109 protein-coding genes, 1 tRNA gene, 1 pseudogene and 1 riboswitch are annotated in these 114,486 nt (G+C 59.8%); of the genes and pseudogenes, 48 read left to right on the top strand and 63 right to left on the bottom strand.

Annotated elements, in window-relative coordinates:
• Nucleotides 1–730: 730 nt before the first annotated feature.
• Together pssA and ilvC are read right to left on the bottom strand one after the other, a co-directional pair.
• Nucleotides 731–1,543, bottom strand: coding sequence for a CDP-diacylglycerol--serine O-phosphatidyltransferase (gene pssA, locus HCI85_RS20820; protein WP_167147880.1), 813 nt, complete (start codon nt 1,541–1,543; stop codon nt 731–733).
• Between the two features lie 156 nt (nt 1,544–1,699).
• Nucleotides 1,700–2,716 (bottom strand): ketol-acid reductoisomerase, encoded by a 1,017-nt coding sequence (gene ilvC, locus HCI85_RS20815; RefSeq protein WP_160088600.1) that lies wholly within the window; start codon nt 2,714–2,716, stop codon nt 1,700–1,702.
• A gap of 125 nt (nt 2,717–2,841) precedes the next feature.
• Between ilvC and ilvY the strand changes: the two genes are divergently transcribed.
• Nucleotides 2,842–3,723, top strand: a complete 882-nt coding sequence (gene ilvY, locus HCI85_RS20810; RefSeq protein WP_160088602.1) for an HTH-type transcriptional activator IlvY — start codon at nt 2,842–2,844, stop codon at nt 3,721–3,723.
• 86 nt (nt 3,724–3,809) lie between these two features.
• Here ilvY and ilvN read toward each other — a convergent pair whose 3' ends face one another.
• A complete protein-coding gene (ilvN, locus tag HCI85_RS20805) occupies nt 3,810–4,301 on the bottom strand; it encodes an acetolactate synthase small subunit (RefSeq protein WP_090256033.1) in 492 nt (163 codons plus the stop codon).
• Nucleotides 4,302–4,303: 2 nt separating this feature from the next.
• Nucleotides 4,304–6,028, bottom strand: coding sequence for an acetolactate synthase 3 large subunit (locus HCI85_RS20800; protein ID WP_160088604.1), 1,725 nt, complete (start codon nt 6,026–6,028; stop codon nt 4,304–4,306).
• A 407-nt stretch (nt 6,029–6,435) separates the two neighbouring features.
• On the opposite strand from HCI85_RS20800, the gene HCI85_RS20795 reads away from it, so the two are divergent.
• Nucleotides 6,436–6,879: a DUF4124 domain-containing protein gene (locus HCI85_RS20795; RefSeq protein ID WP_167147877.1), complete on the top strand. Its 444-nt coding sequence runs from the start codon at nt 6,436–6,438 to the stop codon at nt 6,877–6,879.
• Nucleotides 6,880–6,893: 14 nt separating this feature from the next.
• Here HCI85_RS20795 and HCI85_RS20790 read toward each other — a convergent pair whose 3' ends face one another.
• From HCI85_RS20790 to mrcB, 3 genes are read right to left on the bottom strand one after another with little or no spacing between them, the layout of a single operon-like run.
• On the bottom strand, nt 6,894–7,223 hold the full coding sequence (locus tag HCI85_RS20790) for a YqcC family protein (RefSeq protein ID WP_090256031.1): 330 nt from the start codon (nt 7,221–7,223) through the stop codon (nt 6,894–6,896).
• On the bottom strand, nt 7,223–7,921 hold the full coding sequence (locus tag HCI85_RS20785; RefSeq protein WP_090256030.1) for a tetratricopeptide repeat protein: 699 nt from the start codon (nt 7,919–7,921) through the stop codon (nt 7,223–7,225). Before HCI85_RS20785 ends, HCI85_RS20790 begins: the two co-directional genes overlap by 1 nt.
• Nucleotides 7,922–7,937: 16 nt before the next feature.
• Nucleotides 7,938–10,256 carry a penicillin-binding protein 1B gene (gene mrcB, locus HCI85_RS20780; RefSeq protein WP_167147873.1) on the bottom strand — a complete coding sequence of 773 codons (2,319 nt, stop codon included), beginning with the start codon at nt 10,254–10,256 and terminating at the stop codon, nt 7,938–7,940.
• A gap of 118 nt (nt 10,257–10,374) precedes the next feature.
• On the opposite strand from mrcB, the gene HCI85_RS20775 reads away from it, so the two are divergent.
• The 5 genes from HCI85_RS20775 to HCI85_RS20755 all read left to right on the top strand — a co-directional run bounded on the left by HCI85_RS20775 (nt 10,375) and on the right by HCI85_RS20755 (nt 14,336).
• A complete protein-coding gene (locus tag HCI85_RS20775) occupies nt 10,375–11,937 on the top strand; it encodes a bifunctional aminoglycoside phosphotransferase/ATP-binding protein (RefSeq protein WP_167147870.1) in 1,563 nt (520 codons plus the stop codon).
• 84 nt (nt 11,938–12,021) lie between these two features.
• Nucleotides 12,022–12,366, top strand: a complete 345-nt coding sequence (locus HCI85_RS20770) for a pentapeptide repeat-containing protein (protein ID WP_090256027.1) — start codon at nt 12,022–12,024, stop codon at nt 12,364–12,366.
• Between the two features lie 11 nt (nt 12,367–12,377).
• Nucleotides 12,378–13,118: a class I SAM-dependent methyltransferase gene (locus tag HCI85_RS20765; RefSeq protein ID WP_241693824.1), complete on the top strand. Its 741-nt coding sequence runs from the start codon at nt 12,378–12,380 to the stop codon at nt 13,116–13,118.
• A gap of 38 nt (nt 13,119–13,156) precedes the next feature.
• The gene (locus HCI85_RS20760; RefSeq protein ID WP_090256025.1) at nt 13,157–13,429 is read left to right on the top strand and encodes a TfoX/Sxy family protein; all 273 of its coding nucleotides are present in this window, start codon (nt 13,157–13,159) and stop codon (nt 13,427–13,429) included.
• A gap of 106 nt (nt 13,430–13,535) precedes the next feature.
• Nucleotides 13,536–14,336: a Crp/Fnr family transcriptional regulator gene (locus HCI85_RS20755; protein WP_167147864.1), complete on the top strand. Its 801-nt coding sequence runs from the start codon at nt 13,536–13,538 to the stop codon at nt 14,334–14,336.
• A 276-nt stretch (nt 14,337–14,612) separates the two neighbouring features.
• On the opposite strand, the gene HCI85_RS20750 is transcribed toward HCI85_RS20755, so the two are convergent.
• Genes HCI85_RS20750 through HCI85_RS20710 form a run of 9 tightly spaced genes read right to left on the bottom strand, consistent with a single transcriptional unit; the run spans nt 14,613 to nt 21,551 of the window.
• Nucleotides 14,613–15,020, bottom strand: a complete 408-nt coding sequence (locus tag HCI85_RS20750) for a nuclear transport factor 2 family protein (RefSeq protein ID WP_090256023.1) — start codon at nt 15,018–15,020, stop codon at nt 14,613–14,615.
• Nucleotides 15,021–15,074: 54 nt separating this feature from the next.
• Nucleotides 15,075–15,956: a ChaN family lipoprotein gene (locus HCI85_RS20745; protein ID WP_167147861.1), complete on the bottom strand. Its 882-nt coding sequence runs from the start codon at nt 15,954–15,956 to the stop codon at nt 15,075–15,077.
• A gap of 10 nt (nt 15,957–15,966) precedes the next feature.
• Nucleotides 15,967–16,734 (bottom strand): heme ABC transporter ATP-binding protein, encoded by a 768-nt coding sequence (locus HCI85_RS20740; RefSeq protein WP_167147858.1) that lies wholly within the window; start codon nt 16,732–16,734, stop codon nt 15,967–15,969.
• Nucleotides 16,734–17,771 (bottom strand): FecCD family ABC transporter permease, encoded by a 1,038-nt coding sequence (locus HCI85_RS20735; RefSeq protein ID WP_167147855.1) that lies wholly within the window; start codon nt 17,769–17,771, stop codon nt 16,734–16,736. Before HCI85_RS20735 ends, HCI85_RS20740 begins: the two co-directional genes overlap by 1 nt.
• Nucleotides 17,768–18,667, bottom strand: coding sequence for an ABC transporter substrate-binding protein (locus HCI85_RS20730; RefSeq protein WP_167147852.1), 900 nt, complete (start codon nt 18,665–18,667; stop codon nt 17,768–17,770). The genes HCI85_RS20735 and HCI85_RS20730 overlap by 4 nt, the downstream gene beginning before the upstream one ends.
• Entirely contained in the window at nt 18,654–19,085 is a 432-nt protein-coding gene (locus HCI85_RS20725; RefSeq protein ID WP_167147849.1) for an ExbD/TolR family protein, read from the bottom strand. The genes HCI85_RS20730 and HCI85_RS20725 overlap by 14 nt, the downstream gene beginning before the upstream one ends.
• Nucleotides 19,082–19,723, bottom strand: a complete 642-nt coding sequence (locus HCI85_RS20720; protein WP_167147846.1) for a MotA/TolQ/ExbB proton channel family protein — start codon at nt 19,721–19,723, stop codon at nt 19,082–19,084. The genes HCI85_RS20725 and HCI85_RS20720 overlap by 4 nt, the downstream gene beginning before the upstream one ends.
• Before the next feature lies 1 nt (nt 19,724).
• Nucleotides 19,725–20,795: a hemin-degrading factor gene (locus tag HCI85_RS20715; protein WP_167147842.1), complete on the bottom strand. Its 1,071-nt coding sequence runs from the start codon at nt 20,793–20,795 to the stop codon at nt 19,725–19,727.
• A gap of 21 nt (nt 20,796–20,816) precedes the next feature.
• A complete protein-coding gene (locus HCI85_RS20710; protein WP_167147839.1) occupies nt 20,817–21,551 on the bottom strand; it encodes an energy transducer TonB in 735 nt (244 codons plus the stop codon).
• Between the two features lie 130 nt (nt 21,552–21,681).
• Between HCI85_RS20710 and HCI85_RS20705 the strand changes: the two genes are divergently transcribed.
• Nucleotides 21,682–23,895 (top strand): TonB-dependent hemoglobin/transferrin/lactoferrin family receptor, encoded by a 2,214-nt coding sequence (locus HCI85_RS20705; RefSeq protein ID WP_167147835.1) that lies wholly within the window; start codon nt 21,682–21,684, stop codon nt 23,893–23,895.
• Between the two features lie 126 nt (nt 23,896–24,021).
• Complete coding sequence (locus tag HCI85_RS20700; RefSeq protein WP_167147832.1) at nt 24,022–24,348, top strand: Rieske (2Fe-2S) protein; 327 nt, start codon at nt 24,022–24,024, stop codon at nt 24,346–24,348.
• Here HCI85_RS20700 and HCI85_RS20695 read toward each other — a convergent pair.
• Complete coding sequence (locus tag HCI85_RS20695) at nt 24,345–25,235, bottom strand: esterase/lipase family protein (RefSeq protein WP_167147829.1); 891 nt, start codon at nt 25,233–25,235, stop codon at nt 24,345–24,347. The two genes, HCI85_RS20700 and HCI85_RS20695, sit on opposite strands and share 4 nt — an antisense overlap.
• A 121-nt stretch (nt 25,236–25,356) precedes the next feature.
• Here HCI85_RS20695 and HCI85_RS20690 point away from each other — a divergent pair, with 121 nt between their 5' ends.
• On the top strand, nt 25,357–26,085 hold the full coding sequence (locus HCI85_RS20690; protein WP_241693823.1) for a class I SAM-dependent methyltransferase: 729 nt from the start codon (nt 25,357–25,359) through the stop codon (nt 26,083–26,085).
• Between the two features lie 66 nt (nt 26,086–26,151).
• Here the strand turns inward: HCI85_RS20690 and HCI85_RS20685 are convergent, their stop codons facing one another.
• Together HCI85_RS20685 and HCI85_RS20680 are read right to left on the bottom strand one after the other, a co-directional pair.
• On the bottom strand, nt 26,152–27,240 hold the full coding sequence (locus tag HCI85_RS20685) for a fatty acid desaturase family protein (protein WP_167147825.1): 1,089 nt from the start codon (nt 27,238–27,240) through the stop codon (nt 26,152–26,154).
• Nucleotides 27,241–27,257: 17 nt separating this feature from the next.
• Entirely contained in the window at nt 27,258–28,373 is a 1,116-nt protein-coding gene (locus HCI85_RS20680) for a ferredoxin reductase (protein WP_167147822.1), read from the bottom strand.
• 207 nt (nt 28,374–28,580) lie between these two features.
• Here HCI85_RS20680 and HCI85_RS20675 point away from each other — a divergent pair, with 207 nt between their 5' ends.
• The 7 genes from HCI85_RS20675 to HCI85_RS20645 all read left to right on the top strand — a co-directional run bounded on the left by HCI85_RS20675 (nt 28,581) and on the right by HCI85_RS20645 (nt 34,776).
• Nucleotides 28,581–29,171, top strand: a complete 591-nt coding sequence (locus HCI85_RS20675; RefSeq protein ID WP_160090197.1) for a TetR family transcriptional regulator — start codon at nt 28,581–28,583, stop codon at nt 29,169–29,171.
• A 163-nt stretch (nt 29,172–29,334) separates the two neighbouring features.
• Nucleotides 29,335–29,835, top strand: a complete 501-nt coding sequence (gene ureE / locus HCI85_RS20670; protein ID WP_167147819.1) for an urease accessory protein UreE — start codon at nt 29,335–29,337, stop codon at nt 29,833–29,835.
• Complete coding sequence (locus HCI85_RS20665; RefSeq protein ID WP_167147816.1) at nt 29,832–30,506, top strand: urease accessory protein UreF; 675 nt, start codon at nt 29,832–29,834, stop codon at nt 30,504–30,506. Before ureE ends, HCI85_RS20665 begins: the two co-directional genes overlap by 4 nt.
• 19 nt (nt 30,507–30,525) lie before the next feature.
• The gene (gene ureG, locus HCI85_RS20660) at nt 30,526–31,140 is read left to right on the top strand and encodes an urease accessory protein UreG (RefSeq protein WP_167147813.1); all 615 of its coding nucleotides are present in this window, start codon (nt 30,526–30,528) and stop codon (nt 31,138–31,140) included.
• A 32-nt stretch (nt 31,141–31,172) separates the two neighbouring features.
• The gene (locus HCI85_RS20655) at nt 31,173–31,745 is read left to right on the top strand and encodes a HupE/UreJ family protein (protein WP_167147810.1); all 573 of its coding nucleotides are present in this window, start codon (nt 31,173–31,175) and stop codon (nt 31,743–31,745) included.
• Nucleotides 31,746–31,915: 170 nt separating this feature from the next.
• Nucleotides 31,916–32,827, top strand: coding sequence for a glycerophosphodiester phosphodiesterase (locus tag HCI85_RS20650; protein ID WP_167147807.1), 912 nt, complete (start codon nt 31,916–31,918; stop codon nt 32,825–32,827).
• A 992-nt stretch (nt 32,828–33,819) separates the two neighbouring features.
• Nucleotides 33,820–34,776: a DUF808 domain-containing protein gene (locus HCI85_RS20645; RefSeq protein ID WP_167147804.1), complete on the top strand. Its 957-nt coding sequence runs from the start codon at nt 33,820–33,822 to the stop codon at nt 34,774–34,776.
• A gap of 40 nt (nt 34,777–34,816) precedes the next feature.
• Here HCI85_RS20645 and HCI85_RS20640 read toward each other — a convergent pair whose 3' ends face one another.
• From HCI85_RS20640 to HCI85_RS20615, 6 genes are all read right to left on the bottom strand, one after another.
• Nucleotides 34,817–35,665, bottom strand: a complete 849-nt coding sequence (locus HCI85_RS20640; RefSeq protein ID WP_160088650.1) for a mechanosensitive ion channel family protein — start codon at nt 35,663–35,665, stop codon at nt 34,817–34,819.
• 56 nt (nt 35,666–35,721) lie between these two features.
• On the bottom strand, nt 35,722–36,621 hold the full coding sequence (locus tag HCI85_RS20635; protein ID WP_167147801.1) for a transglutaminase family protein: 900 nt from the start codon (nt 36,619–36,621) through the stop codon (nt 35,722–35,724).
• Nucleotides 36,618–39,110 (bottom strand): circularly permuted type 2 ATP-grasp protein, encoded by a 2,493-nt coding sequence (locus tag HCI85_RS20630; RefSeq protein WP_167147798.1) that lies wholly within the window; start codon nt 39,108–39,110, stop codon nt 36,618–36,620. Before HCI85_RS20630 ends, HCI85_RS20635 begins: the two co-directional genes overlap by 4 nt.
• A gap of 60 nt (nt 39,111–39,170) precedes the next feature.
• Nucleotides 39,171–42,461, bottom strand: a complete 3,291-nt coding sequence (locus tag HCI85_RS20625; RefSeq protein ID WP_167147795.1) for a transglutaminase family protein — start codon at nt 42,459–42,461, stop codon at nt 39,171–39,173.
• Nucleotides 42,462–42,801: 340 nt separating this feature from the next.
• On the bottom strand, nt 42,802–43,914 hold the full coding sequence (locus tag HCI85_RS20620) for an SO2930 family diheme c-type cytochrome (RefSeq protein ID WP_167147792.1): 1,113 nt from the start codon (nt 43,912–43,914) through the stop codon (nt 42,802–42,804).
• Entirely contained in the window at nt 43,914–45,152 is a 1,239-nt protein-coding gene (locus HCI85_RS20615) for a parallel beta-helix domain-containing protein (protein WP_167147789.1), read from the bottom strand. Before HCI85_RS20615 ends, HCI85_RS20620 begins: the two co-directional genes overlap by 1 nt.
• 145 nt (nt 45,153–45,297) lie before the next feature.
• On the opposite strand from HCI85_RS20615, the gene HCI85_RS20610 reads away from it, so the two are divergent.
• The 17 genes from HCI85_RS20610 (at nt 45,298) to HCI85_RS20530 (ending at nt 66,388) form a co-directional block, all read left to right on the top strand.
• The gene (locus tag HCI85_RS20610) at nt 45,298–45,474 is read left to right on the top strand and encodes a hypothetical protein (RefSeq protein WP_003244646.1); all 177 of its coding nucleotides are present in this window, start codon (nt 45,298–45,300) and stop codon (nt 45,472–45,474) included.
• A 60-nt stretch (nt 45,475–45,534) separates the two neighbouring features.
• Complete coding sequence (locus HCI85_RS20605; protein WP_090255999.1) at nt 45,535–48,489, top strand: sensor histidine kinase; 2,955 nt, start codon at nt 45,535–45,537, stop codon at nt 48,487–48,489.
• Nucleotides 48,490–48,565: 76 nt separating this feature from the next.
• Complete coding sequence (locus HCI85_RS20600; protein ID WP_167147786.1) at nt 48,566–49,993, top strand: sigma-54-dependent transcriptional regulator; 1,428 nt, start codon at nt 48,566–48,568, stop codon at nt 49,991–49,993.
• A 699-nt stretch (nt 49,994–50,692) separates the two neighbouring features.
• Complete coding sequence (locus HCI85_RS20595) at nt 50,693–52,099, top strand: polynucleotide adenylyltransferase PcnB (RefSeq protein WP_090255997.1); 1,407 nt, start codon at nt 50,693–50,695, stop codon at nt 52,097–52,099.
• Nucleotides 52,099–52,596 (top strand): 2-amino-4-hydroxy-6-hydroxymethyldihydropteridine diphosphokinase, encoded by a 498-nt coding sequence (folK, locus tag HCI85_RS20590; RefSeq protein ID WP_176600657.1) that lies wholly within the window; start codon nt 52,099–52,101, stop codon nt 52,594–52,596. Before HCI85_RS20595 ends, folK begins: the two co-directional genes overlap by 1 nt.
• A gap of 236 nt (nt 52,597–52,832) precedes the next feature.
• Nucleotides 52,833–53,633, top strand: coding sequence for a 3-methyl-2-oxobutanoate hydroxymethyltransferase (gene panB, locus HCI85_RS20585; protein WP_167147783.1), 801 nt, complete (start codon nt 52,833–52,835; stop codon nt 53,631–53,633).
• Entirely contained in the window at nt 53,630–54,490 is an 861-nt protein-coding gene (gene panC, locus HCI85_RS20580; RefSeq protein WP_160088668.1) for a pantoate--beta-alanine ligase, read from the top strand. Before panB ends, panC begins: the two co-directional genes overlap by 4 nt.
• A 107-nt stretch (nt 54,491–54,597) precedes the next feature.
• The gene (gene pgi, locus HCI85_RS20575) at nt 54,598–56,262 is read left to right on the top strand and encodes a glucose-6-phosphate isomerase (protein ID WP_167147914.1); all 1,665 of its coding nucleotides are present in this window, start codon (nt 54,598–54,600) and stop codon (nt 56,260–56,262) included.
• Nucleotides 56,263–56,355: 93 nt separating this feature from the next.
• Nucleotides 56,356–58,293: an acetate--CoA ligase gene (gene acs / locus HCI85_RS20570; protein ID WP_167147780.1), complete on the top strand. Its 1,938-nt coding sequence runs from the start codon at nt 56,356–56,358 to the stop codon at nt 58,291–58,293.
• 155 nt (nt 58,294–58,448) lie between these two features.
• Nucleotides 58,449–59,324 (top strand): oxygenase MpaB family protein, encoded by an 876-nt coding sequence (locus tag HCI85_RS20565; RefSeq protein ID WP_167147777.1) that lies wholly within the window; start codon nt 58,449–58,451, stop codon nt 59,322–59,324.
• 95 nt (nt 59,325–59,419) lie between these two features.
• Complete coding sequence (locus HCI85_RS20560; protein WP_167147774.1) at nt 59,420–60,601, top strand: acetyl-CoA C-acetyltransferase; 1,182 nt, start codon at nt 59,420–59,422, stop codon at nt 60,599–60,601.
• Between the two features lie 176 nt (nt 60,602–60,777).
• Nucleotides 60,778–61,191, top strand: coding sequence for a phage infection protein (locus tag HCI85_RS20555; protein ID WP_167147771.1), 414 nt, complete (start codon nt 60,778–60,780; stop codon nt 61,189–61,191).
• Between the two features lie 119 nt (nt 61,192–61,310).
• Nucleotides 61,311–62,327, top strand: a complete 1,017-nt coding sequence (locus tag HCI85_RS20550) for a class I SAM-dependent rRNA methyltransferase (protein ID WP_167147767.1) — start codon at nt 61,311–61,313, stop codon at nt 62,325–62,327.
• 102 nt (nt 62,328–62,429) lie between these two features.
• On the top strand, nt 62,430–65,441 hold the full coding sequence (locus HCI85_RS20545; protein WP_167147764.1) for a DUF748 domain-containing protein: 3,012 nt from the start codon (nt 62,430–62,432) through the stop codon (nt 65,439–65,441).
• Between the two features lie 12 nt (nt 65,442–65,453).
• Entirely contained in the window at nt 65,454–65,750 is a 297-nt protein-coding gene (locus tag HCI85_RS20540) for a DUF2845 domain-containing protein (protein WP_167147759.1), read from the top strand.
• 3 nt (nt 65,751–65,753) lie between these two features.
• Entirely contained in the window at nt 65,754–66,053 is a 300-nt protein-coding gene (locus HCI85_RS20535; protein WP_160088684.1) for a DUF2845 domain-containing protein, read from the top strand.
• A gap of 44 nt (nt 66,054–66,097) precedes the next feature.
• Nucleotides 66,098–66,388: a DUF2845 domain-containing protein gene (locus tag HCI85_RS20530; RefSeq protein WP_167147756.1), complete on the top strand. Its 291-nt coding sequence runs from the start codon at nt 66,098–66,100 to the stop codon at nt 66,386–66,388.
• A 64-nt stretch (nt 66,389–66,452) separates the two neighbouring features.
• Here HCI85_RS20530 and HCI85_RS20525 read toward each other — a convergent pair whose 3' ends face one another.
• From HCI85_RS20525 to rlmE, 16 genes are all read right to left on the bottom strand, one after another.
• Entirely contained in the window at nt 66,453–66,650 is a 198-nt protein-coding gene (locus HCI85_RS20525) for a CsbD family protein (protein ID WP_090256042.1), read from the bottom strand.
• A 63-nt stretch (nt 66,651–66,713) separates the two neighbouring features.
• Nucleotides 66,714–67,082, bottom strand: coding sequence for a BON domain-containing protein (locus HCI85_RS20520; RefSeq protein WP_167147753.1), 369 nt, complete (start codon nt 67,080–67,082; stop codon nt 66,714–66,716).
• A gap of 297 nt (nt 67,083–67,379) precedes the next feature.
• Nucleotides 67,380–69,485: a polyribonucleotide nucleotidyltransferase gene (pnp, locus tag HCI85_RS20515; protein ID WP_167147750.1), complete on the bottom strand. Its 2,106-nt coding sequence runs from the start codon at nt 69,483–69,485 to the stop codon at nt 67,380–67,382.
• 207 nt (nt 69,486–69,692) lie between these two features.
• Nucleotides 69,693–69,962 (bottom strand): 30S ribosomal protein S15, encoded by a 270-nt coding sequence (gene rpsO / locus HCI85_RS20510; protein WP_090255984.1) that lies wholly within the window; start codon nt 69,960–69,962, stop codon nt 69,693–69,695.
• A 155-nt stretch (nt 69,963–70,117) separates the two neighbouring features.
• On the bottom strand, nt 70,118–71,035 hold the full coding sequence (gene truB / locus HCI85_RS20505) for a tRNA pseudouridine(55) synthase TruB (protein ID WP_090255983.1): 918 nt from the start codon (nt 71,033–71,035) through the stop codon (nt 70,118–70,120).
• A 4-nt stretch (nt 71,036–71,039) separates the two neighbouring features.
• The gene (rbfA, locus tag HCI85_RS20500; RefSeq protein ID WP_167147747.1) at nt 71,040–71,444 is read right to left on the bottom strand and encodes a 30S ribosome-binding factor RbfA; all 405 of its coding nucleotides are present in this window, start codon (nt 71,442–71,444) and stop codon (nt 71,040–71,042) included.
• Nucleotides 71,445–71,551: 107 nt separating this feature from the next.
• On the bottom strand, nt 71,552–74,041 hold the full coding sequence (gene infB / locus HCI85_RS20495) for a translation initiation factor IF-2 (RefSeq protein ID WP_167147743.1): 2,490 nt from the start codon (nt 74,039–74,041) through the stop codon (nt 71,552–71,554).
• 27 nt (nt 74,042–74,068) lie between these two features.
• Nucleotides 74,069–75,550 (bottom strand): transcription termination factor NusA, encoded by a 1,482-nt coding sequence (gene nusA / locus HCI85_RS20490; RefSeq protein WP_090255980.1) that lies wholly within the window; start codon nt 75,548–75,550, stop codon nt 74,069–74,071.
• Between the two features lie 67 nt (nt 75,551–75,617).
• A complete protein-coding gene (gene rimP, locus HCI85_RS20485) occupies nt 75,618–76,079 on the bottom strand; it encodes a ribosome maturation factor RimP (protein ID WP_090255979.1) in 462 nt (153 codons plus the stop codon).
• Nucleotides 76,080–76,380: 301 nt separating this feature from the next.
• A tRNA-Leu gene (locus HCI85_RS20480) sits at nt 76,381–76,466 on the bottom strand.
• A 25-nt stretch (nt 76,467–76,491) separates the two neighbouring features.
• Nucleotides 76,492–76,875 carry a preprotein translocase subunit SecG gene (gene secG, locus HCI85_RS20475; RefSeq protein ID WP_167147740.1) on the bottom strand — a complete coding sequence of 128 codons (384 nt, stop codon included), beginning with the start codon at nt 76,873–76,875 and terminating at the stop codon, nt 76,492–76,494.
• Nucleotides 76,876–76,879: 4 nt separating this feature from the next.
• Nucleotides 76,880–77,635: a triose-phosphate isomerase gene (gene tpiA / locus HCI85_RS20470; RefSeq protein ID WP_167147737.1), complete on the bottom strand. Its 756-nt coding sequence runs from the start codon at nt 77,633–77,635 to the stop codon at nt 76,880–76,882.
• 65 nt (nt 77,636–77,700) lie between these two features.
• Complete coding sequence (glmM, locus tag HCI85_RS20465; RefSeq protein WP_090255976.1) at nt 77,701–79,038, bottom strand: phosphoglucosamine mutase; 1,338 nt, start codon at nt 79,036–79,038, stop codon at nt 77,701–77,703.
• Nucleotides 79,039–79,056: 18 nt separating this feature from the next.
• The gene (gene folP, locus HCI85_RS20460) at nt 79,057–79,908 is read right to left on the bottom strand and encodes a dihydropteroate synthase (RefSeq protein WP_167147734.1); all 852 of its coding nucleotides are present in this window, start codon (nt 79,906–79,908) and stop codon (nt 79,057–79,059) included.
• Between the two features lie 8 nt (nt 79,909–79,916).
• Entirely contained in the window at nt 79,917–81,833 is a 1,917-nt protein-coding gene (ftsH, locus tag HCI85_RS20455) for an ATP-dependent zinc metalloprotease FtsH (RefSeq protein WP_090255974.1), read from the bottom strand.
• 180 nt (nt 81,834–82,013) lie between these two features.
• On the bottom strand, nt 82,014–82,637 hold the full coding sequence (gene rlmE, locus HCI85_RS20450; RefSeq protein WP_090255973.1) for a 23S rRNA (uridine(2552)-2'-O)-methyltransferase RlmE: 624 nt from the start codon (nt 82,635–82,637) through the stop codon (nt 82,014–82,016).
• Nucleotides 82,638–82,739: 102 nt separating this feature from the next.
• Here rlmE and yhbY point away from each other — a divergent pair, with 102 nt between their 5' ends.
• Nucleotides 82,740–83,051, top strand: coding sequence for a ribosome assembly RNA-binding protein YhbY (gene yhbY / locus HCI85_RS20445; RefSeq protein WP_090255972.1), 312 nt, complete (start codon nt 82,740–82,742; stop codon nt 83,049–83,051).
• Between the two features lie 66 nt (nt 83,052–83,117).
• Here the strand turns inward: yhbY and HCI85_RS20440 are convergent, their stop codons facing one another.
• From HCI85_RS20440 to grpE, 8 genes are all read right to left on the bottom strand, one after another.
• Nucleotides 83,118–83,564: a DUF4149 domain-containing protein gene (locus HCI85_RS20440; RefSeq protein WP_167147731.1), complete on the bottom strand. Its 447-nt coding sequence runs from the start codon at nt 83,562–83,564 to the stop codon at nt 83,118–83,120.
• On the bottom strand, nt 83,536–84,012 hold the full coding sequence (gene greA, locus HCI85_RS20435; protein ID WP_160088698.1) for a transcription elongation factor GreA: 477 nt from the start codon (nt 84,010–84,012) through the stop codon (nt 83,536–83,538). The genes HCI85_RS20440 and greA overlap by 29 nt, the downstream gene beginning before the upstream one ends.
• Entirely contained in the window at nt 84,009–87,230 is a 3,222-nt protein-coding gene (gene carB, locus HCI85_RS20430) for a carbamoyl-phosphate synthase large subunit (RefSeq protein ID WP_167147728.1), read from the bottom strand. The genes greA and carB overlap by 4 nt, the downstream gene beginning before the upstream one ends.
• A gap of 36 nt (nt 87,231–87,266) precedes the next feature.
• Nucleotides 87,267–88,415 (bottom strand): glutamine-hydrolyzing carbamoyl-phosphate synthase small subunit, encoded by a 1,149-nt coding sequence (gene carA / locus HCI85_RS20425; protein ID WP_167147725.1) that lies wholly within the window; start codon nt 88,413–88,415, stop codon nt 87,267–87,269.
• A gap of 209 nt (nt 88,416–88,624) precedes the next feature.
• A complete protein-coding gene (gene dapB / locus HCI85_RS20420) occupies nt 88,625–89,428 on the bottom strand; it encodes a 4-hydroxy-tetrahydrodipicolinate reductase (protein WP_167147721.1) in 804 nt (267 codons plus the stop codon).
• A gap of 71 nt (nt 89,429–89,499) precedes the next feature.
• Nucleotides 89,500–90,627 (bottom strand): molecular chaperone DnaJ, encoded by a 1,128-nt coding sequence (gene dnaJ, locus HCI85_RS20415; RefSeq protein WP_090255965.1) that lies wholly within the window; start codon nt 90,625–90,627, stop codon nt 89,500–89,502.
• 126 nt (nt 90,628–90,753) lie between these two features.
• Nucleotides 90,754–92,670, bottom strand: coding sequence for a molecular chaperone DnaK (gene dnaK, locus HCI85_RS20410; RefSeq protein WP_090255964.1), 1,917 nt, complete (start codon nt 92,668–92,670; stop codon nt 90,754–90,756).
• A gap of 99 nt (nt 92,671–92,769) precedes the next feature.
• Entirely contained in the window at nt 92,770–93,339 is a 570-nt protein-coding gene (gene grpE, locus HCI85_RS20405) for a nucleotide exchange factor GrpE (RefSeq protein WP_160088708.1), read from the bottom strand.
• 156 nt (nt 93,340–93,495) lie between these two features.
• Here grpE and recN point away from each other — a divergent pair, with 156 nt between their 5' ends.
• The gene (gene recN, locus HCI85_RS20400) at nt 93,496–95,169 is read left to right on the top strand and encodes a DNA repair protein RecN (RefSeq protein WP_090255962.1); all 1,674 of its coding nucleotides are present in this window, start codon (nt 93,496–93,498) and stop codon (nt 95,167–95,169) included.
• A gap of 60 nt (nt 95,170–95,229) precedes the next feature.
• Here the strand turns inward: recN and fur are convergent, their stop codons facing one another.
• Entirely contained in the window at nt 95,230–95,634 is a 405-nt protein-coding gene (gene fur / locus HCI85_RS20395) for a ferric iron uptake transcriptional regulator (RefSeq protein WP_090255961.1), read from the bottom strand.
• A 97-nt stretch (nt 95,635–95,731) separates the two neighbouring features.
• Between fur and HCI85_RS20390 the strand changes: the two genes are divergently transcribed.
• Nucleotides 95,732–96,250, top strand: a complete 519-nt coding sequence (locus HCI85_RS20390; RefSeq protein ID WP_160088712.1) for an outer membrane protein assembly factor BamE — start codon at nt 95,732–95,734, stop codon at nt 96,248–96,250.
• 75 nt (nt 96,251–96,325) lie between these two features.
• Here the strand turns inward: HCI85_RS20390 and HCI85_RS20385 are convergent, their stop codons facing one another.
• The 3 genes from HCI85_RS20385 to HCI85_RS20375 are packed head-to-tail and all read right to left on the bottom strand — an operon-like array spanning nt 96,326 to nt 98,511.
• Entirely contained in the window at nt 96,326–96,646 is a 321-nt protein-coding gene (locus HCI85_RS20385) for an RnfH family protein (RefSeq protein WP_167147718.1), read from the bottom strand.
• Complete coding sequence (locus tag HCI85_RS20380) at nt 96,639–97,073, bottom strand: type II toxin-antitoxin system RatA family toxin (RefSeq protein WP_167147715.1); 435 nt, start codon at nt 97,071–97,073, stop codon at nt 96,639–96,641. Before HCI85_RS20380 ends, HCI85_RS20385 begins: the two co-directional genes overlap by 8 nt.
• 34 nt (nt 97,074–97,107) lie before the next feature.
• Entirely contained in the window at nt 97,108–98,511 is a 1,404-nt protein-coding gene (locus HCI85_RS20375; RefSeq protein ID WP_167147712.1) for a sodium-dependent transporter, read from the bottom strand.
• A gap of 166 nt (nt 98,512–98,677) precedes the next feature.
• Between HCI85_RS20375 and smpB the strand changes: the two genes are divergently transcribed.
• On the top strand, nt 98,678–99,160 hold the full coding sequence (smpB, locus tag HCI85_RS20370) for an SsrA-binding protein SmpB (RefSeq protein WP_090255207.1): 483 nt from the start codon (nt 98,678–98,680) through the stop codon (nt 99,158–99,160).
• Nucleotides 99,161–99,222: 62 nt separating this feature from the next.
• On the opposite strand, the gene HCI85_RS20365 is transcribed toward smpB, so the two are convergent.
• On the bottom strand, nt 99,223–99,852 hold the full coding sequence (locus HCI85_RS20365; RefSeq protein ID WP_167147709.1) for a LysE family translocator: 630 nt from the start codon (nt 99,850–99,852) through the stop codon (nt 99,223–99,225).
• Between the two features lie 82 nt (nt 99,853–99,934).
• Between HCI85_RS20365 and HCI85_RS20360 the strand changes: the two genes are divergently transcribed.
• The 4 genes from HCI85_RS20360 (at nt 99,935) to HCI85_RS20345 (ending at nt 103,305) form a co-directional block, all read left to right on the top strand.
• Nucleotides 99,935–100,900: a 2-hydroxyacid dehydrogenase gene (locus HCI85_RS20360; RefSeq protein ID WP_167147706.1), complete on the top strand. Its 966-nt coding sequence runs from the start codon at nt 99,935–99,937 to the stop codon at nt 100,898–100,900.
• Nucleotides 100,901–100,928: 28 nt separating this feature from the next.
• On the top strand, nt 100,929–101,927 hold the full coding sequence (locus tag HCI85_RS20355) for a class I SAM-dependent methyltransferase (protein WP_167147703.1): 999 nt from the start codon (nt 100,929–100,931) through the stop codon (nt 101,925–101,927).
• A gap of 36 nt (nt 101,928–101,963) precedes the next feature.
• Nucleotides 101,964–102,095, top strand: a riboswitch (yybP-ykoY riboswitch).
• A gap of 76 nt (nt 102,096–102,171) precedes the next feature.
• Nucleotides 102,172–102,756: a TMEM165/GDT1 family protein gene (locus tag HCI85_RS20350; protein WP_090255215.1), complete on the top strand. Its 585-nt coding sequence runs from the start codon at nt 102,172–102,174 to the stop codon at nt 102,754–102,756.
• Between the two features lie 105 nt (nt 102,757–102,861).
• On the top strand, nt 102,862–103,305 hold the full coding sequence (locus HCI85_RS20345; protein ID WP_167147700.1) for a ketosteroid isomerase-related protein: 444 nt from the start codon (nt 102,862–102,864) through the stop codon (nt 103,303–103,305).
• Between the two features lie 54 nt (nt 103,306–103,359).
• Here HCI85_RS20345 and HCI85_RS20340 read toward each other — a convergent pair whose 3' ends face one another.
• A complete protein-coding gene (locus tag HCI85_RS20340) occupies nt 103,360–104,172 on the bottom strand; it encodes a M48 family metallopeptidase (protein WP_160088728.1) in 813 nt (270 codons plus the stop codon).
• A gap of 178 nt (nt 104,173–104,350) precedes the next feature.
• On the opposite strand from HCI85_RS20340, the pseudogene HCI85_RS21415 reads away from it, so the two are divergent.
• Nucleotides 104,351–105,628 (top strand): annotated as a pseudogene (locus HCI85_RS21415) (HAMP domain-containing protein); the annotation flags it as partial.
• A gap of 15 nt (nt 105,629–105,643) precedes the next feature.
• Nucleotides 105,644–106,486: a methyl-accepting chemotaxis protein gene (locus tag HCI85_RS21410; RefSeq protein ID WP_372239961.1), complete on the top strand. Its 843-nt coding sequence runs from the start codon at nt 105,644–105,646 to the stop codon at nt 106,484–106,486.
• 63 nt (nt 106,487–106,549) lie between these two features.
• Here the strand turns inward: HCI85_RS21410 and HCI85_RS20330 are convergent, their stop codons facing one another.
• The 3 genes from HCI85_RS20330 to HCI85_RS20320 are packed head-to-tail and all read right to left on the bottom strand — an operon-like array spanning nt 106,550 to nt 107,669.
• Nucleotides 106,550–107,167, bottom strand: coding sequence for an SOS response-associated peptidase (locus HCI85_RS20330; RefSeq protein WP_167147697.1), 618 nt, complete (start codon nt 107,165–107,167; stop codon nt 106,550–106,552).
• 59 nt (nt 107,168–107,226) lie between these two features.
• Nucleotides 107,227–107,487 carry a putative signal transducing protein gene (locus HCI85_RS20325; protein WP_167147694.1) on the bottom strand — a complete coding sequence of 87 codons (261 nt, stop codon included), beginning with the start codon at nt 107,485–107,487 and terminating at the stop codon, nt 107,227–107,229.
• On the bottom strand, nt 107,487–107,669 hold the full coding sequence (locus tag HCI85_RS20320; RefSeq protein WP_160088736.1) for a CPXCG motif-containing cysteine-rich protein: 183 nt from the start codon (nt 107,667–107,669) through the stop codon (nt 107,487–107,489). Before HCI85_RS20320 ends, HCI85_RS20325 begins: the two co-directional genes overlap by 1 nt.
• A gap of 128 nt (nt 107,670–107,797) precedes the next feature.
• Here HCI85_RS20320 and HCI85_RS20315 point away from each other — a divergent pair, with 128 nt between their 5' ends.
• The gene (locus HCI85_RS20315) at nt 107,798–108,964 is read left to right on the top strand and encodes a 1-acyl-sn-glycerol-3-phosphate acyltransferase (RefSeq protein ID WP_167147691.1); all 1,167 of its coding nucleotides are present in this window, start codon (nt 107,798–107,800) and stop codon (nt 108,962–108,964) included.
• Between the two features lie 64 nt (nt 108,965–109,028).
• Here the strand turns inward: HCI85_RS20315 and HCI85_RS20310 are convergent, their stop codons facing one another.
• Nucleotides 109,029–109,316, bottom strand: coding sequence for a hypothetical protein (locus HCI85_RS20310; RefSeq protein WP_160088740.1), 288 nt, complete (start codon nt 109,314–109,316; stop codon nt 109,029–109,031).
• Nucleotides 109,317–109,588: 272 nt separating this feature from the next.
• Between HCI85_RS20310 and HCI85_RS20305 the strand changes: the two genes are divergently transcribed.
• Nucleotides 109,589–109,795 carry a hypothetical protein gene (locus HCI85_RS20305; RefSeq protein WP_160088742.1) on the top strand — a complete coding sequence of 69 codons (207 nt, stop codon included), beginning with the start codon at nt 109,589–109,591 and terminating at the stop codon, nt 109,793–109,795.
• A gap of 85 nt (nt 109,796–109,880) precedes the next feature.
• Here the strand turns inward: HCI85_RS20305 and HCI85_RS20300 are convergent, their stop codons facing one another.
• Nucleotides 109,881–110,465, bottom strand: coding sequence for a YajG family lipoprotein (locus tag HCI85_RS20300; RefSeq protein ID WP_167147688.1), 585 nt, complete (start codon nt 110,463–110,465; stop codon nt 109,881–109,883).
• Between the two features lie 231 nt (nt 110,466–110,696).
• Between HCI85_RS20300 and HCI85_RS20295 the strand changes: the two genes are divergently transcribed.
• Together HCI85_RS20295 and mqo are read left to right on the top strand one after the other, a co-directional pair.
• Entirely contained in the window at nt 110,697–110,930 is a 234-nt protein-coding gene (locus HCI85_RS20295; RefSeq protein WP_167147685.1) for a hypothetical protein, read from the top strand.
• A 454-nt stretch (nt 110,931–111,384) separates the two neighbouring features.
• Entirely contained in the window at nt 111,385–112,887 is a 1,503-nt protein-coding gene (gene mqo / locus HCI85_RS20290) for a malate dehydrogenase (quinone) (RefSeq protein ID WP_167147682.1), read from the top strand.
• A gap of 85 nt (nt 112,888–112,972) precedes the next feature.
• Here the strand turns inward: mqo and HCI85_RS20285 are convergent, their stop codons facing one another.
• The 3 genes from HCI85_RS20285 to HCI85_RS20275 form a co-directional block, all read right to left on the bottom strand.
• Nucleotides 112,973–113,335: a PilZ domain-containing protein gene (locus HCI85_RS20285; RefSeq protein ID WP_167147679.1), complete on the bottom strand. Its 363-nt coding sequence runs from the start codon at nt 113,333–113,335 to the stop codon at nt 112,973–112,975.
• A 60-nt stretch (nt 113,336–113,395) separates the two neighbouring features.
• Nucleotides 113,396–113,818, bottom strand: a complete 423-nt coding sequence (locus HCI85_RS20280) for a DUF4124 domain-containing protein (RefSeq protein ID WP_160088746.1) — start codon at nt 113,816–113,818, stop codon at nt 113,396–113,398.
• A 210-nt stretch (nt 113,819–114,028) separates the two neighbouring features.
• Nucleotides 114,029–114,403, bottom strand: coding sequence for a tetratricopeptide repeat protein (locus HCI85_RS20275; RefSeq protein WP_167147676.1), 375 nt, complete (start codon nt 114,401–114,403; stop codon nt 114,029–114,031).
• Nucleotides 114,404–114,486: the final 83 nt, after the last annotated feature.

The raw sequence follows: 114,486 nt of genomic DNA, 5'->3' as shown, positions 1-114,486 counted from the left end.
GACTTGCATGTGTTAGGCCTGCCGCCAGCGTTCAATCTGAGCCATGATCAAACTCTTCAGTTCAATACTGCTTGGGTTTTGAGAAAACCCTAAACTTAGCTCAGCAATCGTTGGTTACATCTTTGATCTCTCGCGGAGTAACTTGTGATGCTGATAATCTTGCGACTAGCAGTCTTACCTCACAAGCACCCACACGAATTGCTTGATTCAGTTGTTAAAGAGCGGTGGTTAAGTCTTTCGTCTCAACCGAGGCGCGCATTCTACAGCAGCCTCATTCTCCGTCAAGTGATTTCGAAAATTTCTTTTCAATCTCAACCACTTGCGCCTTCGATCAACATCTAGCTTCTCGTCAGCGGGAGGCGAATTCTACAGCGTTTCAAACCGCTGTCAACCACCTCTTTTACCGCCTTCGATCATCTCGACCGAACCCCTTCAGGCTCAAACACTACCCCCTGAAGAGGAGGCGGATTCTACGCAGCTTTCGCTGCTTTGCAACCCCTTTTTAAATCTAACTTCTTGTTTTATAAGAAGTTTAAGGAGCTGCTTACGCCTGAAGAGGTGCGCATTATAGGGACTGGCAAACGAAGGTCAATCGTTTATTGCGCTTTTGTTTCAATACCCGCGAAATCACTGGCTGTAGCCACACAAACCACTAGCGCGCCGCCTGCAGAAACGACAAAGCCGTTGAAGCTGACGCTTCAACGGCTTTGTCGGAACCACTACGCTGTAACTACGCGCTATTGCCGCGACGCAGGCGCAGCAAGTATTGAATAGGCCCCGAGGCCGCGTAAGCCAGGAAGATGATCAGCAAGATCCGAGGTGGATCACTGAACACCACCGCAAATACCAGCACCACCGCCAGAATCGCCACAAACGGCACACGCCCTTTCAGGTCGAGATCCTTGAAGCTGTTGTACTTGATATTGCTGACCATCAGCATGCCGGCAGCAGCCACAAGGATTGCAACCACAAAGGCCATATTGGAGCCCTTGATACCGAAATCACTGAAGGCCCATACCGTCCCCGCCACCACACCCGCAGCAGCCGGGCTGGCCAGACCGATAAAGTAGCGCTTATCGACGCTGCCGATCTGCGTATTGAAACGTGCCAACCGCAAAGCCGCACCGGCTACATAGATGAAGGCAACCATCCAGCCGACCTTACCCATACTGCCAAGCGCCCACTCAAACGCGAGCAAGGCAGGCGCTACACCAAAGGCGACCATATCGGACAGCGAGTCATACTCGGCGCCGAAAGCACTCTGGGTATTGGTCAATCGTGCGACACGCCCATCCAGACCATCCAACACCATGGCAACAAACACCGCAGCCGCAGCTACATAGAAGTTGCCGTTCATGGCATTGATGATGGCGTAGAACCCGGCAAACAGGTTGGCCGTGGTAAACAGGTTGGGCAGCAGATAAATACCGCGATGACGGACCTTGCGCCCTTCGGCATCATGCCCCTCCTCTATATGCTCATCGATTGGCAGCAAACTTTCGGCGTCGACGGGAGACTGCGGCTCATCTGGACGTTCATTCATGAACAACACCTTGCAACGGATTTGGAGAATTTCGACAGACACTGACGAACAGGGTTCACACCAGCGCCCATGCAACACTCAGGCTTTATACCAGAAGCCTTGCCGCACCATGAAAAAACGCGGCCTTGGCCGCGTTTTTTCTTACGTCATAAAACCTTAGTTCTTGGCTTTATCGACGATTTTGTTGGCACCGATCCACGGCATCATGGAGCGCAGTTGCTCACCGATGATTTCGATACCGTGTGCAGCGTTGTTACGACGCTTGGCGGTCATCGAAGGGTAGCCAGTTGCGCCTTCGCTGATGAACATCTTGGCGTATTCGCCGTCCTGGATGCGCTTCAGAGCATTGCGCATGGCCTGACGCGATTCAGCGTTGATGACTTCCGGGCCGGTCACGTACTCGCCGTACTCGGCGTTGTTGGAGATCGAGTAGTTCATGTTGGCGATACCGCCTTCGTACATGAGGTCAACGATCAGCTTCAGTTCGTGCAGGCACTCGAAGTAAGCCATTTCTGGCGCGTAGCCCGCTTCAACCAGGGTTTCAAAACCGGCCTTAACCAGTTCAACGGTACCGCCACACAGAACGGCTTGTTCGCCGAACAGATCGGTTTCAGTTTCGTCTTTGAAGGTGGTTTCGATGATGCCGGTACGGCCGCCACCCACGCCAGCAGCGTAGGACAGAGCAACATTCTTGGCATTGCCGGAAGCGTCCTGATAGATAGCGATCAGATCAGGGATACCGCCGCCCTTGACGAACTCGGAACGTACGGTGTGGCCCGGAGCCTTCGGCGCGATCATGATCACGTCGAGATCAGCACGCGGCACAACCTGGTTGTAGTGGATCGCAAAGCCGTGGGAGAAGGCCAGTGTGGCGCCTTTCTTGATGTTCGGCTCGATTTCATTCTTGTACAGCGAGGATTGGAACTCATCCGGGGTCAGGATCATGACCAGATCGGCAGCAGCTACAGCAGAAGCAACGTCAGTCACTTTCAGGCCATGGGCTTCAGCCTTGGCAACAGTGGCCGAGCCTTTGCGCAGGCCAACAGTCACGTCAACGCCGGAATCTTTCAGGTTGCATGCTTGAGCGTGGCCCTGGGAACCGTAACCAATGATGGCAACTTTCTTACCCTGGATGATCGAGAGGTCACAATCTTTGTCGTAATAAACTTTCATGTTCTTGGCTCTTTTAATCGAAAAGGGATGGGGTGCATGCACCGCGACGAAGACACCTTAAGTGATCCGCCCCATTGCGTAAAATGATATATTTGCAACACAACATGCCGATATTTGAAACGATCATGGATAGTCACGCACTCAGACTCTTTCTCTCCCTGGCCGACAACCTGCACTTCGGCAAAACCAGCCGCGAGCAACACGTCAGCCCTTCTGCACTCAGCCGCAGCATCAAGCAACTCGAGGACGAACTGGGCGCGCCACTTTTTCTGCGAGACAACCGCTCAGTCCGCCTGACCCGCGAGGGGCAACAGTTCCGCGAGTATGCGAGTGAGGTCATGAACGGCTGGCAAGCTATCCGCCAGACCTTTAAGCAGGACCAGTTGATCCTGCACGGCGAGCTCTCCCTGTATTGCTCGGTAACCGCTAGCTACAGCTTCCTCTATGACATTTTGAGCAGCTTTCGCCAGGACTACCCACGCATTGAAATGAAGCTGCACACCGGCGACCCGGCCAAAGCCGTAGAGCGCGTGCAAGAAGGACTGGAAGACCTGGCCATCGGCGCCCGCCCAGACAGCTTGCCCACTGGCGTCGCGTTTCAATCCATTGCTCGTTCCGCACTGTGCTTTATCGGCCCGCTGTCACCCCAGCTGTTAACCGAGGAACAACTGAAGCGCCCCGGCACGGACACTTGGAAAGACGTGCCGATGATTCTCTCAGAAGAAGGCCTTGCCAGGACCCGCACCGATCGATGGTTAAAAAACCACAACATCAAACCGCGCATTTACGCCCAGGTGAGCGGCAACGAAGCCATCGTCAGCATGGTCAGCCTGGGTTTTGGCATTGGTGTGGTTCCGCAAATCGTCCTCGACAACAGCCCGCTGACCGCACGTATCCGCATCTACGATATTCAGCCGCCGCTAACAGCCTACGACATTGGCCTGTTCGCGCTGGAGAAGCGCCTTAAAGATCCGCTGATTAACGCTTTCTGGAATCGCCAACGCTAAATTCTGGCAGCGAGTCACCCCCAGAAACGCAAAAAGCCCTCAGGGATCTCTCGCTGAGGGCTTTTCGTTTTATCAGTGCAACGCGATCAGATGCTCAACACCTTGTCGCCACGGGCAATGCCGGTAACGCCACTGCGCACGGTTTCCAGAATCGACGCAGTGCCGATGGCCTGGATAAAGCTGTCCAGCTTGTCGCTCGTGCCGGCCAGCTGAATGGTGTACACGCTGCTGGTCACATCGACGATCTGCCCACGGAAGATGTCGGTGGTACGTTTGACCTCAGCGCGCTGAGCACCAGTGGCCTTGACCTTGACCAGCATCAGCTCGCGCTCGACGTGAGCGCTTTCCGACAGGTCGACCAGCTTGACCACTTCAACCAGTTTGTTGAGGTTCTTGGTGATCTGCTCGATCACTTCATCATGACCCACAGTGGTCAACGTCAGACGCGACAGAGTCGGGTCTTCAGTTGGCGCTACAGTCAGGCTTTCGATGTTGTAGTTGCGTTGCGAGAACAGACCGACCACGCGGGACAATGCGCCGGGCTCGTTTTCCAGCAGCAGGGAAATAATGTGTCGCATGATTAGGTACGCTCCGTCTTGCTCAGCCACATATCGCGCATTGCACCGTCTTTGATCTGCATCGGATAGACGTGCTCACTGGTATCAACCTGAATGTCGAGGAACACCAGGCGATCTTTCATCGCGAAGGCTTCCTCCATCATCGGTTTTAGATCCTTTAGATCAGTGATGCGCATGCCGACATGGCCATAGGCCTCGGCCAGCTTGACGAAGTCCGGCAACGATTCCATGTAGGAATGCGAGTGGCGGCTACCGTAGTTCATGTCCTGCCACTGGCGCACCATACCCAGCGCACCGTTGTTAAGGTTGACGATCTTCACCGGCAAACCGTACTGCAGGCAGGTCGACAGCTCCTGGATGTTCATCTGGATGCTGCCTTCACCGGTTACGCAGGCGACTTCGTCATCCGGGAAGCTCAACTTGACACCCATAGCTGCAGGGAAACCAAAGCCCATGGTGCCCAGGCCGCCGGAGTTGATCCAACGGTTCGGTTTGTTGAAGCGGTAGTACTGGGCAGCAAACATCTGGTGCTGACCAACGTCGGAGGTCACAAACGCGTCGCCACCGGTGACTTCGGACAGCGTCTCGATCACGGTCTGCGGCTTGATGATGCTGCCGTCGCCCTTGTCGTAAGGGAACATGATGCGACCGCCACGCCACTCTTCGATCTGCTTCCACCAGCTTGCCAGGGCGTCCTTGTTCAGCTGCTCGCCGATCTCTTTAAGGATCGCGACCATCTCGGTCATCACGCTATCAACCGGACCGACGATTGGGATATCGGCCTTGATGGTCTTGGAGATGGAGGCCGGATCGATATCAACGTGGATAATCTTGGCATTCGGGCAGAACTTGCTCGCGCCGTTGATCACGCGGTCATCGAAGCGTGCGCCAACCGCCAGAATCACATCGGCGTGGTGCATTGCCAGGTTGGCGGTGTAGCTGCCGTGCATACCGAGCATGCCGAGGAACTGGCGATCAGTCCCTGGATAACCGCCCAAGCCCATCAGGGTGTTGGTGACTGGCAGGTTGAGCATCTGCGCCAGCTCGGTCAGCGGCGCTGCAGCACCGCCCATGATCACACCACCACCGGAGTAGATGACTGGACGCTTAGCAGTCAGCAGCAGTTCAGCGGCCTTACGGATCTGCCCGGAATGACCGCGCAGAGCCGGACTGTAGGAGCGCAGCTTGACCTTCTTCGGATAGACGTACTCGAACTTCTCAGCCGGGTTGGTCATGTCCTTCGGGATATCCACGACCACCGGACCAGGACGACCGGATTGCGCCAGATAGAAGGCCTTCTTCAAGACTTCTGGGATCTCCGAAGCGTGCTTGATCATAAAGCTGTGCTTCACGATCGGCCGGGAGATACCGATCATGTCGGTTTCCTGGAAGGCATCAGTACCGACCATGGTGCTTGGCACCTGACCGGACAAAACCACCATCGGAATGGAGTCCATATAGGCAGTGGCAATACCAGTAATGGCATTGGTTGCACCAGGACCCGAGGTTACCAGCACCACACCGGCTTTACCGGTGGCGCGGGCATAGCCGTCAGCCATATGAGTAGCCGCTTGCTCGTGACGAACCAGGATGTGTTGCACTTCCGGTTCTTTGAACAGGGCATCGTAGATGTGTAGAAGAGCACCGCCTGGGTACCCATAGATGTTCTTAACGCCTTCGTCACGCAAAAAGCGGACGACCATTTCAGCGCCGGATAAAAGCTCCACGTTGTTCACCTCTAAAACGCCAGAAAACCGCCCAACAAGGAGGACGGCCTAAGATAGGTTTACTGCCAGCAGAGCATGAGCGACGGTGGTCGCCGACTACGTCAGCTACAACTGAGCAAGTATTGGGAACTCCCCAAAGTGTTGCGGGGTTTTCCCACCCAGCGCGAGGTAACGCGTTGCGGGTGTAACAGGTCGGCGCGGGTGTGCGCCTCATGTCTACTGAGCTAAAGCCTGCTTGCGGCGGACTCCACTACAGCGAGCGTGGAATTGTTGGGATTCGGCGCGACCAAGTCAAGTAATCCGTGATTGAATCTGCAATCTTCTGCTGTGACGCAGCGCAGGATGACGATTCAGACAATTTGGTTATAGTAGTCAGCAGGCACCGCAGCTCAACATAAGGAAACCGCATGCGCCGCATGATGATCACCAGCAGCTTGCTGCTCGCCATGAGCGCCACCGCCATGGCCAGCCAGGTTTATAAGTGGGTCGATGCCCAAGGCGTGACGCACTTCAGCGCACAGCCGCCGCAAGGCCAAGACGCCACCAGCGTCAACACTGCAGCACCACCGCCAAAGCCTGCTGTTGCGGAAGAAAAGAAAGCAGCACCGACCTTCGAAAGCATCGCCGATCCTGAGCAGGCGGCCATCGATGAAAAGATCAAGCAGGAGGTTGCCGCCAAAGAAGTTGAGCGCAAGAAGTACTGTGAAGATGTGCGCACTGACCTCGCACAACTGCAGAACAACCCGCGCGTACGCGTCGATGTAGACGGTGAAGTGCGCCGCCTAAGCGAAGAAGAACGCCAGAGCCGTATCGGCGAAGCACAGAAGGCGATCGCCGAAAACTGCAAGTAAGCCGCTGGCGCGACTCAGGTCGCGCCAACAATCAACTGATCGAACTCACCCAGCAGCTTGATCAGTTCTCTGGCCTTTTTGGCCTGACCACCAAACACCTGCTCGGCCATCGGCTGAATTCCGGAAACACGGGGCAGTGCGGCCCCCGCCTCCACCATTTGTTTCATTCTCGGTAAGAATATCCACTGCAGCCACTGCTCGAACGCCAGCGTGTCGACACAAAATGGCTCCTGACTGGACAGCGCCTGCGCGCTGGGCGCCTGCGCATCCCACCAACCCTGCACGCGCAACTCTCGCTCAATGAGCAACAGCTGCTCCGCCACCGCAAGCACACGCGCATCCATTAGAGGTTAACTCGCGCCTGCTCACGGGCCTGCGCAGCACCGGCAGCATCGCCTTGACGCTCGCGCGCTTGAGCAATCAGGTTCCACAGGCTGGCCTGTAAAGCCGGACGACCGCTGGCATAGCTAAGGCCGCGACGAGCGAATTGCTCGGCCTGCGCAGCATCACCTTGAGCCAAGCGCACCTCGGCGAGCTTGTAGAGCACCTGCGGCTCACGTGGCGCAATGCGCTGAGCGCGCTCCAGGCTGGAAGCGGCACCGTTCAGATCGCCACCGCCCTGCTGTTGCTGGGCAGTCGTCAACAAGGCCAGAACCGGCCCGTCCAGCTGCTCATCCATGGCCAAACCACCACTTGGAATGCCACTGGGCGCAGGGGCGACATAGCCACCTTGAGTCGTAGCAGGCGCCGAAGCACTCCAAGGCTGCGAAGTTGTGCCGTTGTCCAGCGGTGCATTGGTCGCCGGGAACGACTGAATCGGCGCAGAACTCCCACCACCACCTGGCACCATCACGACCACGCCGGAGTCTTCCGGCAGGGCCTGAGGCTGTGTAACTGGAGCGCCATAGCTGCCAGGCGTACCTGACTGCGCGCCGGCGACCGCAGTGCCACCTTCAACGACCGGAATCGAGCCACGCGGCACACTGCTGCAACCCGCCAGTACCAGCGAAACCGTTACAGCTGGAATCAACCACTTATTCACGTCACACCCTCTTCGCTTAATCCAACCAGCCGCGTACCCAATCCATCACTTCATTGACCGGCGCCTGAATACCACAGGCCGGCCCGGCGACAGGCTGGCTGCCGCGAATATACGGCATCTGTACTGCATTCGGACAACTCGGGTCCGTTCCTTGGCCGCTGCTCGCATCCACCCAGGCCAGCACCACGTTGTCCGGTACAGGCATATCCAGCGGCAACGGATCGGCCTGACGCATAAAGTCCGTCCACACCTGCAGCGCACCGGTCGCACCGGTCAGCGGTGTCGGGCCATTGTCATCACGCCCCAACCAAACCACGGCCAGGACATCCTGGCTGAAGCCGGCGAACCAACTGTCACGGGAGTCGTTACTGGTGCCGGTCTTACCGGCGAGTGCCAACGAACGCGGCAGTTGGCTGTAGACCGAGCGCCCAGTGCCTTCTGACATCGTGCGTTGCATGGCGTTCTGCAGCAGGTAAATGGCACCGCTGTCGAAGCGCTGCTGAATCTGATACGGGTAGCGTTTGAGGGGTTCACCCTCCGCCGTCAACACCGCACGAATACCGCGCAACGGCGTATTGAAACCGCCATTGGCCAAGGTCTGGTACATGCTCGCCACGCTCATCGGGCTCAACCCGCCAGCGCCCAGCAGCATCGACGGATAGGCAGGCCATTCCTGCTCAACACCTAAACGGTTAAGGGTCTTCAGCACTTCCGGCACGCCGATTTCCAGCCCCAACTTGGCGGTCGACAGGTTGTAGGAGTTCACCAAGCCCTGGTACAGGTAAATGGTGCCATGGGCCTTGCGGTCATAGTTCTGTGGGCGCCACACCTGACCGTCCTGACCCTTGATCGAGAAGGGCTGATCTTCAAGCAAACTGGTCAGAGTGTATTGGCTCGGCCGCTCCAGCGCGGTCAGGTAGATGGCCGGTTTGATCAGCGAGCCAATTGGCCGCACCGCATCCAGCGCACGGTTGAAACCGGCAAAGCGTGGCTGACGGCTACCAATAATGGCTTGCACCTCGCCACTTTCTGGGCTGGTCACCACCATGCCCGCTTCCACCTGATCAACCCCTTTGCGCCCAGACAAACGCTTCAGCGTGCCGGCCAACGCACTTTCGGCTTTCAGCTGCATGATCGGATCGAAGCTGGTGAAAATGCGCAGACCTTCTTCAGTGAGGTCCTGCTCCTGGTAATCCTCGCGCAGCTGGCGTTTGACCAGGTCAAGGAAGGCTGGGAACGAGCTGCCTGCCAAGCTACCGCGCCGCGTGATACCCAACGGTTTCTGCTTCGCGGCATCCACTTCTTCAACACTGGCGACACCCTGTGCGGCCAGTACATCAAGCACCAGATTGCGCCGTTCCAGCGCCCGCTCCGGGTTGCGCCGCGGGTTGTAGTAGGTTGGCCCTTTGACCATACCGACCAGCAGTGCGACTTGATCAAGTTTCAACTCGGAGAGAGGCTGGCTGAAGAAGTATTGGCTGGCCAAGCCAAAACCGTGCACTGCACGCTGGCCATCTTGACCAAGGAAAACCTCGTTGAGGTAGGCCTCAAGGATGTCCTTCTTGTCGTAATGCAACTCCAGCAACACCGCCATCATGGCTTCGGTAGCCTTGCGGACCAGAGTGCGCTCGTTGGTCAGGTAGAAGTTCTTTACCAACTGCTGAGTCAGGGTACTGCCCCCCTGGCGCAGCTGACCGGCAGTGGCGTTGATCCATACGGCGCGGGCAATGCCTTTGGGCGACACACCGAAATGATTGAAGAACTCACGGTCTTCAATCGCGACCAGAGTTTCCACCAAATAAGGCGGCACCTGCTCCAGCTTGATCAGCACGCGGTCTTCCTGATGCGCCGGATACAGCCCGCCAATCAGCAACGGTTCAAGCCGGGCTACTGCCAGGTTGCCGCCCCCGGCCTGCGTCAGGCCCGCGACATAGTCACCGGAGAAGCGCACGCGCACGCGCTGCGACGGCTCGGTGCTTTCATAGAATTGAAAGCCGCGTGAATGCAGCTCGATATTGTTGCCCGCCACCGACACACCGCCGGGGCCAGCCACCGCGCTTTCACGGCGATAGCCCAAGGCATCCAGCTCCTTGAGGAAGTCATCCTTGGCCAGTTTCTGCCCAACGAACAACTCCAGCGGCCTGGCATAGACCTTGGCGGGCACAGTCCAGCGCTTGCCGGAGAACTTCTCCTGCACCACAGCATCGAGATAAACCGCAAACACGGCAAGCACCACCAAACCAACCAGACCGAGCTTGATAGCCCAGCCCAACCAGGGGCGCATACCGCCGGAACGGCGTTTAGAACGGGGACGGGAAGATCGGGTACGAGTCATGGCGCGGCATTATACGCACTTTGCCCACTTGCCAGCAGGCCAGCTCAGCGGTTTGCAGACTGGCGTTGAGCGGCCATAATGGCCGCCTCTTATATCAGCACAACGCCAAGGATCGCCCGTGAGCCAAGCTCTGATCACCGCACTGCAGAACCCGGCCCTCTACCCTCATCCTGTAGAGCAGTTCCAGGTCATCGAAACCCATATTTCCTGGGTGGTGCTCACCGGCCCCTTTGCCTACAAGCTCAAGAAACCGGTGAATTTCGGCTTTCTCGACTTCACCGAGCTGAGCGCACGCGAACACTTCTGCAAGGAAGAGCTGCGCCTCAACCAACGCCTGACCCAGGGTCTTTACCTGGAAGTACTGCCGATCAGCGGCAGCGTCGATGCACCGCAATTTGGCAGCGACGGTCCTGTCATCGAATACGCGCTGAAAATGCGTCAATTCCCACAAAGCCAGCTACTCAGTGAGGTGCAGGCGCGTGGTGAACTGAGCGAAGCGCACATCGATGCCCTGGCCAAACAGATTGCCGACTTCCACGGTTCGACCCCAGCCGTCGCAGCCAGCCATGCGTTATGTACCCCTGAAGCAATCGTCGCCCCCATGCGGCAGAACTTCGAACAGATCCGTCCAATGCTCAGCGACGCAGCCGACCTGCAGCAACTGGAAGCCCTTGAAGCCTGGACCGAAGCTAACTGCGCGCGCCTTGAACCGCTGCTGGCCGCACGCGCGGCCAATGGCTCGATTCGCGAATGCCACGGCGACATCCATCTGGGTAATGCCACACTGCTGGACGATCAAGTGGTGCTGTTCGACTGCATTGAATTCAACGAACCGTTCCGCCTGATCGACATCGCCTCGGACGCCGCTTTCCTCGCGATGGACTTGGAAGACCGGGGCCTCAAGGCCCATGCCTGGCGCTTCGTCAATGGCTGGATGGAGCACACCGGTGATTACGCCGCTCTGGAGCTGCTGAATTTCTACAAAGCCTATCGCGCCCTGGTACGCGCCAAGGTTGCGTTGTTTAGCCTGGCCCATCAGACCGATGCTGTGCAAAAGGCCGTGACCCTGCGCCGGTACCGCAACTACGCCAACCTGGCAGAAAGCTACAGCGCCATCCCATCAAGCTTCCTGGCCATTACCCACGGTGTTTCCGCTGTCGGCAAAAGCCATGTGGCCATGCGTCTGGTTGAAGCGCTCGGCGCTGTTCGCCTGCGTTCGGATGTGGAACGCAAACGCCTGTTCGGTGAACAGAAAGATGCCGACCTCGGCAAGCTCAGCGCCGGGATCTACACCCAAGACGCCAGTGCCGCCACCTACCAACGCCTGCACCAGCTCGCCGAAGCCACATTGCGCGCTGGTTTTCCGGTCGTGATCGACGCCACTTACCTGAAGCACGCACAGCGCGACGCGGCGGGCCAGGTCGCAGAGAACTGCGGCGCACCTTTTCTTATTCTGGAATGCCACGCCCCAGATGAAGTAATTGCCAGTTGGTTGGAGCAACGCAACGCCGCCGGCAACGACCCGTCCGACGCCACCATGGACGTTGTAAAGGCCCAACACGCCAGCCGCGAAGCACTGAGTGAGCAGGAGCTGCTGCACAGCAAGCGCGTCGACACCCACGAAAGCGCCAGCCTAGATACCCTGATCGCACGTATTCGTCAGCGCTTGCCGGGCGTTTAATCAGTTCAGGGAAACGCATCCGCAGCGCGAGCAGAGCGCGCCGCGACTTCTATACTGAGGATAACCCTCATATGGAGATGCCCCATGAGTCAGCCCAGACAACTGGATAACCCGTTGTATGCCCTGATCCACAATGAAAAAATCTCAGCCTTCAATGCTCAGAAGCCCAAGGATGTCATCGTCGACCTGAGCGACGGTGATTTTCGCGGGCTTGACCTGCGCGCCCTTGACGCACAGGGCATCAACTTCACCAACGCTTACTTCCGCGGCGCAGATTTACGCGGTCTGGACCTGCGCGACGCTCAACTGCAAGGTGCCAGCCTGGCCCACGCGCAGATTTCTGGCGCTTACTTCCCCGTCGAACTGACAGCTGACGAGATTCTGATGTCGGTTAATTTCGGCACCCGCCTGCGCTATAACACCCGGTGAGCGGCAACGATGTGAGCCAACTGTTCGGCGCCCGAGCAGATGCTTACGCCAGTTTTCGCCCGCACTATCCAGCCAGTCTGTTTTCCTGGCTGGCCGCGCAATGTGCTTCACACCAACGGGCACTGGACATTGCGTGCGGCAGCGGGCAGGCCAGTCGCCCACTGCGGCAGCATTTCAAGCAGGTGCTGGCCAGTGATGCCAGCCTCAAGCAAGTGGTAGCCGGCAAGAATTACGCGGGGGTGCAACGGTTCATCGCCGAAGCGCATGCGCAACCGCTGCCTAATCACAGCCTGGACCTGATCGTGGTAGCGCAGGCACTGCACTGGTTCGCCACTCCAGCGTTCTTCAGCGAAGTGCGTCGCCTGCTCAAGCCTGGCGGCGTGTTCTGTGCCTGGTGTTACGGCCTGATGCGCATTGACGATGAGCTGGACGCACTGATCGACGATCTTTACTGGAATACCCTCGGCGGCTATTGGCCTGCAGGCCGCGCCAGTGTCGATGTCGGCTACAGCGATATCGACAATCCCTTTACCCAATGCACTCCGCCGGCCTCGGCGATCGAAAGCAGCTGGACGTTGGAACACCTGCTGGGCTACCTGCGTACCTGGTCGGCGGTTCAGCGCTATGAGCAGGAAAATGCTACGGACCCGGTGTACCAATTACTGCCCGAGCTGCAGCAAATCTGGGGTGATGCCAAACAGCCACGCTTTGTCCGCTGGCCGCTACACTTTCTGGCAGGTACGCCAAACTGACTCCACCGCATAACGGCTCAACAGCGCAAGGAGGCTTGATGAACGATGAACTGCAACATTTGAAGAACCTCGGCAAAACCTCAGCTCAGTGGTTACACGCAGTCGGTATCCACAGCGCGAATGACCTGCGGCGGCTAGGGGCCGTCAGCGCCTACCGGGCCGTTCGCGCAAGGGGTTTCAGGGCATCTAAAGTGCTGTTGTATGCGATTGAAGGCGCACTGCTGGATGTGCACTGGAACGAGCTCCCACCTGGGCATAAAGCCGAACTCAATGGCCAGCTCAATGAAAGTTCACCCCACAACAAGAGCTAGCTCACAACCTCTCAGGCTTTTGATTTACCTGAAGCGCGCTGGCAACTATTGTTTTAGGGACGTTCGTGCGGTTTAGTATGCCCAGCCAGTTCAAGGATATTCGCTCATGTATTTACTCGGGGAGCAACCGGCTTACGCCGATCAGCTGATCAACCGACTACAAAGCATCCCCACTCAATTGCTCGATGGGCTTCCACCTGCTGGATCGCCACTACAGCTTGAACGCGCAGAAGACCTATCCAAGATGCTGCCGGGCAATCAGTTATTCATCATTGAAAATGGCCTGTTGCATGCCGTGGTCGATGAGCGTCCGCTGTTTTATCTGCAGGAAGGCGACCTGGTAGGCTTGCGCCAAGGCTTGGACATGCCCAGCTGCCGCTACAGCAGTGAGGAACAGCTGAGTCTGATTCCCTATTCACGCAGCGACGTGTTCAAACACATCTATGCCAGCGAACAACGCCAGGAACTGTTCATCCAGTACCTGATCGGCCACACCGCCCTGTTGTCCGATGCCCTGGCGCGCTTGAAACAGCCAGAAATTCGCCCCTCCACCGGCTTCCAGCATTTCGCTGCGGGTGAAGAGCTGATCCATCAGGGCGACGTCGCCGACAACGTCTTTATCATCATCGAAGGCCATGCCGAGGCCTACGTCGACGGGCACAAGGTCGGTGACGTGCAGAAGGATGAAATCTTCGGCGCCATGGCGGTGTTCACCCGCGAGAAGCGCAGCGCCACGGTGCTGGCCAGCGAGCCATGCACCGTGATGGTCATTCCCAAAGAGCAGTTCCTCAGCCTGATGCAGAGCAACCCGCGCATTGCCCACAGCCTGATCGAGAGCATGGCCAAACGCATCGACCTACTGAACAAGGAAGTCACCCAGCTGCGCCTGCCAGCCGAAGTGTCCTGAAACCCGCTTGCAGCCTAAACAACCCGACCTCGTGTCGGGTTGTTTGTTTATGGGCCGAGCAGGTAGTTGGCAGGCAAATAAAAAAGTTTACTTAAGGGTGTTGACTTGAAAATGAGAATTGTTATTATTACCGCAACTGGTCGCGAGATCAGCCGATAAGCTTAAGAGACCTTCAGTCGGCCTCTTCAGATTATCTCCTCATCAGGCTAATCACGGTTATTGACCCGGCTCTTGCCGGGTCTTTTTTTGCCTGTCGAAAAGTACGCTTACCAGCCTTTAGAAATCGACCTGCGCCAACCATTCCGGCAGATTGAAATGCTGGCTTACGCGGCAGATCTTGCCGTCACGAATTTCGAAGAAACTTGCTGCCGTCAGCTGATAGCTCTGGCCACAGGCATCCGGCAGGCCATCATCGGTGCTCAGGTATTCGCCGCTCAGGGTGAACTCACAAGCGGCGCGCTGCCCGCTTGGCTCGGTGAGGATTTGCAGGTTATCGATGCTTTCGCGGTAGCAGCGCTGGGTGCGCTCCAAATAGTCGGCAAAGGCTTTTATTCCCTGCTCGCGCGGGCCCTGGTTGATGTCCAGCAACACATCGTCGCTGAGCAGGGCCAGGCAGGCGCGGCTGTCGCGCTCGTTGAGGGCGTTGAAGTAGCGGGTAAGCAGGGCGTGGGCAGCGGCTGGCATCAGCAGTCTCCGGTGAAAACCGCAGACTACCTGCTCAGCCGCAGGCAAATCGGGCTAGGGTCGCAGTTTTGCGCAGTGGTCCTGCTCAGGTTGCGCTGGCGTGTACCAGACGTAATCGGCCGACTCAGCGTCAACCTGGCTGCCGACCTCCGCCAAAATCAGCACCTTCACACCTTCAGCTGCCCCTAAATCCTGCAGATGCAGCGGCACACCCAATTCACGGCGCACATGGAAGGCGCCAGCAAACAGCAGACTTGGCGCCGGCGCAGCCAGCAGGGCTTCGGCCATGCGTCGATCCCGCTGTTGCTGCACGGCAAGCATGGCGGGCAACTGACTTTCCGGCAGCAGATTGCAGTGCGACTGGCGAATCTGTTCAAACAGCGCCTCACGCACTGGCTTCGCAGTGGATGCCGAACCTTGCAGTTGTGGCACCTGGGCGTAAATCTGCATGACTTCGCGGCGCTCAAGGTTGGCTGCCAGCAACGGATAAGGCTGACGCAGCGCATGCTGCACCAGCGGCCCATACAGCGACCAAGCCCAGCCTAGCTGCCAGTTCAAAGCACCCAAGATGTCCTGCGGCGCCTGCCCTGCCGCGATAGCAGTGCGCACCTGATCGATCTTGACCTGTTGATCAGGGGTCAGCATTTCCAGCAGCAGACTGCCTTGCGGCCGCTGCGCTGCCAGTGCCCGCAACAGCCAGAGCTGCAGCGCATGGTGATCGGGATTGTCATGCCGCTCGCCGACCAGCACTTTGGGTGCCGCGGCCAAGCGCGTCAGCAGTTGCTCAGGCGTCAGCTGCGCGCCGGTGCGCAAATCGACAATCTGACCCAACTCAGGATGCTGTAAACCTTCCGGGCTTTGCCAGGCGGGTAAAGCAGGTAACGAGGCCTGACAGGCACTCAACAGCGCGGCAGCCAGCAATAACGCAATACGCATAAACAAGACCTTAGCGAGCAACAATTAAAGGATGACCCCGTTCTGGATGCCGCTGCACCAGCACTTCAAGACCGAATACGGCTTGAAGCGGTTCGGCACGCAGCACGTCCTCAGGGCTACCGAGCGCATGAGGGCGACCACGTTCCAACAGCAACAGGCGGTCGCAGTAACGCGCGGCCAGGTTGAGATCGTGAAGAATCACCAGCACCGCCGCGCCCTGCTCGACGAAAGCGCGAATGGCCTGCAGCGTGGTGTGCTGATGCAGTGGATCGAGCATCGACGTAGGCTCATCGAGCAGCAGCATCTGCCCTTCCCCACCGGGCCAGAGCTGCGCCAGCACCCGCGCCAGGTGCACGCGCTGACGCTCACCGCCGGATAACGCCAGATAGCTACGCCCGGCTAGGTGCAAGGCATCAGCCGCTTCCAACGCCTGCTTGATGATCTGTGCATCACGCAGGCGGCCGCTGGCATGGGGTAAACGGCCCATGCCGACTACTTCTTCCACACGAAAGGCAAAATTCAGCGTCGAGGTCTGCGGCAATACCGCCAAACGTTGCGCACGCTCGCTGCCGGGCCAGTCCTGTAAACGCCGTTGATCCAGCCATACATCGCCGTGGCTCGGCTGCAGCTCGCCACACAACGCACCGAGCAAGGTGCTCTTGCCGGCGCCATTGGGCCCAAGCACGCCGAGCACTTCACCCGGACGCAGTTCCAGGTTGATATCCGCCAACACCGTGCACGGGCCGCGCTGTACCGCCAGATTTTCCGCGCGCAGCATCAGGTACGCCCTCGCAGCAACAAGTAAAGGAAGAACGGCGCGCCAATCAACGCCGTGACAATGCCGATCGGCAGTTCAGCCGGCGCCAGCACCAGTCGTGCAGCCAAATCTGCCAGCAGCAGCAGGCTGGCCCCCGCCAACGCTGACGCAGGCAACAGCACGCGATGATCCGGCCCCACCAGCAGACGCACCAGATGCGGCACCACCAGGCCGATAAAGCCAATCATCCCCGCCGCCGCCACCGCTGCACCGACGCCCAGGGCGGTGCAGAACACCAGTTCGGCCTTGATCCGCTCAACAGCAAAGCCCAGATGGCGCGCTTCGGACTCGCCCAACAGCAAAGCATTCAGCGCCTTGGCCCGTCGTGGCAGCCACAGCGCCACGGCGGCCGTGACCAACAGCAACGGCCACAGACGCTCGTAGCTGGCGCCATTCAGGCTGCCCAGGTTCCAGAACGTCAGGGTGCGCAAGGTGGCGTCATCGGCCAGGTAGGTGAACAGGCCGATGGCCGCGCCGGCCAATGCGGTTAGCGCAATGCCGGCCAGGAGCATGGTCGCCACATTGGTTTCGCCGTCACGCCGGCCCAGACGATAGACCAGCGCCGTCACTCCAAGGCCGCCGATAAAGGCGAACAACGACAACAGATAAGGTGCAAAGGCTTCCGGCAAACCGCCAAGGGCAGCGCCGCCGACAATCGCAATCGACGCGCCGAGTGCCGCGCCGCTGGATACGCCGATCAACCCAGGATCGGCCAGCGGGTTACGAAACAGCCCTTGCATCGCCACCCCGCACAGCGCCAGCACCGCGCCGACCAGCAGCCCGAGAAGGGTGCGCGGCAGACGAATCTGCCCGAGGATCAATTCGGCCTGGGCCAGATCATCACCCGGTTGCGCCAGGCCAAGCAGGCGCAGCGCTGCCTTGAGAGTATCGAGCAGCGGCAGGCTGACCGGCCCCAGCGCCAGGGATAACCAGAGCGCGAGCGCCAGCAACAGGCCCAGTGCGATAAACAGTGAGCGCGGTCGAATAACAGGATTCATGGCGTGGGCTTAGCTTCGGCGACCAGGGGTTGGCTGGCAGGATAAAAGGCTGCGGACAAGGCCGCCAGCCCAGCCGGCAAACGCGGGCCGAGACCACCGACCAGCAGCGTCGGATCGAGCATCAACAAGCGCTGATTACGTGCCGCCCGGGTCGCCGCCAGCGCCGGGTTCTGCTGCAGCAATGCCTCACGCGCGGCGTCACCGGACAGGCTGCGGTCGGCGATGATCACCACCTCGGGATCAAGCGCCAGCAGGGCTTCGGTGGACATCGCCTTGTAACCGCTATGGCTGGCAAGGTTGCGCCCGCCAGCGCGCTCGATCAGCCAATCGGCCGAGGTGTCCTTACCGCCCGCCATCGGGCTACCGCCGGCATGCCCGAGCAACAGCAGCACACTCGGCGCTGCTTGCTGATGCTGCGCGTTCACCAGCCAGTCGGCCTGCTGCTGCAAGCGCTGCTGATAGGCCGCAAAGGCCTGATCAGCACGCTGCGGCTCACCTAACAGAGTGCCGATGCGCTGCAAGCTGGCCTGCAAACTGCTCAGATCCGCCTTGGATGAGAGCATTTCCACCAACACCCCGGCGCCGCGCAACTGCGCCAGCACCGGCGGCGGGCCCATCTCTTCACTGCCAATGAGCATATCCGGGCGCAGCGTCAGCATGCCCTCGGCCGCCAGCTGGCGCTGATAACCGATGCTCGGCAGTGCGCGCAGCGATTCTGGATGCTGACTGGTACTGTCCACCCCGACCAGACGGCTTTCGCCACCCAACGCCACCACCCACTCGCTGAGCGAGCCGCCGGAACTGATCCAGCGTTGCGGCAACGGCTCGGCGGCCATCGCCGAGGCACAGGACAACAGGCTCGCGCCCAGGGCGAACAAAGTATTAAGGCGTTTCATGGTTGGCCTCTAGAAGAATGCGACTGTCCTGAATGCCCTGCTGTTGCAGCAAGGCCATCAGATCGAGAAATGCCGACAGCGGTGCCTGACGATCCAACGCCAGGTCCAGACCTACCGTGCTGTCGGCGACAAAGGCTGCAGTCAGTTCAGTGCGCAGCCTAGTGAAATCCGCCTGCTGTACGCCGTTAAAGCGCCAAGCACCTTCGGCTGAGAGCTGTATTTGCATGCGTTCGCCACTGCCGGCATTCGCGGTGGGCAGCGCCTCGCGGCTCTGCGGTAACTGCAAAGGCAGCTCCAGCAGTGGCGTTTGCGCGGTCAGCAGAAAGAACACCAGCACGATAAAAATCACATCGAGCAGCGGCGTCAGATCGGGCAACAGATTGCCCTGAGAATTGCTGGCAGCCGGCAGGCGGATCACGACAACACCCACTGCGCGGCTGGCTGATTACTCGGCAGTTCCAGCTCCAGACCATCCAATGCCAGCTGACAGCGATTGAGTAACGCTTGCACGCCCTCCAGATAACGCTCGGCCCACAAGGCAAAGCCCTGCCCTGCCGCCAGCGCCGGTATGGCGATCAGCAAGCCCCACACCGTGGTGTACAGCGCCTGCCACAATCCATCGGCGAGCAGAGCAGGGGTCACCGGGCTGTTCTGCCCGGCGATATTGGCAAACATCTCAAGCATGCCCAGCACTGTGCCGAGCAGCCCGAGCATGGGCGCCAGCATGCCGATCAGCTGCAGCAAGCGCAGTTGTCGGTTGAGACGCTGACGCTCTTCCAGCAACCAGCAGCCGAGCAGCTCTTCGCGCTGCACAGCCGGCAAGGCGCTGTGTTTAAGCAACAGCGCCAGGCCGTAGCGCCAACCACGCGCACGACCTTTGCAGTGCTCACGTTCACAGGTGCGGCAGGCGCTGACAGCCGCACGCCCGGCGGCAGTGCTCAGCGGCTGCAAGCGCAAAAATACGCTAAGGCGCTCCAGAATCAGTGCCAGCGCCAGCAGCGAACACAGCGCCAGCGGCCAGCCCAGCGGCCCCATCGCACTCCACCACTGGCTCATCTCAGCACCCCAGCACTGGCGCGCTTTCGGCCAGGGCGCGCCAGTCTTCGCGCTCTGGGACGCCCGGTTTGCGCGCGCCAAACAGCTGCACCACCAGCTCGCCATTGGCATCGAAGGCTTCCCAGCTCGTGATCACGCCATCGGTGCTGGGCTTGCGTACCCGCCACAGCTCGGTCACGCCAGTGGTCTGCAAATGAAGATTGAACTCGGGATCGAGCACGTTGAACCAGGTGTCCATCCAGCGCAAGTTGCGCACCGGGCCGGAATGAATCTGGATGCAGTGGCGATTACCGACAAACACCATGATCGGCACTTCACGCGCCCCAGCCTGCTCCAGCAGTTTGGGCAGTTCGTGCACGTCCAGCGGCTCGGCCCACTCACTTCCGGCCAGGCGTAGCGCCTGGGTGCGTGTAGCGCCGTGCTTTTTCAGCAGGGCGAAGAAGTGATGAGTGTCCTTGAGGGTCGACCAACCCACGCGCAGAGCATTCGCGTCTACTTGGGCATCGGCTTGCGCGGGCTGCACCTGGGGCAAAGGCAGCAGATCCAGCTCGGTGCTCTGCTCAGCCATGCGGAAACGTTCCACCACTGGCGCCCAGGCATTTAGCTGGCTGTCTTCGGTGAGAAACACCTTGTGCACCGCAGTGCCCTGACGGTCAAACACCTGAATACTGCGCTGTGTTCCTTTGCCGGTTTGCTCTTCGATGGCAAACACACTGGCCCAGCCGCCGAGGAACAGACGCAGGTCGATATCGGCCGAGACCACCAACCCCATCTGACCATTACCGGTGACCGTCACTTCACGGTAATAACCTTTGCGCTCATGCACGCAATGCTCATTGCGGGTCAGCGCCATCACATAACCCAGCTCGCCCAATGCCGGCAGCAGCTGCGCCCAGTCCGCCTGCAAGCGCACAGCATCGACATCAAGGCGGCTGGCCACCAGTTCGGCCTCGCTGACGGCCAGACGCTCGGCGGCATCGCGAGCGCGTAAGCGTGGCTGCTCGCTGCGCAGCACCTGCCAAGCCAGATACAGATCATTACTGGGCGCGACGGATTGGGCGTGTGTACTCATGGAAAACTCCTCACTGATTAATCAACGGCTCGCCGTCAAAGCGAACTGAATAGGGATCTGTACACGGCTAGGCACAGCCTGACCGCCGGTGGTTTCGGGACGAAAGCGCCACTTGGCAACCGCCGCCAGAGCGGCGCGATCGAGACTCTCCACGCCCGAAGAGCGCAGTACGTTCAGGCTGCGTTGCTGGCCGCGCTCATCCAGACGCACCTCGACCAGCACCACACCCTGCTGATTACGCCGCCGCGCCTGGGACGGGTAATTCGGCTGGCGGGGCGGCTCGCGGAAACTCGGTTTGCGGCTAAGCACTTCAGCAACCGGCTTTGTGGCAACCGGCTTGGCGGGCGCGGCTTGAGCCGCTGCACGCACCGCAGCCGACTGACGGGTTGCCTCGGTTGGCTGCGCTTGTACCGGCTGGTTTTGAGTTGGCTGTGCCGCTACCGCTGGCTTTGCCTTGGCCACTGGCGCCTGCACGACAGGCTTAGGTGCCGGAGACTTTCTAGGCACGACCGCCTGGCGTTGCTGTTGCTGTTGCTGTTGCTGTTGCTGTTGCTGTTGCTGTTGCTGTTGCTGTTGCTCAGGCAGCTTGACCGGCGCCGGCGCAGCCTGTTGCAACACTGCAGCCAGGCGTAAGACCTGGGGCGCTTCGCGGGTTTGTGCCGCACTCAACGCAAGCGGTTGCGCCTCGCCATGCAGCAGCCAGCCGGCGGCATGCAGCGCCAGCGACAGCAGCAGAAACAGCGACAAACGCAGCATGCAAAAGCCCAATCAAATCGAATTAGATCTATTTGATAATTATTTGCATTAGCATGTCAATGTCGTTTAGGTTTGCCGCCGATGCCAACCCGGTGGTCACAGAAACCACCCGTACGATCCTGGAGTCCCCATGCACAGAAGTCCTCCATTCGCCCGCCGCCCCTGGCTTGCCCTGCTGTTACTCAGCCCATCGCTGACCCTTGGCGCCGAGAAAGCGCCGAACCAGTTCGACACGGTGACCGTCACGGCCACCCGCACCGAACAGACCCTCGATCAGGTGCCGAGCACGGTGTCGGTGCAGACCGAACGCGATATCGATCAGAAGAACGTGAAGAACATTCAGGACCTGGTGCGCTATGAGCCCGGCGTGACCGTCGGCGGCACCGGCAGCCGCTTCGGCCTGGCGGGCTTCACCATCCGCGGCATTGGTGGTAACCGCGTGCTGACCCAGGTGGACGGCGTGCCGACCCCAGATGCCTTCACCTTCGGCCCCTTCCTCGATGCGCGGCGCAACTACGTCGACCCAGACACCGTGAAGCAGGTGGAAATCATCCGCGGCCCCGCCAGTTCGCTATACGGCAGCGACGCAATTGGCGGCGCGGTGAGCTTCCTGACCAAGGATGCAGGCGACTATCTGGATGAGGGTGACGACGTCTACGCGCGCCTCAAGACCGGTTACAACGGCGCCGACGACAGCTGGATGCGCAGCACTACCCTGGCCGCACGCAAAGGTCAGTTCGATGGCCTATTGCACCTCGGCCGTCGCGATGGCCAGGCTCAGGACACCTTTGGTGGGCGTGGCGGCATCGGTGCCGCACGCGAGCAAGCTAACCCGCAGGATTACCGCGCCGACAACCTGCTGAGCAAGCTCGGCTGGAACTACAACGACAGCGACCGCCTGCAGTTGACCTACGAAACCCTAGAAGACAGCGCGAGCACCCAGGTGCTTAACGAATACAGCACGAACGCTACCGTGCGCACCTCCGATGCAACTGACACCACCGATCGCCAACGGGTCAGCCTGCAACATCAGTTCGAGATAGGCAGCGTGATCGCCGACCGCGCCGAATGGCAGCTGAGCTATCAGGACAGTCAGATCCGCCAGCGCACCGAGCACACCCGCTTCAGTGCTGGCACCCTGCGCGAGCGCAGCCGCGACTCCACCTACCAGGAGAAGCTGTGGGCATTCAATGCCAAGTTCGACAAACTGTTCGAAACCGGCATTGCCAAACACCAACTGATCTACGGCTTCGACGTCAAACGCCTGGACAGCAGCGACCTGCGTCGCGGCCGCGAAGTCTTCGCCAGCAATGGTTTGCCGGTGCCGGCCATCCCAGGCGATGAAACCTTTCCCCTGAGCGACTTCCCCGACCCGACGTCCACCGAGTACGCGCTATTTGCCCAGGACAATATCGAGATTGGTCGCTGGACCCTTCTGCCGGGCTTGCGCTACGACCACTACGAGATGAAGCCCGACGTCACTCAGGAATACCTGAACAGTAAACCGGTCAACAGCAATCCGGCTGATTACAAAGACGATGCAATCTCGCCCAAGTTTGGCGTGACCTACCAGCTCGATGACGCCCACAGCGTTTACGGCCAGTACGCCGCTGGCTTCCGCGCGCCCAATGCCGTGGATATCTTCGGTGAGTTCATCAACTTTGCCCGCGGCTACCAGACCATCGCCAACCCCGACCTCAAGGCCGAAACCAGCGACAGCTACGAGCTCGGCCTGCGTGGTAAATACAGCGCCGGCAGCTTCGGCCTGGCGCTGTTCTACAACCGCTACGACGACTTTATTGAGCAGGTCACCCTGGCCAATGATCCGACTGGCAACGGCCGCATGACCTTCCAGTACCAGAACCTGGATCGCGTCACCATCCGCGGCGCAGAAGCCAAGGGCGAATTATTCCTTAACAGCGTTGGCCTACCGGACGGCACCCGTCTACGCAGCTCGATTGCTTATGCACGCGGCAAGGACGAAGCCAGCGGCCAGCCGATCAACAGTGTTGATCCGCTAAAAGCAGTGTTCGGTCTCGGCTATGACGCGCCAAGCGGGCAGTTCGGCGGCGAGTTGGCCTGGACTCTGGTGGCGGCCAAGGAGCGTGTCGACGAAACCCAGATTGCCAACCAGTACGAACCCTCCGGCTACGGCCTGCTCGACCTGACAGGCTACTGGCAAGCGACTGAGCAGTTCTCGGTCAACGCCGGCCTGTACAACCTGGGCGACAAGCAATACTGGCAGTGGGGGGATGTCCGCAGCATCACCGAAAACAGCGCCAGCCTGGGCCGCTATACCCAGCCGGGCCGCCACGCCGCCGTCAATCTGGTCTGGGAAATCTGACCCAGCAACACGTCTAGCGCGCGATCAACTAGCCGCGAAAAAGCGTTCCACTTGGCGCAAGGATGCGCCCTCCTCTTTCACTTCCACGCCAGGGCGGCATAATGCCGACCTGTCGGGGAGGTTCCTATGTTGCGTTTGTGTGCACCGGATGAAGTGGCCGAAGGCCAGAGTCGGGGCTTTGAGATAGCGGGAGAGAAGCTGTTTGCCGTGCGCAAAGACGGCCAGCTGTATGCCTATCGCAATCGCTGCCCGCACCGTGGCATCCCACTGGAATGGCTGCCCGACCAGTTTCTCGATCACAGCGCCAGCATGATCCAGTGCGCCACCCACGGCGCACTGTTTCTGATCGAGTCCGGCGAATGCGTCGCCGGCCCCTGCGCCGGGCAATCGCTGCAGGAGCTTGTCATCCGCGAGGATGATCAGGGCATCTGGGTCGTGCTAAACGAACTCTAGAGTCCGGCAGCCGCCAAACGCTTTGCGTGCTCGACAAACAGCTTTACCGGCTCGGCGCCTTTGCCGACCAGGCCGAAGGTCTGATTGATGATGTCGAAGTGATCCATCGGGTACTGATCACCAATCACCGTGCCCAGGTGTGAGCTGTAGCGCCCGACCATGCCGTCGCACTGCCCCGGCTCGCGCTGAAAGGTTTTGGCAAACATCCGGCAAGCGACATTCGGCCCGTCGAAGCGGTTGCCGCCTTTATCGGTGATACCCGGCTGAATGGTGCCGGACCAGGAGTAGTAGCGCACGCCGTTAACCTCAGCCGCGCCCTCACCGCCCCAAACCTCCGGCAAGCCTTGCGGATACTGCACATTAAAGGCAGCCACGCCGTCGCTGGTCAGCGATTGCTGCGCCGCTGCCACATCCATCGGCAGTGGTTCGCCTTTGTAACCGCGCTCCAACCAGGCCATGCACCGCGCTACGCCACGCAGCAGACGCGCCAACAAACGCTCGCGCCAGCTGCCGTGCGGGGCTTTGCGTTTGAGAAAATCCGCCAATTCAGAGCCATGATTAGGCCCGGCGACCGAGGTGACGGACGCTACCCACTCGGGCTTTAGCGCGGCCGCGTAACGCGCCGTCAGGGCGCCCTGGCTGTGACCGATCAGATGGACCTTTTCTGCGCCGGTCTCCTGCAGCACATCGGCGATGCGCAGCAGCAGTTGCTCGCCGCGCACCTCAGTCGAATGCACCGAAGACACCAGCACCGGGAAGACTGTTGCACCGATGCGGCGCAGCGCCGTGACGATGCCGTACCAGTAGGGATAACCGAGCAGGCTGATAAAGCCGAGTAAACCTGGCACCAGGACCAGGGGATAACGGGGTGCAGAAGATGTCGACATTGCAAACCATCCTTGTGTCATACCGCCGAGAAAGAAAGTACTGAACCACGAAGCATGCCAATACAGCGCGTGGGAATAGTGGGCCACCTGGCCTATAGTCCTGGCTTCTCTTTGCGCTGCCATGACCATGCATACCATCGAACGGATTTACCCGAAGGATCTCAATCCGCTGAACCCGGACGACCAGGCCAGCCTGCAGATTCATATGCAGCGCTATGAGTTTGCAGCCCTGCACCTCAGCGGCCAGCGCGTGCTGGATATGGCCTGCGGCTGCGGCTATGGCACGGCCCTGCTGGCTGAGCGCAACCCGGACAAACAGGTTACCGGTGTGGACATCGACCCGGCGGCCATTGCCTACGCCCGCAACCATTACCACCTGCCCAACCTGCGTTATGAATGTGCAGATGCCGAACAGTTCAGCAGCGAGCAGGGCTTTGACTGCATCGTCAGCCTGGAAACCATCGAGCACCTGCCGCGTCCGCACGTGCTGCTGGCCAACTATGCACGCTTATTGGCCGGAGGCGGCAAGGTCATCGCGTCAGTACCAATCACCCCGACCCTCGACGGTAACCCGCACCACCTGCATGACTTCAGCAAACGCAGCTTTTATGCACTGTTCCGCCAGCAAGGGCTGCATGCCCGGCAGCACTTGGAACAGATTCAGTGGTGGCAGTTCAAAGGTTTATTCTCGAAACAGGCCGATCAACAGAAACAGCACCGCAGCGAAGGGGTCGGCAATGCGGTGCTGCTGTATTACCGCAAACGCCCGCTGTACCTGTTCAGCCGGCTGTATTCGATGCTGCGGTACGGCTTTAGCAACCGTTATCTGACGTGCGTGTTTACGCGCTGACTGTCACTCAGGGTGAATGGTGGATGAAAACAGCGTCATCCACCCTACGCAGCTTGGATCGCGCAGTTAAGCGCCAGCCGGCATAGCCTCGACCGGGCGACGGCGGTAGATCCAGATCCGCTTGAGCACTGTCGAAAACTGGCTCCACAAGCTGCCATTGTTATAGACCTGACCATAACGCTCGGCGATCTCACGGACCTCCACAGCCATCGCCGCATAGCGCCGCGCCGGTAGATCGGGGAACAGGTGGTGTTCGATCTGGTGGCTGAGGTTGCCCGTCAGAATATGGAACAGCGGTCCGCCATTCAGGTTGCTGGACCCGCGCAGCTGGCGCAGGTACCAGTGCCCAAGGCTCTCGCCGATCACCGACTCCTTGCTGAACACCGCCGCCTGCTCGGTAAAGTGACCGCAGAAGATCACCGTGAAAGTCCACAGGTTGCGGATCAGGTTGGCCACGGCATTACCGGCGAGCACTGCCATGGCATTGGCGCCGATCAGCAGCGCCAGCAGTGGGAAAAACAGGTAATCCTTGCCCCACTGACGCAGTATCTTGGCGTTGAACTGTTTGATCAGCGGACGCACTTCGGCCTTGCTCAGCTTGCCCTTGTAGACCTTGTCCAGACGCAGATGCTGGATAGCCACCGAGTACTGGAACAACAGCGCTTGGAGCGTCACCCACAGCGGCTGCCAACGGTAGAACGGCTTCCAGCGCTGCTCGGGAAACAGCCGCACCACGCCATAGCCCACGTCATCGTCCATGCCCAGCACATTGGTCCAGGTGTGGTGCACGTGGTTATGGGTGTGCCGCCAGAAGTCACTCGGGCCGGCGATATCCCATTCGTAGCTGCGTCCGGCAAAATCGGGGTCATTCATCCAGTCGTATTGGCCGTGCATGACGTTATGCCCCAGCTCCATATTCTCCAGAATCTTGCCCAGCCCCAGCAGCAGGGTGCCGAGTAGCCAGGTCGGCGGAAACCAACCGAGCATCAGCAGGCCACGTCCGCTCCAGCAACAGAACCGCACCGCCGCGCGAATCCGGCGGATATAGCGCGCATCCACCTCGCCCAGATCGGCCAGGGTGCGCTGACGCAGGGCGTCCAGCTCGCTGCCGAAGGCGTTCATTTCATCCAGGGAGAGTTCGCGATCACGACGCATGGGGATTCCCTCGCAAGTTAAAGATCAATGTCGACATCGCTGTGGGGCGCGCTGACGCACAATCGAATGGGTTGTCCGGGCTCGCTAAACAGTGCCCCGCTGCGCAGATCGCGCACCGTGCCGCTGAGCAGCGTACAGGTGCAGCTGGCACAGATGCCCTGCCGACAGCCATGGGCCGGCTTAAGGCCATGGGCTTCGGCCTGTTCCAGCAAGCTGAGCTGATTATTGGCGGTCGCCTGCTGATGGCTGCGGGCAAATCCCAAGCGCACCGCGCGCAAGCTGACATCAGCGCGCAGCACGGGTGCAGTGAAGGCCTCAACCTGCAGCGCGCCAGGCAGTTTGGCGGCCTGCCACCACTGCTGCACCTGGCCGACAAAACCCGCCGGGCCGCAGGCCAGGACGCGGCGCTGATCCAACTGCGCAACATCGGCCAGATGCTTATCCGTAAAACGCCCAACTGATCCTTCCGATCCAACACCGGCAGCGGTCAGTGACCAACGCACCTGCAGGTTGCTGTGCTGCGCCTGCAGGGCCTGCAATTCGGCAACAAAACCGCGCTGGCCCTGCTCGCGTACGTAATGCAGCAAGGTGATCGGCGCACTGAACCCCTGCGCCAGCGCAGTACGCAGCAGGCCCAGCAACGGCGTGATGCCACTGCCTGCCGCCAACAACAACACCCCCTCGTGCGCCTCTGGCCAACTCAATTCGCCATACACAGGACCCAGTTCCAGCACATCACCCACCGCCAGGTGTTCCAGTAAATAGGGTGACACCCGGCCGCCGGCCTGATGCTTGATGGCGATCTGCACGCAGCCATTCGGCTGCACCGCCGTCAGGCTGTAGCTGCGACTCAGGCGCACGCCATTGCGTTCAAGGAACAGCTGCAGGTGCTGACCCGGCTGCGCGCCGCGCCAGTTACCGTTGGCCTGCAGGGTCAGTTCGAGCATGTCATCCGCCACCCACTGGCGCTGAACGACCCGGGCGAATACCCGGTTCAAGCGCAGCGCCGGGTGCAGCAGTTTCAGCCCAGCATCAACATCGCTTTCGCGCAACCAGCCCTGCGCCGCCAGCACCCGTAAGGGCGCAAGCAAGCGCGTACAGCCGCGCATCCACGCAAAAGGGATCAGGGTCATGACAGAATCCAGTGAACATTTGTTCACTAGACTGGCAGAATCACAAGCACTCAGTCAACACATGTACACTCAAAGTCGTACACGCTGCGGTTCGACGCCTGCAACACCGCTTTGTTAGAGTGCAGCGCTGAACGCCATGCCGAGCCTCGAAGTTTGAAACCACTACAACCGCGCGCCGAACAAAAACTGCAAACCCGCCACGCCCTGATGGACGCCGCCCGCAGCCTGATGGACAGCGGCCGTGGCTTTGGCAGCTTGAGTCTGCGTGAAGTCGCGCGCTGCGCCGGGATTGTGCCTACCGGGTTCTACCGGCACTTTGACGACATGGATGCGCTCGGCCTGGCCTTGGTGGCCGAAGTGGGCGAAACCTTCCGCGAAACCATTCGCCAGGTACGCCACCACGAATTCGAGCTGGGCGGCGTGATTGATGCCTCGGTGCGGATTTTCCTCGATGCCGTGGCGGCCAACCGCTCACAGTTTCTGTTTCTCGCCCGCGAGCAGTACGGCGGCTCGCTGCCCGTACGCCTGGCCGTGGGCGCACTGCGCGAACGCATCACCGCTGACCTGGTGGCGGACCTCGCGCAGATGCCGAAATTGCAGCATTTCGACACCCCGGCGCAGAACGTGCTGGCCGACCTGGTGGTTAAGACCGTGTTTGCCACACTGCCCGAGCTGATCGACCCACCGGCACGCGCCCTGCCGCGGCATGCCACCCCCGAAGCGAAGATGATCGAGCAGCTACGCTTTATCTTTATCGGCGCCAAGCACTGGCAAGGCCTGGGGCAGCACAACCACTGAGCGCACCACTATCGCGCACGCAAATAGCGCACGCACCAAAGCGCAGCCTGGAATGCCCATTCGTTACGCACACCACTCGCCACACAGCCCGCGCTGTGGGCCAGGCAGCAGTTTGGCAAGGCACTTGCTCTATAACCGGCATTGACCTGCCGGAAACTGCCCCATGTTGGTGATTCACCGCCGTATTGCCGCCCAGCCGCACTGGGATGCTGAACTCGAGCTGAGCTTCGAAGCCCGCAGCAAAAGCCGTCTGCGTTGCTACAGCCGCACAGGCGAGGATGTCGGCCTGTTCCTCGAACGCGGCCAGCCCGCCTTGCACGATGGCGAATGCCTGCAGGCCGAAGACGGCCGCATCGTACGCGTCATCGCCCGCACCGAACCGCTGCTGCACGTCACCTGCGCCAACGCCTTCGAGTTGATGCGCGCCGCCTACCACCTGGGCAACCGTCACGTGGCTCTGCAACTCGGCGATGGCTGGCTGCGCCTGCCGGATGACTACGTGCTCAAGGCCATGCTCGAACAACTCGGCGCCACGGTGAAACTGATCGAAGCCCCCTACCAGCCCGAGCAAGGCGCTTACGGCGGCGGCCATCACCATTCCCATGCTGGCGATGCCGAATTCAGCTATGCGCCGCGCCTGCATCAATTCGGTGCACGCAAGTGAATAAAGCTTGGCAGCTGTTGAGGCTCGCCAGCCCGCAATTGCCGATTGGCGGCTACAGCTATTCCCAGGGCCTGGAAATGGCGGTGGAACAAGGCTTGGTGGATAACGCGGAAAGCGCTCAGCGCTGGATTGCCGATCAGCTGCTGCTCAATCTCGCGCGGTTTGAAGCGCCGTTGCTACTCGCCCATTGCCAGGCTGCTGCCAACGAGAACTGGGCTCAGCTACGTCACTTGGCCGAACAGCAACGCGCCAGCCGCGAAACCCGCGAGCTGCGCCTGGAAAGCCGGCAGATGGGCTACTCCCTGCAGCAGCTGCTCACAGGCTTACCAGAGCTGGATCAGCCGGCGCAGCAGCTGTTCGGCGAACTCGACGAACCCGGCCTGGCCGTCGGCTGGGCACTGGCCGCGCGTGCCTGGCAGATCGCGCCACAAGATGCCCTCTCCGCCTGGCTCTGGGGCTGGCTGGAAAACCAGCTGGCAGTGCTGATGAAAACCCTGCCGCTGGGCCAGCAAGCCGCCCAGCGTCTGACCTCGCAACTGCTGCCGCTGCTCGATCAGGCGCAGCGCCAGGCTAGCGAGTTAGAACCGCAACACTGGGGCAGCGCCGCCTTTGGCCTGGCCCTGGCGAGCATGGCGCATGAGCGTCAGTACAGCCGTTTATTCCGTTCTTGATGATAAGGAAGACTTGAAGATGAACAGCCAACCCCTGCGTGTCGGCATCGGTGGCCCGGTCGGTTCTGGCAAAACCGCCCTGACCCTGGCCCTGTGCCTGGCCCTGCGCGAACGCTACAACCTGGCCGTGGTGACCAACGACATCTACACCCAGGAAGACGCGCAGTTTCTGGTGCGCAACGAGGCCCTGGCGCCCGAACGCATCATCGGCGTGGAAACCGGTGGTTGCCCGCACACGGCGATTCGCGAAGATGCCTCGATCAACCTGGAAGCGGTCGACCAACTCAACCGGCGCTTTCCCGGCCTGGACCTGATCATCGTCGAATCCGGCGGCGACAACCTCTCGGCTACCTTCAGCCCGGAGCTGTCGGACCTGACCATCTACGTGATCGACGTATCCGCCGGCGACAAGCTACCGCGCAAAGGCGGCCCTGGGATCTGCAAGTCCGACCTGCTGGTGATCAACAAGGTCGACCTGGCCCCGCTGGTCGGCGCCTCGCTGGAGGTGATGGAACGCGACACCCTGAAGATGCGCGGCGACAAGCCGTTTGTGTTCAGCAACCAGAAGATCGGCCAGGGGCTTGAGCAGATCATCGCCTTTATCGAACGACACGGCATGCTCAACGCAGCCTGATTGCGCCTCATATTCAGTCAAGGAGACACCCCATGAACCTGCGTAAATCCCTGTTCGCCCTCGCCCTGTTTCTCAGCCCCGCAGTGGCCTTCGCCCACGCTGGCCACGATCACTCCGGGCTAATGGCCGGCCTGGCCCACCCGGTGTTCGGCCTCGACCACCTGCTGGCCATGCTCGCCGTCGGCCTGTGGGCTGCACAGCAATCCGGCGCGGCGCGCTGGGCGCTGCCGCTGACCTTTGTTGGCACGATGTTGATCGGCGGCCTGCTGGGCTTTAACGGCTTGCAGATTCCGCTGATGGAAACCGGTATCGCCGCGTCAGTGCTGGCGTTTGGTCTTCTAGTCGCCGTGGCCATCCGCCTGCCAATGGTTATTTCCATCGCCCTGACTGCACTGTTCGCCCTGACCCACGGCGTGGCCCACGGCCTGGAGCTGCCGGCGCTGGCCAGCCCATGGGGCTATGCCGCCGGCTTCGTGGTCGCAACCGCCGCCCTGCATGCCAGCGGCTACGCACTGGTGCGTCTGCTGCCCCAGGCCGCTGCACCGGTGGTGCGCTTACTCGGCGCGGCTTCGGCAGTCACCGGCGCCTGGCTGCTGGCCGGCTAAGTGACTGGCTCGGGTGGACGACCAGCGTCCACCCGCATCCGCCACGCCAACCACCCCTGACCGCAAAGGTCGCTAGGCTGGCGCATTTCGCCTCTCGCTCAGCCGCCATGGCTTTGTCATAGTCGAGGCGTATTAAACCTCCTCTCCCTTGACTGCCCTGGACCCTGACCATGCTGCGCGTTGCCCGCTTTCTCTCTGTTCCACTGCTGTTACTGGCCATCGCCCTCGGCGTACTGGCCCTGACCAGTAAACCGGCCCAACCAGCCGCAGTGCTTAGCAGCTTTGCCGAACGACCGCTGGTGATTGCCCACCGCGGCGGTAAAGGCCTGTGGCCGGAAAACAGCCTGTTTGCCTTTGAGCGTGCCAGCGCCCTGGGCGTGGACATGCTGGAGATGGACCTGCACCTGTCCAGTGACGGCAAACTGGTGGTGATCCACGACCGTACGCTGAATCGCACCACCAATGGCGAAGGCCCGGTGGCCGCGCACAGCCTGGCGCAGTTGCAAGCGCTGGACGCTGGTTACCGCTGGAGCGCCGATGGCGGCCAAAGCTACCCCTACCGTGGCCAGGGCGTGCGGATCCCGACCTTTACCGAAGTGCTCGAACGTTTCCCCAGCATTCCCAAGGTGATTGAAATCAAGGTGCCGGATGTCGGCATGGAAGCGCAGCTGTGTGATGCCCTTGAAGTGCACCAGCAACGCGACAAGGTGATTGTCGGCAGCTTCTATGACCGCAGCCTGCAGCTGTTCCGCGAACAGTGCCCGGGCGTTGCCACCTCTGCAGGCCCCGGCTCTGTGCGCCTGCTGGTGGCGCTCAACTGGGTCGGTCTGGGCAGCCTGCTGTCGCCGTCCTACCAGGCGCTGCAGATTCCCGAAGCCCACGATGGTCTACCCATTGCCAGCCCGAGCTTGCTCAAGACCGCCACACAACGTGGGCTGAATGTGCAGCTGTGGACCATCAACGAACAGCCCGATATGCGCCGCCTGATTGATCTGGGGGCAAACGCACTGATCACAGATTACCCGGATCGTGCCCTGCAGGTGCTCGGGCGTTCGACGCAGATCAGCGCCCTAGAAGACTAAGAGCCTTTTACGATCTGCTGCGCGTCGGCCCTACTGCGTTAAAAACAGGCTCGGAATGCTCATTTACAGCTCGTAAACTCCGCTTCCTCGCCTGTTTTTGCCTTGCAGTGCTCTAGCTCGCGAGATCGTAGAAAGGCTCTGACCACTCGCCGCTGTATAAAAAACAACCTACCGCGTTCAGACCACGCCTGCTGTGGCCTGAACGCATGCGTGCTCAGCTTATCCACAGATCGCTCCACAGCAACCTGGGATAAGTTATCCACCGTGCGCCGCAGCCCTGCGGCAAACCCTTGAAATAACGCGATTATTGCTTGACTCGGCAGAGCGTAAATGACGCATTTCGAGACCTCTACACGCTGCTTAAAAATCGATCAAAGGGCGCAAAACCAGGCTTTATAAGCCTTGCAGGCAGTCATACCAGAGTTATCAACAGCTCTACCCACAGTAGTCGTGGACAACTTCAGCGCTACCCCATAACGCCCTGAATAACCAGACTAACCTGTTGTTTTAACGGTAAATAATTGACTGATCAAAAAGCGTACAAAGACCGCAAGCAGCCACACGACTAGGCCTGCAAGCGCCTACGCCCACCTTATCCACAGCTCGCTCCACAGTCTTTGTGCACAACTAACTGTGCACCGCCGCAATGGCTGTGCATAACGCCAAAGCGGCTTCCGGCTATGACCCCAATCGAGACAATCAACAGCCCAGCCGCCGGGCACAGGCGTAACGTCACTCCACCAATCAAGGAGATACGACCATGCCTCTCAATGACCTGTTACGCAGTCTGCTCGCTGCCTATGCCAGTGGCGCCAGTGGATCGTGCGGCAATAGCAGCGACTAACCCCTACCACCGTTTTTTCGTGCACTGCGGCAAAACTGGGTTTTCCGCCTATGGCTGATACGTGCTGACTCACGTATAAATCTGCGCACCGTCGCCTGCCCTTCTGCCAGGCGATTCGCCTCAGAAACCCAAGAAAGGAATCCCTCGCATGGCCGGCGCTAGCCTATTAACCCTGCTTGATGACATCGCCGCCGTTCTCGACGATGTGGCGGTAATGACCAAAGTGGCGGCCAAGAAAACTGCCGGGGTACTCGGCGACGACCTGGCGCTGAACGCCCAACAGGTCAGCGGCGTGCGGGCCGAACGGGAGCTGCCGGTGGTCTGGGCGGTGGCCAAGGGTTCGTTCAAGAACAAGCTGATTCTGGTGCCTGCTGCCCTGCTGATCAGTGCCTTTGCACCCTGGGCGGTAACGCCGCTGCTGATGTTTGGTGGCGCCTTCCTCTGCTACGAAGGCTTCGAGAAACTCGCGCACAAGTTCCTCCACAGCAAGGCCGATAATCAGGCGCAGCATCAAGAACTACTACAGGCCGTGGCCGACCCCGAAGTGGACATGCTGGCGTTCGAGAAGGACAAGATCAAAGGCGCTATCCGCACCGACTTTATCCTCTCGGCAGAAATCATCGCCATCACCCTTGGCACCGTGGCCCTGGCCAGTTTCGGCAAGCAGGTCGCGGTGCTTTCGGGTATCGCCCTGCTGATGACAGTCGGGGTTTATGGCCTGGTGGCGGGTATCGTCAAACTGGATGACGCCGGCCTCTATCTCAATCAGCGTGGTGGTGAAGGCCTGGGCGGCCGCCTGCAACGCAGCATCGGTCGCGGCATTCTGTTTACCGCGCCCTATATGATGAAAACCCTGTCGATTCTCGGCACCGCAGCGATGTTTATGGTCGGCGGCGGCATCCTCACCCACGGCGTACATGCTGCGCAGGCGTGGATCGACCAAATGGCGCAGAGCGTGGCGGCCAGCAGCGGCCTGCTCGCGGCCTTGCTGCCAACCCTGCTGAATGCCGTCGCCGGAATCATCGCCGGCGCCGTTGCCCTACTGCTGGTCAGCCTGGCGACTCGCCTCTTGAAAGCCGTGAAACCGAGCAAGGCGCACGCCTGATCCAGCGCCGGCCGCCTCCCCCAGCGGCCGGCATCCTCTGTTACCCCGCCTGCTGCATGATCACCGTCTGCGCCGGCATCGGCGCCGGGAAGCCGCCTTCACCGAGGGCATCCTTGATCATCTTGTTGCTATCGAAATACACCTGCCAGTAGTGGTCGGTGTGGCAATACGGACGCACCGCCAGCACCGGGCCGACCAGATTGAATTCGATAATTTCCACATCCACCGCTGGCTCTTTCAGCACGTTGGCAATGCCAGCGATACGCTCCTTGAGCAGCGCCGCAGCGGCTTTGTAATCCGCCGCGCCGGACAGCTGCGCCTGCAGATCAACCCGGCGAAATGCGTTATGGCTGAAGTTCTGGATGTTGTCGGAGAAGATTTTGTTGTTACCCACCAGGGTCATCACGTTATCCGGCGTATTGATCGCAGTGACGAACAGGCCGATCTCGGTGACGGTGCCGGTCACCCCACCCGCGCTAATAAAGTCGCCCACCTTGAACGGCCGCAGCACGATGATAAAACCGCCCGCCGCCAGGTTGGCCAACAGCCCTGACCAGGCCATGCCGATGGCCAGGCCGACCGCCGCAATCAGCGCCGCCAGGCTGGTGGTTTGCACGCCGAAGTAGCCGAGAATGCCGATGACCAGAATGATGTTGAGGGTCACCGAGATAAAGTTACCGACATAACGCAGCACCGTCGGATCGACCCGCTGCTGACCCAGGGCACGCTGCACCATGCCGACGGCAAAACCGATCAGCCAGCGGCCGATCACCCAGAAGGCAATTGCCGAGATGATCTTGATGGCAAACGCCGCGCCGTACTGCGCGACCAGGTTGTAGAGATCGGCAACTTTTTCGGTGCCGAGATTGATCAGGTTGGTTTCTTCCATGGCGCAGCTCCAGTGAGTATTCACTGGAAAAACGCTAGCACGCCGTTACATAAGCGCTAGATCGCGGGGATCGGCAGCACCGTCACCTGCACCTCGGGGTCATGGCTGCCGCCGCCGAGAATCACCCCACGCAGCGGTGAGACATCGGCAAAATCGCGGCCCCAGGCCAGGGTGATATGTTCCAGCGCCGGTCGGATATTGTTGGTTGGGTCGAAATCCACCCAGCCTTGCTCTGGGCAGAACACCGAGACCCAGGCGTGCGAGGCATCCGCGCCGATCAGTCGTGGCTGGCCGGGCGGAGGCTGGGTCAGCAGGTAGCCACTGACATAGCGCGCCGAAAGGCCCATAGAACGCAGGCAGGCGAGCATCAGGTGGGCAAAGTCCTGGCACACGCCGCGACGCTCCTCCAGCACCTGTAACAAAGGCGTCGCCACCTGGGTCGCCGCCGCATCAAAGCTGAATTCGGCAAAAATCTTCTGCATCAGCCCATCCACCGCTGCCAACAGTGGCCGGTCCGGGGTAAAGCAATCCGCCGCATAGTCGCTGAACACCTGCTTGAGATGCACATAGGGCGACTCGAAGCGAAAACGCGCCGCCTCCAGCACCTCGGGCAGTAGCGCCTGGCCGCTGTAACGCAGCGCCGTGCAGGCCTGTTCCCAGGCTGGCGACTGTGTCAAATCCAGCTCGTCGCGCGCCAGCACTTCGACCTTGAGCCGCGCGCTGACCATAAGCTCATCATGCGGACGCTCAAACACCAGGCGGGTCAGCGGGTTGCCGAATACGTCCAAAGCATCCTGGCGCTGGCAGGGTTGTGGGCTGACCAACAGCTGCTGTTCATGATTGCGCTGCCAGGGGCAGGCGCGCGGCCACAGGTGTGCCAGCTGCTGGGCCAGGGAAACCGGCGCGGCATAGCGGTAATGGGTGTCGTGCAGAATCTGGTAGAAGGCGCTGCTCATGAGGATTGCGTCCGCTGGCTGGCGTCGACATGCACAAAGAAGCGCAAGCCTAAACGGTCGGAGATGTCCGCACTGGCCTGGCTGATGCTTTCCAGCAGCCCAGACAAACCATCCAGCACCTCCTGCACGCTGGCCGCGCCAAACAGAGGATTCTCCAGGCTGGCCAAGCTAAAGCGCGCCAACTGCCCTTCCAGGTGTTTCAGCCGACGCTCGCTGGGCAGCTCGAAGCGCTCGCCCAGGCGCGCCAGCGAGCGCAGCAGGGTGCGCACCTGAAACAGCACGGCATGCGGGTTCTGCTCATCCAGCAGCAACAGGTCGAGCACCGGGATCAACTGCGCGGAAGCCAGGTAACGGGTGCGGTAAGTGATGCTGCTGTTGCCCAGCTCTAGCAGCCACTCCAGCGCCGACTGATCCTGCGCCGCGCTGCTGGTGAGGAAGTTGGCCAGGCTGTCGCAGAGAAACTGCAGACGCTCGATGCAGCGGCCGATCATCAGAAAACGCCAGCCGTCGTCACGGGTCATGTCATCCAGAGCAAAGCCTGAGAGCGCCGCCAGCGACAGCAGCAGACGGTCAAGAAAATCCAGTAACTCGCCGAAGTCGGCCTGCTCGCTGCTCAACCCTTGGGCCTCGCGCTGTAATTCGAGCAGGGCCTGCCAGTTGGCCTGGGACAGCTTGCCGCGCACGCTGCCGGCCACCCACTGCAAACGCTGCAGATTGCCGCGTAGGCTGCCTGGCCAGTCCTCACCCAGCAGCGATTCAAGCAGGCGCTGTTGCAGCTCGCCGCTTTCAGCATCCGGCAGCAGGCCCAGGCTCTCGGCCAGGCTCAGGGCGGTTTGCAGGGCTTGCGGGTCATCGTCGTCATCCACATAGCGCGCCAGCATGATGCGCAGCAGCCGCGCACCGTCCTCGCAGCGCTCGCTGTAGCGGCCAAACCAGTAGAGGTTTTCCACCACCCGCGAAGGCAGATAAGGGTCACTGCGCACCAGATCGGCCACGCCCAGCGGGCGCAGCCATTGCCAGGGTTCGCCGCCGGCATGCCGTTCGCCGAGCACCCAGGTGTCCTTGCTCGCGCCGCCGCGCTGCATCGACACCACTTCGGCGTCGGCTTCGGCGGCTACCCGAGTGAGGCCGCCGGGCATGACCCGGTAACCGTCGGCACTCGCCACGGCGAATACCCGCATGCCGATGGCGCGCGGCGCCAGTTGGCCTTCTTCAGGCTGCCAGACCGGTGCCTGTGACAGTTGCGCCAGCGCCTGGGCGACATAGGCATAAGGCCGCGCCTTGAGGCGTTCGGCCAACTCGGCGCGCTGCGCTTCATCCAGATCACGGCCAAACACCGGGGCAAAACTCTGCGAGGGAAAGCTGGCGCGCACCAGCAGCTCGTCGAGCTGTTCCAGGGCCTTGTCCAGCACCGGCGGCTCGCCGCACCACCAACTGGCGACACTCGGCAGCAGCAGTTCTTCGCCCAATAGCTTTTCCGCAATGGCCGGCAGAAATCCCGGCAAACCTGGGGATTCCAGCACACCGCTGCCGAGGGCATTGGCCACCAGCACATTGCCCTGGCGCACCGCTTCGAGCAGGCCGGGCACGCCGAGGGCCGAGTCGGTGCGCAGCTCAAGCGGGTCGCAGAAGTCATCATCCAGGCGGCGCAACACCGCATGCACGCGGCGCAGGCCAGCCAGGGTCTTCAGATAGACCTTGGCATCACGCACGGTCAGGTCGCTGCCTTCCACCAGCGGATAACCGAGCTGACGCGCCAGGTACAGGTGCTCAAAATAACTCTCGTTAAAGCGACCAGGGGTCAGCAGCACCACCAGCGGTGTTTCACTGCCGGCCGGGGCTTGGCGCGCCAGAGTGTCCTGCAGGGTGCGGAAGAAACCGGCCAGGTATTGCACGCGCAGATCGCGGTACAGCTCGGGAAAAGCACGGGAGACGATCTGCCGGTTTTCCAGGGCATAACCCGCGCCAGACGGCGCCTGGGTACGGTCGGCGGTGACCCACCAGCGGCCATCCGGGGCACGGGCCAGGTCCACCGCATAGAGGTGCAGATAAGTGCCGCCGGGCGGCTGCATGCCCTGGCAGGGCCACAGGTAGTTGTTGTGGCCAAACACCAGCTCGGCCGGCAACAGCCCGTCGGCCAGCAGTTGCTGTGGGCCATACAGGTCGGCCAACACGGCATTCAGCAAACCGGCACGCTGCGCCACGCCGGCGGCGATCTGCTGCCATTCTTCGGCCGGGATCAGGTTGGGCAGCAGATCCAGCTCCCACGGCCGGTCGGCGCCATCGGGGTCGGCGTAGACGTTGTAGGTCACGCCATTTTCCTGAATCTGTCGGGCCAGCAAGGCCTGACGCTGCGCCAGCTGCGCTGGGCTGCTGCGCTGCAAACGCTCCAGCAGCAGGCGCCAGTGCGGGCGCACCTGACCGTCTGCGTCGAACAGTTCATGGTAGGCCCCTGGCGTCAGGGGGTAGTCGGCAAGCAGGTCGGGCATGGCAGGCTCAATAAGACGATCACGGGCAGCGCGCCCCTCGCCCCGTTATGGGTGAGGGGGTTAAACGAGGCGCAGATCCAGGGTCATGGGCAGTTCATTATTGTTGATTGGCGCCAATGTTGGACGCTTGCCTGGGCTATGGCCTAGGCGGAAGAAGCGCGCCAGACGCCGACTTTCCGCCTCATAGGCGTTGACCGGCAGGCTGTCGTAGTTGCGCCCACCTGGATGGGCAACATGATACTGACAACCGCCGAGGGAGCGACTCATCCAGCTGTCCACCAGGTCGAATACCAGCGGCGCGTGCACTTCGATGGTCGGATGCAGGCAGTTGGCCGGCTGCCAGGCGCGGAAACGTACGCCGCCGACAAACTCGCCGACCTTGCCGGTAGGCCGCAGCGGCACCGGTACGCCGTTGCAGGTCAGTACATAGCGGTCACTCGGCAGGCCGCTGAGCTTGACCTGCATGCGCTCCAGCGAGGAGTCGACATAGCGCACCGTACCGCCACCACCGCCCTCTTCGCCCAGTACATGCCAGGGCTCCAGGGCCTGGCGCAGTTCCAGCTCGATGCCCTTGACGTTGAAATCGCCGGACTTGGGGAAGCGGAACTCGAAGTGCGGGGCAAACCACTCGCTGTGCAGGCGATAGCCACAGCCGTCGAGCTCCTGCAGCACGTCGGCAAAATCCTGGTCGATAAAGTGCGGCAGCAGATAGCGGTCATGCAGCTCGGTGCCCCAGCGCACCAGCCGCGCGGGCTTGTAGGGTTCACGCCAGAAACGCGCGATCAGCGCGCGAATCAACAGCTGCTGGGCCAGGCTCATCTGCGCATGGGGCGGCATCTCAAAGGCGCGCAGCTCCAGCAGACCAAGGCGCCCAGAGGCCGAGTCCGGCGAGTACAGCTTGTCGATACAGAACTCGGAGCGGTGGGTGTTACCGGTCACGTCCACCAGCAGGTTGCGCAGCAGGCGGTCGACCAGCCAAGGCTGGCAGTCGCGACCCACGTCGGGCATCTGCGCGAAGGCGATTTCCAGCTCGTACAGCGCATCGTTACGCGCCTCATCAATACGCGGCGCCTGGGACGTCGGGCCGATAAACAGGCCGCTGAACAGGTAGGACAGCGACGGGTGGTTGTGCCAGTAGCTGATCAGGCTGCGCAGCAGATCCGGCCGCCGCAGAAACGGCGAGTCCGCCGGCGTCGCGCCGCCGAGTACAAAGTGGTTACCGCCGCCCGTGCCGGTGTGGCGGCCATCGATCATAAATTTCTCGCTGGAAAGGCGGCACTCGCGCGCCTGCTCGTAGAGAAACTCGGTGCGTTCGACCAGCTCATCCCAACTGGCGGCCGGGTGGATATTCACCTCGATTACGCCGGGGTCCGGAGTTACACGGAAGAACTGCAGTCGCGGGTCCAGTGGCGGTTCATAACCTTCCAGCAGCACCGGGCACTTCATCTCGGCAGCAGTGGCTTCGATGGCGGCCACCAACTCCAGGTAATCTTCCAGGCGCACCAGCGGAGGCATAAACAGATAGAGCTTGCCGTCACGCGGCTCGGCGCACAGCGCGGTGCGCACCACACCGGCAGCCGACTGACCGAGCAGCGGACGTTTGTTCGTACTGGTCTGACTGCCCGACCAGATACCGCGCGACTGCGGCTTGATCTGCGCCGCTGCCGGCAACGGAGCGAAGCGCTGGCTCGGGTCTTCCGGGGTAATGTAGGGGTAGTCGGCCTCACTGACCCAGGGTTGCGAATCCAGCGGCAGGCGGTAGCCCATCGCCGAATCGCCGGGGATCAGCCGGCAGTGCTCATCACGCAAAAACCAGCTGCCACTCTGCCAGCCCAGCTGCTTGGCCTGCCGGGCCAACGGCAGGATATGCCCGATCACTTTGTCCAGCCCCTGCTCGAACACCTTGCGCAGGCGCTCGCGCTCCAGCGGGTCAGCCAGGCGTGGGTCTTCGGCGGTAACGTTGATCGGCAGCTTGCGCTCGCGCCACAGGTAGTAGAAGCGGTCTTCATAGGCCGGCACGCAGTATTTAGCGTCCACGCCCAGGCGTTCGGCGAGCAGGGTGAGAAAGTCGGCGGCCTTGGCCGCATCGACGCCGTAGTCTTTTTGTTCATCTGCATACAGCGCCGGGTTGTGCCAGATCGGCTCGCCGTCACGCCGCCAGTAGGCGTTCAACGACCAGCGCGGCAGCTGCTCGCCGGGGTACCACTTGCCCTGGCCGAAGTGCACCAGCGCTTGCGCTGCGTAGTGCTCGCGCAGGCGATGGAACAAGTCGGTGGCGAGGCGGCGTTTGTTCGGCCCCAGGGCGGCGGTGTTCCACTCCGCATCGTCCGGGTAATCGAGGGCAACAAAGGTCGGCTCGCCGCCCATGGTCAGGCGCACATCCTGCGCTTGCAGGTCCTCATCGATCTTCTGCCCAAGGCCAACAATCGCCTGCCACTGCGCCTCGCTGTAAGGCTTGCTGACCCGAGGCGCTTCCCAGATACGCTCGACCCACATCTCGTGGCTGAACTCGCACTCGCTCTCATCCACGCCGCCGCTGATCGGCGCCGCCGAGGACGGTTCGGGGCTGCAGGCCAGCGGAATATGGCCTTCACCGGCGAACAGGCCACTGGTGGGGTCCAGGCCAATCCAGCCGGCACCCGGCAGGTAAACCTCGCACCAGGCATGCAGATCGGTGAAGTCCACCTCGGTGCCGGACGGGCCGTCGAGGGATTTCACATCGGCTTTCAGCTGGATCAGGTAGCCGGAAACAAAGCGCGCCGCCAGGCCCAGGTGGCGGAACAGCTGCACCAGCAGCCAAGCCGAATCGCGGCAGGAGCCGGAGCCTTTCTCTAGGCTTTCTTCCGGGGTCTGCACGCCGGGCTCAAGTCGAATCAGGTAGCTGATATCGGTGGCCAGGCGCTGATTCAGCGCCACCAGAAAGTCCACGCTCGGCAGCGGCGTGCGCTCGATGCTGGCCAGGTACTTGGCAAACAGCTTGCCGGCCGGCAGCTTGACCAAATAAGGCGCCAGCTCCAGCTGCTCGCCCTCGGTATAGGCGAAAGGGATTTTCTCAGCGTAAGGCTCAAGGAAGAAATCGAAGGGGTTGAACACCGCCATTTCGGCGACCAGATCCACCTCGATCTTCAGCTCGCGGGTCTTTTCCGGAAACACCAGTCGCGCCAGGTAGTTGCCCTGAGGGTCCTGCTGCCAGTTGATAAAGTGCTCGCCCGGTTCGACCTTCAACGCGTAGGACAGAACCCGGGTACGGCTGTGCGGTGCAGGACGCAGGCGCACGACCTGCGGGCCAAGATTGACCGCGCGGTCGTAGCGATAGTGGCTGACATGGTGCAAGGCGATATGAATCGACACAGCGGGCCTCCTGCGAGCCTGGGCGATAACCAGGCAGCGCAAGACTTATGCCAGTGATCCAAGCCAGCACTGACGCGGCCTGGCGCATTCACCCACTCCTTGGGCGCACCACAACAGGGCCAGCCATGCCCCACACCTGCCGCAGCGCACGAAAACAGGTCGCGCCGTTTCTAGAGCCTGCTCAAGGGCTCGCGAGCTAGAGCCTTGCAAAGCGCTACGTTAGTAACAGCCTCCGGCTGGTCAAAACAGGCGAGGAAGCGGAGTTTACTTTTGTAAATGAGCATTCCGAGCCTGTTTTTAACGCAGCAGGGCCGACGCGCAGCAGCCTTTGAGCAAGCTCTCAGCAATCCCCTTGCAGGCTGGCAATCCAGCGTTGCAGTACGTCCACGCCTTCGGCATGCACAGTGGAACGTCCCAGCTCCGGCATCATGATGCTCGGGTCGACACTTTCCACGCGAAACAGCAGCACCGACTTATCCGGCTGGCCCGGGTGAATATCCACCAACCGGTCACCCGAACCTTTACCCGCCGCCACCGGTTGCTTGCACAGGCCATAGCTGATGCCGATGGCCGTGGCCGGATCGAGCAGCAGGCCCGAGGTACGCCCTGGGCCCTTGGGGTTGTGGCAGTGGCTGCAGTTGGCATCCAGATAACTGCGTGCCTGCTGCTCCAGGCTTTCGCCAGCGCGCGGCGTCGGCCATAACGCGTTCTGCGGCACGCCCTGCAACTCGGCCGGCACACCCTGCAAACGGCCCTGCTGCTGCCAGTGCTGCAACTGATTGTGCGTGCCATCGGCGTAGGCAAAATCCTTGTTCAGATGGCGCGCCTTCGGCCCCAGCGGATTGACGCCCTGCCCTGCGGTTTCTTCATGGCAACCAGCACACTGGTTGGCATCCGGCACCTGATAGGCAACTGCCTGAGTCTTACCCTCGGCATTCAGCAGGCTCAACTCGCGGCTGTCACCCGCCCATTCAAGATGCGCCTCTTGTTGCTGTTCATCCCACACATAGGGCAACGCTACCCAGCCCTCCTGCTGTTTCAGCAGGATGCGCGTCTCGATTAACTGCACCCGCGCCAGCTCCAGGCCACGCTGCGGGTCGCGGTCATCCCGCTCGTTAAGCAGCAAGCGGCCCTGGGCGTCCTTGGGGTAGTAGAAGGTCTTACTCAGTACTGTGCCAACTGGGTAGTCGAAGTGCGCCTCGCCATAACTCGCCGCCGTACCTGCTGGCATCCAGACGGTACGCAGTTTGTGTGCGTAGTCGGTAAACAGCGGGGTATTCAGGTCATAGGGCAAGGCCTCGGCAACCGGCGCGATAAAGCCGTCTGCGCGTTGCAGCATGCCCCACTCGCTGAGTGTTTCTGGGTAGTTGTCACCTTGCGGCAAGTACAGCGGCGCCGGCTGCTGCTCGCAGCCGGCGAGGAGCAACAGCGCTCCCAGTAACAGACGATGCATCAGGCCCCCTGGTCGGCATCAGCCGAGGCCAGTTTGACGGCAGGCAATGGCGGCAGGCTGCAACGGTAGTCGGTCATATCGGTGCTGATGTTTTTGTAGTTGTTCGGCCCGTCGACGTTGATCATCCCCGCCTCGCCGTTATTGATGCAGATCGCCCGGTCCGCCGGCAGCTTGCCGTCCACCAGAATGTCGAGGTTGACGTAACCGTCCCAGAGAATATCCGGCAGGCGGCCATTCAAACCGAACTGGCTGACCTTCAGCGCTTTCAACTCCAGGTGATCAGGGCTGTCGCCGGCTGGGCCGAATCGGTTGCCGTGGATATGGATGCCTTCTGGATAGGGGTCAAAACTCTCGGCTGTGGACAGGTCTGTATAGCCGGTACTGAAGTAGCTGCTGATGATCACGTTGGCGGTCTTGTGGTCGCCAATGTCGTTATCGAACACTTCAACATCATCATTGGAGTTGATCACCACCCCGGAACCTGCCGGCACGCTGGCCACCGGTGTGCCCTTGTGGCCGAAGTTCTTGTGGTTGTTGCCTTCGATCTTATTGCGGAACACCCGCGTCACCCGCCCAGCCTGCGGCAGGTTGGGCATGTTGAACACCAGAATGCCGCCGGTGTTACCGGTGGCGACGTTGTCATACACGTCGGCGTCGATGGTGTTTTCGATCTCGATCCCGGCGACGTTGCGCTCGGCACGGCTGTTGCGCACCACCACGTTGCGCGACTGGCCGACATAGATGCCGGCATCCGATGCGCCGATGGCCACCGCGCCATCAATCAGGGTGTTCTCGGTCTGCACCGGGTAAATACCGTAGGCGCCGTTCTCAGTGGCCGGACCGTTGGTCCACTCGGTGCGCACGCGGCGGATGATGATGTTCTTGCCGCCCACCACTTTCAGCGAATCGCCTTTGGTGTCCTCAAAAGCGATGTCTTCGATGGTGAAGTCCGAGGCATCCACCAACAGGCCTTCGGCGCCGGACTTCTGCCCCTTGAAGCTCAAGATGGTTTTGTCCATGCCTGCGCCCTTGATGGTCACGCCGCTGACTTTCAGGCTCAGGCTGCGGTCGAGCTGGTAGGTTCCGGCCGGGATTTCGATCACGCTGCCGGGCTTGGCCTTGATCAACTGAGTCTGCAGGTCTTTCTGGAAATCTAGATTGGCCACCGGGGCCGGTTCTTCGCCGCACGCGGCAAGCAGCACGGACAGGGCAAGCACGGAAAGCGGGGCAAGGCGCATGGCAATCTCCAGCGTTATTCTTATTAAGTGGAACGATAGTACCAATTAATAAGAAAAAGCCAAGCCCTGCACACGCCGGCCGACCAATAGCCCAGAGCATCATGCATCCGTTACCATCGCCGGCAATTAAGCGAAGAGATGCGGCATGTATATCTACCGATTGGTGCTGATCCTGGTGGTGGGAATCTACCTGTTCTCCCCGGCCATCATGGACTGGTGGATCGACCCCAATGGGGCTTGGTACCGCCCCTACCTGCTGTGGCTGATCCTCATCGTCGTGACCTTCATCCTGCAGAGTCAGCGTGATGCCGATGAACTCTGACCTGCTGCGGCGCAACCTGCGTGACCGCGTCTTAACCTTCTTCGCTTCAGAGCCAACGTGATGCTAACGAGCTTTAGCCTGAGCCAGCTGATTCTGATCAGCGCCGCCTACCTTCTTATCCTGTTCGGCGTGGCCTGGATCAGTGAGCACGGCCTGATTCCGCGCTGGATAATTCGCCATCCACTGACCTACACCCTGTCGCTCGGTGTCTATGCCAGCGCCTGGGCCTTCTACGGCACAGTGGGGCTGGCCTATCAGTACGGGTATGGCTTCCTCGCCAGTTATCTGGGGGTGTCCGGGGCATTTCTACTGGCGCCGGTACTGCTCTACCCGATTCTGCGCATAACCCGAACTTACCAGCTGTCATCGCTGGCCGACCTGTTTGCCTTCCGGTTTCGCAGCACCTGGGCCGGTGCCCTGACCACGGTGTTTATGCTGATCGGCGTACTGCCGCTGCTGGCCCTGCAGATTCAGGCAGTAGCGGACTCCATCGGCATCCTCACCCGCGAACCAGTGCAGGAGCGCGTGGCGTTGGCCTATTGCGGGCTGATCATTCTGTTCACCATTTTGTTCGGCGCTCGGCACATCGCCACGCGCGAAAAGCATGAAGGCCTGGTGTTCGCCATCGCCTTTGAGTCGGTGGTCAAACTGGTGGCGATCAGCGCCATCGGCCTGTATGCCCTGTACGGCGTGTTCGACGGTCCGCAGGACCTGCAATCGTGGCTGGTGCAGAACCAGTCCTCACTGACCAGCCTGCACACGCCGCTGCAAGAAGGCCCCTGGCGCACCCTGCTGCTGGTGTTCTTCGCCTCGGCGATCGTCATGCCGCACATGTACCACATGACCTTTACCGAGAACCTCAACCCGCGCGCCATGGTCAGCGCCAGTTGGGGCCTGCCGCTGTTTCTGCTGCTGATGAGCCTGGCGGTGCCGCTGATTCTCTGGGCCGGACTCAAGCTGGGTGCGACCACCAACCCGGAATACTTCACCCTCGGCGTCGGCATCGCGGTGAATAGCCAGACCCTGGCACTGATCGCCTATGTCGGCGGCCTGTCGGCTTCCAGCGGGTTGATCATCGTCACCACCCTGGCGCTGTCCGGCATGGTGCTCAACCATGTGGTGTTGCCGCTGTATCAACCGCCGTCGGAAGGCAATATCTACCGCTGGTTGAAGTGGACACGGCGCGCACTGATCCTGCTGGTGATCATGGCCGGCTACGGCTTCTATTTACTGCTCGGTGCCGAACAGGACCTGGCCAACCTCGGCATCGTCGCCTTCGTCGCCACCCTGCAATTCCTCCCCGGCGTTCTGTCGGTGCTGTACTGGCCCGCCGCCAACCGTAAAGGGTTTATCGCCGGGCTGCTGGCGGGGATTGCCGTTTGGGTGGTGAGCATGCTGTTGCCGATGCTCGGCAACCTGCAAGGCCTGTACCTGCCCTGGTTCAACGTCATTTATGTGCTGGATGACAGCAGTTGGCACCTGGCGGCCATCGGCTCGCTGGCGGCCAACGTGCTGGTGTTCACCCTGGTGTCGCTGTTTACCGAAGCCAGCCCCGAAGAAAAGAGCGCCGCCGAAGCCTGCGCAGTGGACAACGTACGCCGCCCGCAACGCCGCGAACTGCTGGCGGCCTCACCCCAGGAATTCGCGGCGCAACTGGCCAAACCCCTGGGTGCCAAAACCGCCCAGCACGAGGTAGAGCAAGCCCTGCGCGACCTGCATTTACCGTTCGATGAAGGCCGCCCTTATGCCCTGCGCCGCCTGCGCGACCGCATTGAGGCCAACCTGTCCGGGCTGATGGGCCCCAGCGTGGCCCAGGACATCGTCGAAACCTTCCTGCCTTATAAAGCTGGCAGCGAAACCTACGTCACCGAGGACATCCACTTTATCGAGAACCGCCTCGAGGACTACCACTCGCGCCTCACCGGTCTCGCCGCCGAACTCGACACCCTGCGCCGCTATCACCGACAGACCCTGCAGGAACTGCCCATGGGCGTCTGCTCGTTGGCCAAGGATCAGGAGATTCTGATGTGGAACAAGGCCATGGAAGAACTCACCGAAATCCCCGCCCAGCGTGTGGTCGGCTCGCGCCTGAACACCTTGGCCGAGCCCTGGCGTGGGCTGCTGGAGCGGTTTATCGAACTGCCCGACGAGCACCTGCACAAACAGCGCCTCGCCTTGGACGGCCAAACGCGCTGGCTCAACCTGCACAAAGCGGCCATCGACGAACCCCTGGCGCCCGGTAACAGCGGCCTGGTGCTGCTGGTTGAAGACCTCACGGAAACGCAGATGCTGGAAGACAAGCTGGTGCACTCCGAACGACTCGCCTCCATTGGTCGTCTGGCTGCCGGCGTGGCGCATGAGATTGGCAACCCGATCACCGGCATCGCCTGCCTGGCGCAGAACCTGCGCGAAGAACGCGAAGGTGACCCCGAGCTGACCGAGATCAGCGAGCAGATCATCGAGCAGACCAAGCGCGTGTCGCGCATCGTTCAATCGCTGATGAGCTTTGCCCATTCCGGCAGCCACCAGCACAGCGAGGAGCCGGTGTGTCTGGCCCAGGTGGCCCAGGATGCGATTGCCCTGCTGGCGCTCAACCGGCGCAGCGTCGAAGTGCAGTTTTTCAATCTTTGCGACTCCGATCATTGGGTGGTGGGTGACCCGCAACGCCTGGCTCAGGTGCTGATCAACCTGCTGTCCAACGCCCGCGATGCCTCACCGCCGGGCAGTGCGATCCGGGTCAAGAGCGAACGTTTCGAGCACACCGTCGACCTGATCGTCGAGGACGAAGGCAGCGGTATTCCCAAGGCAATCATCGACCGCTTGTTCGAACCTTTCTTCACCACCAAGGACCCGGGCAAAGGTACGGGACTGGGCCTTGCACTGGTCTATTCGATCGTGGAAGAGCATTATGGACAGATAACAATCGACAGCCCGGCCGACCCCGAGCTTCAACGCGGCACCCGCATTAGGGTCAGCCTGCCGAGGCATGTCGAGGCGACGTCCATAGCGACTTAAACCAGCTACCAGCGAGCATGCCTGCCAGGCCCTTTAGCCCAGCGGCATGCCCCGAGACCGTCGAGAGACCGAATTGATGCCTCATATTTTGATCGTCGAAGACGAAACCATTATCCGCTCTGCCTTGCGTCGCCTGCTGGAACGTAACCAATACGAAGTCAGCGAGGCCGGCTCAGTGCAAGAAGCGCAAGAACGCTTCAGCATCCCCAGCTTCGACCTGATCGTCAGCGACCTGCGCCTACCGGGCGCACCCGGCACCGAGCTGATCAAGCTCGGCCAGGGCACCCCGGTGCTGATCATGACCAGTTACGCCAGCCTGCGTTCGGCGGTCGACTCGATGAAAATGGGCGCGGTGGATTACATCGCCAAGCCCTTCGACCACGACGAAATGCTCCAGGCCGTCGCGCGCATCCTGCGCGATCACCAGCAGGCCAAGAGCGCTTCAGCCCCCGCCACCGGCACAACAAAAGCCAGCGCCGATAAGGTGGTGGATAACAGCAACGGCGAAATCGGCATCATCGGCTCCTGTGCGGCTATGCAGGAGATGTACAGCAAGATCCGCAAGGTCGCGCCCACTGATTCCAACGTACTGATTCAAGGCGAGTCAGGCACCGGTAAAGAACTGGTCGCCCGCGCTCTGCACAACCTTTCGCGCCGTGCCAAAGCGCCGCTGATTTCAGTGAACTGCGCCGCCATCCCCGAATCGCTGATCGAGTCCGAGCTATTCGGCCATGAGAAAGGCGCCTTTACCGGTGCCAGCGCCGGCCGAGCGGGTTTGGTCGAAGCCGCTGACGGCGGTACCTTGTTCCTTGATGAAATCGGTGAACTGCCTCTGGAGGCCCAGGCACGCCTGCTGCGCGTTCTGCAGGAAGGCGAAATCCGCCGGGTCGGCTCGGTGCAATCACAGAAGGTCGATGTGCGCTTGATCGCCGCGACTCACCGTGACTTGAAAAGCCTGTCGAAGATTGGCCAATTTCGCGAAGACCTGTATTACCGCCTGCATGTGATTGCCCTCAAACTGCCCGCACTGCGTGAGCGCGGCGCTGACGTAAGTGAAATCGCCCGCGCCTTCCTGGTGCGCCAAAGCACCCGCCAGGGCCGCCCGGAATTGAGCTTTGCTGCCGATGCTGAACAGGCGATTCGCCATTACCCCTGGCCGGGTAACGTGCGTGAACTGGAAAACGCCATCGAACGCGCAGTGATTCTCTGTGAAGGCAACAGCATCTCAGCCGAACTACTGGGCATCGATATTGAACTGGATGACCTGGAAGACGACTTCACCGGCCTGCCCGCACAAAGTGGCGGCCTGGGGCATGAGCCGAGCGAACCCACTGAAGACCTGTCGTTGGAGGATTACTTCCAGCACTTCGTTCTCGAGCACCAGGACCATATGACCGAGACCGAACTGGCACGCAAACTCGGCATCAGCCGCAAATGTTTGTGGGAGCGCCGCCAGCGCCTCGGTATCCCACGGCGCAAATCTTCAGGGGCAACCGCGGGCTAGAGCGGCGCGCCAAGGTGACAGATGCGCCCGCAAGAGGTTCCCTCACCTGTTACCCCTTCAACACTTAGTAACAAAAGCCGGGTCTTACGGTAACGAGAACCCGGCTTTTTTGTGCCACACCGCGCCTCACACAAACAATCAAGCCGTTGATTTTAAAGGGATTTAAAAAACTGGCACGGGTTCTGCTTTACAGCTAGTACAACAACAATAACAAAACGCTCCAACCCTAATAAAAATAAGACGTACCGACTCCAGCACAATAAAAACAACAACGCGGAGGCGCAGCTAACTGATTCTTTTGGAAAGGAATTGCCGTTGGGGTACGCCCCATAACCAGGCTGAGAATAATAAAACTGCCCCAAGGCAGCGCCAATACTGGTTAGGTCACACCGTGATCATTGCAGCGTCAGCATCCAAAGCAATCCGTTTGCTCTTGATTCCCAGCTTGGGAAGTTTTCCAAAAGTCCTTGACTGGATGGAACGGGTAAATCAACAAAAACAACAAGCCCGCCATAATAATAAAAACAGAGCACGCACCAATTTGGGGGGGAGCTTCGGCTCCCCCAGTAGCTTCAAATCCCCCGCCTGCCGCCCTTTCCTGTCGTTTCCTCCATCAATCGTCGACTCAATGCTAGAATCCGCGCCATTCCTGCGGCCGGCATATACTCTGGCCAGTCATTTAGTCAAACAGTGCCTCCCATGCTGAAAAAGCTGTTCAAGTCCTTTCGTACCCCTGCCCGCCGTGGCAACCATTCACACAGCACGCCTGAAGTGCTGAGCAGCAGCCAGCACCCGATCGAACGCGGTGAAATCAGCCGCTACGCCATCAGTGTGGTCGAACGCCTGCAGCAGGCTGGCTACCAAGCGTATTTGGTCGGCGGTTGCGTACGCGATCTGCTGCTAGACATTGACCCCAAGGATTTCGACGTGGCCACCAGCGCCACGCCCGAGCAAGTGCGCGCCGAATTTCGCAATGCCCGGGTCATTGGCCGCCGCTTTAAGCTGGTTCACGTGCATTTCGGCCGCGAGATCATTGAGGTCGCCACCTTCCGCGCTAATCACCCGGAAGGCGAGGAAGAAGAAAACAGCAACCTGTCCTCGCGTAACGAGAGCGGACGCATTCTGCGTGACAACGTGTATGGCAGCCTTGAAGACGACGCCCAGCGTCGCGACTTCACCATCAATGCGCTGTATTACGACCCGAGCACCGAGCGCATCCTCGATTACGCCAATGGCGTGCACGACATTCGCAACCACCTGATCCGCCTGATCGGTGATCCGACTCAGCGCTACCAGGAAGACCCGGTGCGCATGCTGCGTGCAGTACGTTTTGCCGCCAAGCTGGATTTCGACATCGAGAAACACAGCGCCGCGCCGATCTACAAACTGGCCCCGCTGCTCGGCGGGATACCCGCTGCGCGCCTATTCGATGAAGTGCTCAAGCTGTTTCTCGCCGGCTACGCGGTATACACCTACGAGCTGCTGGTGGATTACGGCCTGTTCGGCCAGCTGTTCCCGGCCAGCGCCGAGGCGCTGAAACTCAACCCGGATTACACCGACCAGTTGATCCGTAATGCGTTGGACAACACTGACCTACGCATTCATCAGGGCAAGACAGTCACCCCTGCGTTCCTCCTAGCAGCATTGCTGTGGCCAGCCCTGCCAGCCCGCGTGATCAAGCTGCAGGATCGCGGTATGCCGCCGATCCCGGCCATGCAGGAAGCCGCTCACGAGCTGATCAGCGAACAGTGCCAGCGCATCGCAGTGCCCAAACGCTTCACCATGCCGATCCGTGAAATCTGGGATATGCAGGAACGCCTGCCACGCCGCAGTGGCAAACGTGCCGACATGCTGCTGGAAAACCCACGCTTCCGCGCTGGCTACGACTTCCTGCTGCTGCGCGAAAGCGCAGGCGAGGAAACCGGTGGCCTGGGCGACTGGTGGACCCGCTATCAGGATGTCAGCGACAGCGAGCGGCGCAATATGATCCGCGACCTCAGCAACAAGGACGATGGCCCAGGCGCTCCCCGTAAGCGCAAACGCAATAACAGTAAGCGTAAACGCGGCCCGGCTGCTGAGAACTCGAGCAGTACAGCCGGCGAATAATGGAACGCGTCTATATCGGCCTGGGCAGTAACCTGGCCACACCGATCGAGCAACTGCGCAGCGCGCTGGCCGCCCTGGCTGCGCTGCCGCAAACAGATCTGATTGCCCAGTCATCTTTCTATAGCAGCGACCCATTGGGTCCTGCGGATCAACCGCGCTATGTAAATGCCGTGGCGGCACTGGATACCGAACTCAGTCCATTGGCCCTGCTGGATGCCTTGCAGACGATCGAACTTGAGCAAGGCCGTACGCGCAAGGCCGAGCGTTGGGGGCCACGCACCCTCGACCTGGATATTTTGCTGTTCGGCGAACGCTTACTGGATGAGCCGCGCCTGAGCGTGCCGCACTACCACATGCATGCCCGCGCCTTTGTCCTCTACCCGCTGGCTGAGATCGCCCCCGACCTACAACTGCCGGATGGCCGCGCCCTGACAGAACTGCTTGGGGCTTGTCCTTATGCAGGGCTGGAACGCCTCAGCGAAACAGAGTTGACCTGAATTCCGGACAACTTCGACTGCTGGGTCATGCAGCCGCAGCAGTAATAACCCTACTTGCGAGCTGGCACATTGGCGGTAACGGCAGTAACAAGCCGGTAACACCTGCAATTGACTTCGAGCCCCCCCATCAGGACTATAGGCGTCCCGTTGCCCCGCACCGGTGCAATTCGAGGCCAATGCAGGCCAACTTGAAGCAGCACAACTGCTGACTGAACGCCTGAGTGAGGACAGTTTTCATGCCTGATGTAACCCTGACCACCCTGCAAAGCCTCAAGCAGAGCGGCGAGAAAATCGCCATGCTGACCTGCTATGACGCCACGTTCGCCCAAACAGCCTGCCAGGCCGGTGTCGATGTGCTGCTGGTGGGCGATTCCCTCGGCATGGTCTTGCAAGGCCATGACAGCACGCTGCCCGTCACTGTCGCCGAAATGGCGTACCACACCGCCAGCGTCAAACGTGGCAACCAGGGCGCGCTGATTCTCGCCGATCTGCCCTTTATGGCCTACGCCACCCTTGAGCAAGCCCTGAACAACAGCGCGGCACTGATGCAAGCCGGCGCCCACATGGTCAAGCTGGAAGGTGCAGCCTGGCTCGCCGAGCCAATTCGTCAACTGGCTGAGCGCGGCGTACCCGTGTGCGCCCACCTCGGCCTCACCCCGCAGGCGGTGAATATCCTCGGTGGTTATAAGGTGCAAGGCCGCCAGGAAGCCCAAGCACGGCAGATGCGCGCTGACGCAATGGCACTGGAACAAGCAGGCGCGGCGATGCTGCTGCTGGAATGCGTACCCAGCGAACTGGCCGCTGAAATCAGCCAAGCCGTGAAGATCCCAGTTATCGGCATTGGCGCCGGCGTTGCCACCGACGGTCAGGTGTTGGTCCTGCATGACATGCTTGGGCTGTCACTGACCGGCCGCACGCCAAAGTTCGTGAAGAACTTTATGGCTGGCCAGAGCAGCATCCAGAACGCCATCAGTGCGTACGTCAAAGCGGTCAAAGACCAGAGTTTCCCAGCAGCCGAACACGGATTTTCTGCATGAACACAGTTAAAAGCGTGCGCGAGTTGCGCGCCGCTGTCGCCCAGGCCCGTGCCGAAGGCAAACAGATCGCCTTCGTCCCGACCATGGGCAACCTGCATGCCGGTCACGCCGCACTGGTGGAGAAAGCCGCCCAGCGTGCCGATTTCGTGGTCGCCAGCATCTTCGTCAATCCCTTGCAGTTCGGCCCCAGCGAAGACCTCGACAAATACCCGCGCACCCTGCTCGCCGATCAGGAAAAGCTGGTCGAAGCCGGCTGCCATCTGCTGTTCACCCCGGATGTCGAGGAAATGTATCCGCACGGCATGGACGGCCAGACCCGCGTCAGCGTACCGGGCGTGTCTGAAGGCCTCTGCGGTGCCAGCCGCCCAGGCCACTTCGAAGGCGTTGCGACCGTCGTCAGCAAGTTGTTCAACATGGTGCAGCCGGATCTGGCGATTTTTGGCCAGAAGGATTTCCAGCAGCTGGCGGTGATCCGCACCTTGGTGCGTGACCTCAATATGCCGATCCAGATTATCGGCGAGCCGACGGTGCGGGCCGACGATGGCCTGGCGTTGTCCTCGCGCAACGGTTACCTGAATACGGCACAGCGTGAAGTTGCGCCGGTGCTGTACCGTACCCTGCAAGAGATGGCCACAGCGATTCGCGCCGGTGAGCGTGATTACGCCAAACTGGTCGCCGTTGCACAGCAGCAACACAGCGCCGCAGGCTTTAGCCCGGATTATCTGGAAGTACGCGAAGCCAACAGCCTACGTCCAGCCACCGCTGATGATCGCCGCCTGGTCATACTGCTGGCCGCGTTTATTGGCAGCACCCGGTTGATCGACAACTTGGCGTTCGACCTCGATACTCCAGGCTGATCCACTGCGTAGATGCTGGCCTAACGCCCGCCAGTTACACTCAAGGCCCGGATAACTCCGGGCTTTTTTGCATGATTCGCCGCACTCAAAACAAGGAACACGCACCAATGGCCTACTTCCAGCAAACGCATGACGTCACCAGCCTGCCCGCCTGGCAGGCGCTGCGCGAGCAGCGCGAGCAGATGAACGACTTCAGCATGCGCGAGGCCTTTGCCCGTGACCCGCAACGTTTTACCCGTTTTTCCCTGAGCAGCAGCGGTCTGCTGCTGGACTACTCAAAGAACCTGATCGACGAAAAAACCCTGGGACTGTTGGTGCAGCTAGCTGAACAAGCCCAGCTGCCGGAGTCCATTCACGCCCTGTTCAGCGGCGATAAGGTCAATGCCTCTGAAGGGCGTGCAGCCCTGCATACAGCCCTGCGCAGCCCGATTGGCCGCACCCTGAAACTCGACGGCGTCGACCTGATTCCGCAAGTGCACCGCGTACTCCATCAGATGACCGAATTGGTCAGCCGCGTGCACAGCGGGCTGTGGCGCGGCTACAGCGACAAGCCGATCACCGAGGTGGTGAATATCGGTATCGGCGGTTCGTTCCTCGGCCCGCAACTGGTTTCCGAAGCGCTACGGCCCTTCACCCAACGCGGCGTGCGCTGTCACTACCTGGCCAATATCGACGGCAGCGAGTTCCGTGAGCTGACTGCGCGCCTAAACCCGCAGACCACCCTATTTATCGTCTCGTCAAAATCCTTTGGCACCCTGGAAACCCTGAAGAACGCCCTGGCCGCACGCGACTGGTACCTGGCCCTGGGCGGCCCGGAAGCCGAGCTGCACAAGCACTTTATTGCGGTGACCAGCAACCAGAAGGCTGCGATCGAATTTGGTATCAAGGCAGAAAACATCTTCCCGATGTGGGACTGGGTCGGCGGGCGTTACTCACTTTGGTCGGCTATCGGCCTGCCGATTGCCCTGGCCATCGGCATCTCCAACTTCAAAGAACTGCTGGCCGGCGCCTACGCCATGGACCAGCATTTCACCCAAGCGCCGCTGGCGGAAAACATGCCCGTCCTGATGGCCCTGCTGGGGATCTGGTACGGCAACTTCTGGGGCGCGAAAAGCCAGGCGATCCTGCCCTACGACCACTACCTGCGTAACTTCACCAAACACCTGCAGCAGTTGGACATGGAATCCAACGGCAAAAGCGTGCGCCAGGACGGCAGCCCTGTGGACTTCAGCACCGGCCCCGTGATCTGGGGCGGCGTGGGCTGTAACGGCCAACACGCATATCACCAGTTGCTGCACCAAGGTACTGAGCTGATCCCAGCGGACTTTATCGTCCCGGTTAATAGCTTCAGCCCGCTGGCCGACCATCACCAGTGGCTGTTTGCCAACTGCCTGTCACAGAGCCAAGCCTTGATGCACGGCAAGACCCGCGAGGAAGCCGAAGCCGAGCTGCGCGCCAAGGGTCTGGACGAGACCGAAGTGCAACGTCTGGCACCGCACAAGGTGATCCCCGGTAACCGCCCGAGCAATATCCTCGCGCTCAACCGCGTCGACCCGTTCAACCTCGGCGCACTGGTAGCGCTGTACGAGCACAAGGTCTTCGTACAGAGCGCCATCTGGGGCATTAACGCCTTTGATCAGTGGGGCGTCGAACTGGGCAAGGACCTTGGCCAGGGCGTTTATCAGCGTCTTACCGGCCAACTCGACGAGCCCGCCAGTGACGCCTCTACACAAGGCTTGATCCAGCACTTCCGCGAACGGCATCGCGGCTGATCCACAGCGACCGAGCACAAGGCCAGCACTTGAACCAAGCACCCGCTTGGTTCACCCTACGAACATCGCGGAACACAACAACAAGGACCCGCCATGTTCGAAATCACCCGCCACCCCGTGCCCGATGCCGTGCGCCAACGCGCCCACCTGGATAACGACGACTACCTGCGTCTTTACCAGCAGTCGATAGAGCAACCGGAAATTTTCTGGGCCGAGCAGGCCAAGGCCTTTCTTGACTGGAGCAAGCCCTGGACCAGCGTGCAACAAGGCGACCTGCTAAGCGGTTCGGGCTCGTGGTTCAAGGGCGGGCAACTGAACGTCAGCTACAACTGCATCGACCGTCACCTGGAAAAACGCAGCGAGCAAATTGCACTGATCTGGGAAGGCGACAACCCCAGCGAATCGGCTCACATCACCTACAAGAAGCTGCACCACAACGTCAGCCGCCTGGCCAACGTACTGAAAAGCCGTGGGGTGAAAAAGGGCGACCGAGTGTGCATCTACATGCCGATGATCCCTGAGGCCACCTACGCCATGCTCGCCTGCACACGCATCGGCGCAGTGCATTCGGTGGTGTTCGGCGGCTTCTCCCCGGACGCATTGCGCGACCGCATCCTCGACTCCGACTGCCACACGGTGATTACCGCCGATGAAGGCGTGCGCGGCGGCAAGTACGTGGCGCTCAAGGCCAATGTCGACAAGGCGCTGCAAAGCTGCCCGGCAGTGTCCACAGTGGTGGTGGTCGAGCGCACCCAGGGCGAGATCGATTGGGTTGAAGGCCGCGATATCTGGTACCACGAAGCCCTGCGGGAAGTTTCGGGCGATTGCCCACCCGAGCCAATGGACGCCGAAGACCCGCTATTTATCCTCTACACCTCCGGCTCCACCGGAAAACCCAAGGGTGTATTGCACAGCACTGGCGGCTATCTGCTGATGGCGGCGATGACCCACAAGTACGTATTCGACTACCACGAAGGCGATATTTACTGGTGCACCGCCGACGTCGGCTGGGTCACCGGGCACAGCTATATCGTCTACGGCCCGTTGGCCAACGGCGCGACCAGTCTGATCTTCGAAGGCGTGCCCAACTATCCGACCGCCTCGCGCTTCTGGCAGGTGATCGACAAGCACCAGGTGAACATTTTCTACACCGCGCCCACCGCCCTGCGCGCGCTGATGCGTGAGGGCACTGGCCCGGTCGAATGCACCGAGCGCACCAGCCTGCGCCTGCTTGGCAGCGTCGGCGAGCCGATCAACCCGGAAGCCTGGGAGTGGTATTACAACGTGGTCGGCGAACGCCGCTGCCCGATCGTCGACACCTGGTGGCAGACTGAAACCGGCGCCATCCTGATCACTCCACTGCCCGGCGCCACCGACCTCAAACCCGGTTCGGCAACCCGGCCGTTCTTCGGCGTACAGCCAGTTCTGCTGGATGAACAGGGCAAGGAGATTGATGGCGCTGGTAGCGGCGTACTGGCGATCAAGGACAGCTGGCCAAGCCAGATTCGCAGCGTTTACGGCGACCATCAGCGGATGATCGACACCTACCTCAAGCCCTACCCCGGTTACTACTTCAGCGGCGACGGCGCGCGCCGCGACGAGGACGGTTACTACTGGATCACCGGCCGGGTGGATGACGTGATCAACGTCTCCGGCCACCGCATCGGCACCGCCGAAGTGGAAAGCGCCCTGGTGCTGCATGACGCCGTCGCCGAAGCCGCCGTGGTCGGTTACCCGCATGACCTCAAAGGCCAGGGTATCTATGCCTTCGTCACACCGATGAACGGCGTGGAAATCAACGATGCGCTGAAGCAGCAACTGCTGGCCTTGGTCGGCAAGGAAATCGGCAGCTTCGCTAAACCCGAGCTGATCCAGTGGGCACCGGGCCTGCCGAAAACCCGCTCGGGCAAGATCATGCGGCGTATCCTGCGCAAGATCGCCTGCAACGAGCTTGAAAATATGGGTGACACCTCGACTCTGGCCGACCCGACGGTGGTCGACGGTTTGATCGAGCAGCGCCTGAACCGATAACCGCACGCTAGGATGTAGGGTGTATCGAGGCACGTAGCTGATGCTCTGTTCATCCGCCAAGGCCCCCGCGCGGCGGAGCCCCATCGGGTGGATCGCCAACCGATGGATCGATGAAGCGCGATCCACCCTACACCAGCAAACGAACCCACCATTCCATGGAATTTCTTCGCCGCCGTATCGAAAGCCAAGTCCTTAGTCTTAGCGGAATCGCCTTGGGGCAAATCGACTTCGAAAAGCCTCAGGACGACCCTGGACTGTTCGGCCCCGACTCGGTGAGCTGGCAGGTGCATGGCGACTTCACCAGCATGCTGATCGGCGGTATCAGCGCCCTGCTCTTGCAAGCTCTGCATCCGCTGGCATTAGCCGGGGTGTGGGATCACTCGAATTTTCGTGAAGACCTGCTTGGCCGCTTGCGTCGCACCGGCCAGTTTATATCTGGCACCACCTACGGCTCGCGCGCCGATGCCGACTGGCTGATCGACAAGGTCAAGACTATTCACCTCAAAGTCACAGGCACCGCCCCGGATGGCCGCACCTATGCCGCCAGTGATCCAGCTCTACTGACCTGGGTGCATGTGGCCGAGGTGTACAGTTTTCTCCAGGCCCACCTGCGTTACCGCAACCCACAACTGAGCGATACCGATCAGGACCGCTACTACGCGGAAATCGCCCTGATCGCAGAGCGTTTGGGCGCCACTCAGGTGCCGCGCTCGCGCGCCGAGGTCGCCGCCTACCTGGCAGCTGTGCGCCCTGAGCTGCTCTGTGATGAACGCTCGCTGGAAATCCTGCGCATCCTGCTCAACGCCCCGGCACCCAGCGCCCTCGCCGCCCCGGCGGCCAAGCTGCTGATGCAGGCTGGCATCGACCTGCTGCCGGATTGGGCGCAGCAGATGCTCGGCCAGCAGATAAGCCCGGCGCGTAGCCGGATGATCCACACTGGCGTACACAGCCTGGCCCCCGTGCTGCGCTGGGCGGTCCGCGGCGGCGCCATCCACCGTGCGCGCAAACGCCTGAACCTGCCGCCACGCTGACCGGCCGGTTCGCGCGCTGGCCGTAAACAAAGCCGCTGTGCCACCATAGCGACCTTTCGCGGCCTGCCGCGCCAGTTACTTGTGAGGATCGCGCTATGCAAGACGTCGTCATCGTTGCCGCCACCCGCACTGCCATCGGCAGCTTCCAGGGTTCACTGGCGAATATCCCAGCCCCTGAACTGGGCGCCGCGGTAATCCGCCGCCTGCTGGAACAAACCGGCCTGGACGGCGCGCAGGTCGACGAAGTGATCCTCGGTCAGGTGCTCACCGCAGGCAGCGGGCAGAACCCGGCGCGTCAGGCAGTAATCCTCGCCGGCCTGCCGCACGCCGTACCAGCGTTGACCCTGAACAAAGTCTGCGGCTCGGGCCTTAAAGCTCTGCACCTGGGTGCCCAGGCGATCCGCTGCGGCGACGCCGAAGTGATCATCGCCGGCGGCATGGAAAACATGAGCCTGGCCCCCTACGTCATGCCTGGTGCGCGCACCGGCCTGCGCATGGGCCACGCCAAAATGGTCGATACGATGATCACCGACGGCCTGTGGGACGCCTTCAACGACTACCACATGGGCATCACCGCCGAGAATCTGGTCGACAAGTACGACATCAGCCGCGAAGCCCAGGACGCCTTCGCCGCCGCCTCGCAGCAAAAAGCCGTGGCTGCTATCGAGGCCGGGCGTTTTGTCGATGAAATCACCCCAATCATGATTCCCCAGCGCAAAGGCGAGCCAGTAGCCTTCGCCACTGACGAGCAGCCGCGCGCCGGCACCACTGCTGAATCCCTGGGCAAACTTAAGCCCGCATTCAAGAAGGACGGCAGTGTCACCGCCGGCAACGCCTCCAGCCTCAACGACGGCGCCTCCGCCGTGCTGCTGATGAGCGCCGCCAAAGCCCAGGCCCTCGGCCTGCCGGTGCTGGCGAAGATCGCCAGCTACGCCAACGCCGGCGTCGACCCGGCGATCATGGGCATCGGCCCAGTCTCGGCGACCAAGCGCTGTCTGGAGAAAGCTGGCTGGCAACTGGCTGACCTCGACCTGATCGAAGCCAACGAAGCCTTCGCCGCACAAGCCTTGGCAGTGGGCAAAGAGCTGAATTGGGACGCCAGCAAGGTCAACGTCAACGGCGGCGCCATCGCCCTCGGCCACCCGATCGGCGGTTCCGGCTGCCGCGTGCTGGTGACACTGCTGCACGAGATGATTAAGCGCGACGCCAAGAAAGGCCTCGCTACCCTGTGTATCGGCGGCGGCCAGGGCGTGGCACTGGCGATCGAACGGGCCTGATTACACCGTTCAGCTATGGCGACAAAAAGCCGGCCGCATCAATCTGGGAGCCGGCTTTTTTATTTTCCATCGACAGCAATGATGATTGCTATTGACCACCTGCGTTTCTCAAGAGTCGGGCTGCGGCGCAACATTAGCCCCGTAGCCACTTACCCCACTCTTCCGAGGACACCCAGATGAACAAGTACCTGATCGCTTCCCTGCTTGCCGCCAGCCTGACCAGCAATGTTTTTGCCGCAGACGGCGCAGAACGCACCCTGAGTAACCGCATCGCTGCTGATGGTTTTGACCGTACCAGCATCAACCACATCGCCGAAGACGGTGCAGATCGCACTGGCGCTAACCGTATCGCAGCCGACGGCTTTGACCGTACCAGCATCAACCGTATCGCCGAAGATGGTGCTGATCGTACTGGTGGTAACCGCATCGCTGCTGATGGGGCAGACCGCACTGGCGGCAACCGTATTGCTGCTGACGGCGCTGACCGCACAGGCGGTAACCGAATCGCTGCTGACGGCGCTGATCGCACAGGCGGCAACCGTATCGCTGCTGACGGCGCTGATCGCACAGGCATCAACCGCATCGTCTGATCAAATAACACTCGCAAATTAAAGGGCACCTCGGGGTGCCCTTGCTGTTTTTGCCGCGCCTGCGTCCCGGCAGATGAATCTTGATAAACTGCGCGCCCTTCTTTCTCGAGTCACCGCGCATGCCCTCTCTCGATCAGGCGCTGCGCGCCGCACTGCATAACCGTCACGACCTGCTGGCTGAACTGCATCAGCAAGGCACTGACTGCTATCGCCTGTTTCATGGCAGCCAGGAAGGTGCCGGCGGCCTGACCATCGACCGTTACGGCCCGCAATTACTGGTACAGAGCTTCCACCAGAGTCTGAGTCGCGACGAACTGCTACAACTGGCCGAGCAGTGCCAGGCCAGCCTCGGCACACAACTGCTACTGGTTTACAACGACCGATCTCAGGGCAACTCGCGGGTCGACCGCACTGATGCGGTCTACCAGGCCGAGCCGGCCGCCCTGGAAGATCTGATCGGCCATGAATGGGGCCTCAATTACCGCGTGCGCGGCCGCCATGCAGGGCAAGACCCGCTGCTGTTTCTCGACCTGCGTAACGCCCGTGGCTGGGTCAAAGCCCACAGTGCCAGCAAGTCGGTACTTAACCTGTTCGCCTACACCTGTGGCGTCGGTTTGAGTGCAGCAGCAGGCGGAGCCAGCGAGGTGGTCAACCTAGATTTTGCCGAGGGCAACCTGGCAGTCGGGCGCGAAAATGGCCAGCTCAATCCGCAGCTATTACCCATGCAGTTTGTGCAATCGGACTACTTCCCGGCGATTCGCCAACTGGCGGGGCTGCCGATCAATGCGCGGCGCGGGCAGAAACTGCCGGACTATCCGCGCCTTGAGCAACGTCAGTTCGACCTGGTTCTGCTCGACCCGCCCGCCTGGGCCAAAAGTGCGTTCGGCACTGTCGACCTGCTGCGCGATTACCAGAGCCTGCTCAAGCCGGCGATTCTCGCCACTGCCGATGAGGGTGTGCTGATCTGCTGCAACAACCTGGCAAAAGTCGCCCTGGCCGATTGGCGCGAACAGGTGCTGCGCTGCGCGGAAAAGCTCGGCCGCCCGGTGCGCGATTGGCAGGTGCTGGCGCCGGCTGCGGACTTCCCCTCCCAGGATGGCCAGCCACCGCTGAAAACCCTCATCCTGCAGTTCTGATGTACCTGTCTGCGTGAAGAAAATCCCCGCGCAGAGCCTCTGCGGAACTGCACACGCGTGCCATACTCCAAGGCACTTCTCGTCGGGATAGATGACGTTTTTATGCTTAAAGGAATAAAGCGCGCTGCCAGCGCCATTGCCATCGCCGTTGCCCTCTACAGCCTGCTGGGGTTTCTGATTTTGCCCGGTATCGGTTTGCGCATCGCCAACCAGCAACTGGCGCACTACGCCGAAGTACCCGCCACCCTGCAACGCCTGCAACTTAACCCATTCAGCCTGGAGCTCAGCCTCTGGGGCCTGCAGATTGGCGAAGCCGACCAGCAGCAAATCGCCTTTGAACGCCTGTATGCCAATCTGCAACTCGATAGCCTGTGGAACGGCGTGCTGCACCTGGCCGATATCGAACTGGACAAGCCGCACAGTGAAGTGCTGTTCGGCAAGGATGGCAGACTCAATCTAACGCAACTGTTTAACGTCCCGCCTAGCACCGAGCCGGCGGCTGAAGAGCCGGCCGGCGAGCCGTTCCCGCTGCGTATTTCGCGGATCAAGCTGAGTGGCGGCAACGTGCATTTTCAGGATCTGCGTCCCAGCGAGCCGATCGAGTTTATCTACGACGACCTCAATTTCGAGTTGTTCAACCTAAGTACCCTGCCCGACGACAATGCCGACATGAGCCTGGTCGCCACGGGCCCCACTGGCGGGCGCATCGACTGGACCGGGCGCATCAGTCTGGTGCCAATCAGCTCCAGCGGCAGCCTGAAAGTCACTGACGGCAAACTTAAAGCCATCTGGCCCTACGTGCGCGATGCGGTGCCGCTGGTCCTGGAGGACGGCACCGTCGATCTGAGCAGCGACTACAGCCTGAACCTCGCCAAAGGCACCGAACTGCTACTGAGCAACACCCAGCTCAGTGTCAGCAGCTTTGCCATCAAGAGTCCGGCGGACAAACCGCTGCTGCGCCTGGAAAGCCTGGATATCAGCGAAACCAGCGTGGATCTGGCCAAGCAGCAGGTCATCGTCGGCAAGATTCGCAGCCAGAAGCTGGAAACCTGGGCTGCACGCGAGGCCGATGGCCAGCTCGACTGGCAGAAACTGCTCGCCAGCCAACCCGCCAAACCGGCTCCAGCTCCAGCTCCAGCTCCAGCTCCAGCTCCAAATGAGGGTGGCTCAGGCTCCGCAGCCACGGAAGCCGAACCGGCAAAAGAGCCAAGCGAACCGACCACCGCAGAGCAATCCGCTGACTTGGAAACCGCCACTGCCGACCAGCCGGAAGACCCCAGCAAACCCTGGCAGGTAATCCTGCGTGACGTGCAACTGCGCGACTATCAGGTGCATCTGGCCGACCGCGCCGGCGGCGCGGAAGTCAAAATAGACCTGGCCCCGCTTAATCTCGACCTAAGCGACTTTGACAGCCTGGGCACTTCACCCTTCGGCCTCAAGCTCGACACAGGAGTGAACAAGACCGGGCAGATCAAGGCCGACGGCCAGGTGCAACTGACCCCGACCACGGCCAAGCTGCAGGTTGCCACCCGCGATATCGACCTGCGCCTGGCGCAGACCTACCTGAGCCCCTTCGTGCGTCTGGAACTGCGCAGCGGTAAGCTCGGTAGCGACCTGGCGGTTGATCTGCAGAGCGTGGAACCGCTGGCCTTCAGTATTGGCGGGCAAGCCGAGATCAACCAGCTGCATACTCTCGACACGCTAAAGGACCGCGACTTCCTCAAATGGCAGCAAGTGCTGGTGGAAGGGATCGACTATCAACACGGCAAGGGCCTGGTGATCGGGCAGATCAAACTGCAGCAGCCTTATGTGCGCTTTATCATCAATGAAGACCTGACCACCAATATCAGCGATCTGATGATTCCACAGCCGGCAGAGGCCAACGCCAAGCCCGCTGCAGCGAGTAAACCGCTGCCGATGCGTATCGGCGGTATCAGCATCAAGAACGGTTCGGCGAACTTTGCCGACTTCAGCCTGACGCCCAACTTCGCCACGGCCATCCAGCAACTCAACGGCCAGATCGGCACACTCGACAACCAGAGCCCGAAAACCGCCAGCGTCGATATTAAGGGCAAGGTCGACAAGTACGCGCCCGTCAGCATCAAAGGCAAGCTGACCCCGTTCGACCCGATGAACAGCCTGGATATCGCCACCAGCTTCAAGAATGTCGAACTGACCACCCTCACGCCCTACTCCGGCAAGTTCGCCGGCTTCCGTATCCGCAAGGGCCGCCTCAACCTCGACCTGCATTACCAGATCGAGAAAGGCCAGCTCAACGCCGAAAACAAACTGCTACTGGAAGACCTGCAGCTGGGCGAGAAAGTCGACAGTAAGGACGCCATGGACCTGCCAATCCGCCTGGCCATTGCCCTGCTCAAAGACACCGACGGCAATATCAGTATCCAGCTGCCCGTGCAGGGCGACCTCAACAGCCCGCAGTTCAGCGTTATGCCCATCGTCTGGCAAACCCTGCGCAACCTGGTACTACGCGCCGCACAAGCACCGTTCAAATTTATCGGCGGCCTGGTCAGCGGCGGCAGTGACGTTGACCTCAGCACCGTGCGCTTCAATGCCGGTGACAGCGAGCTCGACGGCGATGCGCAGAAAGCGCTGGATACTCTGGCCAGCGCCCTGAAGGAGCGTCCGACCCTGCGCCTGGAAGTCGAAGGCATGAGCGCCCAGAGCAGCGACGGCCCACCACTGGCTGCTGCGCGCCTGGAGCGCGAATACCAGAACACCTGGTACAAGATGCTACAACGCCGTGGGGAGGATGTACCTGCCGAAGCCAGTGAGCTGGTGGTGGATGAGGACGACAAAACCGTACTTCTCGAAGGCATCTACCGCACCCGCCTCAAACAGCAGCCGCCAGCCGAGTGGGCTGAACTGCCCGACGAAGAGCGCAGCGTGAAGATGCGCGAAGGTGTGCTGCAATCCTGGGCACAAAGTGAACTGCTACAGCGTCAGCTGGCACAGGCGCGAGCTGCAGAAATAAAGAGCTATCTGGTCGAGCGCGGCGGCCTGGCCGACGAACGTATTTACCTGCTGGATGTCAACATGGCACAGGCTGACGCCAATGGCCGCGTCGCCACTACCCTGCATCTCGGCAGCGAGTAAGGTCTCCGTCATATGCGTGCATTGGCTACAACGCTGCTCCTCGCCCTGACGGGCGCGTCGTCTCTGGCTCAGGCTGAGACCTTGCGCTGCGGCAGCCAACTGGTCAGCCTAGATGACCGACGCTTCGAGGTGCTGCAGAAATGCGGCGAACCAGCCTTCCGCGATCTGGTCGGCTATTCGCTCGGGCCAAGTGAACGGCGCGAATACCAGATCGAGGAATGGGTCTACGGCCCCGATAACGGCATGCTCAGTATTCTCACCTTCGAAGGCACGCGCCTGCGCGCCATCGAACGCCGTCGTAGTCGCTAATAGATGAAAGCTTTTATCAGCGCCCTGCTATTACTTGTGCCCTTCTGTGCACAGGCCTCATCGACTCTGCGATGCGACAGCGGGCTGGTCAGCCTTGATGACACCACCAGTGAAGTCAGCAGCAAATGCGGCGAACCCCTGAGCCGTGACTTTCTCGGCTACCGCGAAGTGCTGGATGAATACGGTTTCTACAATGAAGTCGCGGTCGAAGAATGGTCATACGGACCGCGCAACGGCATGTACCAATTTCTGCGTTTTCAAGGCAATCGACTGATCAAGATCGACAGTAAACGCGGCAACTAGCAACATCTAACACTCACCCAAACCAACTATAAGGACATTGCACCATGCAACGGATAGCACTCAGCCTGACCCTGCTCGCGCTGGCAACCAGTGCCCAGGCCAGCACCCTGCGCTGTGAGAAAGGCATCGCCAGCACCGGCGACCGCACCACAGAGGTCGTCAGCAAATGTGGCGAACCGATTGCCCGCGACATGCTGGGCTACACCCTGGACGCCCACGGCAATAACGAGTTCCTCGTCGAGGAGTGGGTCTATGGCCCGCGTAACGGCATGAACTACTACCTGCGATTCGAAGGCGGCCGCCTGAAGAGCGTGGAAAGTAAACGCGGCAGCTAAGCCTTTCCATAAGAGCCACAAAAAAGCCCCGCAGGTTATGCCTGCGGGGCTTTTTTACGCCTGATTACAGCTTGCTGCTGAAATCACGCAGCTCGTCCTGAGCCTTTTCCTTGGTCCAACCGTAGCGCTCTTGCAGCTTGCCGGCCAGGTACTCGCTATGGCCTTCGGCGACATTCAGGTCATCATCGGTCAGGTTGCCCCAACGCTCCTTGATGCGACCGTTGATTTGCTTCCACTTGCCTTTGATTACGTCAGCATTCATCTGCTTGTCCTCGTCGTTGAGTGCCTGCCAGGCCCATCGCAGCGCCTGGCACGTTTCCATTGGTTACTGAGCGGTTTTCAGCGCTTCGGCGGATACAGCGCTCACACCTTTGATCTCGCCTGCCTTGGCAATGGCCAGATCACGTTCGGCGGAGCTGGCTACAACCCCGGAAAGCGTAACAACGCCCTTATTGGTTTCGACCTTGATGTCGATACCGCTCAAGCTGCTGTCGGCCAGGAAGGTCGACTTCACTTTGCTGGTAATCCAGGTGTCGGTTACCGCATCTTCTGCTTTATCCATCGTCTCACTGGCGGCCAGCATCACTGGCTGCACAGTCGGGGTGCCAGCAGCCAGAACCGGCCCGGCGAGCAACAGGCCCAGTGCGGTGGCGGTCATGGCGGTTACTGCGAAATGCTTGATTGGCTTTTTCATAGGTAATGCCTCCTGCGTGTACTGAACAATCTGCAAGCCACTACGAGCTGCAGCCTCCCCAGTACTATCGCAAGCGCTATGCCAACCCTCTTAAAATAAAATAATCTATAAATATCAACAACTTAAAATCAAATTAGATCAGCCTTCCTCGTGCAATCTGCATGCTAGGGCTAAACGAGCAAGGCATATTGCACGACAGCTGCGGCCTCTATAGGCGACTAGGGTAAACGCTTTATCTACAGGCAAAAAAAGAGGGCCCCGAAGGGCCCTCTTTTCTGCTGTTAAGCAACGCGGCGATTAAACGCCCGAAGCCTTGGCAGCAGCTACATCCTTGATCGACAGCTTGATACGGCCGCGGTTGTCCACGTCCAGTACCAGAACTTCAACTTCCTGACCTTCTTTCAGAATGTCAGTCACTTTCTCAACGCGAGCGTCGCTCAGCATGGAGATGTGCACCAGACCGTCTTTGCCCGGCAGGATGTTGACGAAGGCACCGAAGTCGACGATGCGCTCAACCTTACCGACGTAGATCTTGCCGATCTCGGCTTCCGCGGTGATGCCCAGTACGCGCTGACGCGCAGCCTCGGCCGCTTCCTTGGTTTCGCCGAAGATCTTGATCGAACCGTCGTCCTCGATGTCGATCGACGCCTTGGTTTCTTCGCAGATCGCGCGGATGGTTGCACCACCTTTGCCGATCACGTCGCGAATCTTGTCCTGGTCGATCTTCATCGCGATCATGGTTGGGGCGTTAGCCGACAACTCGGTGCGCGAAGTTGCGATGATCTTGTTCATCTGACCGAGAATGTTCAGGCGTGCTTCAAGGGCCTGATTCAGGGCGATTTCCATGATTTCTTCGGTGATGCCCTGGATCTTGATGTCCATCTGCAGCGCAGTAACGCCATTGGCGGTACCGGCTACTTTGAAGTCCATGTCGCCCAGATGATCTTCGTCGCCGAGGATGTCGGTCAGAACGGCGAATTTCTCGCCTTCTTTAACCAGACCCATGGCGATACCAGCAACCGGCGCCTTCATCGGCACACCGGCATCCATCAGAGCCAGGGATGCACCGCAAACCGAAGCCATGGAGCTGGAACCGTTGGACTCGGTGATTTCCGAAACCACACGAATGGTGTACGGAAACACGTCAGCAGCAGGCAACATGGCCTGAACCGAACGACGCGCCAGACGGCCGTGACCGATTTCGCGGCGACCGGTAGCGCCCATGCGACCACACTCGCCCACCGAGTAAGGCGGGAAGTTGTAGTGCAGCATGAAGGGGTCTTTCTTCTCGCCTTCCAGGGTGTCGAGCAGCTGTGCGTCGCGCGCGGTACCGAGGGTGGCAACCACCAGAGCCTGAGTCTCACCACGGGTGAACAGCGCCGAACCGTGGGTCTTGTCCAGAACACCCACTTCGATGTTCAGGCCGCGCACAGTGCGGGTGTCACGGCCATCGATACGCGGCTTGCCGTTAACGATATTCTCGCGAACGGTGCGGTATTCGATTTCGCCGAAAGCGTCTTTGACTTCACCAGCAGACGGCTGGCCTTCTTCACCGGAGAACTTGGCAACGATTTCATTGCGCAGCTCACCCAGACGAGCATAACGCTCGTGCTTGACGGTGATGGTGTAAGCCTGGGAGATCGCCTCGCCGAACTCGCTACGGATAGCGTTCAGAAGTGCAGTGTTCTCAGCTTTTGGCTGCCAGTCCCACGTCGGCTTGGCGGCTTCAGCAGCCAGCTCGGCAACAGCGTTGATCACCACCTGGAATTCGTCATGGGCGAACAGTACAGCGCCCAGCATCTGGTCTTCGGTCAGCTCTTTAGCTTCCGATTCAACCATCAGTACGGCGTCTTTGGTGCCGGCTACGACCATGTCCAGGCTGGAGGCCTTGAGTTGCTCGTAAGTCGGGTTCAGCAGGTAGCCGGTTTCCGGGTGGAAGGCTACGCGCGCAGCACCGATCGGACCGTTGAACGGGATGCCGGAGATGGCCAGCGCAGCCGAGGTACCGATCATCGCAGCGATGTCCGGATCGGTCTTCTTGCTGGTGGAGATCACGGTGCAGATGACCTGCACTTCGTTCTGGAAACCTTCTGGGAACAGCGGACGGATCGGACGGTCGATCAGGCGCGAAGTCAGGGTTTCCTTCTCGGAAGGACGGGCTTCACGCTTGAAGAAACCGCCGGGGATCTTGCCGGCTGCGTAGGTTTTTTCCTGATAGTGCACGGACAGCGGGAAAAAGCCTTTGCTTGGGTCAGCAGTCTTGGCACCGGTTACAGCAACCAGTACGGCGACGTCGTCGTCAACGGTGACCAGCACTGCGCCGGAGGCTTGACGGGCGATACGGCCTGTCTCGAGGGTAACGGTCGATTGACCGAACTGAAACTTCTTGATTACCGGGTTCACGGTGTTTTCCTTCTCTTTGTTGCCCTTGGGGAAAGCGTTTCTTGCAGCCGTTGTTCAGCATGTGAACAGACGGGTCTTACAGAATGAGTGGGCGGTTACGGGAATCGGACCCGCTATCGTCCAAAACAGCTAAAGCAGAAAAGCAAAAGCTGGAAGCAGGGTAAACCCCACTTCCAGCTTCGGCAGTCAGCTACGCGTAAGCATTGCTTAGCGACGCAGACCCAGGCGACCGATCAGGGCGCTGTAACGACTGGTGTCCTTACCCTTCAGGTAGTCCAGCAGCTTACGACGCTGGTTAACCATACGGATCAGACCACGACGGCTGTGGTGATCTTTACCGTTGGCCTTGAAGTGGCCTTGCAGCTTGTTGATGTTGGCGGACAGCAGTGCAACTTGCACTTCCGGGCTACCGGTGTCGCCAGCAGCTTGCTGGTAGTCAGTTACGATCTGGGCTTTTTCTTCAACGCTGAGTGCCATGGGGCAATCCTCTCAGTTAAGAAACGGCTGCAAAGCAACCATTTCAATAGGCCGGGAATCGCTTCCCGTGTTTTTAAGTGAGGTATGACCGTGCCTATTAACAGCCACCCTCGATACACGCACACCAGAGCCGAAACCCCAGGCCTGCGCTACGGTCATGCTGACCGAATCAAACGACGCGGCGCAATGCGCCCGTCTTCGCTCACTTCACCGATACCGATAAAGCGACCGTTGTGATCTTGCACCCGAACCATGCCGAACTTCGGCGCTTCCGGGGCGCGTACCGGCTGCCCTTGCAGCCAGTAGAACGAACTGTGCTCGGAGAACTGCAGCAGCGGCCAGTGTTGCAGACCGCTGTCGACCGGTTGCAGGAACTGGTCAACGGCCTCATTGCCACCTTCGCCATGCACCCGCTCCAGCTCTTCGAGCGTTACGGTGCGGCTCAGGTCGAACGGGCCGGCTTTGGTTCTGCGCAGCTCTGCAACGTGTGCACCGCAACCCAGCAGGTGGCCAATGTCTTCGACCAGCGTGCGGATATAGGTGCCTTTGCTGCAATCGACCGCCAGGCGCGCTTGCTCCGCTTCGCAGTCCAGTAATTCCAGGCGCGCAATAGTAACAGAACGCGGCTCACGCTCCACTACTTCACCGGCACGGGCCAACTTATAAAGGGGCTGCCCGTCACGCTTGAGCGCCGAGTACATCGGCGGTATCTGGCTGATTTCACCACGAAAACCGGGTAGCGCCGCTTCAATATCGGCGCGACCAACGGTCACTGGGCGACGCTCCAGCACCTCACCTTCAGCATCAGCCGTGGTGGTGGTGACCCCCAGCTGCATCAGGGTTTCGTAGCCTTTGTCGGCATCCAACAGGTACTGGGAGAACTTGGTCGCCTCGCCGAAGCACAACGGCAGAACGCCGGTGGCCAGGGGATCAAGGCTACCGGTGTGCCCGGCCTTCTCGGCATTCAGCAACCAGCGCACCTTTTGCAAGGCGGCGTTGGAGCTAAAGCCCTTGGGCTTATCCAGCAGGATGATGCCATCGACGGCACGACGAATACGTTTGACCTGGGCCACGCGCTTACTCCTTGGCCTCGGGTTCATCTTCGTGCTGGCGGTCTTCACTGACCGCGCGCTCGATCAATGCCGACAACTGCGCACCGCGAATCACGCTTTCGTCGTAATGGAAACGCAGGTTCGGCACGCTGCGCAGCTTCATTGCCTTGCCCAGCTGCATGCGAAGGAAGCCGCTGGCATCGTTGAGCACCTTGATGCTCTGCACGACGGGATCGACACCCTCTTCAGGCTCAGCTCCCATGATGGTGACAAACACCTTGGCGTGACTGGAGTCGCGGCTAACTTCCACCGCAGTGATGGTCACCAGGCCGCCAAGACGCGGGTCTTTGACTTCAAGGCGGATCAACTGCGCCAATTCGCGCTGTATCTGGTCGCCGATGCGCTGAGCCCGGCTAAATTCTTTGGCCATTTCTTACTACCTTCACTCGTCGCGCTGCCTGAAAGCAGCGGACCTAAAAGCGGCAAACGCCCGGCCGCGCAAATGCGGGGCCGGGCGCTGCGTGTTGCGACTCGTGCTTACAGGCTACGAGCCACTTGGACTTTCTCGAACACTTCGATCTTGTCGCCGACCTTAACGTCGTTGTAGCTCTTCACGCCGATACCGCACTCCATGCCATTACGCACTTCGGAGGCATCGTCTTTGAAGCGACGCAGGGATTCCAACTCGCCTTCGAAGATCACCACGTCGTCGCGCAGTACGCGGATTGGACGGTTACGGTAGACCGTACCTTCAACCACCATACAACCTGCAATCGCACCGAATTTCGGCGAACGGAACACGTCACGCACTTCGGCAATACCCAGAATGTTCTCGCGAACATCGCTGCCGAGCATGCCGGTCAGGGCCTTCTTAACGTCTTCGATAATGTCGTAGATCACGTTGTAGTAACGCATATCCAGACCTTCCTGCTCGACGATCTTGCGCGCACCGGCATCGGCACGTACGTTGAAGCCGAACAGTACAGCGTTGGAGGCCAGCGCCAGGTTGGCATCGGACTCGGTGATACCACCGACGCCGCCACCGACCACACGCACCTGCACTTCATCGTTACCCAGGCCGCTGAGCGAGCCTTGCAGCGCTTCCAACGAACCACGGACGTCGGATTTGAGGACGATGTTGAGCGTCTTCTTCTCTTCCTGGCCCATGTTCTCGAAGATGTTTTCCAGCTTGCCGGCGTGAGCACGGGCCAGCTTCACTTCGCGGAACTTGCCTTGACGGAACAGAGCGACTTCGCGTGCCTTCTTCTCGTCAGCCAGCACGCTCATGTCGTCGCCAGCATCCGGGGTGCCGTCCAAGCCCAGAATCTCGACTGGAATCGACGGGCCCGCTTCTTTGATCGGCTTACCGTTCTCGTCGAGCATGGCGCGGATACGGCCGTAGTTGGAACCGATCAGCACCATATCGCCTTGGCGCAGAGTACCGTCCTGAACCAGTACGGTCGCAACCGGACCGCGGCCTTTATCCAGACGCGATTCAACCACAACACCACGCCCTGGGGCCGACGGAGTGGCTTTCAGCTCAAGGATCTCGGCTTGCAGCAGTACGGCTTCGAGCAGTTCGTCGACACCGGTACCGACTTTTGCCGACACAGGAACGAACGGCGTATCACCGCCCCACTCTTCCGAGGTCACACCGTGCACCGACAGCTCGCTACGAATGCGATCAAGGTCAGCGCCCGGCTTGTCGATCTTGTTCACTGCAACCACCAGCGGCACGCCAGCTGCCTGAGCATGCTGAACGGCTTCAATGGTTTGCGGCATCACGCCGTCGTCGGCAGCAACCACGAGGATGACGATGTCGGTCGCCTTGGCACCACGGGCACGCATGGCGGTAAACGCGGCGTGACCAGGGGTGTCGAGGAAGGTAACCATGCCGCGCTCGGTTTCTACGTGGTAGGCACCGATGTGCTGGGTGATACCGCCAGCTTCGCCAGCCGCCACCTTGGCGCGACGAATGTAGTCGAGCAGCGAAGTTTTACCGTGGTCAACGTGACCCATAACGGTCACAACCGGCGCACGAGCAAAGGTTTCGCCTTCGAACTTCAGCGACTCAGCCAGGGAGTCTTCCAGGGCGGTGTCGCTGACCAGGGTAACTTTGTGACCCAGCTCTTCAGCAACCAACTGGGCAGTTTCCTGATCCAGCACCTGGTTGATGGTCGCAGGGGTACCCAGCTTGAACATGAACTTGATGATTTCAGCGGCTTTGACCGACATCTGCTGAGCCAGATCGCCCACAGTGATGGTCTCGCCAATCTTCACTTCACGCACGATCGGGCCTGTCGGGCTCTGGAAGCCGTGAGCATTACGCTTCTTCAGCTTGGCCTTGCCACGACCGCCACGACGGAAGCTGTCGCTTTCTTCGTCGATGGTGCGCGGCGCAACACGTGGTGCCGGGGCCTTTTCCTTGACGGTCGGGCGATGCTGAGTGGTCTTGCGCTCGCCACCACGACGGTCGGCGTCATCATTGCGGGCCTTATCGGGACGACGAGGCTCGTCTTTCTTACGCTCGTCAGCCACCGGGGCAGCCACTACCGGTAGCTCAACTGCTACAACCGGAGCGGCTTCAACCACAGCCTCACCCGCTACAGGTGCAGGACGCTGTGCTTCTTCTGCGGCGCGGCGCTTAGCTTCTTCGTCAGCTTTTGCTTTGGCAGCTTCAGCGACAGCACGCTGTTCAGCCAGCTCACGCTGCTTTTCAGCTTCGATCTCTTCAGCGCTGCGCTTAACGAAGGTCTTCTTCTTGCGCACTTCAACACTGATGGTCTTACTGCCAGCAACCCGCAGGGTGCTGGTAGTTTTGCGCTGCAAAGTAATTTTGCGCGGCTCTTCTGTTTTGCTGTCGCCGTGACTGCTCTTGAGATGGGCCAACAAGGCCTGTTTCTCACTGTCAGTGACTGCTTGATCAGCACTTTTGTGCGGCAAACCTGCCTCACTCATCTGCTGCAGCAGGCGTTCAACCGGTGTATTGACCACTTGGGCCAGTTCTTTAACCGTGACTTGCGTCATGCATTTCTCTCCTCAGGCCGCAACTGCTTACTCGAACCAATGGGCTCGGGCGGCCATGATCAACTTGCCGGCTCGCTCAGCGTCGATACCGTCGATGTCGAGCAGGTCATCAATAGACTGCTCGGCCAGGTCTTCGCGGTTAACAACGCCGCGCACTGCCAGTTCATGCGCAAGCGCCTTATCCATCCCCTCAAGCGAGAGCAAGTCTTCGGCTGGGTGGGCATCTGCCAGCTTTTCCTCGTTGGCGATGGCTTTGGTCAGCAGGCGATCTTTGGCACGAGCACGGAGCTCATTGACGATATCCTCGTCAAAACCATCGATGCTGAGCATCTCTTCCATCGGCACATAGGCAATTTCTTCAAGGCTGGTGAAGCCCTCTTCGACCAACACCTGGGCCAGTTCTTCGTCGACTTCCAGCTCATCGATAAAGCGCTGCAGGATGTCGCCTGTTTCTGCTTGCTGCTTGGCCTGAATGTCCGCCTCGGTCATCACGTTCAGGGTCCAGCCAGTCAACTGACTGGCCAAACGCACGTTTTGACCGCCACGGCCAATGGCCTGAGCAAGGTTGTCTGCGCCAACGGCGATGTCCATGGCATGGGCATCTTCGTCGACGATGATGGCTGCAACCTCGGCCGGCGACATGGCGTTGATCACGAACTGCGCAGGATTGTCATCCCACAGCACGATGTCTACACGCTCGCCAGCCAACTCGCCGGAAACCGCCTGCACGCGCGAACCGCGCATGCCGATACAGGCACCCTGCGGGTCGATGCGCTTGTCTTTGGAACGCACAGCCAACTTGGCGCGCGAGCCAGGATCACGGGACGCGCCCATGACTTCGATCAGCTCTTCGGCAATTTCTGGCACTTCAATACGGAACAGCTCGATGAGCATTTCCGGGGCGGTACGCGAGAGGATCAACTGCGGACCGCGGTTCTCGGTGCGAATTTCCTTGAGCAGAGCACGCAGGCGCACACCAACACGGAAAGTCTCGCGGGAGATGATGTCTTCGCGCGCCAACATGGCTTCGGCGTTGTTACCCAGATCAACAATCACGCTGTCGCGGGTCACTTTTTTTACGGTGCCGGAGATGATTTCACCCAGACGCTCGCGGTAAGCCTCAACCACCTGAGCGCGCTCAGCTTCGCGAACTTTCTGCACAATCACTTGTTTGGCGGTTTGCGCGGCAATACGACCGAACTCAATGGACTCGATCTTCTCTTCAAGCACGTCGCCAACTTTGGCATTGGCTTCGACTGCACGCGGCATGTCCGTGGTGACCTGGTGTGCAGGGTCATCAAAGTCACTTTCTTCAACCACTGTCCAGCAGCGGAATGTTTCGTAGTTGCCAGTCTGACGATTGATCGCCACACGCAACTCCACTTCGTCTTCAAAACGCTTTTTGGTAGCAGTGGCTAAAGCCAGCTCCAGCGCTTCAAAAATTACGCTCGCCGGTACACCCTTTTCGTTGGATACCGACTCAACAACCAGCAGTACTTCTTTGCTCATCGTACGCCTCGCCTTTCGCAATCCATTGGATCCGCGCTATCCGCGCCACTTGCGCGGGATCCGCGTCTCAATCAAACCTGGGGATAATGTTGGCCTTGTCGATCATGTCGATCGGCAACAGGAATTCATGGTCATCCACCTGCACCACCACGTCCTGCTCTTCCACACCGCGTAGAAGGCCCTGAAAATTGCGTCGACCTTCAAAAGGTGAGCGCAGCTTGATCTTTACTTGCTCACCGGCATGGCTGGCGAACTGTTCAAGGGTGAACAGCGGCCGATCCATACCTGGCGAGGACACCTCAAGGGTGTACTCAGCGCTGATCGGGTCCTCGACATCGAGCACGCCACTGATCTGCCGACTGACAATTTCACAGTCCTCGATCAATACGCCGTCAGGCTGTTTATCAATATAAATTCGCAGCAGAGAATGCCGCCCTTGTGACAGGAACTCGACACCCCAACATTGGTAGCCAAGGGCCTCGACTACCGGGGCCACCAAGGCCTGCAACTGTTCTAGCTTGCTCGACACCTGAACCCCTCGCGCATGCTGTAGAAATAAAAAATGGGCGAATCGCCCATCATCGAACCGCCCTCTAAAGGCCGGTAAAGCTGTCATCCAGCTAGCAAAAAGCCCCTTGAAAGGGGCTCCTCTGCAACTCAATGCGGGGGCTGGTTTAACCCAGCCAGCTTCGGACTTAACATCCGAGGAGCGACTTTGCTGCTCATTCCTACATCAAAGCTGGGGCCGGATTATACGACCTAACCCTGCACAGGGTCAATCGACACTCCAGCAACAAAAAGGCCCGCATCAAGCGGGCCTTCCTGAAAAATGGTACCGAGAAGGGGACTCGAACCCCTACAGCCTATGGCCACTACCACCTCAAGGTAGCGTGTCTACCAATTCCACCACCTCGGCAAAATCGTTTACTGCATACAACCTATTACTGCTGCTCTGGAGCCTGAGGTACGTCCGCCGCTTCGACTGCCGGCTTAGCTGCATCAAGAACAGGTACATCTTCAACAGCCGGCTTAGACTGCTGCACTTCCAGGACTGCTGGATCAGGCAAACCAACCTGAGCCATACCATCAGCTTTGTCTTTAGCAAAGAACGCTAAACCCAAGCTAGTCATGAAAAAACCGGCGGCAAGTATAGCAGTAACTCGACTCAGAAAGGTAGTACTTCCTTGGCTACCGAATACGGTAGAAGAAGCACCCGCACCGAACGAGGCACCTGCATCTGCGCCTTTACCCTGCTGCAACAAAACCAGCGCAACAACACCGATGGCGCCCAGCAGATGAAGAACAACGATAACTGTTTCCAGCATTTCTTTAGCTTCCTGCGGCGCGACAAATCGCACCGAACTCATCCGCATTCAGAGAGGCTCCACCTACAAGCCCCCCATCGATATCCGGCATACCGAACAACTCGGCAGCACTGGCGGCCTTGACGCTGCCACCATAAAGAATTCTTACTTTGCCTGCTAACTCAGGGCTTTTCGCCGCCAACTGCGCACGAATCGCAGAATGCACTTCCTGTGCTTGCGCAGGCGATGCAGTCAAACCAGTGCCAATAGCCCAAACCGGCTCATAAGCGATGACCGCAGCTGAAAACACCTCCACACCCAAAGCATCAGTCACGGCAGACAACTGCGCCGCAACCACTTCAAGTGTCTGCCCCGCCTCACGCTGAGCAAGGGTCTCACCGACACACAGCACTGGGAGCAAACCCGAAGACTGCGCCGCAGCAAATTTGCGCGTCACAACTTCATCACTCTCACCCAGCAGCAACCTACGCTCGGAGTGACCGACCAGCACCAGCGAACAGTGCGCGTCATGCAACTGACTTGCCGCCACTTCACCAGTCAAAGCACCTTGCTGCGCTTCGGTTGCGCAATCTTGCGCGCCTACCACAACAGCCTTGCCTGCCAAACCATCAACCACCTGGCCAAGATGCAAACAAGACGGAAAGACCGCTACATCTACACCAGCAGGCAACGCCTGCTGATTGAGACCGTTGATCAGCTCTACGACGCTGGCGCGGGTACCGTGCATTTTCCAGTTACCAGCAACCATTGGGCGACGCATGCTTTACCTCGTCGGTCAAAGAGGGCGCAGATGTTACCCAACAGCTACCAGACTGGCAAGCCGAATCAAGCACATACATCCGCAACAACTTTAGCCAATTCATCGGCATAGCCGCGCACCTGGCCTTCGTCATCACCTTCAACCATAACTCGCACCAACGGCTCGGTGCCGGATTTACGCAGCAACACCCGCCCACGACCGGCCATCTGCTCGGTCACCCGCGCACTGGCCTGCTGCACAGCCGGATGCTCCAACGGATCAACACCACCGGCAAAGCGTACGTTCACCAGCACCTGCGGGCACTTCTGCATACCCAGACGCGCCTCACCCAGGGTTTGCTCACGACGCTTGAGCGCCATCAGCACCTGCAGTGCGGCGATAATTGCATCACCGGTAGTGGTGTGCTGGAAACACACCAGATGCCCCGAATTCTCACCACCCAACTGCCAGTTGCGCGACAGCAACTCGGCAATCACGTAACGGTCGCCAACCTTGGCCCGCACAAACGGTATGCCCAGATCAGCCAGAGCCAGCTCCAATCCAAGGTTACTCATCAGCGTACCGACGACCCCGCCCTGCAGCTTGCCGCGCTCCAGCAGATCGCGAGCGATGATAAACAGCAGCTCATCCCCATCAACTACAGCGCCGGAGTGATCGACCATCAACACCCGATCCGCATCGCCATCAAAGGCGATACCCAGATCAGCCTGCTGTGCAAGCACTTCGGCCTGCAAGGCCTCGACGTGAGTCGAGCCGCAGTTATCATTGATATTCAAGCCATTAGGCTGGGCTGAAAGCACAGTGACCTGCGCCCCCAACTCACGGAATACGCTAGGTGCAACCTTATACGCCGCGCCATGGGCGCAATCGACGACGATCTTGAGCCCAGCGAAGTCGGTACTGCTCGGCACACTGCTCTTACAGAATTCGATATAGCGCCCAGCGGCATCGTTGATTCGCGAGACCTTGCCCAGCTGCTCGGACTCGACCACCGTCATCGGTTGATCAAGCAACTCTTCGATCATCAGCTCAATTTCGTCTGGCAGTTTGGTGCCCTGCCCGGAGAAGAACTTGATGCCGTTGTCATGGTGGGGGTTGTGCGAGGCACTGATAACGATTCCGGCCTCGGCATGGAAGGTACGGGTCAGGTAAGCGATTGCCGGCGTCGGCATCGGGCCGAGCAGCATCACATCCGCGCCGGCAGCGGACAAGCCAGCCTCCAAGGCAGACTCGAACATATAACCGGAGATGCGTGTGTCCTTGCCGATCAGAATGCGGCACTTGCCCTGCTTGCGAAATGCCATCCCGGCTGCCCAGCCGAGCTTGAGCATGAATTCCGGGGTTATAGGGAAGTCACCGACACGCCCACGAATACCGTCAGTACCAAAATATTTTCTACCCATCCCACAATTCCTTCTAACTTATTCGGCCGCTTCAACCGCGGCGATCATCCTTACCACATCAACTGTTTGCGCCACATCGTGCACTCGCAGGATGTGTGCGCCCTTGCTCAGCGCCAACGCAGCCAAGGCCAGACTGCCATATAGGCGCTCGCCCACCTCATGCCCTAGCACCTTGCCGATCATACTCTTGCGCGACACCCCGACCAGCAGCGGCCGCCCTAGCGCATGCAGCGCCTGCAAATGCTTGAACAGCGACAGGTTGTGCTCCAAGGTTTTCGCAAAACCAAAACCCGGATCAAGAATGACTCGCTCAGCGCCAATCCCAGCCGCCGAACAGGCAGCCAGCCGCTCAAGCAGAAACTCGCGCACTTCTGCGACGACGTCTGGGTATTGTGGATTCTGCTGCATGGTAGTGGGCTCACCGCGCATATGCATCAGGCATACCGGCAGACCACTGTCAGCCGCAGCGTCCAGCGCACCATCACGCTGCAGCGAACGCACGTCATTGATCAACCCAGCACCCAGCCGCGCAGTTTCGCGAATGACTGCTGGCGTTGAAGTGTCCACCGAAATGATCACATCCAGCTCGCGGGCAATGGCCTCAACGACGGGCGCAACCCGCTCCAGCTCCTCAACGGGAGAAACCGCACGAGCGCCAGGGCGCGTCGACTCACCACCCACATCAATCAGTGTCGCCCCCGCCTTAAGCATAGCCTCGGCATGACGCAACGCAGCATCACGCTGGCCGTAGCGCCCACCATCGGAGAAGGAGTCAGGAGTGACGTTTAGGATGCCCATCACTTGCGGACGGCTTAAATCAAGAAACCGGCTGCCACAGGGCAGCCGGTCGAAGGTTGGCGCAACAGACATGGAAAACCTTATAGCTCGGCGGCTGGACCACCAATTGGCTTCTCTGTGGACTCAGCGACTTCAACTGGCGCAGTCGGCGTGCCGTTGTTGTCGTCACCACCCTGCCAGCCTTTCGGCTCACGCGGCGCGAGACCATTCATGATGTCTTCGATCTGCTCGGCATCAATGGTTTCGTACTTCATCAACGCTTCAGCCATCGCATCAAGCTTGTCGCGATTTTCCTGCAACAGGCGCTTGGCGGTGCCGTAGCACTCATCAATGATGCTGCGCACTTCTTGGTCGATCAGCTTGGCGGTATCGGCAGAGACGTTGCTCTGGTTACTACCCATGCTACGACCAAGGAAAACCTCACCCTCTTCTTCCGCGTACATCAGCGGACCGAGTTTTTCCGACAAACCCCACTTGGTGACCATGTTCTTGGCCAACTGGGTGGCACGCATGATGTCGTTGGACGCACCCGTGGTGACGCCATCGAAACCCAAGGTCATTTCTTCAGCAATCCGACCGCCGAACAGCGAGCAGATCTGACTGGTCAGCGCACGCTTGCTCAGGCTGTAACGGTCTTCCTCAGGCAGGAACATGGTCACACCCAGGGCACGGCCACGCGGAATAATCGACACCTTGTAAACCGGGTCATGCTCAGGCACCAGGCGCCCGACAATCGCGTGGCCGGCTTCGTGGAATGCGGTGTTGAGCTTTTCCTTGTCCGACATGACCATGGTTTTGCGCTCGGCGCCCATCATGATCTTGTCTTTGGCCAGCTCGAACTCTTTCATCTCGACCACACGCTTACCAGCACGGGCAGCGAAGAGCGAGGCCTCGTTGACCAGGTTGGCCAGGTCGGCACCGGAGAAGCCCGGCGTACCACGCGCAATCACGGCTGGAGCAACGTCTTCGCCCATTGGCACTTTGCGCATATGCACTTTGAGAATCTGCTCGCGACCACGGATGTCCGGCAGACCCACCACAACCTGACGGTCGAAACGGCCCGGGCGAAGCAGCGCAGGGTCGAGCACGTCAGGACGGTTGGTGGCGGCAATGACGATGATGCCGTCATTCATTTCGAAGCCGTCCATCTCCACCAGCAACTGGTTGAGGGTCTGTTCACGCTCGTCGTGACCACCGCCCATACCAGCACCACGATGGCGACCCACAGCGTCGATCTCATCGATAAAGATAATGCACGGCGCGTGCTTCTTGGCTTGCTCGAACATGTCACGCACACGGGATGCACCGACACCAACGAACATTTCCACGAAGTCCGAACCAGAAATGGTGAAGAACGGCACTTTGGCTTCGCCAGCAACCGCCTTGGCCAGCAGTGTCTTACCGGTACCTGGCGAGCCCACCATCAGCACGCCGCGCGGAATACGCCCACCGAGACGCTGGAATTTGCCTGGATCACGCAGGAACTCAACCAGCTCGCTGACTTCTTCCTTGGCCTCGTCGCAACCGGCGACGTCAGCGAAGGTCGTCTTGACCTGATCTTCCGAGAGCAGGCGCGCCTTGCTCTTACCGAAACTCATCGGCCCACCTTTACCGCCGGCTCCACCTTGCATCTGGCGCATAAAGAACATGAACACGGCGATGATCACCAGAATCGGGAAGCTGGCGACCAGCAACTGAGTCCAGATGCTCTGCTGCTCAGGCTGCTTGCCGACGATCTCGACGTTGTTGTCCATCAGGTCCTTAATCAGGCCATTGTCCTGAATCGCCGGACGCACGGTCTCGAACGAGGAACCATCGGTACGGGTACCGCTAATGATGAAGCCATCAACTGTCACTCGCTTAACGCCGCCATCCTGAACCTGCTGGATAAACTGCGAATAATTGAGTTTGTTCGACTCAGTTGGGCTGGAAAAATTGTTCATCACCGTCACCAAGACGGCGGCGATGATCAGCCACAGGACCAGATTCTTTGCCATGTCGTTCAATTAGCTACCCTCTGAAGCAGGCCCCGTGTCGAAGCGCACTTCGCATGACGACCAGTTATGTACCGATCTAACTTACTACACAACGCCCGCCCCTGGCAGGCGCCGTCTGTAACCCTTTATTTGTTGTGAGACCACAAGAGCTCAGCACAATTCGCCGAACACCTTGCTGCCTCAGAGACCGCGAAAGCCTCGCGCCAGCAGATATTGCTCGCGGGAGCGGTCACGCGAGGACAGCGGCTTGCGCATCTGCACCTTGTCGAACAGCTGACGCACCTGCTTGTGGTACAGATCGAAACCTTCACCCTGGAAGATCTTGATCAGAAAATCACCACCCGGACGCAATACCCGGGTCGACAAATCCAGCGCCAGCTCGCACAGGTACATCGCCCGCGGCTGATCCGATTCCCTTACCCCACTCATATTGGGGGCCATATCGGAAATCACAAGGTCTACCGGATGATCACCGATGGCTTCGAGAATCTGCGCGAACACCGCATCATCGGTAAAGTCGCCCTTGATAAAGGTGACATCCGGGATGCTGTCCATCTCCAAGATATCTGACGCGATCAAACGCCCCTTGTCACCGATCACCCGACTGGTGACTTGCGACCAGCCGCCCGGGGCTGCACCCAGATCGACTACAGTGATGCCAGGCCGCAGGATGCGATCCTTCTCCTGAATTTCCAGCAACTTGTAGCTGGCGCGCGAGCGATAGCCATCCTTCTGCGCCATTTTGACGTAGGGGTCGTTGAAATGCTCTTTCAGCCAACCTTGACTGGTCTTGGAACGGGCCACGCAATACCTCGAATGTGCAACGCATGAATATCTGGGCGGCCCCGAAGTCGCTCGGGTAAACTAACCGCCGTTTTTTACCAGATTAAATGCAGGAATCAGATTATGCCGCTCACTCAAGAGCAGAAGAAACAATTCAAATCTATCGGTCACCATTTGAAGCCTGTATTGATCGTGGCTGACAACGGTCTGACCGAAGGTGTGCTGACTGAACTGGAACGCGCACTGAGCGATCATGAACTGATTAAAGTGCAATTACGCATCACTGAGCGCGAAGATCGCCTTACGGCCATCAATGAACTGTGCAAAGCCGGCAAAGCCGAGCTGGTGCAGGTGATTGGCAAAATGGCGTTGATCTACCGCAAGAACCCGAAAGTGAACAAGAACCTTTCCAACGTTCACCGTCATCACGGCTGATCTATCAGCCGTTGCAAGGCGCGCTCAGCGCCTTTGCAACCCACCTATCCTGCCCAATCTTACTGCTTAGGGCTTGTGCCTGAGCTTTTGCGGCAGCGGCTGCAACACCAGCAACAGGCCGCAAAAGGCCATGACCAAGTAACTGAACATCAACCACAGTTCAGCCTCTGGCAGCAGCTGGCGCACAGCAAAGTAACTGCCCGCCATCGCTACTACAACCAATAGCAATTGCCCGCGGGTATCACGCCACAGGCTTGCCAGGCGTTCGGCACGAATCAGTACCAGCACCTGGAGTCCGGCGCAAACCGCCGCCAGGCCAACCAGCAATGGCCGCAAGGTATTGCCGATTTCTTCCACTAGCAATGAGGCCAGGCCGAGCTTGGCAATTGCAGGCAGCAGCAAAAAATGTAGCAACCAGAGGCCGCCAACCCAGAGCGTCTGAGCCAGCAGCCAGCTGATTGCGCCAGCGTCACGCACCAGCGGCTTAGAGATGGCGAACCTCGACAATCTCATACTCCAGCGCACCGCTCGGCGTCTGCACCACGACCACATCCCCCTCACTCTTGCCGATCAAGGCGCGGGCGATAGGTGAGCCTACAGAAATCTTGCGCTGCTTGATGTCAGCTTCGTCCTCACCCACGATCTGGTAAGTGACGCTTTCATCGGTTTCGCAGTTGGCGATTTCCACGGTGGTGCCGAAAATCACCTTACCCGTGTGCTCAATCGTGGTGACGTCAATGATCACCGCATTCTGCAGGCGGCCCTCGATATCACGGATACGCGCCTCGACCATACCCTGCTGCTCGCGCGCGGCATGGTACTCAGCGTTCTCTTTGAGGTCACCGAGCTCGCGCGCAGTGCCGATATCCTGGCTCAGTTTGGGACGCACCACCTTGGTCAGGTGAGCGTGCTCCTCTTCCAGGGCGCGCGCGCCCTGGACGGTCATTGGGTATTTGATCATGCGTTGATTCCTGCATGCAGATCCTGCAGACGGCGCACAGTCTTCTCGGGACCGAACTTCAGCGCCTCACAGATCGCCTGCCCCGCCGCAATGGTGGTGGTGCAGTAGATCTTGTGCTGCAGAGCGTTACGACGAATGGAGTAGGAGTCAGCAATTGACTGACGACCTTCAGTGGTGTTGATAATCAGAGTGACTTCATCATTCTTGATCATATCGACCACGTGCGGGCGCCCCTCGGTTACCTTGTTGACGCGACGCACGGGCAAACCCGCTGCCTCGATCAGCTTGGCGGTACCGGCAGTGGCCACCACCTCAAAGCCCAGCTCAATCAGGTCACGCGCCACGCCAGCTACCAGCGGCTTATCATCGTCACGCACGCTGATAAAGGCCACGCCAGCGTTTGGCAGAATCTCACTGGCACCCGACTGGGCCTTGGCGAAGGCTTCACCGAACGTGTCGCCCACACCCATCACTTCACCGGTGGACTTCATTTCTGGGCCGAGGATCGGGTCGACGCCTGGGAACTTGGCGAACGGGAACACCGCTTCCTTGACGCTGAAGTACGGCGGAATGATCTCGGCGGTGTAGCCGGCTTCAGCCAGAGTTTTGCCGGCCATCACGCGCGCAGCCACCTTGGCCAGCGAAACGCCGACGCACTTGGAGACAAACGGTACGGTACGCGAGGCGCGCGGGTTCACTTCAATGACGAAGATGTCCTCACCCTGCACGGCCATCTGCACGTTCATCAGGCCCACCACGTCGAGCTCCAAGGCCATTTTCTTGACCTGCTCGCGGATCTCGTCCTGGATGTGCATTGGCAGTGAGTACGGCGGCAGCGAACAGGCAGAGTCGCCCGAGTGCACACCAGCCTGCTCAATGTGTTGCATGATCGCGCCGATCACCACGGTTTCGCCGTCGCACACCGCATCCACGTCCACTTCGATGGCGCAGTTGAGGAAGTGATCGAGCAGCACCGGGCTGTCGTTGGAGACTTTTACCGCTTCGCGCATATAACGCTTGAGCTCGTCTTCCTGGTAGACGATTTCCATCGCACGGCCGCCCAGTACATAGGAAGGACGCACCACCAGCGGGTAACCGATGGTCTTGGAGTGGGCCAAGGCCTCGTCTTCGCTGCGCGCGGTGGCGTTAGCCGGCTGACGCAGACCGAGGCGCTGAACCATCTGCTGGAAGCGCTCGCGATCTTCGGCGCGGTCGATGGCATCAGGCGAGGTACCGATGATTGGTACGCCGGCTTCTTCAAGGGCGCGGCAGATTTTCAGCGGAGTTTGGCCGCCGTACTGCACGATCACACCTTTCGGCTGCTCGACGCGGACGATTTCCAGCACGTCTTCCAGGGTTACCGGCTCGAAGTACAGACGATCGGAGGTGTCGTAGTCGGTAGAGACGGTTTCCGGGTTGCAGTTGACCATGATGGTCTCGTAACCGTCTTCGCGCAGCGCCAGTGCCGCGTGTACGCAGCAGTAGTCGAACTCGATACCCTGACCGATACGGTTCGGCCCGCCACCGAGGATCATGATCTTGTCGCGGCTCGACGGATTGGCTTCGCACTCTTCCTCGTAGGTCGAATACATGTAAGCGGTGTCGGTGGCGAACTCGGCGGCGCAAGTGTCGACGCGCTTGTACACCGGCAGCACTTTCAACTTGTGGCGCTGGCTACGCAGGGTTTTCTCGGTCACGCCAAGCAGCTTGGCCAAGCGAATATCGGAGAAGCCTTTACGCTTGAGCTTGTACATCGAGTCACGATCAATGCTCGACAACGCCAGGGTCTTGATGCGCTCTTCGTCCTTGATCAGATCTTCAATCTGCACCAGGAACCATTCATCGATATTGGTCAGCTCGAAGACTTCGGCCACGGTTTTGCCGGCACGGAAGGCATCGCCGATGTACCAGATACGATCAGCGCTTGGCACAGTCAGTTCGCGACGCAGGGTGCTTTCAACTTCAGGATCGGCCAGATCGAGCATCGGGTCGAGGCCCGAAACGCCCACTTCCAGACCGCGCAGGGCTTTCTGCAGGGATTCCTGGAAGGTACGGCCGATAGCCATGACTTCACCGACCGACTTCATCTGCGTAGTCAGGCGGGCATCGGCTTTCGGGAACTTCTCGAAGGCAAAACGCGGGATCTTGGTTACGACGTAGTCGATGGCCGGCTCGAACGAGGCCGGGGTGCGACCGCCGGTGATGTCGTTGGACAGCTCATCAAGGGTGTAACCCACCGCCAGTTTGGCGGCGATCTTGGCGATCGGGAAGCCAGTGGCCTTGGAAGCCAGCGCAGAGGAGCGCGACACGCGCGGGTTCATCTCGATGACGACCATACGGCCGGTGTTCGGGCAGATGCCGAACTGCACGTTGGAGCCGCCAGTTTCCACGCCGATCTCGCGCAATACAGCCAGGGAGGCGTTACGCAGGATCTGGTATTCCTTGTCGGTCAGGGTTTGCGCCGGAGCCACGGTGATCGAGTCACCGGTGTGCACGCCCATCGGGTCGAAGTTTTCAATGGCGCAGACGATGATGCAGTTGTCCTTTTTATCGCGGACCACTTCCATCTCGTACTCTTTCCAGCCGATCAGCGATTCGTCGATCAGCAGCTCGCTGGTTGGCGACAGATCGATACCGCGGGCGCAGATTTCTTCGAACTCTTCACGGTTGTAAGCAATACCGCCACCGGTGCCGCCCATGGTGAAGGACGGACGGATGATGCACGGGAAGCCAACCTTCTCCAGCACGCCGTAGGCTTCTTCCATGTTGTGCGCGATGCCGGAAACCGGGCAAGCCAGGCCGATGTCTTTCATCGCCTTGTCGAAGCGTGAACGGTCTTCAGCCTTGTCGATGGTGTCGGCGTTGGCACCAATCATCTCGACGCCGAACTTTTCCAGTACACCGTGCTTCTCTAGGTCCAGCGCGCAGTTCAGCGCGGTCTGGCCACCCATGGTTGGCAGCAGCGCGTCTGGGCGCTCCTTCTCGATGATCTTGGCCACGGTGGACCACTTGATCGGCTCGATATAGGTGGCGTCCGCCATGGCCGGGTCGGTCATGATGGTGGCCGGGTTTGAGTTCACCAGAATGACGCGGTAACCCTCTTCTTTCAGCGCTTTACACGCCTGGGCACCGGAATAGTCGAACTCGCAGGCCTGGCCGATAACGATCGGGCCAGCGCCGAGGATCAGGATGCTTTTAATGTCAGTACGTTTTGGCATAGCGGTTACTCGAATCCTTGGGTCAGTCGGCGAGGTTTAGCGGCGCTTGGCCATGGTTTCGATAAAGCGGTCGAACAGCGGGGCCACATCGGCTGGACCGGGGCTCGCTTCAGGGTGACCCTGGAAGCTAAAGGCATCCTTATCAGTACGCTCAATACCCTGCAGAGAACCGTCAAACAGCGACTTGTGGATAGCGCGCAGATTGCTCGGCAGAGTAGCCTCATCCACAGCAAAACCGTGGTTCTGGCTGGTGATCATCACCACACCGGTGTCGAGGTCTTGCACAGGGTGGTTAGCGCCATGGTGACCGTGACCCATCTTCAGGGTTTTGGCGCCTGAGGCCAGAGCCAGCAACTGATGACCGAGGCAGATACCGAACACCGGAATATCAGTTTCCAGTACATCCTTGATTGCCTGGATCGCGTAGTCACAAGGCTCGGGATCACCTGGGCCGTTGGACAGGAACACGCCATCAGGATTAAGCGCCAGCACGTCAGCGGCGGGTGTTTGCGCCGGCACTACAGTCAGGCGGCAGCCACGCTCAACCAGCATGCGCAGGATGTTCCACTTAACCCCGTAGTCGTAAGCCACCACGTGGTATTTCAGCTCACTGGCTGGAATTTCGGGGTGACTGTCGTCTTTCAGGTTCCACACGCTGGAGCGCCACTCATAGCGCTCAGTGCAGCTCACCACTTTGGCCAGGTCCATGCCTTTCAGGCCGGGGAAGCTACGCGCCAATTCCAGGGCTTTTTCTTCAGTGGCGTCATCGCCAACCAAAATGCAGCCGTTCTGCGAACCTTTCTCACGCAGGGTGCGGGTCAGGCGACGGGTGTCGATACCAGCAATGGCGACGGTGCCGTTTTCCTTGAGGTATTCATCCAGCGGCTGCTTGTTGCGCCAGTTACTGGAGGTCAGCGGCAGGTCACGGATAATCAGGCCAGCTGCCCATACGCGATTGGACTCGGCGTCTTCCGGCGTAGTGCCGGTGTTGCCGATGTGCGGATAGGTCAGGGTGACAATCTGCTGGGCATAGGAAGGATCGGTAAGGATTTCCTGATAGCCGGTCATGGCGGTGTTAAAAACCACCTCTCCAATAGTTTGGCCATCGGCACCGATGGCCTCGCCGCGAAAAATACTGCCATCAGCAAGAGCCAAAATGGCAGGTTTAAGGGCTGGCTTACTCAAGAAAACCTCCGAAAATCAAAACGTGAAGCAAACGCAGATTGTAAAAAAGCGGGATGACGTATCGACCGTCACCCCGCTTTTTTATCTGATTCATTCTGCGCAACTTTAGTGGACACACTAAAGCAGAAAGCTTACAGGAAACTGCCTTTTGGGTCCACCGCCAGTTGCGACTCAGACCCAGGTAAAACACATTCCTGCGACAGAATGCCTCAGTTAAGCCCCAGAACGTCCTGCATGTCGTACAGGCCCGGCTGCCGCTGGTGCAACCACAACGCCGCGCGTACAGCGCCTTTGGCGAAGGTCATACGACTGGATGCCTTGTGGGTGATTTCCACACGCTCGCCATCAGCGGCGAACAACACGGTGTGATCACCCACCACATCACCAGCGCGCACCGTGGCAAAACCGATGGTTTCGCGCTCGCGCGCACCGGTCTGGCCTTCACGACCATAGACAGCGACCTTCTGCAGATCACGCCCCAGGGCATTGGCCACTACTTCACCCATACGCAAGGCGGTGCCGGACGGAGCATCGACCTTGTGACGGTGATGAGCTTCGATGATTTCGATATCCACGTCATCACCTAGAACCCGCGCCGCAGTGTCGAGCAATTTCAGGCACAGATTGACGCCGACACTGAAGTTGGCGGCAAACACGATGGAAATCTGTTTACCGGCATCAGCCAGCAGCTGCTTTTCTGCCGGGGAAAAACCGGTGGTGCCGATCACCATAGACTTACCGGCCTGACGGCAGATTTCCAGGTTTTTCAGGGTCACCGACGGATGGGTGAAGTCGATCAGCACATCGAACTGATCGAGCACCGCACTCAGATCGCCGGACAGATTGACGCCAATCTTGCCCTGCGCCACCAGCTCACCAACATCCGCACCAACCAGGCTGCTATCGGCACGATCAATCGCCGCACTCAGTCTTGCACCATCGACCAGCTGCACGGCTTCGACCAGGGTCTTGCCCATACGCCCGGCGGCGCCCATCACAGCAATACGTTGCATAGCTATCAGCTCCAAGCTGTCGCCACAGACTGCAGCAGCCGCTTAGCGACCGCGCAGCCTGTCAGCGGGATTTACAGGTCGCCAAAGAAGCGCTTAACGCCTTCGAACCAGCCATTGGCCTTCGGCGAATGCGAGCTGTCGCCTTCCAGGGTTTTGCGGAACTCATCAAGCAGTTCGCGCTGACGTTTGTCTAGGTTGACCGGGGTTTCCACCGCCACCTTGCACATCAAGTCGCCGGCACCACCACCACGCACGGGCGCGACGCCCTTGCCACGCAAGCGGAACATCTTGCCGGTCTGCGTGCCTTCCGGGATCTTCAGCTTGACTCGACCATCCAGGGTCGGCACTTCCAGCTCGCCACCCAGGGCCGCATCGGCAAAGCTGATCGGCACTTCGCAGTACAGGTGCTTGCCGTCGCGCTGGAAGATCGCGTGCTCGCGCACATTCACCACCACGTACAGGTCGCCCGCCGGGCCGCCCATGGCACCTGCCTCGCCTTCGCCAGACAGACGAATGCGGTCGCCGGTATCGACGCCAGCCGGCACTTTAACCGACAAGGTCTTGTGCTCTTCGACCCGGCCGTGACCGTGGCAGGAGCCGCAAGGATCGGTGATCATCTTGCCGCTGCCGTGGCAACGGGGACAGGTCTGCTGCACCGAGAAGAAGCCTTGCTGCATACGCACCTGGCCAATACCACCACAGGTGGTACAGGTCACCGGCGTGGTGCCCTTCTTCGCGCCCGAGCCATCGCAAGGTTTGCAATTGACCAGCGTCGGCACGCGAATGGTCACCGTAGTGCCGCGCACCGCTTCTTCCAGGTCCAGCTCCAGGGTGTAGCGCAGGTCACTGCCGCGCTGTGCGCCGCCACGTTGACCGCCACGACCACCGCCACCGAAGAAATCGCTAAATACATCACCGAAGATATCGGAGAAGTTCGCCCCGCCCGGGCCGCCACCGCCGCCACCCATTTGCGGATCGACACCGGCGTGGCCGTACTGATCGTAAGCCGAACGTTTGGCCGCATCGGAAAGCACTTCGTAAGCCTCGTTGGCTTCCTTGAACTTCTCTTCGGCGGCTTTATCGTCCGGGTTACGGTCGGGGTGATACTTCATGGCCAGACGGCGGTAGGCTTTTTTCAGCTCCGCTTCGCTGGCGCCGCGCTCGACACCGAGCACCTCATAAAAATCGCGTTTAGCCATAAGTCTTCAACACCTTTAAATCGTCTACTCCAGACACGCCAACGCGGGAGCAAGCTCCCGCGCGGCGGATCATGCCGAACGCGACTCGCGTCACGCTCGGCCAGAGCGGCATAAGCTTGCGCCTATTTATTTGTTGTCTTTGACCTCTTCGAACTCAGCGTCGACCACGTCGTCGCCTGCGTCCTTGGCTTGCTCAGCACCCGGGGCTTGTGCACCTGGCTGCGGCTGCTCGGCGTACATCTTCTGCGCAAGCGGTGCGGTCACTTCGGACAGCGCGGTCATCTTGGCGTCTATTTCAGCTTTGTCGTCACCCTTGATAGCCACTTCCAATGCGCTCAATGCGGTTTCGATAGCAGTCTTCTCGTCGGCAGTAGCTTTGTCGCCGGCCTCGGTGATCATCTTGCGGGTGGCGTGCACCAGCTGATCGCCCTGGTTACGTGCGGTCGCCAGCTCTTCGAACTTGCGATCTTCCTCGGCGTTGACTTCGGCATCACGAACCATCTGCTGAATTTCTTCTTCAGACAGACCGGAATTGGCCTTGATCACGATCGACTGAGTCTTGCCGGTGGCCTTGTCTTTCGCGCCGACGTGCAGGATGCCGTTGGCATCGATATCGAAGGTTACTTCGATCTGCGGTACGCCACGCGGAGCCGGTGGAATCTCGGCCAGGTCGAATTTGCCCAGCGACTTGTTACCGCTGGCTTGCTTGCGCTCGCCCTGCAGCACGTGAATGGTCACGGCACCTTGGTTGTCGTCAGCAGTCGAGAACACTTGCGATTTCTTGGTCGGAATCGTGGTGTTTTTCTCGATCAGCGCAGTCATCACGCCGCCCATGGTTTCGATACCCAGGGTCAGCGGGCTGACGTCGAGCAGCAGCACGTCTTTGACGTCTCCCGACAGTACCGCGCCCTGGATAGCAGCACCCATGGCCACGGCTTCGTCCGGGTTAACGTCTTTACGCGCTTCTTTACCAAAGAAATCAGTAACCAGCTTCTGCACCAGCGGCATACGGGTCTGACCGCCGACCAGAATCACGTCGTTGATCGCACCGATGTCGATACCAGCGTCTTTCAGCGCAATACGGCACGGTTCGATGGTGCGCTGCACCAGGTCTTCAACCAGCGATTCCAGCTTGGCGCGGGATATCTTCACGTTCAGGTGCTTAGGACCGGTGGCGTCTGCAGTGATGTACGGCAGGTTCACGTCGGTCGACTGGCTCGAGGACAGTTCGATCTTGGCTTTCTCAGCAGCTTCTTTCAGGCGCTGCATGGCCAGCGGGTCACCCTTAAGGTTCATGCCGCTTTCTTTCTTGAATTCGTCAACGAGGTAGTCGATCAGACGAATATCGAAGTCTTCACCACCGAGGAAGGTGTCGCCGTTGGTGGCCAACACTTCGAACTGGTGCTCGCCGTCAACCTCAGCAATTTCGATCACGGATACGTCGAAGGTACCGCCACCCAGGTCATAGACGATCACGGTGTGATCGCCCTTGGCCTTGTCCATACCGTACGCCAGAGCAGCCGCGGTAGGCTCGTTGATGATGCGTTTTACATCCAGACCAGCAATACGGCCGGCGTCTTTGGTGGCCTGACGCTGACTGTCGTTGAAGTAGGCCGGCACGGTGATCACCGCTTCGGTCACTGGCTCGCCGAGGTAGTCTTCGGCGGTTTTCTTCATTTTCTTCAGGATTTCAGCCGAGATTTGCGGCGGCGCCATCTTCTGGCCGTTCACTTCAACCCAGGCGTCACCGTTGTCCGCCTTGGCGATCTTGTACGGCACCATTTGGATGTCTTTCTGCACGACGTCTTCTTCAAAACGACGACCGATCAGACGCTTTACCGCATACAGGGTGTTATGCGGATTGGTCACGGCCTGACGCTTGGCCGACTGGCCGACGAGGATTTCACCGTCGTTGGCATACGCGATGATCGACGGCGTAGTACGCGCGCCTTCAGCGTTTTCGATAACTTTAGCGACACCGTTTTCCAGAACCGAGACGCACGAGTTGGTGGTCCCAAGGTCGATACCAATAATTTTGCCCATTTTCACTCTCCCGAAACTTTGATAATCCCGCCGCTGATCGTTGTCAGCGGCGGTAGCACTAAAACGCTTGACTGTTTAATGGGGGCAGCTCGGCGAATTTCAAGCCTGCTCATCGATCGATGGCGGCGCTTCTACCGGTGCCTTGCTGACCACCACCATGGCGGGGCGCAGCAGACGACCATTGAGCATGTAGCCCTTCTGGAACACCTTGAGCACGCTATTTGGCTCGACGCTGGTGCTTTCCTGCATCGCCATCGCCTGATGGTGTTCGGCGTTGAACGGTGCACCATGCGGATCAATGGCTTCCAACTGGTGACGCTTGAGGGTGTCGCCGAACAGCTTGAGTGTCAGCTCCATGCCCTCACGTACAGCCTTGATCGCCTCATCATCAGGATTCGACAGCTCAAGACCGCGCTCCAGGCTATCCACCACCGGCAACAGGTCGTTGGCGAATTTCTCCAGAGCGAATTTGTGCGCCTTCTCTACATCCTGCTCGGCGCGGCGGCGCACATTCTGCAGATCGGCAGCCATGCGCAGCGACTGATCCTGCGCAGTAGCCAGTTGCTCTTCCAGCGCTTGCACGCGGGCAACCAGGTCATCGCCCGCAGCCGCTTCTGCAGCTGTTTGTACATCGGGATTCTGCGTATCCAGGGTCTGTTCGTCAGCCATGCGTCTCTCCTCTTATAAATCCGACGCGAGCCTTAACTCACGTACCTGGCTGCTATATGGGGTCAAAAAATGTGGTTTCAAGGACAACAGACGGATTGTCAGCCCACAAAAAAACACTGTATAAATAACCAGACATGAACTTGGGAGGCCCTCGCCATGCTGGTGCACCTGTCCGTACACAACTACGCCATCGTTGAACACCTTGATCTAGAGCTGGACGCCGGCATGAGCGTGATCAGCGGTGAAACCGGCGCGGGCAAGTCGATCATGCTCGATGCCCTAGGCCTGACCCTGGGTGATCGTGCCGACAGCGGCGTGGTCCGTCCCGGTGCGGACAAGGCGGACATCCTCGCCAGCTTCGACCTGCACGACATCCCCGAAGCCCGCGCCTGGTTGGCCGAGCGTGACCTGGACAACGACGGCCCGTGCATCCTGCGCCGAGTGATCACCGCCGAAGGCCGCTCGCGCGGCTATATCAACGGATCACCCTGCCCGCAAGGCGACCTCAAGGCTCTAGGCGAACTGCTGATCGACATTCACAGCCAACACGAACATCAGTCTCTGCTCAAACCTGACACCCACCGCCGCCTGCTTGATGAATATGCTGGCAGCCAGGAACTGGCGCGCCAGGTGCAGCTCGCTGCACAGCGCTGGAAACAGACGCGCAATGAGCTGGAACGCATCGCCAACATCGGCGACGAGCAACGCGCACGCCACCAATTGCTCAGTTATCAGCTCGAAGAACTGGATAACCTAGCCTTGGGTGAGGACGAGCTAGAACAACTGGAGCAGGAACATAAAAACCTGACCAACGCCGAAAGCCTGCTCAGCGCATGCCGCCTGGTGATCGAGCAATGCAGCGAGAATGACGCTGGCAACGTGCTGTCCGCCCTGACCAGCAGCCTCAATCGCCTCAGCGCCTTCCAGGGTCAGCCCGGCGCATTGAGCGAAGCCACCAACCTGCTGGCCAGCGCGCAAATCCAGGTAGAAGAAGCCGTCGGCGAGCTGAACCGCTTTCTCGACCACTTCGACGCCGACCCCGAGCGCCTGCAGCAAATGGAAGAACGCCTGGACGCGATCTACACCCTGGCGCGCAAGCACCGCATCCAACCAACCGAGTTGGGCGCCATGCAGCAACAGCTGTTTGAAGAGCTGGAAAGCCTGAATGCCGACGACCAGGCTGCCGAGCGCCTGAGCGACGAACTGGCCGCCTTCGAGCGGCATTATCAGGAAAAGGCTGCCGAGCTGAGCACTTTGCGTAATAGCGCCGCCGACCAGTTGGCCAGAGCAGTTGAACAGGAAATGCAGAACCTCGGCATGCCGGGCGGGCGTTTCAACATCAAGCTAAGCGCCAACAGCAGCAGCGAGCCACACCCGAATGGCCTGGAGCAGCTGGAGTTTCTCGTCAGCGCCAACCCTGGCCAACCGCTGAAAGCCCTGGCCAAAGTTGCCTCGGGCGGCGAGCTGTCGCGTATCAGCCTGGCGATTCAGGTGATCACCGCGCAAACCTCGCGGGTACCGACGTTGGTATTCGATGAAGTTGACGTCGGCATCGGCGGCCCCACCGCAGAAGTGGTCGGGCAACTGTTGCGCCGGCTCGGCGAGCGCGGCCAGGTGCTGACTGTTACCCACTTGCCGCAAGTAGCCGCACAAGGTCACCAGCACTTATTTGTGCACAAAGTGCGCGACAGTGACGCCACCCGTACCGCTGTCAGCAAGCTAGACAGCGCGCAGCGTGTCGAGGAAATCGCACGCATGCTCGGCGGCGTCGACCTGACAGAGGAGTCATTGGCCCACGCCAGAAAGATGGTCAGCAGCGCTCAAGCCTGACCCCAAAACACAGCAAGAAAAAAGGCGACCCCAAGGTCGCCTTTTTCATATGCCGATCAATCAGCTCTTTTTGCGCACATACAGCACAAGGTTGTGATCAACCAGCTCAAAGCCGTGTTCTTTGACGATTTCTTTCTGACGCTTTTCAATCTCGGCATCGAAGAACTCGATCACTTCACCGGAATCGACACAGACCATATGGTCGTGATGGCCGCTGTCCGCCAATTCGAAGACCGCATGACCGCCATCGAAGTTATGACGAACCACCAGACCTGCTGCTTCAAACTGGGTCAGTACGCGGTACACAGTCGCCAAACCTACGTCGTCACCCGCCTCCATCAGTGCCTTGTAGACATCTTCAGCACTCATGTGACGCTGACCGGCAGAGTCGAGCATTTGCAGTATCTTGACCCGTGGCAGGGTCACTTTCAGGCCAGCCTTACGTAGTTCGCTATTTTCAACCATGGTCTGCTTTCTCACGGAAGCGGCTTCGCAGCTTCCTTTATTGCGGGTATGATCCGGGGTTATATTGCCCAGCCAAGATAGTGGAAGTCGCCCACCGATGCAAAAAACCAAACTCCTGCTGACCAGCCTCACCCTTACGGGGCTACTCGCACTCGCCGGTTGTTCATTCCCCGGGGTTTATAAAATCGACATTCAACAGGGCAATGTCGTCACGCAGGACATGATAGACCAGTTGCGCCCGGGAATGACCCGCAAGCAAGTGCGGTTTATCATGGGCAACCCTCTGCTGACTGACACCTTCCACGCCAATCGTTGGGATTACCTGTACAGCATCCAGCCGGGTGGCGGTAAGCGCCTGCAGGAGCGTGTAAGCGTTAACTTCAATGCCGACGACCAACTGGTTGGCTTGTCTGGCGACTTTATGCCGGGCGTCAGCCGCGACCAGGCCATCCTGGGTGAAGACAGCGGCGTTACCACTCCGCAAGCCACTCAGCAGCCGCAGGTTGAAGATAAGCCCGCTCCGGGCTCGCTACTGGAGCAGATTCAGCGCGAAGTGGACGACGTGAAAGTCGTGCCGGTACCGACTCCAGAGCCTCTGGAAAGCACACCGCAGTAATATTTGCTGATAAAAAAGCCCGGACATGTCCGGGCTTTTTTATACCTGCATCTCTGCAAATCACGCTTTCAGCACTTACTGTCCGGCATCCTCGGCCTTGGCTTGCGCCGCTTTGGCCGCACGCTGCTTGCGCACTTCTTTCGGATCGGCAATCAGCGGCCGGTAGATCTCCACCCGCTCACCCTCTTCCAGCACGCGCTCATCGGGCTTGCTCACTGCCTTGCCAAAAATCCCCAGCGGGCTGTTGTGCAGATCCAGATCGGGAAAATGCGCCTGCATCCCGGACTGCACCGCTGCCTGACGCACCGTGGTGCCATAGGGCAGGCTTAAGCGCAGCAGCTTCTGCTTGTCGGCCAGGGCATAGGCCACTTCGACCACGATATTTGGCTTATCCATAAAGTTGCTTGGCCCTTTGGCAGAAAGCATCGACCAGAGTATTGGTGGCCTGATTGAACAGCGGCCCGAGGGTCGCGCGCACCAGTGGCCCGGCGTAGTCGAAGGTCAGATCCAGGCTGATCTTGCAGGCCTTTTCGCCCAGTGCCTTGAACTCCCAATGGCCATATAACTGGGTGAACGGCCCCTCGACCAGAGTCAGCTTGATCAGCTCGCCCGGCACCAGGGTGTTGGCCGTGACAAAGCGCTGGCTCAAGCCGCCTTTAGCCACCGCAAGGCTGGCGCGCATATGCGTCTCGCTGACCTCAAGCACTTCACTGGCCGAACACCAGGGCAAAAACTGGGGGTAACTGGCCACATCATTGACCAGATCAAACAGCGCCCGCGCGGGATAAGGCAACAGCGCCGAACGCTGAATATGAGTGCTCATAACCCAACCACTTGGCTAAACAGGATGCAGGCGATCATTTGCTCAGCTCTGCGATAAACACGATCAGCACGCCAATTGGCGCGACCACACGAATCAACCAGTACACCACGTTGAACAGCAGTGGGCTTTTCATCGCCAGCTCTTCGCGCACGGCTTCACGCTTTAGCACCCAGCCGGCGAATAGGGCGAATGCCAGGCCACCGAGCGGCAACAGAATACGGCTGGTCAGGTAATCGATGGTGTCGAAGAAATTCCGCCCACCTTCGGCGCCCCATTGGAATAGGTGGAAACCATCCTCGCCAAAAACAAAGAACTTCGCTTCAGCCCCCAAGTTAAAGGACAGCACCGTACCCATACCGACTACCCAGCAGAGGAACGCCAACACACTGGTCACCAGCACCCGGCTGCGCTTGGTGCGCTCGACCAGATAGGCCACCGCCGGCTCCAGCATGGAGATCGACGAGGTCCATGCAGCGATCAGCACCAGGATAAAGAACAGCGTTCCCATCACCTGGCCAAAAGCGATATTGCCGAACGCCACTGGCAGGGTGACAAACATCAGCCCTGGCCCTGCGCCAGGCTCCAGACCACCGGCGAAGACGATGGGAAAAAGCGCCATACCAGCAGTGAGAGCTACCAGGGTGTCGAGAATACCGACGGTGAGAATGGTGCCGCCAATCGAGGCGTTCTTAGGCATATACGAGCCGTAAACCATGATCGCGCCCACGCCGACGCTCAGGGTAAAGAAGGCATGGCCCATGGCGGCCAGCACACCATCGAGCACGCGGTCCGGCTGGAAATCGAAGAGAAAGTGAAAGCCCTGCATAAAGTGCCCGGTGGTCATGCTGTAACCCAGCAGCACTATTAGCAGCACGAACAGCAGCGGCATCATGATGCGCAGGCTGCGCTCAAGACCAGCCACCACGCCACGGGCGATGACAAAGCCGGTCAGCAGCATAAACAGCGTATGCCACAAGGTCAGCCGCCAAGGGTCGGCCGTCAGCGCACCAAACGCGGCGCCAGCACCCTCGGCACTCACGCCGGTAAACTGCCCGCCACCCATGCTGAGGATGTAATCCAGCGACCAACCGGCGACCACACTATAAAACGACAGAATCAGCAACGCCGCGATCATGCCCATCAGCGCTGCCCAGGACCATTTAGGCGAAGCACCCGACTCAATGGCCAGGGTCTTGAGGGTATTCACCGGGCTCTGCCGGCCGCGCCGACCAATCAGGGTTTCAGCGAGCATGATCGGTAAGCCGACCATAAAGATGCACACCAGGTACATCATCACGAAAGCCCCGCCGCCGTACATGCCGGTCATATAGGGGAACTTCCAGATATTGCCCAAGCCAACAGCCGAGCCCGTCGCAGCCAGAATAAACACCCAACGGCTGGCCCAGGCGCCGTGTATCGAAACCTTATCGTTCGCCATGCTCGGCTAGCCTGCTCTATTGAAAAAAGATCGCGCATTGTCGGGGATTCGCCAGGGCGGCTCAAGCACAGCCGACACCGCGCAGTGCCCAGCCGCCAAGCAGAGCCGATTTTGCCCTGCCGTACACATAGCGCCCGCGCCAGTGACTCCCTATAATGCGCGCCCTATGGCTAAACAAAAGAAACACCCGCAAGGCACCATCGCGCAAAACAAGAAGGCGATGCACGACTACTTCGTCGAATCCAGGTTCGAGGCAGGCTTGGTCCTGGCTGGCTGGGAAGTGAAAAGTCTGCGCGCCGGCAAAGCTCAGTTGGTCGACAGCTATGTGTTGCTGAAAAACGACGAAGCCTGGCTGATGGGCTGCCACATCACCCCACTGACGGCAGCGAGCACCCATGTGATCGCTGACCCGACGCGCACCCGCAAGCTGCTGCTGAATAAACGCGAGTTGGACAAGCTGTTCGGCGCCGTCCAGCAGAAAGGCTACGCTTGCGTGGCCATGTCGATTTATTGGAAGGCGCACCTGATCAAGTGCGAAATTGCCCTGGCCAAAGGCAAGAAGGACTTCGACAAGCGCCACACCGAGAAAGAGCGCGACGCCGACCGCGAAGTGCAGCGCGCGATGCGCAGCAAAGGCAAAGACGAGTAAATCGACTCTGCACTAATGAAAACGCCCCGCAATGCGGGGCGTTTTTTGTTACTGCGTTCGACTTAGCGCAACTCGCTAAACGCCAGCTTAACGCCCAAGCCCACCAGCACCGCCCCCATCAGCCGATCAAACCAGTGGCCCATCCGCGCAAAACCGGCACGCACGCGCTGGTGGCTGAACAGCTGCGCGACCATGCAGAACCACAGCGCCGTGGCCACCGCCAGATAAACGCCGTAGCCCGCCTGTACCGGCAGCGGCGTATGAGGGTTAATCACCACGGTAAACAGCGAGAGGAAGAACAGCGTGGCCTTGGGGTTCAGGCCATTGGTTACAAAGCCCGCCACAAAGGCTGCACGCGGCGAGCGCTCACCTTCATCCAGGCTCAACTCGGCATCGCTCGGGTTTGCTGGCTTGGCCCGCAGCGCTCTGATGCCGATGTACAGCAAATAAGCCGCAGCCAGCCACTTCAGGGCGTTAAACAGCACAATCGACTGCGACACGATCAAGCCGATGCCCAGCAGCGAATAGGCCACATGGATAAAAATCCCACAGCCCACACCAATCGCACTGAAAATGCCGGCACGCCGCCCGTGCGCCACACTCTCGCGCACCACAATCGCGAAATCCGGGCCCGGACTGGCCACAGCCAGCAAGTGGATCAGGGCCACAGCTAAAAACTCGGTCCAGTACATAGGGCGGCTCCGCGACGTCGAAATGATTCTGTTAGGCTCGCCACCTTACTCCCCGCTCAAACCCGCAGGATAGATACAGCTGATGAGTAACAGTCACCGCGCCGCTTTTCTCGACCACAGTTCCCTTGACCTGGGCGACCTCGACCTGTCCAGCCTGAGCAGCTGCTTTGCCGACCTTCAGTTGTATGCGCACAGTACCCAGGCGCAAACCATCGAACGCCTGCAGGGCGCGCAGGTGGCGATCAGCAACAAGGTACCGCTGAATGCCGAGGTGTTCGCCGCCTGCCCGGAACTGAAGCTGGTCCTGGTTGCCGCCACCGGCACCAACCCGATTGACCTGGCCGCCGCCCGCGCCCATGGCGTCAGCGTGAGTAACTGCCAGGGTTACGGCACACCCTCGGTGGCGCAACACACCCTGATGTTGCTACTGGCGCTGGCCACCCGCCTGCCCGATTACCAACGCGACGTGCGCGCCGGCCACTGGCAACAGGCCCAGCAGTTCTGCCTGCTCGATTACCCGATCGTCGAACTGCACGGCAAAACCCTAGGCCTACTTGGCCATGGCGAACTAGGCGGCGCAGTGGCCAAACTGGTCGAAGCCTTTGGCATGCGCGTGCTGCTCGGCCAGCTGCCTGGCCGTCCTGTGCGTGAAGACCGACTATCACTGGATGAGTTGCTGCCCCAGGTCGATGCGCTGACCCTGCACTGCCCACTGAACAGCGACACCCTGAACCTGATCGACGCGCGCGAACTCAGCCTGATGAAGCCCACCGCTTTTCTGATCAATACTGCCCGCGGCGGCCTGATCAATGAGCAAGCCCTGGCTGACGCACTGCGCGCCGGGCACCTGGGCGGGGCGGCAACCGATGTACTGACCCAGGAGCCGCCTAAAGACGGCAATCCCTTACTCGCCGCCGACATTCCAAGGTTGATCATCACCCCACACAGCGCTTGGGGCAGCCGCGAAGCGCGGCAACGCATCGTCGGCCAACTGAGTGAAAATGCTCTGGCCTTCTTCAACGGCACGCCTATGCGCGTTGTCAGCTAAGCTACGCGACTTTTTTCGAGGAGCGCTTATGGACCCGCGAAGCGAAGTACTGCTACGCCAGGCTGATCTATTCAACGGCCCGCTGCTGCTTGCCGGTTTACCAGCAGATGATCTGCTTGGCCAACTCCCTGAAGCCCACGGCTGGAGCTGGCATGCCGGCGAGCACACACTGCTGGACGCCCGCTTCAGCACTCGCTGTCACTTTGGCACTCAACCTGGAGAACGCGACTTCCAGGCAGCCGTGCTGTTTCTGCCGAAGTCCCGCGAGCTGACCGAATACCTACTCAATGCCCTGGCGGCGCGCCTGAATGGCCGCGAACTGTTTCTGGTCGGTGAAAAACGTGCCGGCATTGAGCGCGCCGCCAAGCAGCTGGCGAACTTCGGCCAAGCACGCAAGCTCGACAGCGCGCGCCACTGCCAGCTCTGGCAAGTACGGGTTGAGTACGCACCCGCCGCGCCGGATCTGCACAGCCTGGCACAACGCTACGAACTGACCCTGACCGACGGACCGCTCCAGGTTCTTAGCCTGCCGGGCGTATTCAGCTATGGTCGCCTGGACGTAGGCAGCGCGCTACTGCTCGAACACCTCGACAGCTTGCCCAGCGGGCATATTCTGGATTTCGGCTGTGGAGCCGGCGTACTCGGCGCGGCGCTGAAACGCCGCTACCCAGACAGCCAGATCACCCTGCTGGACGTGGACGCTTTTGCCGTCGAAAGCAGCCGTCTGACCCTTGCAGCCAATGGCCTGTTGGCTGACGTGATCAATGGCGACGGCATTGATGCGGCACCCACGGGCCTGAGTGCGATCCTCAGTAACCCGCCCTTTCACCAAGGCGTGCACACTCACTACCAGGCCACCGAACACCTGCTGCGCCAAGCCCGCCAGCACCTGGCCAGCAAAGGCGAATTGCGCCTGGTGGCTAACAGCTTTCTTAAATACCCACCGCTGATCGAACAGCACCTCGGCCCCTGCCAGACCCTGGCCGACGCCAAAGGCTTTCGCATCTACCGCGCCAGCAACAGCTAAACGGGGCTTGCCCTATCACGGAAGCGCGGGCAGAATGCGCGCGTCCTAGGGGAGTAGTCTCCCGCGAGCGCCAGCTCGCCCGGCACGCGTCAACATACTTGCTCAGCAGAGCATGGCGCGTGCGACCCAAGGCCCACCCAGTGGAGCCTGCGGTTTGACAAGACCTATGACACGCACACCTTACCCGGGGCGGGAAGGCTGTACGTGTCATAGCCATGTTGACCCGCCCCTTTAGGAAAGCCTGATGCTCGAATCCCTGTTTGTCCCCACCTTTATCGTGGCCTTGGCCGAAATCGGCGACAAAACGCAGTTGCTCGCCTTACTGCTGGCTGCGCGCTTTCGCAAACCGTGGCCCATCATTTGGGGCATCGTGGTCGCCACACTGGCTAATCATTTTGCGGCCGGCGCCATCGGCAACTGGGTTGCCAGCTTCTTCTCCCCCGCCACCTTGAGCTGGATTCTTGCTGCCAGCTTTGTAGCTGTGGCCCTGTGGACACTGATCCCAGACAAACTGGATGACGACGAAAGCTCCAAATTCAAGCGCTACGGACCTTTCCTGACCACCCTGATTGCCTTCTTCCTCGCGGAAATGGGCGACAAAACCCAGGTCGCTACGGTGATGCTGGCCGCGCAGTACCCGTACTTTGTTCTGGTGGTCATTGGCACAACCCTCGGTATGCTGATTGCCAACGTGCCAGTGGTACTGGCCGGCAACTTCGCGGCGGAACGCCTGCCACTGACACTGATCCGCCGTGTGGCCGCCTGTGCATTTGCGGCGTTGGCGGTGTATGCGGTGTACCAGGCACTGAAATTCAGCGGGTTTGTCTGACAGCCAGTTGACGCCAGGAGACTGGCGTTTCGGCCAATACCTCGGCTTCCAGGCGGCTGCTACAGTGCGCAACATTCTGCCCACACAGCCGTCAGGGAGACGCCCATGTCACTGGATGATCGGAAAAAACTGGTCCGCCACCATATCGACCTGTCCTGGAACAAAGGCCGCACGGCGCTTGCAGAACAACTGCACAGCAAAGACTTTCTCTATAAGAGTTCGTTTATTGGCAGACCGCTGACCAGCTCTGCCTTTGCCCAGATGGTGCAGGACATCCGCCATGCCATGCCGGACCTGCAGGTGGTGGTCGAGGAGTGCATCGCCGAAGGCAACAAAGTGGTCACCTGGAGCACCTTGATCGGCACCATCCAGAAACCCGCACTCGGCTACCCGCCCAGTGACAAGGTGCTGAGCATCTCAGCCATGGCCTTCTGGACCATTACCTCCACTAATGAAATTCAGGAAATCTGCACCATGTTTGACATGGAGAGCTTCCGCTCACAATTGGGCCTGGCCACCCAACCCTTTGCGGCCAAAGCCTTGCCCTGATCAACAAACACCCAATAAAAAGCCCCCATTTGGGGGCTTTTTGCTTAACGCGGATTAGCGTGCCTGCTCATACAGCGGCATCACCTTGGGAATAGCTGCCTGCAGAGACGCGATACGGCTATTGGATGACGGGTGCGTGCTCATGAACTCAGGTGGCGCACCTTCACTGGCTGCGGCCATCTTCTGCCACAGGCTGACCGCAGCATTGGGGTTGTAGCCACCCCGGGCTGCGAGCTCCAGGCCAATCAGATCCGCCTCGTTTTCATTGCCACGGCTGTTTGGCAGCATCATGCCGTACTGCACGGCGGCATCGGCCAGCGCCAAACTGTCGGAACCCAGCCCCAGCAAGGCACCGGCACCCTGCTTGGCCAGCTCAACACCATAGGCTTTGGACATGGACTCACGGCTGTGCTCACGCAGTGCGTGGGCCATTTCGTGCCCCATGATCGCGGCGATTTCATCGTCAGTGAGTTTGAGCTTTTCGATGATCCCGCTGTAGAAAATGATCTTCCCGCCCGGGCCGCAGTTGGCGTTCAGCTCAGGGCTTTTGATCAGATTAACCTCCCACTGCCACTGCGCCGCATCCGGACGGAACAACGGGGCATGCTTGATCAAACGGTCGGCAATGGTGCGCAAGCGCTTGGCATTGTTACTGGTTTTATCCAACACACCCTTGCTGGAGGCCTCGCCGAGGGTCTGCTGATAGGACTGCGCATACATCTGATTGACTTCTTGGGTCGAGAGCATGCTGAACATGTACTGCTTGCGCTCGACACCGACAGCGCCGCCGCTGGTGGTGTTTACGGCCTGGCAGGCCGTCAGCAGGCTGCAGAGCGCCAAAGCGGCCAGACGAAATGGGGTATTCATGTCAGTTCTCCTTCACGACAGGGACCGTATGCTAGGCCGTGCACCTGGGCAACACAACCCGCAGGCGCTGCAGAATAGGCCGCCGCACACGTTGCTAAATCACAGAATCGAGCTAATGCTTTGAAGCTACACAGCCGATATACCAGGGACAGGTGTAACCCGTAGTTGAGGAGTCCCTATGCGATTCAAATCGATCCAGTCTTCCGTTGCGCTTATGGCGGGGGCCAGCATCCTGGCTGTTATCGTCGCATTGGTACTCTACGCCCTGTTCGCCGGGGGGCGTACCCAGACCCAGGTGCAAGAGCGCACCCAGGCGCTGCTCGAAACAGTGATTGATCAGCGCCTGAACGCTCTGGCTCAAGCCCAGGTTGGCCAACTGCAGCGCCAATTCGAACGCCCCATGACCGTTGCCAAATCCCTGGCCACCCTCAACAGCCAAATGGCCAGTGCCGATGGCAGCCCCGGTATCAGCCTGACTCGCGAGGAACTGAGCAAACTGGTCAGTGAGTACCTGAAGGTCAACCCAGAACTCATCGACCTCTATATCGGCTGGGAACCGAACGCGTTCGACCAGGACGACGACCTGTATGTTGACCAAAAAGAGAATGGGTACGACAACACCGGCCGTTTCATGCCCTGGTGGTACCGAGAAGGTAACCAAATCAAGCTCGACGCACTGACCGTTGAGCAAATGGAAAGTGAAGAAATTCAACCCACCGGGGTACGCACAGGCGAGTATTACCTGTGCCCCAAGGAAACGGGAAAACCCTGCGTAATTGACCCCGCCTCCTACGATTTTGGCGGCAAGCAGGTGCTGGTTGCCGCCTTCAACGCGCCGATCATGGTCAATGGTCAATTCCGCGGCGTAGCTGGCAACGACCTGGCCCTGGACTTTATTCAGGAGCTGCTCACTACCGCCAAGGCCGGGTTGTATGACGGCGCCGGGGAACTGGCCTTGATTGCGTCCAACGGCACCCTGATCGCCGCAACCCAAGACGCCACATTGATAGGCCAGCCGGCAAGCAAGGCGATTGATGCCGAGCTGCTGAGCCAGCTCAAGCAGAGCAGCAATGAGCAGCCGATCAACAAACTCGACGAAGAGCGTCAACTACTCCAACTGCTACTGCCGTTCCAAGTGGCTGGCACCTCAACACGCTGGACCCTGGCCATCGTTCTGCCAACCAGTGCCGTGTTTGCGGACCTGAATGAGCTGCAGGCCGGCCTCACTGAGCAGGCCGAAGCAGATACATTGGGCATGGCATTAGTGGGCTTACTGGTTGCAGGCCTTGGCATGCTGGTGATCTGGTTCGTCGGCTATGGCATCGCCCGCCCACTGCGACAGATGGTGGTCATGCTCGACGACATTGCCCAGGGCGATGGCGATTTGACCCGTCGCCTGGACGTGAACCGTAGCGACGAACTGGGCGATATCGCCAGGGGCTTCAACACCTTCCTCGGTAAGCTACAAAGCATGATTACCCAGGTGGTCAGTTCGGTGCAGAAAGTCAGCGACTCTTCCGAACACACCGCCGACATCGCCATCCGCACCAACACGGGCGTGCAGAAACAGCTAGCGGAGATCGAGCTGGTCGCTACCGCCGTACATGAAATGACCGCGACCGCGCAGGACGTGGCACGCAACGCCACCCATGCCGCCGAAGCCGCCAACCATGCAGACCGCGCCGCCAATCAAGGCAAACAGACAGTGCAACACACCGCCGAGGCAATTGCCGCCCTGGCACAAGAAATTGGTCGCGCGGTCACCGTGGTACAAACGCTGGCCAAGGACAGCGAGAACATAACCGCCATCCTGGTCGCCATTCGCGGGATTGCCGAGCAAACCAACCTGCTGGCACTCAATGCTGCCATCGAGGCCGCCCGTGCCGGCGAACAGGGTCGCGGCTTTGCCGTGGTAGCCGACGAGGTGCGCAATCTGGCGCAGAAAACCCAAAAGGCCACCGAAGAAATCCAGACCATGATCCAGCAACTGCAACAAGGCACTCGCGATGTCGTCACGGTCATGGAAGACAGCCAGAGCAAGACCGAGGTCAGCGTGCAGCAGGCAAGCCAGGCCGCTGAGGCACTGGAGTCCATCACTCAGGCGGTCTCGGTGATCAATGACATGAACACGCAGATAGCCAGCGCCGCCGAGGAGCAAAGTGCGGTGGCCGAAGACATCAACCGTAACGTCACCAACATTGGCCAAGTGGCCAATGAAGTGGCCGGTGGCGCTGATGAAGCCAGCCAGGCCAGCGCCGAATTGACCCAACTGGCCGAACAGCAACGTCGCTTGATCAATCAGTTCAAGGTTTGACTACGCGTAAGCAAAAGGGCGGACTGCTATGCAATCCGCCCTTTTTTGCACCTTGTTAATAATCTAGGCCGGCGTCAGGCACTCAGGCGCATCCAGCTTGGGATCATTGATCAGATTGGCCAGCACCCGCTCACGCAGAGCCGGTTGCGGGCTCGCCAATAAAGCCTGCAACTCAACAGCCGGTGTGTCGGCAGCTAACCAGGCCGCCTGACCCGCGTCATCGAGAATCAGCGGGCGCCGCTGGCTAACAGCCGCCTGAGTCACCACTGCGGCGCTCAAGTAGACACACCCCTCCACCGGATAAGCCTCCCATAAGGCGGCGAAATACAGCGGCGTGGCATCACCCGTAAGCCAGTACGGGCGCTTGCGCGCAGTACCGCGCCACTCATAAAAACCGTTGGCAGGAAGTAGGCCGCGGCGCAGACGAAACGCCTCACGAAACATCGGCTGTTCCGCCAGGGTTTCCGCTCGCGCCTGGGCGGGGGTCTTGGTCAGATCCGTCAGCCAGGGTGGGGTCAGCCCCCAGCGTGCACGCGTCAACTGGCGCTCGCCCTCGACATTGCGCAGTAGCAACACCTGACTATGCGGCGAAATACTCCAGTGCGGTAACTGATCAGCAGGAAAACCGGGAATCGCCGCAAATGCAGGCGTCCAACGGAACAGCGCATAACGTCCACACATGGGGAAACTCGATAACACTTGAAGGAAAGGCCGCAGGGCAGAAGCGCTGCAGACCGCAATCAGCAGAGCAACGTACCTTGTAAGTTATCTGGCTCGTCGCCGGGCAGAGGCAGGGCGGCATTGTACGCGGCGATCAGCTGATGCGCGCGGTGCGCTTGGTCATCCTCCACCATCACACCAAGCAGACCACAGGCCGGCAACTCACCCACAGCGCCGGCCAAGTGCTGCCCAGTGAGGTAGGCCTCGATCCCTTCACTGGCCAGCATGCCCAGCAGCAGCTCGCCCTCCATCAGGTCTTGCGGCTCGTAGATTCGCTGCATCAATCATTCTCCCCGCGCACGTCCAGGCTCCAGTCCTCGCCATCCGTCTGCAGCGAAAACACAATCGGCCGGCAGCACACCGGACAGTCTTCGATGTACTCCTGATCGCCTGCCGACAGGTCGAGCAACGCCTCAGCCTGCTCACCGCAATAAGGACATTGGTAGTCCTGACTTTCCAGCATCGCTGCCTCCTTGTGACTTGGCGTTATAATCGCCGGTCTATAGCTGGCCCTGCAGTCGCGTGTTATCCCGTATCACGCCCGACGTTCAGCGCAGTGAGCATCTCCACAGCCACCCACAACAAGAGAGCATGATGGGCGAATTCGATGCCATCCGACCTTACGCCGACGCCGAAGTCCCTGCCGTGTTGGCGCGCCTGCTGGCCGACGATGCGTTTCTCGGCATCCTCACTCAGTTCCGCTTCCCGCGCCTGGCATCTTCGCTAGGCTGGCTGCTTAAACCACTTATAGCCTATCGCCTGCGTCTTGAGTTTCGCGACGTGAGTTCAGTGGCGCAATTACAGACGCGCATCGAGAGCTATGTCGATCGCACTATCGAGCAGGCGACCGATGGCGTGAGCTATTCCGGTATCGAACACCTGCAAGCCGGTAACGCTTATCTGTTTCTGGCTAACCATCGCGACATCGTCATGGATCCGGCGTTCGTCAACTATGCGGTGTACCACGCCGGCCTGCCAACGCCGCGTATTGCCATCGGCGACAACCTGTTGCAGAAGCCCTTTGTCAGCGACCTGATGCGCCTGAACAAGAGTTTTATCGTGCACCGTTCGATCAGCGGACGGCGCGAGAAGCTGGCGGCTTACCAATTGCTGTCGGCATACATCAATCACTCGATCCGCAATGATGGCGAGTCGATCTGGATCGCCCAGGCCGAAGGCCGCGCCAAGGATGGTGATGACCGTACCGATTCGGCGATCCTCAAGATGTTCCATATGAGCCGCAAGGGTGAGCCATTCGCCGAAGTGATCAATGCCCTGCGCCTGACGCCGGTGTCAATCAGCTACGAGTACGACCCCTGCGACCAAGCCAAGGCTCGCGAGCTGTTTATCCGCGCCAGCAGCGGCAGCTACACCAAAGCGGCGGGCGAGGATGACCAGAGCATTGCCCTCGGCATTACGGGCTACAAAGGTCGCGTGCATGTGCACTTCGGTGCGCCGGTCAGCCAAGGGATTGAAGACAGCAAACTGCTGGCTGCAGAAATGGACAGGCAGATTCTCACCGGCTACCGGCTATTTCCTGTGCATTACCTGGCCTACGCCATGTGGGCGGATCGCGACCCGGAACTGGCCGTACCCAGCGCCGCAGACGTATTTCCTGCCGAGGAGCTCAGCGCGGCCAAGAGTGAATGGCAGCGGCGCCTGGCCAACTGCCCGAGCGAGCAGCAGCCCTATCTGACTCTGCAATACGCCAACCCGGTGCGTAACCAGTACCGGATCAAGGCTGGCCTGCCGCTTTAGGCAAACCGCAGCAATAAAAAACGGCAGCCCATGGCTGCCGTTTTTTATTGCTGCAGAGGGCGTGTTACAGCCGCGTGCTAAGCCAGGAAAGCAGCAAGGCGCCCCCCAGGCAGACAGAGCCAAACCGGACGAAAAACTGATTCAGCCGCCATGTAGGTTCATCACAGGCGTAGGCCTGCTCCGCCAGCTCATTCAACTCATTACCCGCCAACACGCGGGCTTGTGCACGCTGCTCACGCAGACGGGTAGCCAACAGCAACCAGGCGCCGGCCAAGGCAAAAAACAGCGCCAGCCCATTAAGCCACTGCCCAGGCTGACCTTCGATCAGCAACCAAAGCGCTTGCAACGACATCCTCGACCTCTACTACGTCTATAAGGCATGCGACCAACATCGCGCCTAATTAGCAGCACACCCGATGCACGATCGGGCAGCCCAAATACGGTCGCGGAGTCTACCGAAGGTTGCAGCACTCGCGGCTCGATTCCGACGAATCGCAGTCACTATGACCAAGCGGTCTAAACACTGTCATCTTCGTAGACTATGGTCTAACGCTCGTCGCAACGCTCTGGCCAAAAAGGCTTCAGCACGGCGACAGGTTTTAAACATCCATGGAGGAACACACCATGCTGCATGCCCAACCGCAAGACCGCGATTACCTGATCGACTCGCTGGATGAGGTGGACGATGTCGTAAACGGGCTGTCTTTCAATGTGCAGGACGACCACTGGCTGGTCTATTGCGCCATGGGCGGCCACGAGCATTACGCCCTGCCTGATGTCGATACGCTGACCGGCATGAGCATGCCCGATTTTTACAGCGAAGCAGCCTGAGGCAAGAGTTATCGTTTTAGGCGTACAAAGCGCAGATGTAAAAAAGCCCGGATCAATCCGGGCTTTTTGATTACAGCGATAAGGCTTACTGCCCGAGCATCTGGCCGATGGTCGGGTCCTTGAAGGCGCGGGTCAGGGCGTCGCTCAACACATCACCAACCAGCTTGGTATTGGTCGCCTGATTCGGCGCCATGCCAAAACGCTGATTCAACGAGGCACCGTAACGGCCGCTGTAGCGACGGCTGCTGTTCTGCACATCAACGCGGAAAGTCGCGGTCATGTCAGCTTCGGTTACGTACATGCCTTCTTTCGGTGACTGGTATTTCAGTTCGGCCAGGGTCAGGGTCAGCTGCGGCGCGTTGTAGGCATTCGCGCTTGGGGTAAAGCCGAGCAAACGTACAGCCGCTTCAGCCTGGGCCTGCAACTTGGGCAGGATGTCCTGTCCGGTCACGCTGATGGCGCTGGTTTCCGGATAAAGGCCACCACGGGTGCCCAGTACTGGCGAAGGACGGCCATCGGCTACGCGCACCACCACCGGCTGGCCTTGGCCAACAGCGGTCAGCGGGCTATTGAGCTTGGGTTGTGGGCTGAGTTGTTGCGGGCTGTGGGCACAACCCACCAGAGTAAGGCTGGCAACAGCCACCAGACCAAACAGCAGACGATGCAGCATGCTCAACTCTCCATACATAAGGGGGTAGAAGTGGCGCGCAGTATAACCAGCGCGGCAAATGCCTGACAGCGCTGCTTGCCAGGGTCTGCTGCCATTTCTCACAGCAATGTGGCTCGCGATGAAACGGCGACAGAGCCTAGGACGCTTATCGCGCTTACTGGTTCCCGTAACACCCCTGTAACCCGCGTCAGGCATAAGACTTTAGTCTTCCTTGTTCGTGAGTGATTCGCCATGTTCTCACTGCGCAACCTGCTCGCCCCAAGCCGCCCAATGCGCTCATTTGCACTGGTCGATGCGCAAGGCATCTGCCGCGCCCTGCGCCAGTCAGCCCAGGCGCCACAAGGCTCCGGCTGGATTGAGGTGCAACACAGCTGCCTGAGCTGGCTCAATCGACCGCTGCCCGCTAGCGCCAGAACTGCCCAGGTCACGCCATGCCTGCGCGTGCGGCAAACGCTGGCAGCCTGACCGGCGGAAGAAGAAAAGTCACGCTAGGCGATCAATTTTCCTGCTTTGCCCTTATAATCTCGCCCCGATTATAAGGACGCCTCCTGTTCGGGCCTTGCCGTATCGCTGATGCTCCATTGCACCAGCTCCGCCCCAGAGAGTCGCCCACTTCGCGCTGCCTTCCGGCTGCCGCTTACTCCCACGTATAACGCCTGCAATCGCTGCATGGCCGTTCTATGTCGTAGAGAAGCGTGCCCAGCAGACGTGTTTTGAGGTTCACGACTCCAAAAGAGCGTGGAAAGAACGGTTTGGAAAACTTCACAAGAGTGTGGCGAAAATGAACGATCTCGCGGTTGGCATCTGCTTCCAGAAGCCTGCTTCCCTCAACCCTGAGCGTCTCGCCGACTGCTGATTGGCTGTGTGCATACATAAGCTGACGAACGTCTATTGAGTGCTGGTTTGCGGAGAAGTGGTAATGGCGCAAAACGATTACGAAACAATGGATGTGGTGCTGGTGGGTGCCGGCATCATGAGTGCGACCTTGGCCGTACTGCTCAAAGAGCTCGACCCGGCGATCAAGCTGGAAGTGCTCGAAATGATGGAATCGGGGGCAATCGAAAGCTCCAACCCCTGGAACAACGCAGGCACCGGCCACGCCGGCCTGTGTGAGTTGAACTACACGCCGGAGTCGGCAGACGGTTCGATCGACATCAAGAAGTCGGTAACCATCAATACTCAGTTCGAAGAGTCCAAGCAGTTCTGGGCCTACTTGGTCGAGAAAGGCCGCTTTGGTTCGCCCAAATCGTTCATCAATCCAGTGCCACACCTGAGCTTCGTTCGCGGCCAGAAAGGTATCGATTACCTGAAGAAGCGCTTCCAGGCGTTGACCGTGCACCATGCCTTTGCGGACATGGAATACACCGAAGACAAAGCCACCCTGGCGGAGTGGATGCCGCTGATGATGCCGGGCCGCGACCCGAACGAGCCAATTGCAGCCACTCGCGTCATGGCGGGCACCGACGTCAACTTCGGCAACCTGACCACGCACCTGCTCGCACACCTCGGCCAGCAAGCTGATGCCAAGGTTTCCTGCAACCAAAAAGTGGTTGGCCTGAAGCGCAGCGGCCAAGGCTGGCGGGTCAGCGTCAAGGACCTGCAAAGCGGCAACAACCGCGAGATCCAGGCTAAATTCGTCTTCCTCGGCGCTGGTGGCGCGGCGCTGCCGCTGCTGCAGATGTCTGGCATCCCGGAAGGCAAAGGCTTCGGCGGCTTCCCGGTCAGCGGCCAGTGGCTGCGTTGCGACAACCCGGACGTGGTCAAACAGCATCAGGCCAAGGTCTATAGCCAGGCAGCCGTGGGCTCGCCACCGATGTCAGTGCCTCACCTGGACACCCGCGTGGTAGACGGTAAAACCTCGCTGCTGTTCGGCCCCTATGCCGGCTTCACCACCAAGTTCCTCAAGCGCGGTTCGTTCCTTGATCTGCCGCTGTCGATTCGCTTTAACAACATCGGCCCAATGCTGGCCGTGGCGCGCGACAACTTTGACCTGACCCGCTACCTCGTCAAGGAAGTGCTGCAATCCGAAGCCCAGCGCCTGGAAACCCTGCGCGGCTTCTATCCACTGGCCAAGGCCGAGGACTGGAGCCTGGAAATCGCCGGTCAACGCGTGCAGATCATCAAAAAGGATGCGAAGAACGGCGGCATCCTGCAGTTCGGGACCGAACTGGTAGCAGCCGAAGACGGCTCCATCGCTGCCCTGCTCGGCGCATCGCCAGGCGCTTCAGTGACTGTCTCGATCATGCTTGATCTGATCCAGCGCTGCTTCGGCACGCAGGTCAAATCAGAGCAGTGGCGCAGCAAACTGAACGAGATCTTCCCAGCCATGGGCGCAGTGCTCGCCAGCGATGCCGAGCGCTACCGCGAAGTGCAATCGCGCTCCGACGCGTTGCTGCAGTTGGAACAAACCGTCAGCGCCTAAACCGCACTGCAATAAAAAACCGCCTCTCGGGGCGGTTTTTTATTGCCTTTCATTCGCTGAAGGCCGTTTCAGGCTAATCGCGTATTTAAGCGGATGTGGGCATCGGCCGGAAACTGAAGTAATGCCGCAAGGCATCAACCATCTCGACGTAATCACCTGGGGGCGCGACCAGGGCGAAACCCGAGTCATAACTGCCGGGGGTGACATCCTCTCGGGACCATTGGCAGGTGGCCGAAAAGTCGATGTAGTGCGGGGCATCGTGCCCAGGAATTTTCAGACGCATATCAAAACGCGCGCCCACTAACAGGGGTAGCTGACTGATTAACATCAACCCGTCCAATGAGACATTACCGATATAGCCCATGGGCTTGTCGGTGATGCGATTGAATACCTTCAGGTAGTAGGGCAGTTGATGGCGTTCGATGCTGCGCTGAATATGCTTTTGCATAGTGGCAAATCGCTATTGATGGCCATTGAGTATGGCCCCACTACTGCGCTTAAACCAGTTTCAGGAACAGCGTTCAGATACCCGACTCTGGAGTTGCTGACGGGCGGTATCAACCTGCTCATCGCTGTAATAGCTGCGCTGACCATCCGCCTCGGTGCGGTAATAGCTTCGCCCCTCAGGGATCGAGGCCAGTTTTTTGCGCAGCTCGTGACATTCCTCGGCGCGTTTGGCCTGTTTTTCCGCAGCCACAGCCGAAACCTGCGCCTGCTCGTCGCGGCGTGCATCGTAAAAACGATTGGTACGCTCTTCGCGCTCACGGGTCAGCTGATCGCGTTCGACCACCTGCGGTTTGACTTCGACCTTTTCGGCTCCAGCCGCCGCTGGACGCTGACCGAAGTGCACCTGGCCATTGGCATCAGTCCAACGGTAGATCTCCGCCGCCGCCAACCCCGGCAATAGCAACAGGCACAACAAGACGCGCATGGATTCCCTCCCTAAGAACCTGTTCACGATCTAGCGAGCTAGAGCCATACAAGACAAAAACAGGCGAGGAAGCGGAGTTTACTCGCTGTAAATGAGCATTCCGAGCCTGTTTTTAACGCAGTAGGGCCGACGCGCAGCAGACCGTGAGCAGGTTATAAAACCTCAGCTTACTGCCGAGTAGAGCCTTCTATGGCCTGTGACGACCAACGGTCAGGGCTTGACCGGGGTGACCTTGACCGCCGCACCAGCGCCTTCATGTCCCAGTTCGCGCAGAGTATCCATGCGTGCTCGGGCGCGATAGGCGTACTCGCTGGCAGGATAATTGGTAGTGATGAACTGATAGGTCTGCATCGCATCAACGAACAGCGCCTGACGCTCCAGGCACTGACCGCGCAGCAGGGATATTTCCGGCTGCATGTAACGCCGTGAACGGCTGTTGCGCTCGGCCTTGGACAGCGACAGGATCGCTGCTTCGCACTCGCCACGGTCATAGGCCTCATAGGCACTATTGAGGTGGTGATCAAACGAGTAACGGTTGCACCCCGTCAAACCCAACACCAGCAGAACAACAAACAGTATGCGCATAAGCCTCTCCTCCGATGAGCAGTGTATCGACTGCTCAGGAAAATTCTGCAGCAACATATCCTCTGATGGGTAATGCCGCCAGC

This window comes from Pseudomonas sp. OTU750018, from assembly GCF_011636575.1.
Classification (GTDB): domain Bacteria; phylum Pseudomonadota; class Gammaproteobacteria; order Pseudomonadales; family Pseudomonadaceae; genus Aquipseudomonas; species Aquipseudomonas peli.
This window is presented reverse-complemented; position numbering and strand designations above follow the sequence as displayed.

Coding starts and splice junctions, on each gene's coding strand:
- folP (WP_167147734.1), bottom strand. CDS start 79,908: ATGTCTGTTGCGCCAACCTTCGACCGGCTGCCCTGTGGCAGCCGGTTT.
- HCI85_RS20285 (WP_167147679.1), bottom strand. CDS start 113,335: ATGCAAAAGCATATTCAGCGCAGCATCGAACGCCATCAACTGCCCTAC.
- HCI85_RS20375 (WP_167147712.1), bottom strand. CDS start 98,511: ATGGCGAACGATAAGGTTTCGATACACGGCGCCTGGGCCAGCCGTTGG.
- HCI85_RS20600 (WP_167147786.1), top strand. CDS start 48,566: ATGCCTCATATTTTGATCGTCGAAGACGAAACCATTATCCGCTCTGCC.
- acs (WP_167147780.1), top strand. CDS start 56,356: ATGTTCGAAATCACCCGCCACCCCGTGCCCGATGCCGTGCGCCAACGC.
- HCI85_RS20655 (WP_167147810.1), top strand. CDS start 31,173: ATGAACCTGCGTAAATCCCTGTTCGCCCTCGCCCTGTTTCTCAGCCCC.
- rbfA (WP_167147747.1), bottom strand. CDS start 71,444: ATGGCCAAAGAATTTAGCCGGGCTCAGCGCATCGGCGACCAGATACAG.
- HCI85_RS20640 (WP_160088650.1), bottom strand. CDS start 35,665: ATGGAAGAAACCAACCTGATCAATCTCGGCACCGAAAAAGTTGCCGAT.
- HCI85_RS20530 (WP_167147756.1), top strand. CDS start 66,098: ATGCAACGGATAGCACTCAGCCTGACCCTGCTCGCGCTGGCAACCAGT.
- HCI85_RS20745 (WP_167147861.1), bottom strand. CDS start 15,956: ATGCGTATTGCGTTATTGCTGGCTGCCGCGCTGTTGAGTGCCTGTCAG.
- dapB (WP_167147721.1), bottom strand. CDS start 89,428: ATGCAACGTATTGCTGTGATGGGCGCCGCCGGGCGTATGGGCAAGACC.
- HCI85_RS20755 (WP_167147864.1), top strand. CDS start 13,536: ATGTATTTACTCGGGGAGCAACCGGCTTACGCCGATCAGCTGATCAAC.
- HCI85_RS20355 (WP_167147703.1), top strand. CDS start 100,929: ATGGACCCGCGAAGCGAAGTACTGCTACGCCAGGCTGATCTATTCAAC.
- HCI85_RS20275 (WP_167147676.1), bottom strand. CDS start 114,403: ATGCGCATACTGTTTGTTGTTCTGCTGGTGTTGGGTTTGACGGGGTGC.
- HCI85_RS20320 (WP_160088736.1), bottom strand. CDS start 107,669: ATGCTGGAAAGTCAGGACTACCAATGTCCTTATTGCGGTGAGCAGGCT.
- HCI85_RS20630 (WP_167147798.1), bottom strand. CDS start 39,110: ATGCCCGACCTGCTTGCCGACTACCCCCTGACGCCAGGGGCCTACCAT.
- tpiA (WP_167147737.1), bottom strand. CDS start 77,635: ATGCGTCGCCCAATGGTTGCTGGTAACTGGAAAATGCACGGTACCCGC.
- grpE (WP_160088708.1), bottom strand. CDS start 93,339: ATGGCTGACGAACAGACCCTGGATACGCAGAATCCCGATGTACAAACA.
- HCI85_RS20610 (WP_003244646.1), top strand. CDS start 45,298: ATGTATATCTACCGATTGGTGCTGATCCTGGTGGTGGGAATCTACCTG.
- HCI85_RS20545 (WP_167147764.1), top strand. CDS start 62,430: ATGCTTAAAGGAATAAAGCGCGCTGCCAGCGCCATTGCCATCGCCGTT.
- folK (WP_176600657.1), top strand. CDS start 52,099: ATGGAACGCGTCTATATCGGCCTGGGCAGTAACCTGGCCACACCGATC.
- HCI85_RS20720 (WP_167147846.1), bottom strand. CDS start 19,723: ATGAGCCAGTGGTGGAGTGCGATGGGGCCGCTGGGCTGGCCGCTGGCG.
- mqo (WP_167147682.1), top strand. CDS start 111,385: ATGGCGCAAAACGATTACGAAACAATGGATGTGGTGCTGGTGGGTGCC.
- glmM (WP_090255976.1), bottom strand. CDS start 79,038: ATGGGTAGAAAATATTTTGGTACTGACGGTATTCGTGGGCGTGTCGGT.
- HCI85_RS20295 (WP_167147685.1), top strand. CDS start 110,697: ATGTTCTCACTGCGCAACCTGCTCGCCCCAAGCCGCCCAATGCGCTCA.
- HCI85_RS20390 (WP_160088712.1), top strand. CDS start 95,732: ATGCAAAAAACCAAACTCCTGCTGACCAGCCTCACCCTTACGGGGCTA.
- HCI85_RS20365 (WP_167147709.1), bottom strand. CDS start 99,852: ATGTACTGGACCGAGTTTTTAGCTGTGGCCCTGATCCACTTGCTGGCT.
- pssA (WP_167147880.1), bottom strand. CDS start 1,543: ATGAATGAACGTCCAGATGAGCCGCAGTCTCCCGTCGACGCCGAAAGT.
- HCI85_RS20710 (WP_167147839.1), bottom strand. CDS start 21,551: ATGCTGCGTTTGTCGCTGTTTCTGCTGCTGTCGCTGGCGCTGCATGCC.
- HCI85_RS20620 (WP_167147792.1), bottom strand. CDS start 43,914: ATGCATCGTCTGTTACTGGGAGCGCTGTTGCTCCTCGCCGGCTGCGAG.
- fur (WP_090255961.1), bottom strand. CDS start 95,634: ATGGTTGAAAATAGCGAACTACGTAAGGCTGGCCTGAAAGTGACCCTG.
- greA (WP_160088698.1), bottom strand. CDS start 84,012: ATGATCAAATACCCAATGACCGTCCAGGGCGCGCGCGCCCTGGAAGAG.
- HCI85_RS20760 (WP_090256025.1), top strand. CDS start 13,157: ATGAACGATGAACTGCAACATTTGAAGAACCTCGGCAAAACCTCAGCT.
- HCI85_RS20520 (WP_167147753.1), bottom strand. CDS start 67,082: ATGAAAAAGCCAATCAAGCATTTCGCAGTAACCGCCATGACCGCCACC.
- nusA (WP_090255980.1), bottom strand. CDS start 75,550: ATGAGCAAAGAAGTACTGCTGGTTGTTGAGTCGGTATCCAACGAAAAG.
- HCI85_RS20345 (WP_167147700.1), top strand. CDS start 102,862: ATGTCACTGGATGATCGGAAAAAACTGGTCCGCCACCATATCGACCTG.
- HCI85_RS20310 (WP_160088740.1), bottom strand. CDS start 109,316: ATGTCGTTGCAAGCGCTTTGGTTGCTGATCGAAGGTCAGCCTGGGCAG.
- HCI85_RS20605 (WP_090255999.1), top strand. CDS start 45,535: ATGCTAACGAGCTTTAGCCTGAGCCAGCTGATTCTGATCAGCGCCGCC.
- HCI85_RS20790 (WP_090256031.1), bottom strand. CDS start 7,223: ATGGATGCGCGTGTGCTTGCGGTGGCGGAGCAGCTGTTGCTCATTGAG.
- HCI85_RS20650 (WP_167147807.1), top strand. CDS start 31,916: ATGCTGCGCGTTGCCCGCTTTCTCTCTGTTCCACTGCTGTTACTGGCC.
- HCI85_RS20700 (WP_167147832.1), top strand. CDS start 24,022: ATGTTGCGTTTGTGTGCACCGGATGAAGTGGCCGAAGGCCAGAGTCGG.
- yhbY (WP_090255972.1), top strand. CDS start 82,740: ATGCCGCTCACTCAAGAGCAGAAGAAACAATTCAAATCTATCGGTCAC.
- smpB (WP_090255207.1), top strand. CDS start 98,678: ATGGCTAAACAAAAGAAACACCCGCAAGGCACCATCGCGCAAAACAAG.
- HCI85_RS20680 (WP_167147822.1), bottom strand. CDS start 28,373: ATGACCCTGATCCCTTTTGCGTGGATGCGCGGCTGTACGCGCTTGCTT.
- panB (WP_167147783.1), top strand. CDS start 52,833: ATGCCTGATGTAACCCTGACCACCCTGCAAAGCCTCAAGCAGAGCGGC.
- HCI85_RS20705 (WP_167147835.1), top strand. CDS start 21,682: ATGCACAGAAGTCCTCCATTCGCCCGCCGCCCCTGGCTTGCCCTGCTG.
- HCI85_RS20675 (WP_160090197.1), top strand. CDS start 28,581: ATGGACGCCGCCCGCAGCCTGATGGACAGCGGCCGTGGCTTTGGCAGC.
- HCI85_RS20635 (WP_167147801.1), bottom strand. CDS start 36,621: ATGAGCAGCGCCTTCTACCAGATTCTGCACGACACCCATTACCGCTAT.
- HCI85_RS20560 (WP_167147774.1), top strand. CDS start 59,420: ATGCAAGACGTCGTCATCGTTGCCGCCACCCGCACTGCCATCGGCAGC.
- HCI85_RS20340 (WP_160088728.1), bottom strand. CDS start 104,172: ATGAATACCCCATTTCGTCTGGCCGCTTTGGCGCTCTGCAGCCTGCTG.
- recN (WP_090255962.1), top strand. CDS start 93,496: ATGCTGGTGCACCTGTCCGTACACAACTACGCCATCGTTGAACACCTT.
- HCI85_RS20770 (WP_090256027.1), top strand. CDS start 12,022: ATGAGTCAGCCCAGACAACTGGATAACCCGTTGTATGCCCTGATCCAC.
- HCI85_RS20690 (WP_241693823.1), top strand. CDS start 25,357: ATGACCATGCATACCATCGAACGGATTTACCCGAAGGATCTCAATCCG.
- HCI85_RS20325 (WP_167147694.1), bottom strand. CDS start 107,487: ATGCAGCGAATCTACGAGCCGCAAGACCTGATGGAGGGCGAGCTGCTG.
- HCI85_RS20385 (WP_167147718.1), bottom strand. CDS start 96,646: ATGGATAAGCCAAATATCGTGGTCGAAGTGGCCTATGCCCTGGCCGAC.
- ilvY (WP_160088602.1), top strand. CDS start 2,842: ATGGATAGTCACGCACTCAGACTCTTTCTCTCCCTGGCCGACAACCTG.
- HCI85_RS20330 (WP_167147697.1), bottom strand. CDS start 107,167: ATGTGTGGACGTTATGCGCTGTTCCGTTGGACGCCTGCATTTGCGGCG.
- dnaK (WP_090255964.1), bottom strand. CDS start 92,670: ATGGGCAAAATTATTGGTATCGACCTTGGGACCACCAACTCGTGCGTC.
- HCI85_RS20360 (WP_167147706.1), top strand. CDS start 99,935: ATGAGTAACAGTCACCGCGCCGCTTTTCTCGACCACAGTTCCCTTGAC.
- ilvC (WP_160088600.1), bottom strand. CDS start 2,716: ATGAAAGTTTATTACGACAAAGATTGTGACCTCTCGATCATCCAGGGT.
- HCI85_RS20730 (WP_167147852.1), bottom strand. CDS start 18,667: ATGAAACGCCTTAATACTTTGTTCGCCCTGGGCGCGAGCCTGTTGTCC.
- HCI85_RS20440 (WP_167147731.1), bottom strand. CDS start 83,564: ATGAGATTGTCGAGGTTCGCCATCTCTAAGCCGCTGGTGCGTGACGCT.
- HCI85_RS20535 (WP_160088684.1), top strand. CDS start 65,754: ATGAAAGCTTTTATCAGCGCCCTGCTATTACTTGTGCCCTTCTGTGCA.
- HCI85_RS20350 (WP_090255215.1), top strand. CDS start 102,172: ATGCTCGAATCCCTGTTTGTCCCCACCTTTATCGTGGCCTTGGCCGAA.
- HCI85_RS20595 (WP_090255997.1), top strand. CDS start 50,693: ATGCTGAAAAAGCTGTTCAAGTCCTTTCGTACCCCTGCCCGCCGTGGC.
- HCI85_RS20525 (WP_090256042.1), bottom strand. CDS start 66,650: ATGAATGCTGACGTAATCAAAGGCAAGTGGAAGCAAATCAACGGTCGC.
- rpsO (WP_090255984.1), bottom strand. CDS start 69,962: ATGGCACTCAGCGTTGAAGAAAAAGCCCAGATCGTAACTGACTACCAG.
- HCI85_RS20735 (WP_167147855.1), bottom strand. CDS start 17,771: ATGAATCCTGTTATTCGACCGCGCTCACTGTTTATCGCACTGGGCCTG.
- HCI85_RS20555 (WP_167147771.1), top strand. CDS start 60,778: ATGAACAAGTACCTGATCGCTTCCCTGCTTGCCGCCAGCCTGACCAGC.
- HCI85_RS21410 (WP_372239961.1), top strand. CDS start 105,644: ATGATTACCCAGGTGGTCAGTTCGGTGCAGAAAGTCAGCGACTCTTCC.
- HCI85_RS20795 (WP_167147877.1), top strand. CDS start 6,436: ATGCGCCGCATGATGATCACCAGCAGCTTGCTGCTCGCCATGAGCGCC.
- HCI85_RS20300 (WP_167147688.1), bottom strand. CDS start 110,465: ATGCTGCATCGTCTGCTGTTTGGTCTGGTGGCTGTTGCCAGCCTTACT.
- HCI85_RS20540 (WP_167147759.1), top strand. CDS start 65,454: ATGCGTGCATTGGCTACAACGCTGCTCCTCGCCCTGACGGGCGCGTCG.
- HCI85_RS20695 (WP_167147829.1), bottom strand. CDS start 25,235: ATGTCGACATCTTCTGCACCCCGTTATCCCCTGGTCCTGGTGCCAGGT.
- mrcB (WP_167147873.1), bottom strand. CDS start 10,256: ATGACTCGTACCCGATCTTCCCGTCCCCGTTCTAAACGCCGTTCCGGC.
- pgi (WP_167147914.1), top strand. CDS start 54,598: ATGGCCTACTTCCAGCAAACGCATGACGTCACCAGCCTGCCCGCCTGG.
- HCI85_RS20315 (WP_167147691.1), top strand. CDS start 107,798: ATGATGGGCGAATTCGATGCCATCCGACCTTACGCCGACGCCGAAGTC.
- HCI85_RS20685 (WP_167147825.1), bottom strand. CDS start 27,240: ATGCGTCGTGATCGCGAACTCTCCCTGGATGAAATGAACGCCTTCGGC.
- ureG (WP_167147813.1), top strand. CDS start 30,526: ATGAACAGCCAACCCCTGCGTGTCGGCATCGGTGGCCCGGTCGGTTCT.
- HCI85_RS20565 (WP_167147777.1), top strand. CDS start 58,449: ATGGAATTTCTTCGCCGCCGTATCGAAAGCCAAGTCCTTAGTCTTAGC.
- HCI85_RS20750 (WP_090256023.1), bottom strand. CDS start 15,020: ATGCCAGCCGCTGCCCACGCCCTGCTTACCCGCTACTTCAACGCCCTC.
- HCI85_RS20740 (WP_167147858.1), bottom strand. CDS start 16,734: ATGCTGCGCGCGGAAAATCTGGCGGTACAGCGCGGCCCGTGCACGGTG.
- HCI85_RS20305 (WP_160088742.1), top strand. CDS start 109,589: ATGCTGCATGCCCAACCGCAAGACCGCGATTACCTGATCGACTCGCTG.
- secG (WP_167147740.1), bottom strand. CDS start 76,875: ATGCTGGAAACAGTTATCGTTGTTCTTCATCTGCTGGGCGCCATCGGT.
- panC (WP_160088668.1), top strand. CDS start 53,630: ATGAACACAGTTAAAAGCGTGCGCGAGTTGCGCGCCGCTGTCGCCCAG.
- HCI85_RS20615 (WP_167147789.1), bottom strand. CDS start 45,152: ATGCGCCTTGCCCCGCTTTCCGTGCTTGCCCTGTCCGTGCTGCTTGCC.
- infB (WP_167147743.1), bottom strand. CDS start 74,041: ATGACGCAAGTCACGGTTAAAGAACTGGCCCAAGTGGTCAATACACCG.
- dnaJ (WP_090255965.1), bottom strand. CDS start 90,627: ATGGCTAAACGCGATTTTTATGAGGTGCTCGGTGTCGAGCGCGGCGCC.
- HCI85_RS20715 (WP_167147842.1), bottom strand. CDS start 20,795: ATGAGTACACACGCCCAATCCGTCGCGCCCAGTAATGATCTGTATCTG.
- HCI85_RS20280 (WP_160088746.1), bottom strand. CDS start 113,818: ATGCGCGTCTTGTTGTGCCTGTTGCTATTGCCGGGGTTGGCGGCGGCG.
- HCI85_RS20550 (WP_167147767.1), top strand. CDS start 61,311: ATGCCCTCTCTCGATCAGGCGCTGCGCGCCGCACTGCATAACCGTCAC.
- ftsH (WP_090255974.1), bottom strand. CDS start 81,833: ATGGCAAAGAATCTGGTCCTGTGGCTGATCATCGCCGCCGTCTTGGTG.
- carB (WP_167147728.1), bottom strand. CDS start 87,230: ATGCCAAAACGTACTGACATTAAAAGCATCCTGATCCTCGGCGCTGGC.
- HCI85_RS20380 (WP_167147715.1), bottom strand. CDS start 97,073: ATGAGCACTCATATTCAGCGTTCGGCGCTGTTGCCTTATCCCGCGCGG.
- ureE (WP_167147819.1), top strand. CDS start 29,335: ATGTTGGTGATTCACCGCCGTATTGCCGCCCAGCCGCACTGGGATGCT.
- ilvN (WP_090256033.1), bottom strand. CDS start 4,301: ATGCGACACATTATTTCCCTGCTGCTGGAAAACGAGCCCGGCGCATTG.
- HCI85_RS20645 (WP_167147804.1), top strand. CDS start 33,820: ATGGCCGGCGCTAGCCTATTAACCCTGCTTGATGACATCGCCGCCGTT.